This window comes from Streptomyces sp. NPDC056373 (genome assembly GCF_042262425.1).
GTDB lineage: Bacteria > Actinomycetota > Actinomycetes > Streptomycetales > Streptomycetaceae > Streptomyces.
On record NZ_JBHJPX010000013.1, the window covers coordinates 172,596 to 287,938 of the forward strand.

Consider the following 115,343-nt stretch of genomic DNA (forward strand, 5'->3'; position numbering starts at 1 on the left):
CGTCCCGACCCTGATGGGCTGGGGCCTGCTGCCCGACGACCACGAGCTGAACGCCGGCATGGTCGGCCTTCAGACCTCGCACCGCTACGGCAACGCGACCTTCCTGGAGTCCGACTTCGTCCTCGGCATCGGCAACCGCTGGGCCAACCGACACACCGGCAAGCTCGATGTCTACACGGCCGGGCGGACGTTCGTGCACGTCGACATCGAGCCCACCCAGATCGGCAGGATCTTCGCCCCGGACTACGGCATCGCCTCCGACGCCAAGGCCGCCCTGGAGCTGTTCGTCGAGGTCGCCCGCGAACTGAAGGCGGCCGGCGGGCTGCCCGACCGTTCCGAATGGGCCGAGGCAGCCCAGGAGCGCAAGGCGACCCTCCAGCGCCGTACGCACTTCGACGACATCCCGATCAAGCCGCAGCGCGTCTACGAGGAGATGAACAAGGCCTTCGGCCCGGAGACCCGGTACGTCTCCACCATCGGCCTCTCGCAGATCGCCGGCGCGCAGATGCTGCATGTCTACCGGCCCCGGCACTGGATCAACTGCGGCCAGGCCGGTCCGCTCGGCTGGACCATCCCGGCCGCACTGGGCGTGGCCAAGGCCGATCCGGAGGCGTCGGTCGTCGCCCTCTCCGGCGACTACGACTTCCAGTTCATGCTGGAGGAACTGGCCGTCGGCGCGCAGCACCGCATCCCGTACGTCCACGTCCTGGTGAACAACTCCTACCTGGGCCTGATCCGCCAGGCGCAGCGGGCGTTCGAGATCGACTTCCAGGTCAACCTGGAGTTCGAGAACCTCAACTCGCCGGAGCTCGGCGTCTACGGCGTCGACCACGTGAAGGTCGCCGAGGGCCTCGGCTGCAAGGCGATCCGCGTCACCGACCCCGCCGAGCTGGGCGACGCCTTCGAGCAGGCCAGGAAGCTGGCCGCGGAGCACCGGGTGCCGGTCGTCGTCGAGGCGATCCTGGAGCGCGTCACCAACATCTCCATGTCGACCACCAACGACATCGGCAACGTCGTGGAGTTCGAGGAGGTCGCCACGGAGCCGGGCCATGCCCCGACGTCGATCAAACCGCTGAAGGTCTGAGACCCGCGCGGCACAAGGGGCGGCCCGTCCGGGAGGACGGGCCGCCCCTCACGCGTTCCCGGCCCTCCGAAGGGCGCGGATCACCTCAGTCGCCGCCTCCACCGCCCCCGCCGCAGGAGAGGAAGGCGCCGCCACCGCCGTTCGTACTGTGTGGCCGGTCCTTGAGGAGGGCCGCGCCGCCCACCTCGGCCCGGCGCACCAGACCCGCCCGCAGGGCGAAGCGCGGCACCAGCAGCCGCAGGGCCGCCTCGCCGTGCAGGGCGACCAGCAGCAGCCGGTCACGGTCGGTCAGGCCGTGCCTGCTCGCCGGCAGGGGGTGGTCCCGCCGCAGGCCACGGACGTGGTGGCGGGCGGCGCGGGTCGGCCCGAGCATTGGACGGCGCAGCAGCCCCGCCTCCGCGAGCGGGATGCGCATGAGGGCCACCGCGAGCCGGATGCCGGGGTCCTTCACCAGGCTCTTGGGGGCGGCCGGCTCGCGCAGGCAGGTGCGCACCGAGGCCGCGAGGGCAGAAGGCGGCTGAGTCCCCTCCACGGCGTCCGCGACACGCGCCCGAATCGTCCCCGGCAGGCCCGCCTCCACCAGGCCCCGCAGATGCAGATCCACCACGGCGACGGTGACGGCGGCCCGCGGGCCTTCCCCCAGCAGTGCGATCTCGTGCGGCTCCAGCCGGACCGCCGTACCGTCGCTCATGGCTTCACCCCCGTACCGGGCCCGCCGCCCCCGTGCCGACGGGCCCGTGTGACGAGAATGTGCCCGGCCCCGGGGGCGGTTGAAGCCCCCGGGGCCGGGTTCAGAGCTTGATTTGAGGGTTCCGTACGGGCTGTACGACCGGTGGCGTAGACGCGCTCACGCCTCGTGGTGTTCCGACAGCCCCGGCCAGTCGTCCGGCCCGCCGCCCTGCCACTCGACGAGGTCGCTGTCGGCGACGTCCGTGACGTACAGGTCGGCCAGCCGCAGGAACTCGGCGACGTCATCGGTGTGCGTGGCGACGCCCAGCGGCTCCTCGCCGAGGGTGACCCGGCGGGAGCCGTCCAGGGCGGGGGCGTGGACCACGACGTGCGGGTGCTCGGCGGGAGGTGCCATGCCTTCAGGCTGCTGCCGGCGGGGCCGATCCGCACCCTGAGAGGGTCTGGCCGTCCGGCGGTGCGAGGCTGGGTGCGACAGGACGTTCGCGCCGCCGGACGGGGTCTGGGGGAGAGGGGTGGGTGGTGCTGGGACCGCGGCGGGTGCGACGGGCTCCGGGGCCGGTTTCCCTCAGGTCGAGAAGCCGGTCCGGGCCTTTCACCACCGCACTGGCTCGCACGCCGCCGCGGTCCGCGCCCTGGCCGTGTCCGTGCCCGGGGGACCACCCCTCATCCGGGTCTCCCCGGGCGGTCGGACACGGTCAGGGAGTTCAGTTCTCGCGCAGGGCGCGGACCGCCTCCTCCACGCACCGCCCGGACTCGGGGCCGGCGGCGTGGAAATGCGCGAGGTTCTTCTCGATCACGTCGTCGCGGGAGACCTTCGACAGGCCCGCCCGCGATGTTCGCGATCAGGCGGGACTCCTCCTCGGCCGCCGTCAGCCGGTACGAGACCGGGAAGAGGCGGTCGCCCGTCAGCCGGGTCACCCGGTGCGTGGCCTCGGGGGAGTGTGCCCAGAAGTCCCGGACGTCTGTACTGGTCATGGCTGGGTTCCGGGCGGCGCCGCCGCTTTGGGCGCGACAGGACAGGTGTCAGCGGCGGCGCCGCCCGGGGATCGGGAACCCCCGGGGCCACGAGGGCCGGGAGGGGGTCGGAGAGGAGGTCAGACCCGGGCGCCGGAGAGCCGCTCCACGGCCCGCAGCAGCGCGGAGTGGTCGAGGCCGCCGTCGCCCTGGGCACGCAGGGACGCCACCAGCTGGGCGACCACGGCGCCGACGGGCAGGGCCGCGCCGACGTTGCGGGCGGCGTCGGTGACGATGCCCATGTCCTTGTGGTGCAGGTCGATCCGGAAGCCCGGCTTGAAGTCCCGGCCGAGGAAGTTGTCCTTCTTGCGGGTCAGCACGGTCGAGCCGGCGAGTCCCCCGTTGAGGACGTCCAGGGCGGCCTTCAGGTCCACGCCGGACTTCTCCAGGAAGACGACCGCCTCGGCGCACGCCTGGATGTTCACGGCGACGATCAGCTGGTTGGCGGCCTTGACCGTCTGGCCGGAGCCGTGCGGACCGCACAGCACGATGGTCTTGCCGAGTGCTTCGAGGATCGGCTTCGCGGCGTCGAAGTCGGCCTGTTCGCCGCCGACCATGATGGACAGCACGGCCTCGACGGCACCTGCCTCGCCGCCGGACACCGGGGCGTCCAGGACGCGGATGCCCTTGTCCTTCGCCGCCTTCGCCAGGTCGACCGAGGTCTGGGGCGTGATCGAGGACATGTCGATCAGCAGCGCGCCGGGCCGCGCGTTCTCCAGGATGCCGTCCGGGCCGTAAGCGATCGCCTCGACCTGCGGGGAGGCCGGGACCATCGTGACGACCATGTCGGCGTCCTTCACGGCCTCGGCGATCGAACCTGCGGCGGTGCCGCCCGCGGCGGCCAGCCGGTCCAGCTTGTCCTGCTCCAGCGTGTAGCCGGTGACCTGGTGACCCGCCTTGATCAGGTTCTCGGACATGGGGGAGCCCATGATGCCGAGTCCGATCCAGGCGACCTTGGGGAGTGTGCTCATGATGGGGTGCCTTTCGGATACGGGGTCAGCGGGGCAGCCAGTCGAAGGCCTCGGCGCTCGGGCGGTCGCCCGGCTTGTACTCGAGGCCGACCCAGCCGTCGTAGCCCGCCTTCGTGAGCTGGTCGAGGAGGTCTTCGAGGGGCAGCGAGCCCGTGCCCGGCGCGCCACGGCCGGGGTTGTCGGCGATCTGGACGTGGCCGGTCTTCGGGGCGAACCGCTCGATCACCGACGGGAGGTCCTCGCCGTTCATGGACAGGTGGTAGAGGTCCATGAGGAAGCGCGCGTTGCCGAGTCCCGTCGCCTCGTTGACCCTGTCGACGACCTCGACGGCGGCCGGTGCGGACACCAGCGGGTACAGCGGCGACTCGGGCCTGTTCAGCGCCTCGATCAGCAGGACAGCGCCGATCCGGTCGGCGGCCCGGGCCGCGAGGACCAGGTTCTCCAGGGCGAGCGCGTCCTGCTCGGCCGGGTTTACGCCCTCGACGCGGTTGCCGTACAGCGCGTTGAGCGCCGTGCAGCCGAGGGAGGCGGCGAGGCCGGCTGCCACGTCGATGTTGGCGCGGAACCGCTCCGACTCCTCACCGGGGACCGACAGGGCGCCGCGGTCCGGGCCCGGGAGCTGCCCGGCGTAGAAGTTCAGACCGGTGAGCTGCACGCCGGCCTCCTCGATCGCGCGCTTCAGGGCGTCGAGCTCGGACTGCTCGGGGACCGGGGAGTCGACCCAGGGCCACCACAGCTCGACCGCGGTGAAGCCCGCCGCAGCGGCGGCCGCGGGGCGCTCCGGGAGGGGGAGCTCCGTGAAGAGGATCGACAGGTTGACGTTGAAGCGCTGGTCTGCGAATCCCATCGGGGCGGCGCTCCCTTCCTTGTCTTCGGTGATGCGTCTTCGGTGATGCGTCTTCGGTGGTGCTTGCCTTCAGCAGGACCCGTTTCGTAATTCCGCATTGTGGAATCATGTTTCTGCTTAACGGAAGATTGCCTGTGGGGTGCGAGGGCTGTCAAGAGGGGCTGCCGGAAAGTCCGTCCCGCGCGTTAGGTTGAGCGCGTGCGACTGAGAGTGGAGTTCACGACCGAGCCGTTCGACCTGGACGAGGCGCCCGCGCACGCGGTGGTGGCCCGTGAGGTCGTGGAGGCCGCCGAGCTGGACGCCGTCGACGTGGGTCCGTTCGGCAACACCGTGGAGGGCGGCGCCGACGCGGTGCTCACCGCTGTGGACGCCCTGCTCCGCAAGGCCCTGGAGGCCGGTGCCACCCGCGTCTCGCTCCAGGTCAACGTGGTCGAGGAGGGCGGGGCGTGAGTGGCGCGGGGGACGAGCCGTTCATCGCGGCCGTGAAACCCCTGGTCGACGCCATGGGCGGGGAGATGATCCCGCCCGACGAGGCCGGCCCCGACGACGTCGTCCTGGCCTGGGAGGGCAGGGACGCCGTCGCCGTACGGCTGCCCCAGCTCGCCGACTCCCTCGATCACATCCTGGCCGCCATGGAGCGCCGCAAGGGCATGCCGCTGGCCGATCTGGACCGCAGGGCCAAGCAGGAGGTCGTGCGGATACTCGAGGCGCGCGGCGCCTTCTCCGTGCGGCACGGGGTGGAGACCGTGGCGAGCGCCCTCGGTGTCAGCCGCTTCACCGTCTACAACTACCTCAACCGCGAGAAGGGGGCCTGACCGGCCCCAGGTGCACTGCTCCGGTTTCGCGCCCCCGAATTTTCAACAAACTGTTGACGTGCTGTAGCGGGAGGGCGTTAGCTGTCGGCACGCCCGTTCAGCACGACGGCCGAATCCGGCCACGGAGGCTCCCGTGACGTCCACTTCCACGCCGCCGGGTCTGACCCGGTTCAACACCCTCGAGGAGCACGCGGCCCACGCCGCACTCCACGAGGCGTGCGCCGCCACGGCGTGGGCGAAGCGCCTGCTGGCCGCCCGCCCCTACGCCACCTGCGAGGACCTGTACACCGCGAGCGACGCCGCCATGGCGGAGCTGACGGCCGCGGACCTCGACGAGGCGATGGCCGGCCACCCGCCCATCGGCCGCCCCAGGCCCGGTGACCCCACCTCGGCCAGGGAGCAGCGCGGCATGGCGGGCGCCTCCGACGCGCTCAGGGCGGAGATGCTGGAGCTGAACCTTGCCTACCAGGAGAGGTTCGGCCATGTCTTCCTGATCTGCGCCACCGGGCGCACCGGCGAGCAGATGCGCGACGCGGTCAGGGAACGGCTCGGCAACACACCGGAGCGGGAGCGGGAGATCGTCCGCGCCGAACTGGGGAAGATCAACCGCATTCGGCTCGCCCGTCTCGTCGAAGACGACTGAAGAGGACGCCCGACCATGAGCACCAGCACCACCGCATCCGTGTCCACGCACATCCTGGACACCAGCGTCGGCCGCCCCGCCGAGGGCGTCGCCGTCCACCTGTCCGCCCGCTCCGGGCGTGCAGCCGACTGGCAGGGGCTCGGCGGCTCGGCGACCGACGCGGACGGGCGGTGCAAGGACCTCCCGGCGCTGCCGGAGGGCACCACCCACGTACGCCTCGACTTCGCCGTCGAGCCGTACTTCGAGAAGTCCGCGAACCAGAAGGCCGATGCGCAGCAGGACGCCCCCGCGAATCGGGACAGCGGCGCCGGCGTGTTCTTCCCGGAGGTGGCGATCACGTTCGCCGTCGTGCCGGGCGAGCACTACCACGTACCGCTGCTGCTCAACCCGTTCGGCTACTCCGTATACCGAGGGAGCTAGCTAAATGACCGTCAATTCCCGCCCTGCCCGCCCTGTGATGCTGGGACAGAACCAGTACGGCAAGGCCGAGAACCGAGTCGTCAAGATCACGCGGGACGGCGCCACCCACCACATCAAGGACCTGAACGTCTCCGTCGCGCTGAGCGGCGACATGGAGGAGGTCCACTACTCGGGCTCGAACGCCAACGTCCTGCCGACCGACACCACCAAGAACACGGTGTACGCGTTCGCCAAGGAGCACGGCATCGAGTCCGCCGAGCAGTTCGGCATCCACCTCGCCCGGCACTTCGTCACCTCGCAGGAGCCGATCAAGACCGCCCGGATCCGCATCGAGGAGTACGCCTGGGAACGGATCGAGGCCTCCGGCGCCGACTCGCAGTCCATCGGCGCCGACGAGGCCAAGCACTCCTTCGTCCGCAAGGGCCAGGAGACGCGGCTCACCCAGATCACCTACGACGGCTCGGCGTGGGAGGTCGTCTCCGGCCTGAAGGACCTCGTCGTGATGAACTCGACCGACTCCGAGTTCTGGGGCTACGTCAAGGACAAGTACACGACCCTGAAGGAGGCCTACGACCGCATACTGGCCACCGAGGTCTCCGGCCGCTGGCGGTTCAACTGGACCGACGACGAGCAGCGCATGCCCGACTGGGAGAAGTCCTACGAGCAGGTCAGGAAGCACATGCTCAAGGCCTTCGCCGAGACCTACTCGCTCTCGCTCCAGCAGACCCTGTACCAGATGGGTGCGCGGATCATCGACAACCGCGGCGAGATCGACGAGGTCCGCTTCTCCCTCCCGAACAAGCACCACTTCCTGGTCGACCTGGAGCCCTTCGGGCTGAAGAACGACAATGAGGTGTACTACGCCGCCGACCGCCCCTACGGCCTGATCGAGGCGACGGTCCTGCGGGACGGCTGCGAGGCGAAGATCCCCGTGGACCTCACCAACCTCTGAGGTTCCCTCTTTCGGCACCCGTGGCCGGGGAACCCTCCTCCCGGCCACGGCACTCAAAACTTCCGGGGTCCTGCCGTGCCCTCTCCACCACTGCGCAAAGGACGAACCATGGCAGCAGACCGGCGCATCGTCATCGAGAACTGTGCGATCGCGACCGTCGACGGACACGACACCGAGTACGCCTCCGGGCACGTCGTCCTCGCCGGCAACCGCATCGAGTCGCTCGGCGCGGGCGCGGCCCCCGAGGGCCTGGAGAACGTCGTACGCCGTATCGACGCCACCGGCCACCTCGTGACGCCCGGCCTGATCAACACCCACCACCACTTCTACCAGTGGATCACCCGCGGCCTGGCCACGGACCACAACCTCTTCAACTGGCTCGTCGCGCTGTACCCGACCTGGGCGCGCATCGACGAGCCCATGGTCCGCGCGGCCGCCCAGGGCTCCCTTGCGATGATGGCCCGCGGCGGCGTCACCACCGCCATGGACCACCACTACGTCTTCCCGCGGGGCTCGGGCGACCTCTCCGGCGCGATCATCGGCGCCGCCCGCGACATGGGAGTCCGCTTCACCCTCGCCCGCGGCTCCATGGACCGCAGCGAGAAGGACGGCGGCCTGCCCCCGGACTTCGCCGTGGAGACCCTCGACGGTGCGCTCGCGGCCACCGAGGAGACCGTGCGCCGGCACCACGACTCCTCCTTCGACGCCATGACCCAGGTCGCCGTCGCCCCCTGCTCGCCCTTCTCCGTCTCCACCGAACTGCTCCGAGACGGAGCCCAGTTGGCCCGCCGCCTCGGCGTCCGCCTCCACACCCACGGCTCGGAGACCGTGGAGGAGGAGAAGTTCTGCCACGAACTGTTCGGCATGGGCCCGACCGACTACTTCGAGTCCACCGGCTGGCTCGGCGAGGACGTGTGGATGGCGCACTGCGTCCACATGAACGACTCCGACATCGCCGCCTTCGCCCGGTCCCGCACCGGCGTCGCGCACTGCCCGTCCTCCAACGCCCGCCTCGCCGCCGGGATCGCCCGCGTCCCCGACATGCTCGCCGCCGGCGTTCCCGTAGGCCTCGGCGTCGACGGCACCGCCTCCAACGAGTCCGGCGAACTCCACACCGAACTGCGCAACGCCCTCCTCATCAACCGCCTCGGCGGCCACAAGGAGTCGGCGCTGAACGCCCGCCAGGCCCTGCGCCTCGGCACGTACGGCGGCGCCCAGGTCCTCGGCCGGGCCGCCGAGACCGGCTCCCTGGAGCCCGGCAAGCTCGCCGACCTCGTGCTGTGGAAGCTGGACACGCTCGCCCACGCCTCCATCGCCGACCCGGTGACCGCCCTGGTCTTCGGCGCGGCCGCCCCGGTAACCGCCTCCTTCGTGAACGGCCGGCAGATCGTCGAGGACGGACGGCTGCTCACGGCCGACGAGGATGCCATCGCCCGCGCCACGCGGGACGAGGCCCAGCGCCTGGCGAAGATCGCCGCCGAGGCCTGAACACCCGGATGACTCCGGCCGGGAGGGACGGCTCCCGGCCGGTGGCCGTGAACCCGAGCGGGGTCCACGGCGGTCGTCTCCGGGGCGCGCGCGTGGACGCGCGCGCCCCGGAACGGCCACCCCGTCACCCGCATGTCCCGGTCCCTCCCGCAAGCTCCCGGCTTCGCTCGAGCAGGGAGGCACCCCCCATGACCACACCCGCACCACCTCCCTGACACCCACGGCGGCCCCCGGGCACGACCGTGTAACCGACCGGAGGGACGCCGCCGTGGCCGACCACCCCGTTGACGAAAAACTCCCCGCGCTCAAGATGGCGACGACCGGCCTGCAGCACGTGGCCGCCATGTACGCCGGAGTCGTCGCCCCGCCCCTGATCGTCGGCGCGGCCATCGGCCTCACCGCCACCGACCTGACCTTCCTCACCGGAGCCTGCCTGTTCACCGCGGGCCTCGCCACCTTCCTGCAGACCCTCGGCATCTGGAGGATCGGCGCCCGGCTGCCCTTCGTCAACGGCGTCACCTTCGCCGGTGTCGCCCCGATGACCGCCATCGTCGCCTCCACGGCGGACAAGTCCGACGCCCTGCCGATCATCTTCGGCGCGGTCATCGTCGCCGGACTCCTCGGCTTCCTCGCCGCTCCCGTCTTCTGCAAGGCCATCCGCTTCTTCCCGCCCGTCGTGACCGGCACGGTCATCACCCTCATCGGCATATCGCTGCTCCCGGTCGCCTTCGGCTGGGCGCAGGGCCCCGACCCGACGGCGCACGACTACGGTTCGGCGACCAACTTGGGCCTCGCGGCCGTCACCCTGCTGATCGTCCTGCTGCTGCGCCGCTTCACCACGGGCTTCGTCAAGCAGATCGCCGTGCTGCTCGGCCTGGTGATCGGCACGCTCATCGCGATCCCGTTCGGCGCCACGGACTTCGCCCCCGTCGCGGACGCGGCCGTCATCGGCTTTCCCACCCCGTTCCACTTCGGCGCACCGCAGTTCCAGCTCGCCGCCATCATCTCGATGTGCGTGGTGATGGTGGTGTCGATGACCGAGTCGACCGCCGACATGCTGGCCCTGGGCGAGATCGTCGAGCGCCCGGCCGACGAGAGGACCATCGCGGCCGGCCTGCGCGCCGACACCCTCGGCTCGGCGATCAGCCCTCTCTTCAACGGCTTCATGTGCAGCGCCTTCGCGCAGAACATCGGCCTGGTCGCCATGACGAAGATCCGCAGCCGGTACGTCGTCGCCGCGGGCGGCGGCTTCCTGGTGCTGATGGGCCTGTGCCCGATGGCGGCCTCGCTGATCGCCGTCGTACCGCGCCCGGTGCTCGGCGGGGCAGGCGTCGTCCTGTTCGGCTCGGTCGCCGCCAGCGGCATCCAGACCCTGGTCCGGGCCGCCCTGGACAGGGACAACAACGTCCTGATCGTGGCCGTCTCCCTGGCCGTCGGCATCATCCCGATCACGGCCCCGGAGTTCTACCACGCCTTCCCGGAAACAGCCCGCATCGTCCTGGACTCCGGCATCTCCACGGGCTGTGTGGCGGCCGTGCTGCTCAACCTGGTCTTCAACCACCTGGGCCGGGGCGGCCGGGACGCCCATGACGTGACCCACCCGATGGAGGTGCCCGAGGACCTCACGGACGTACCGAGGGCGCCGGCCGCGCCATGAGCCCGCCGGAATCCGCTTAGGCTTCTGCCTTGGTCAACTCCTGGTTGACCGGGGGATCAGGGGATGAGGGGGAGACGGGCCGATGAACCACGCGACCGAGGCGTTCCAGCCGTTGCGGGCGGACGACCCGCCCGTGGTCGCCGGGTACCGCCTGGCGGCCCGGCTCGGTGCGGGCGGCATGGGCCGGGTCTACCTGTCGCACACGCAGGGCGGCCGGCCCGTGGCGATCAAGGTCGTACGGCCGGAACTGGCCGACGACCCGGCCTTCCGGCGCCGGTTTCGCCGGGAGGTCGACGCGGCCCGGCGGGTCCGGGGCGCCTACACCGCCGAGCTGATCGACGCCGACGCCGACGGCACCCCGCCCTGGGCGGCCACGCTGTACGTCCCCGGCCCCTCGCTGACCGACGCCGTCGCCCGGCGCGGACCGCTGCCGGTCCCCGCCGTGCTGTGGCTGACGGCCGGGGTGGCCGAGGCGCTCCAGGCCATCCACGCCGCCGGCATCGTGCACCGGGACCTCAAGCCGTCCAACGTGCTGCTCGCCGCCGACGGGCCGCGCGTGATCGACTTCGGCATCTCGCTGGCCGCCGACTTCACCTCGTACACCGCCACCGGCGCCGCCGTCGGCACGCCCCACTTCATGGCTCCCGAGCAGGCGTCCGCGGGTGACGTCACGGCGGCGACCGATGTCTTCGCCCTGGGCCAGACGGCCGCGTTCGCGGCCCTGGGCCGCCCGCTGTACGGGGAAGGCTCCGCGGTCGGAGTGCTGTACCGGATCGTGCACGACCGGCCCGACCTGTCCCTGCTGCCCGAGCAGCTCCGACTGCTGTTCGCCCGCTGCCTGGCCGCCGACCCGCGGGACAGGGCGGACCTGGCGGAGATCGTCGACTGGTGCCGCCGGCGACTGGGGACGGACGCCGGAGCGAGCGCGGGCCCGGCGGTCTGGCGGGACGTCATGGGACCGGAGCCGACGGCGCCCTCCCCGCTCCCCACCCCCACCCGGGTCCTGCCCCGGCCGCTGGTCGTCACCCAGCCTCGGACGCTGCCGGCCGGGCCGGGGGAGGGGCGGACGCGAAGACGGCGCGGCGTCCTCCTCACGACCGCCGCGGTGGCGGCCGGGGCCCTGGTCCTGACGGGCCTGGCGTGGACGGTCGCGAACGCGGGGGGCAGGTTCGGCGAGTGGGTGGCGGGTGCGCCCTCGACGCCGGGGCCGAGGGAGTCCGGGCGGTCGTCGGGGCAGGCGTCGTCGTCCGCCCCCGAAGGCGGAACCGGAGTGTCCGAGGCCGACGGGCGGACGCCGGTGGGAGCCGAGCCTTCCCCGGACCGGTCCCCGTCACCACGCGTCGAAGCCCAGGCCCTGTTGATGCTGACCCCGGAGAGTTCCCTGAGCTTCCGCAAGCCGTTCATGCGCGACGACCGCAAGGGCGACATCCGCCTCGACTGCAAGAGCGTCGGCTGCGCGGTGGAGAGCGACACCAGCGTCTTCGTTCAGCTCTTCGGCAAGTCCGGGGCGACCCTCGACGAGTGCCGGCTGATCCTCGCCCGTGCCGACCGCCACCGCTGGACCCTGGCCGCGGCGGCCGCCGGCAGCGAGATCTGCGTCCAGCACAAGAACGGGGACATCGCCCTGCTGGTGCTCCAGACGAAGTCGACGGCGTTGCCCGACATCGCCTTCGTGCAGCTGGACATGACGATCTGGCGAGACGCCGCCTGACCTTTCGAGCGCCCGGTGGCGGTTCGACGTGTCCCGTCGCAGACGTTGAACCGCCAACAGGACCCAGGGGCACCGCTGACGCATAGTGAGGAGTGGCCGTGCGGCGTCCGTCCGCGCATCTCTGGCCGCTACCCGGCGTCCGTGAGGAGGCCCCCTCATGCCGTACACCCGCATTCAAGGCGAATTCCGCATCGTGGGGACGAGCCCCGACGGGGACACGGTCCGGTTCTACCCGGACGACCCTGCGGTCTGGGACACGATCCCCGCCCCGGTTCCCCTTCAGATCCACGGCCCTGGCGGAGTCAATCTGCGCTTGGAGGGCATCGACGCCCTGGAGACGCACTTCGATCCCCCCTTCGTGGGCGGGGGCGTGCTGCACCAGCCCAAGGCGCAGGCCGAAGGGGCGGCCGCCGAACTGCTGCGCCTCCTCGGCTTCGACCCCGTACAGCGCACCCCGAGCGGGAAGGTCAAGGCCCCCACCAACCCCGCCGCCGTCCGCGGATACGTCCTGACCCGGGGCGGTGACCCGCTCGGCCGCTGCATCGCCTTCACCGGGCCGGGAGCAGGACCGGACGCCGATGCCCACGGCAACGTCTTCTTCACGCCGGCCATGCTGCACGAGACCGTCAACCACAAGCTGCTCGCCAAGGGCTTCGTCTATCCGACCTTCTACCGGTCGCTCTTCCCCGACCTGCGCAACGACATGACCGCGACCGCGCACCAGGCCCAGGCCGACGGTGAGGGTCTGTGGCCGCTCGACAAGACGCAGAAGCCCACGGCGGTCGTGGGTCCTCCGGAGGTCAGCAAGGACGTCATCCTGCCCAAGTTCTACCGGCGGCTGGGCGAGTACGTGCTGCTGAACGACGGGGACCCCGACCTCGGCGGCTTCGTGGAGTTCCTGCGTCGCAAGGCCGACACGTTCACCCTCCTCTCCACCGGGCACACCAGCACCGGGCTCGACCTCATCATCGAGGTCGACGACACCAAGGTCCGCTGGACCCACGACATCGAGGACATCGTCTTCGACGGCTGACCCGCGGACCGGGTGAACCGGCAGACCGAGCGGGCGGGCTCGCCCGGTGTCCGCGCACCGCGCGAGCCCGTGCACCGCGCGAGAAGGCGTCTAGAGCCCGAACAGCCCCGGGTCCGAGGCCAGCTTCTTGAAGACCTCCGCGGGATCGGCGACCAGCTTGCGCTTCTCCAGGTCCAGGATCCCGCCGACCGCCGTGATCTCCGCGGCCACCGTGCCGTCGGACTTCACGACGGTCTGCTCGATCCGGAACGTCTTGCCGCCGCCCCACTCGAAGGCACAGGTCACCTCGACCTCGTCGCCCGCGAGCAGCTCGCGTTTGTAGCGGATGGTCGTCTCCAGGGCGACCGGGCCCACGCCGCTGCCGATGAGGGCGGACTGGCTGATCCCCGCGGCATGGAGCAACGACCAGCGGGCGTGCTCCGCGTAGTTCAGATAGACCGCCTGGTTGAGGTGCCCCTGCACGTCCGTCTCGTACCCACGGACGGTCACGGGGACGGAATACGCCTTGCTCACGGCTTTCCCTTCTCGCACCGGATCTCTCCCACCGGACTCTCGTGCACTGCGCAACGATCCCCCGATCTTGGCATGCTCATCACGCCCGGCGCGGGGAAGCCAGCAGATAGCGGCTGCCGGTGCGCGGCTCGCGGTGCTCGCTCACCTGCCAGCCTGCTGCCTCCAGGGTGGCCGCGCAGGCCCGCAGCGCGTCGCCGTCCGGCTCATGGACAGCGACGGCCTCCGGCTGCGGGGTCTCCCGTACGCGATAGCCCCCGCCCTCCGGCCCCGCCGGAGGGCGACCGGCCGCCTCCAGTGCCAGCGCCGCGGCCCGCACCAGATGCGTACGCTCCCAGCCGCACGGCCGGTCCACGTCCCCGCCAGGGTTGGTCATCCGGCGCAGCTCCAGCAGCCCCTGCCAGGCACTGTGCACCTCACGGCGCCGGGCGGGACCGGCCTGAGGAGCGTCCTCCTCACCTCCGACGCGTGCGGCGAACACGCCCGTCGGCGCGGGGGTCTCCGGGGCTCCGGCTGCCTCGGGTGCCTGGGTGATGCCCTGCCGCACCCGATGCCCCTCCGGGGTCAGGAAGTGATCGTGCGGCGGCCGGGGGTGGCGGAAGGCGAGACCCCGCTTCACCAGTGCCGTGAGCTGCGCCTGCGTGCCACGGAGCCGCCCGGTGACGGGATCGGCGGTGTCGATGAGACGCCGCTGGGCGACGGTCGGCGGTCGGGTCACGGCGTGCTCCTCTCCGGCCTCGGGCAGGCTCCCGGGCTTCACGCCCCACGTGCTCGAAGGCTACGACCCGCCACTGACATTCCGGGCCGGGACGCCTCCCCGCCCCGCGCCCCGGCCTGCCGCGCTCCAGCCTGCCGCGCTCCGGCCCGCTGAGCCCCGCCCCGCCACGCGCCGGGGCTCGGGCCGCCATGTGGCGACCAGTGCGGCGGCCAGCATCAGCTCGGCCAGGTCACCGCCGTAGTACATGATCTCCGCGCCGCCCCGCACCTGGTCGATCGGCGCGTGGATGTCGACCCGGAAGCCGCCGTACATCAACTGGGAGATCACGGCGTGCGCGGCGATCGCGACGCCCAGGCAGACCAGCCGGGCCCTGACCCCCGGCCGGGCGGGGGCCGGGTCGGGGCCGGCGATGGCGTGGGCGAACAGGCATCCGGAGAGCAGGAAGTGCGCGTGCAGCAGCCAGTGCGCCGCCGGGCCGGCCGTGATCGCGTTGTACAGCGGGGTGAAGTACAGCACCGCGAGGCCGCCCGTGGAGAGCGCCAGCGCGACCGCCGGGTGGGCGATCACGCGTCCGGGCGGACTGTGCAGCACCGCGGTCAGGCGCCGGCCCCGGGACGCGGGCAGGGTGCGCAGCAGGAGCGTGACGGGGGCGGCCAGGACCAGGGCGAGCGGCGCGTACATGCCGATGAGCAGGTGCTGGACCATGTGCCCGCGGAAGTCCTCGTGGGCGAAGGGCGCCACAGGCGGCAGCGCAGCGATACCGAGCAGGAGGATCCCGCCCAGGAACCAGCCGGTCCGCCACCGGCTCCAGCCGAGGGCCGGATTGCGCCGGCACGCCCGGCGGACGAGCAGCAGGTAGGCGCCGGAGGCGGCGAGCAGCAGGAGCGCCGGCGGCAGCCAGTCCGGGACGCCGCCGCCCGCGGCGTGTCCGTGTCCGTTCCCGTTCCCGTGCAGTTGGTGGCCCATCAGCCGTCCAGACCCTCGTGCCGGCCGGCCGCCGCACGGGGGTCGAAGGACCGGCCGCTGCGCCGGAGCAGATGACCGCCGGCGACCAGCAGGGCGCCCAGGACGAGGAAGCCGATGTCCCACCACACCTGGCCCTCCCCGGCGCGGACGTGGTGGATGCCGAGGACGTGGTGGTCCAGCACGCCCTCCACGAGGTTGAACAGGCCCCAGCCGACGAGCATCCAGCCCCACAGCACCCGGGAGGTCCACACCCGCCGCCGGTCGTGGGTGACCCGCGCGTACAGCACGGCCAGCCCGAGCAGGACCGCCAGCCAGCACACGGTGTGGAAGACGCCGTCCCACAGGGTGTTCATCTCCAGACCGGAGACGGTGTGGGGGTTGTAGTACTTCACCCCGATGCGGTCCTGGTTGGTGCTGGAGAGCATGTGGTGCCACTGCAGCAGCTGGTGCAGCAGGATGCCGTCGGCGAACCCGCCCATCCCGACCCCGAGCACGATGCCCGGCAACCGGAGGTCCGCCGTTCGTGGGGTGCCGACCCGGGCTTCACCTTGCGTGGTGGCCATCACTCGTCTCCGCTCCTGCCTGGGGGAAGGACCGAGGACGACGTTCCCTGCTGCGCGCCGCTCACGCGCTGCGCTCGGCGCCCGTCCGGCTCAAAGGCCCTTTCCGGTCCCCCGCAGGTCGGCGGGAAACGCTCGGGGTCTACTGGCGGTACCCGCCGAGGAACCGCCCGATCCGGCCGATCGCCGCCTCCAGGTCCTCCGCGTGGGGCAGCGTCAGGATGCGGAAGTGGTCCGGCGTCGGCCAGTTGAAGCCGGTGCCCTGGACGACCTGGATCTTCTCCCGCAGCAGCAGGTCCAGGACGAACCTCTCGTCGTCGTGGATCCTGTGCACCTTGGGGTCGAGGCGCGGGAAGGCGTAGAGCGAGCCCTTCGGCTTCACGCAGGTCACACCGGGGATCTCGTTCAGCTTCTCCCAGGCCACGGTGCGCTGTTCGTGCAGCCTGCCGCCGGGCGCGGTCAGCTCGCGGATGGACTGCCGGCCGCCGAGCGCGGCCTGGATGGCGTACTGCGCGGGCGCGTTGGCGCACAGCCGCATCGAGGCCAGCATGGTGAGGCCCTCCAGGTAGTCCTTGGCGTGCTGCCGCGGACCCGTGACCACCAGCCAGCCGGAGCGGAAGCCCGCCACCCGGTAGGTCTTGGACAGCCCGCAGAAGGTGAGGACCACCAGGTCGGGGGCGAGGGCCGCGGCCGAGTGGTGCACGGCGTCGTCGTAGAGGATCTGGTCGTAGATCTCGTCGGCGAAGACCATGAGGCCGTGCCGCCGGGCGAGGCCGAGGATGCCCTCGACGATCTCCCTGGGGTAGACCGCGCCGGTGGGGTTGTTCGGGTTGATGATCACGACCGCCTTGGTACGGTCGGTGATCTTCGACGCCATGTCGTCGAGGTCGGGGTACCAGTCGGCCTGCTCGTCGCACAGGTAGTGGACCGCCTTGCCGCCCGCCAGGGTCGTCACCGCCGTCCAGAGGGGGAAGTCCGGGGCGGGCACGAGGACCTCGTCGCCGTCCTCGATGAGCGCCTGCACGGCCATCGACACCAGTTCCGAGACGCCGTTGCCGAGGAAGACGTCGTCGACGTCGACCTCCAGGCCGAGGGTCTGGTAGCGCTGGGCCACGGCCCGGCGGGCGGAGAGGACGCCGCGCGAGTCGGTGTAGCCGTGCGCCTGGGGCAGCATCCGGATCATGTCCTGGAGGATCTCCTCCGGCGCCTCGAACCCGAAGAGCGCGGGATTGCCGGTGTTCAGGCGCAGCACGCTGTGGCCCGCCTCCTCCAGCGCGTTGGCGTGCTCGATCACCGGGCCGCGGATCTCGTAGCAGACCTCGCTGAGCTTGCTCGACTGCCGGAACTCCATGCGCCGCTCTCCTCTGCCGATCGTGTTGCTTGGTTTTACCAAGTACGCGCTTGGAAAGTCCAACAACTTGTCTAGACTGCGTCGCATGCCACCTCGCCGAAGCTACGACCAGTACTGCTCCGCCGCCCGCGCGCTCGACGTCGTCGGTGACCGCTGGACCCTGCTGATCGTCCGGGAGCTGCTCGCCGGTCCCCGCCGCTACACCGACCTGCACGCGGACCTGCCCGGCGTCAGCACCGACGTCCTCGCCTCACGGCTGAAGGACATGGAGCGCGACGGCCTCGCGACCCGGCGCCGGCTGCCACCGCCCGGCGCGGCGTACGTGTACGAAGTCACGCCTCGCGGACGCGAGTTGCTGCCCGTGCTGCAGGCGCTGGGGGAGTGGGGGCAGGCCGAGCTGGGGGAGCGCCGGGCGACGGACGCGGTCCGGGCGCACTGGTTCGCGCTGCCGCTGCTGCGCCTGCTGGACGGCGAGGGGCTCGTCGAAGTCCGCCTGGAGGAAGGCCTGTTTCATCTGTACGCCGGTGCCGAGGAGGGTCCCGTGTACGGCGACGGGCCCGCCCCGGCGGAGCCGGACGCCCGGCTGGTCCTGGACGCCGCGACGTGCGCGGCGCTCAGCAGGGGGGAGCTGGGTCTGGCCCGGGCCGTGGGGGAGGGGCGGGTCGAGGTCGGCGGCGAGGGAACTCTGGCCAAGGCGCTGCGCGAGGAATGAGAGAAGGCCCGCACGTGGCGGGCCTTCTGAGGGGCGATCAGGTGATGGCCGGATCTCCTGAGAGGCGATCAGGTGATGGCCGGATCTCCTGAGGGTCGATCAGGTGATGGCCGATCAGGGCCGGTTCGGGTGAGGCCGGCCCGCCCGGTCAGGTGCCCGGTGGTACCCGGGACGGCCGTCCCGTGCCGCGCGTCAGCGCGTACCCGCCGACGCCCGCCAGCGCGGCCAGGACCCCGCCGATCGCGGTCCACACCCACCGGTCCGACCACCAGCCGGACGTCCAGCCGTCCTCGGGTTCGAGACCGGCCAGCACCGCCGCGTCGTCCCGCTCCTCCTCGGGCTTCGAGGCGATCCCCGGCACCAGGGGCTGCGCGAGCGAGCCGTCCACCGCCGCGGACCCGCCGATGTCCTTGGAGTCCACCTGTATCTCACTGCCCACGGGGAGGCCGAGGTCGGCGGTGGCGACGCCGGTGGCCGTCAGCCGGACGTAGTAGGTCCCCGGCAGTGGGTCGTTCGCCCACGGCTCCGACCAGGCCCGGACCGTGCGCAGGACACAGGCCAGCTTCACGGAGGACGTGTCCGCCTCCGCGGTGCGCGTCTGCGCCCCGTACTGGCAGGCCTGACGGCGACGCAGACCGTCGTAGACGTCGATCTGCCAGGTCTGCAAGGCGTGGGTCTCCGGCAGCTTCACCGTCGCCTCGACCGTGGGGCGCTGTCCGGTGTCGGCGGGAAACGACCAGTACAGGTAGTCGCCGGTGGAGCCGCTCGCCGTGGCCCGCTGCCCCTGCTCGATCTCCGTCGCCGTGCGGAACGACGTACCGGCCCGGGTGGGGGCCGACGCCTCGTCCTGTGACGGGCTCGGCGACGCGTCGGCCGCGGCCGGGCCGGCCGCCACTCCGAGGGTCAGCAACGCCGCGCTCAACGCTCGTACCACTCGCATCAGTTGGTCCTCCAGACCGCGACCCGCCAGCGCGACAGCCAGCCCCAGAGAAGACCGGCGAGGAAGCCGGTGAGGATCAGCACGCCGAGCAGCCACCAGCCGCGGCCGAGGCCGAAGGCGGCCACATCGCCCACCCGGCTCGGGGCGTCCACGACGTCCACCGTCAGCTCCAGCGGCAGGCCGGGCGTGGCCTTCACGCCGGAGGCCGCCGAGAAGGAGTGCGACACGGCGAGGCAGACCGCCTCGGCGGGCGCGTCCTCGTCGTCGCTCTCGGCCTTCGGGTAACGCAGGCCCGTCGAGATCACGTCGGTGCGGCCGTTGCCCGCCGCCTCGCCGCGCACGATCTCGCGGCCCTTCGACGTCACGGCCTTCATCAGCACGCCGTAGCCGGGGTTCACGGCCCGGTCCGCCGCCACACTCACCGAGGCGCGCAGCTCCTGACCCGGCCGCACGTCCACCCGGTAGAAGCGCTGCTGCCCGAACTCCTCGCGGTCGGTGTACAGGCCCGACTTCAGCGTCGGCGCGGCGGAGCACCGATCGGCGCCCTCGGCCGGCACCGGCGTCACCACCGGATCGGCCGCCCGGTCCACCAACTGGTTCACCCGGTCGGTGAGTTCGTCCTGGTGCTCGACCGAGGTGTAGGTGCCGCCCGTGGCCTCGGCGATGCAGCTCAGCTGCCGGCTCAGCTTGGCGGTCGGGACCAGGCCCAGGGTGTCGATGGTCAGGCCGATGCCCTTGGCCGCGATCTCGCGGGCCACCTCGCACGGGTCGAGCGGCGCGCAGGTGTCCTCGCCGTCGCTGATCAGCACGATGCGCTTGGAGCCGTCGCCGCCGTCCAGGTCTCCGGCCGCCTTCAGCAGGGCCGGGCCGATCGGTGTCCAGCCCGTCGGGGTGAGCGTGGCGACGGCCGTCTTGGCCTCGGTGCGGTCGAGCGGGCCGACGGGGTAGAGCTGCGCGGTGTCCTTGCAGCCCGTCTTCCGGTCGTCGCCGGGGTAGTTCGCGCCGAGGGTGCGGATGCCGAGTTCGACCTCCTCGGGCGTCGCGTCGAGCACCTCGTTGAACGCCTGCTTCGCGGCGGCCATCCGCGACTGGCCGTCGATGTCCCGGGCCCGCATCGAGCCGCTCACATCGAGGACGAGGTCGACCTTGGGGGCGTCCTGGCCCGTGGGTTCGCCGGCGGCCGCCCCGGCCGGGAAGGCGAGCCCGGCCGTCAGCGCGGCGAGCAGGGCACAGACCCCTGTCGCCAGCCGTGTTCTTGTGATCATCGCCGGATCCTATTGATCACCCCGCTCCGGTTCCAAAACGTGCTTCACCGCAAGGGGTTGGGCAGTTCCGCCCACTGGTCCCCGGGCGTCCGCGGCGAGAGCCGCATCAGCGTCAGCGCCTTCGTGGGCAGCGGACCGGCGCACAGGGCCGCGAGATCCGGGGTGCGCGGCAGGTCCCGTACCGCGGTCTCCAGCGCCGCGCCGAGCGCCGGGCCCGACCCGGCCGTACCGGCCAGCGCGCCTGCCACGAGCGAGCCGAACAGCTTGCGGCGCAGCACGCGTTCGTCGTCCGTGACCATCCGGGCCGGCAGCTCGGGCACCGTGATGCCGTGCCGGGCCAGACGCGCCGGGCTGACGCGGATGTCGGCCAGATCGCGGTAGACCAGCCGCAGCGGCTCTCCCGTCGCCGAGAGGACCACCAGGAGGTTCTGGCCGTGCGCCTCCAAAGCCACGCCCAGCTCCAGCAGCCGCAGCCCGATCGTGAGCGTGAGCCGTGCGAAGGCGGCCAGCCAGGCGGGGGAGCGCGGCAGGTCGGTGGTGGCCAGCGCCGCCACCGGCAGGACCCGTTCACCGCTGCCCGCGTACGTCTGCGGCGACTCCCGCAGGACGGCCGCGAAGTCGGCGGAACCGGCCGCCGCGGCACCCAGCGTGCGGGTGACGTGCAGCAGACCGTCCGTGCGCGCAGCCGGTGTCCCCGCGAAGTCCGACAGCACCGCCGAGGCGGCGACCGAGGGCAGGGAGATGTCCCGCACCGAGGACGTCAGCCGGGCGCTCAGCGAGGTCTTCACCTGCGGCCCGCCGGGCAGGGCCAGCGTCCGCAGGGACATCAGCGGATGCGCCGGGCGCCGCTCCTCGCACGTCCGCTTCAGCACATGCGCCGCCTGCCACGGATGCACCGGCAGCACCACCCGCCCCCCGTCCCGCAGCTCGTCCGGCCACCCGCCCGTCACCAGGCACTCCTCCGCCCGCACGGGCACCAGCCCCAGCTCCACGACCGGCCGGTGCTCGGGCCCGTAGGCGAGCTGCTCGGCCACCGAGAAGCCGGGCCGGGACCGGCACGTCGGATGGAAGGGGTGCCCGTCGACGATCCGCTGCTCCCACTCCCAGTCGCTGACCGGCCAGTCCTCCCCGGCGCCCTCCTGCCCCGCCCGCGACAGCGCCAGCGAGGCGACGCTGTGCCCGAGCTCGGCGGCGAAGGAAGCGGAGTGCGGTACGGCCAGGTCCGTCATCAGCCGCGCCGGATCCGCGTACGTCGTCTCGTCCAGCCGTACGGCGGTGACGTACGCGCCGGTCGCGTAGGGATCCGGCCGGGGGCCGTGCAGCCGGCGGCCGTCGGACAGGGACAGCGTCAGACCGTCCGGGGTCCCCTCCCTGCGGGCGACCCAAGGCAGCGGATCGTGGGCGAGACCGCGCCACAGCCGGGACAGCACGGCAGCCCGGGCGCCGGGCAGCGCGGCCTCGTACCGCGGCAGGAGCCCGGGCCGTACGACGGACAGTTCGTCGGCGACCTCGGCCTCGGCGGTGGGGGGACGGTGCACGGGCGGGCTCCTCGGGTACGAATAGGGGCGTCACAGCGGAACGGCGACGACCGACATACTGATCATCTCCGCCCGGCACGCTGGAACGACCATAGGGACGAGTGGAACGCGTGGACCTCATGCCCCCGCCCGCCGACGACGACTCGGCCCCCGGTGACGACCCGGCCACCGGAGCCCTCGCCGACGCGTACGCCGCCGTGCCCCTGCTGAACTGCCTGCTGCGGGAGGTCGCCCGGCCGGTGCGCCGGGAGGGCGACCGTCGCGTCCACCGGCTGCCCGGCACGGGCCGGCTGCTGAGGGTGCGCGGAGCGCGGCGGCCCGCCGAGCCGGAGATCGAGGCCGCGGGCGCCTGGCACCGCGTCGGCCACGCCGAGCTGGTCAAGCTCGTCGCCGAGGAACTGCGCCGGCACACCGGGCTGCCCAACCACGAGCTGCCCGCCGAGATGCTGGACAGCCGCGACGCCGTGGCCGCCCTGCTCGCCGCCCGGGCCCGGGCCACCCCGCCCGACGGCCTCTACCTGCGCTCCGAGCAGTCCCTCCTGATCGGCCACACCCACCACCCGGCCCCCAAGGCGCGCGGGGGCGGTCCCACGGCCCGCTGGCTGCCGTACGCGCCCGAGGCGTACGCCCGCTTCCCCATCACCCTGCTGGGGCTGCGCGAGGACACCGTCGTCGAGGAGGGCGACACCTCCGCCCTCGACGGCCTCGGCACGGCCCCGCCCGGCTACCGGCTGCTCCCCGCCCACCCCTGGCAGCTCGAGCTGGCCGCGCAGGAGCTCGCCGGAGCCTTCGCGGACGGCAGGCTGATCCGGCTCGGCACCACCGCCTCCGACGCCTGGCCCACGGCCGCGATCCGCACGCTCTACACGCCCGAGCGGGACCTCTTCCTCAAGTTCAGCCTGGACGTGCGCATCACCAACGACATCCGCCGCCTGTGGCGCCACGATCTGCTCGCCCTGCGCAGGACGGACGCGGCCGTGTGCGCCGCCTTCGAGACGCTCGACGGGCCCTCGGCCTGGCTCGGCGACCGCGGCTACCGCACCGCCGGCTTCGCCTTCGAGGCCCTGGCCGTCCTCGTCCGCGACGGCTTCGCCGGCCGCGTCCTGCCGGGCACGGTCCCGGTGCTCGCCGCCGCTCTCGTCGAGGGCTTCGACGGCAGCCCGCTCGACCGCGCCGCCGACCCGGGCGTCTGGTGGACGGCGTACCTGGCCCAGGTCGTGCCCCCGGCGCTGACGGCGTTCGCCGAGCACGGTGTCGTCCTCGAGGCCCATCTGCAGAACACGCTGGTCGCCGTCGACGCCGACGGACTGCCGGTGCAGGCGCTGTACCGGGACGCCGAGGGCGTGAAGCTGCTGCCGGACGTGACGCGGCAGGCCGGCTGGGAGCGGCTCGTGTACTGCCTGGTCGTCAATCACCTCGTCGAGATCGCCGGCGCCCTCACCGAACGGCACCCCGGTTTCGACCCCTGGCCCGCCGCCCGCCGCGAACTCGCCCGTCACGACCTCCCCGAGATCCCCGCCCTGCTGAACTCGCCGGCCCTCCCCGCCAAGACCAACCTGCTGCTGCGCTGGACCGGCGCGGACGGTGCCGACGCCCGCTACCGTCCGCTGCCCAACCCGCTCGGGGAAGGGACCTGACCCGCCGGGCCCGGAGCCCGCGTGACATGATCATCACCACGCGCAGAGAGGGAGGGAGCGGTATGTCCGTGACGCCGAACGCAGGGCTCCCCTGCCGCATCGTCGTCTGCCGGGACTGCTGCTGCGGCACCCGCAAGATCAGAGGTGTCGATCACGCCGCCCAGATCGAGCGCCTTCGCGAGACCGCGCCGGTGCGCGTCTCCGACTGCCTCGACGTCTGCGACCAGGCCAATGTCATCGTCGTCCAGCCCTCCGCCGAGGGCCGGGCCGCCGGGGGCCGTCCGGTGTGGCTCGGGCTGGTCAACGACCCGGCCGCCACCGAGGACGTCGTCTCCTGGGTGCGGGCGGGCGGCCCCGGCGTCGCGCCGGTGCCCGAGATCCTCGACCTGTACGTCTTCAGCCCGCACACCAAACGCTCCGCCGGGAGCTCATGAAGCAGTGCGCTCAGGGCGCCCCGGGACTCGTCGTGGCCGGGGATCACCGGCGACGTCAGGCCTGCGTGCCGTCGACGAGCGCCGGGTCGACCACGCTCGGGTGTTCCGACCAGAAGGCGGGCGCCACCAGCCGCCACACGACCATGAGGACGACGCCCGCGACGACGATGCCGATGCCGATGACGAGCGGCGGACCGAGCCCGAACCACGAGACACCGCTGTAGGAGTTCCCGGGGTCGGACATGTCCGCCACGGATTCCACCAGCAGCCACGCCAGCAGGCCCGCGCCGATCAGCGGTCCCAGGCCGATCAGGAAGAAGTTGCGGGCGCTGCGGGTCAGTTGGCGGCGGTAGTAGACCGCACAGGCCAGGCCCGTCAGCGCGTAGTAGAACGCGATCAGCAGGGACAGGGCGGTGAGGGAGTCGAAGAGGGCGTTCTCGCTGATGTGGAAGAGGACGAGGTACCAGACGATGGCGATGCCCGCGACCCACCAGGTGCTCACGTCGGGGGTGCGGAAGCGGGGGTGGATGCGGGCGAAGTGCGCGGGCAGCGCGTACCGGCGTGCCATGGACAGCCCCGTGCGCGAGGCCGGGATGATCGTGGTCTGTGTGGAGGCGAGCGCGGACGTCGACACCGCCAGCAGCACGACCCAGTCCCAGTCGCCCATCGCCTCCTCGGCGAGCAGCGCGAAGATGAACTCCTCCTCCGCCGCGTTCTCGGCGAGGTAGTCCGTACCGGCGTAGGCCACCACCGCGAAGGCGACCGCGACATAGGTCACCAGCAGCAGCACCGTCGACCACACGGCCGCCTTGCCGGGGGCGGTGGCCGAGTCCTCGACCTCCTCGGTGAGGTTGACCGCCGACTCCCACCCCCAGTAGATGAAGACGCCCAGCAGCAGGGACGCGGTCAGTGACGCCCCGCCGGCTCCGAACGGGTCGAGCCAGCTGAACTCCGGGTCGACGGAGTCGAGGGTGCCGGTGTCGGCGTAGACGCGGTAGAGCGCCACCACGGCGAAGGCGAGCAGGCAGGCGACCTGCGCCAGGATGAGGACGTTCTGCACCTTGGCCGAGATCTCGGTGCCGATCACGCAGACCGCTGTCATCACCAGGATGAGCAGCACCGTCAGTACCTGGCGCACCACGTCGTTGTCGGCCCAGCTGTCCAGGCCGACGGCGAGCAGGAAGAACGTCACCGCGACGTCCGCGAGCGACCCGACGACCAGGACACCCGTCATCGTGATGGCCCAGCCGCCGAGCCAGCCCGCCCACGGCCCCATGGCCCGGGTGACCCACGAGAACGTCGTGCCGCAGTCCTGGTCGACCTTGTTGAGGTAGTAGAACGCCGAGGCGATCAGCAGCATGGGCACGAACGACGCGAGCATCACCCCGGGGGCGTAGATGCCGACCAGCGCCACCACCGGGCCGATCACCGCCGCCACGGAGTACGCGGGGGAGGTCGCGTTGAGGCCGATGACCAGCGCGTCGACGAACCCGATGGCGTCGGGCTTCAGGCTCGCCTCCGGGGGCGGGCCCGAGCCCGTGATGTCCTTGGCCATGCTCCCTCGCTCCCGTCGGGTGTGCGTCCATACAACAGGCACATCCGAGGGGGTTCGGCCATTTATGTACCTTCAGGGCGTCATGTCGCGTTCCGGCCCGCCCGGGCCCACGAGACGCTCCCGCGGAACGGGCAGGTCACGAGCGCCGATGGTGTGCCTGCCCTGCTCGGGCTGCGCCTCCTCGTGCGGCCCGTCCCGGTACGGCAGGCGCACGAGCCGGCTGTCAGTTCCTGTCGCCGTACCCGTGGCCGGCCCACGGCCGAGCTCCGTGCCACCGGCCGGCAGCCGCCTGCGGCCAGGGCCGCCGTGCGCCCGTGACGCCTGGTTACTATGGCTCCTTCGGATTCTGCCCCCGTGGAGCCCTGGACCATGCTGAGAGAGGTCACCGCGACCCGCTACGTCGAACCCCTGCGGTCCGGCGGCTCCGTACCCGGCGTCGTCGAGGCGGACGACCTCGGCACGTACGTCGTCAAGTTCACCGGCTCCGCGCAGGGCCGCAAGGCGCTCGTCGCCGAGGTCATCGTGGGGGAACTGGCCCGCGCCCTCGGCCTGCGCTTCCCCGAGCTGGTCCTGGTGCACTTCGACCCGTCGATCGCCGACCACGAGCCCCACCAGGAGGTGCGGGGTCTGCACGCGGCCAGCGCGGGCGTCAACCTCGGCATGGACTACCTGCCGGGCGCCCGGGACTTCACCCCCGAGATCGCCCGGGTCTTCCCCGTCGATCCGCTGGAGGCGGGCAGGATCGTCTGGCTCGACGCCCTGACCGTGAACGTCGACCGCACGGTCCACAGTTCCAACCTGATGGTCTGGCCCACCCTCGGCGTCGCACGCCCGCGCCTGTGGCTGATCGACCACGGCGCCGCCCTCGTCTTCCACCACCGCTGGGACGGCTCCGACCCGGCGAAGGCCTACGACTTCCGGCACCACGCCCTCGGCCACCACGGCCCCGACGTCCGGGCCGCCGACGCCGAACTCGCGCCCCGGGTCACCGGGGAACTGCTGTGGCGGATCCTCGCCGAGGTCCCGGACGCCTGGCTCGCGGACGAGCCGGGCTTCGCCACGGCGGACGAGGTGCGCGAGGCCTACGTGAGGTACCTCCACGCACGCGCGAAGGCCTCCGCGGCCTGGCTGCCCACCGACTTCCCCAGCCGGGAGGAGCTCGCCGCCGAGGAGGCCCGGCGGGCGGCGAGGAACCAGCAAGGACGACCCGCGTGGCTCAGGCAGGTGCCCGACCTGCACGGCAAGCCCGCGGCCCGGCAGGATTGGTCGGTGCACCTCGGATGACGGACGCTCAGCGCGTCGGGACCGGACCGGCGGAGGACGCCCCGGGCGCCTCGCGGCGGGTCGAGATCGAGTACTGCACCCAGTGCCGCTGGCTGCCCCGCGCGACCTGGCTGGCGCAGGAGCTGCTCACGACCTTCGAGGCCGAACTGACGGAACTGGCCCTGAAACCCGGCACCGGCGGGGTGTTCGTCGTCCGCGTCGGCGACGAGGTCGTCTGGGACCGGCGTGAGCAGGGATTCCCGGAGCCGACGGCCGTGAAGCGGGCCGTACGCGACCGAGTGGCCCCGGGAAAGACCCTGGGCCACTCGGAGCGGTAGCGGCTGTTCAGCCCTTGAGCTGCTCGTACGCCGGGAGTGTCAGGAAGTCGGCGTAGTCCTCGTCGAGGGAGACCGTCAGCAGCAGGTCGTGCGCCTGCTGCCAGTTGCCGGCCGCGAAGGCCTCGTCGCCGATCTCGGCCCGGATGTTCGCGAGTTCCTCGGCGGCGACCTTGCGGGCCAGGTCGGCGGTGACCTGCTCGCCGTTGTCGAGGACGACCTCCGCGTTGATCCACTGCCAGATCTGGGACCGGGAGATCTCGGCGGTGGCCGCGTCCTCCATCAGGTTGAAGATGGCGACCGCGCCGAGGCCGCGCAGCCAGGCCTCGATGTAACGGATGCCCACCTGCACGGCGTTGAGCAGGCCCGCGTACGTCGGCTTGGCGTCGAGGGAGTCGACGGCGATCAGGTCGGCCGCCTCGACGACCACGTCCTCGCGGAGGCGGTCCTTCTGGTTGGGCTTGTCGCCGAGGACCTTGTCGAAGGACTCCATGGCGATCGGCACCAGGTCGGGGTGGGCGACCCAGGAGCCGTCGAAGCCGTCGCCGGCCTCACGGTCCTTGTCGGCGCGGACCTTTTCGAAGGCGACCTTGTTGACCTCGGCGTCCCGGCGGGACGGGATGAACGCCGCCATGCCGCCGATGGCGTGGGCGCCGCGCTTGTGGCAGGTGCGGACGAGGAGTTCGGTGTACGCGCGCATGAACGGGGCCGTCATCGTCACGGCGTTGCGGTCCGGCAGGACGAACTCGGCTCCGCCGTCACGGAAGTTCTTGACGATGGAGAACAGGTAGTCCCAGCGGCCCGCGTTCAGCCCGGAGGCGTGGTCGCGCAGCTCGTAGAGGATCTCCTCCATCTCGTACGCGGCGGTGATCGTCTCGATGAGGACGGTCGCGCGGACGGTGCCCTGCGGGATGCCGCAGTACTCCTGGGCGAGGACGAAGACCTCGTTCCACAGGCGGGCCTCCAGGTGGGACTCCGTCTTCGGAAGGTAGAAGTACGGGCCCTTGCCGAGGTCCAGCAGGCGCTGGGCGTTGTGGAAGAAGTACAGGCCGAAGTCGACGAGCGCGCCGGGCACGGGAGTGCCGTCGGCGTCGACGAGGTGACGCTCGTTCAGGTGCCAGCCGCGCGGGCGCATCACGACCGTGGCGAGCTCCGTGTCCGCCTTCAGCGCGTACGACTTGCCGGACCTCGCGTCGGTGAAGTCGATGTTCCGGGTGTAGGCGTCGCTCAGGTTCAGCTGGCCGCCGACCACGTTCTCCCAGGTGGGCGCGGAAGCGTCCTCGAAGTCCGCGAGCCACACCTTGGCGCCCGAGTTGAGGGCGTTGATGGTCATCTTGCGGTCGGTGGGACCGGTGATCTCGACCCGGCGGTCGTTCAGCGCGTCCGGGGCCGGGGCGACCTTCCAGGAGTCGTCGGCGCGGATCGCGGCGGTCTCCGGAAGGAAGTCGAGGGTGGAGGTGCGGGCGATCTCGGCGCGGCGCTCGGCGCGGCGGGCGAGGAGCTCGTCACGCCGGGGCGTGAACCGCCGGTGCAGCTCGGCCACGAAGGCGAGTGCCGCTTCGGTGAGGACCTCCTCCTGCCGGGGCAGGGGCTCGGCGTCGACGATGGCCAGCGGGGACGGCGCTGGAGCGGACATGAACGGTCACTTCCTTCAGCGAGCTGTGAAGACGAGCCGGCGTGCTCGGCACCGGGTGCCAGTCTTCCCGAATACGGCGTTCCGCGCCCTGAGAGAGGTCGGGCGCTTCTGAACAGTGGATACTAGTTTCCTCATGGTGGAAGTTCAATCGTCTGTCGATGTCGAGACTCTCCGGGTCGAGGCAACGTGGCGCTCCGTGCCACCCCGTTCACTCCAGGTGCGCCAGATCGGTTTCCGTGTCGATGTCGAACGGCCGGGCCACGTCCCCGCACTCGACGAGGGTGATCGCCTGCCGGTGCTCCTTCAGGTAGGCGCGTGCCCCCCGGTCCCCGGTGGCAGTCGCGGCGATGCCCGCCCAGTGCGCGGCACCGAACAGCACCGGGTGGCCGCGCACACCGTCGTACGCGGCGCAGACGAGCGTCTCCTCGCCCTCGTGGGCCGCGAGGACGCGGGCCACCGCCTCGGGGCCGATGCCGGGCTGGTCCACGAGTGACACCAGGGCGGCCCGGGCGCCCGTGCCGGCGAGCGAGTCGAGTCCGGCGCGCAGGGAACTCCCCATCCCCTGCGCCCAGTCGGGGTTGTCGACCAGCGTGCAGCCCGGCAGTGAGGCCCGTGCGCGCACGTCGTCGGCCTGTGCGCCCAGGACGACGTGGACGGACGCGCAGCCGCCCTCCCGCAGCACCCGCGCCGCGTGCTCCACCAGGGGCCGCCCCCGGTGCGGGAGCAGTGCCTTGGGCCGTCCGCCGAGCCGCCGTCCGCCACCGGCCGCGAGCAGCAGTCCCGCGACCGCCTGTGCCCCGCCCGTCGTCTCCCGTGTCGTCATGGCTCCTGCATACCGCACGCCCCGTACGGGAGTGCGACGGCGTGCGGCGCGCGTCGGACAGGCGTGCGCCCCGGGCCAGAAAGTCACTCAGCGAAACAAGTCGATGACGCAATGGACTGGCGCCCGGCCGTCCACGTCGTTTACTGTCGCCCGCACCGACCGGCCGGGCGCCCGACGGCTGTCCGGTGTGGGGGACTTCGTCTTCGGACGGACACGCGCACGACGAGGTGGCGAGGGGGAGGACTGTGTTGCGGAGCGTCGAGCAGAAGCGGCAGGGGCCTGTGACCGGCGGTGGCGAGGACCCGCGCGTGACGGAGCTGCGCTCCGCCGTGTCCCGGTTGCGCCGCCGGCTGGCTGCCCATCCCGGCGAGTTCGCCGACCGGACCATCGCCGAGGAGGAGCTGGCCGCGGTGGCCGCCATGGCCGCCGACGGCATCCCCGAGATCCCCCGCCTGCGCCGCTCCCTCCTGCTCATCGCGGGCGCGATCGGCTCGGTGAGCGCGCTGTCCGCCGAGCTGACGGAGGTCCGGCGGGCGGTGGACCTCTTCGGAGGACCGGTGCGGGGCCAGGGCTAGGTCGTTCCGGGTTCGGCTTCCCGCGCACGCACCGCAGCCCGATGGCCGAGATGCGGGGCGAGGGCATCTTCTCCGCTCGGGCGGAGCGGTGGGTACGGGGTTGCACCTTCCGTAGCGGCATGTGGTCCGGTGGACTTGTGTCCCGATGCCTTGAGGAAAGGTCCCTGCTCGTGCGTTCGTCTTTCGTGCCACCCCGTCAGGTCAAGATCGGTGACGCGGCGGCCTTCACCGGCAGCACACCACGGGCGATTCGCCACTACCACGAGATCGGGCTGCTCCCCGAGCCCGAGCGGGGCGGCGACGACCGCCGCCGCTACGGGTACGAGGACATGATCCGCCTGCTGTGGATTCGCAAAATGGCCGATGCCGGGATCGCCCTGGACGACATCCGTGACGCCTTCACCACGGGCACGGCTTCCGCCGGTACGGACGACGGAGAAGGTGTCGCGGCCGTCCTGGAGCGGCTGGAGGAAACCCTCGCCGAGCAGGAGGCGCGATTGCGGCGGCAGCGGACCGCCGTGCAGCGGATGCGCACCGAAGGCAGCCGGACGGGCCTGCTCTCCGACTTCGTCACCGAACGCCTCAAGAGCCTGCCCGAGGGCTCCCTGCGTCAGGCGGAGCTGGACAGCCTGCTGGTCACCGAGCGGATCTTCGGCCCGCTCGGCGCGGCCGTCCAGGCCACCCGCTTCGTCGTCCTGGCCACGCATCCCGCTCTGCGGGAGGATTCCGACCGCGTCGATGCCGCCGAGGAGGCACTCGATGACAGTGTCGCCGTCGACGATCCACGGGTGGCTCAAGTAGCCGTCGAGCGGCACGCCTTCGAAAGCGCCCTGCAGGCCGTCATCGAGGAGTCCGGCCTGGGTGAGGGCGACGACGCCCTCTTCGACGCCTGGGACGCCCTGCACCCTGCCACCGCCGAGGACGGCGAGGTCGGCCTCGGTACCGGCAGGCGGGAGGCTGACTCCATGAGCGTGCTCGAAGCCATGGGCAAGATGCCCCAGGACTTCTCCCCGGCCCGTCTGCGCTGTATCGAACTGGCCGAAGAACTGGCCGCCCAGGACTCACCCGCCACCTGAACCACGGCCCAGGTGTGTTGACGCGCAGGGCCCCGCTGTCGCGGAGTCACCCCGTCACGCGGGGCTCTGGCTGGCGAGTGCCTCGGACAGTTCGCCGGCGACCTGCTGGAGCACCGGCACGATCTTGTCCGTCGCCGCCTCCGTGACCCGCCCCGCCGGGCCGGAGATGGAGATGGCCGCGGCGGTGGGGGAGTCGGGTACGGGAACCGCAAGGCACCGCACCCCGATCTCCTGCTCGTTGTCGTCGATGGCGAAGCCCTGCCGGCGCACGTCCTCCAGGGCCGCGAGGAACCCGTCGGGCGTCGTGATCGTCTTCTCCGTCGCGGCGGGCATGCCCGTACGGGAGAGCAGCGCCCGCACCTCCTCCGGCGGGAAACCGGCGAGCAGGGCCTTGCCCACGCCCGTGGAGTGCGGCAGCACCCTCCGGCCGACCTCCGTGAACATGCGCATCGAGTGCTTCGAGGGCACCTGCGCCACGTAGACGATCTCGTCCCCGTCGAGCAGGGCCATGTTCGCCGTCTCGCCCGTCTCCTCGACCAGGCGCGCGAGGTACGGCCGTGCCCAGGTGCCCAGCAGCCGGGACGCCGACTCGCCGAGACGGATCAGGCGCGGGCCGAGCGCGTACCGCCGGTTGGGCTGCTGACGTACGTACCCGCAGACCACCAGCGTGCGCATCAGGCGGTGGATGGTCGGCAGGGGCAGGCCGCTGCTCGCGGACAACTCGCTCAGGCCGACCTCGCCGCCCGCGTCCGCCATCCGTTCGAGCAGGTCGAAGGCGCGCTCCAGGGACTGGACGCCGCCGTTGGCGGAGGACCGGGCGGAGTCGGTGGTGCTGGCGCTGGACGTCGGCACGGCGCGTTCCTTTCGGGGCGGGCGGGAAGGCAGAAGCCTACCCGCCGGTCGGTTGACTCCCCGCTTGTACGTAGCTACGTTCTGCGTGCTGGAAGTTTAATTCCGCTTTGTGGAAACGTCCAGGAGTGTTCGCGAAAGGGCACCGTGGTCAAGTCTGCCCTTGACTGCGCGAAAGAGGGAGTGAAGACTCCTTCAACAGAAAGTTGAATTCCGTTTCGCGGAAGCGGCTGGAAGTAAGGGGTTCGGGTGTCCGACGCTGAACTGGTGCTGCGCTCGACACGAGTCATCACCCCCGAGGGAACGCGGGCCGCATCCGTCGTGGTGGCCGGCGGCACGATCACGGCCGTCCTCCCGTACGACGCGCCCGTACCGGAGGGCGCCCGCCCGGAGGACCTGGGCGACCACGTCCTGCTGCCCGGGCTGGTCGACACCCACGTGCACGTCAACGACCCCGGCCGCACCGAGTGGGAGGGCTTCTGGACCGCCACCCGCGCCGCGGCGGCCGGTGGCATCACGACCCTCGTCGACATGCCCCTCAACTCCCTCCCGCCGACCACGACCGTTCCGCACCTGCGCACCAAGCAGCAGGTCGCCGCCGACAAGGCGCACATCGACGTCGGCTTCTGGGGCGGCGCCCTGCCCGACAACGTCAAGGAACTCCGGCCGCTGCACGAGGCCGGCGTGTTCGGCTTCAAGGCGTTCCTCTCGCCGTCCGGCGTGGACGAGTTCCCGCACCTGGAGCGGGACCCGCTCGCCCGCACCATGGCCGAGATCGCCGCCTTCGACGGCCTGCTCATCGTGCACGCCGAGGACCCCCACCTGCTCGCCTCCGCCCCGCAGCGGCCGGGCCCGAAGTACGCCGACTTCCTCGCCTCCCGCCCCCGGGACGCCGAGGACACCGCGATCGCCCAGCTGATCCGAGAGGCGAAGGCCCTCGACGCGCGCGTGCACGTCCTGCACCTCTCCTCCAGCGACGCCCTGCCGATGATCGCCGAGGCGCGGGCGGAGGGCGTCCGCATCACCGTGGAGACCTGCCCCCACTACCTGACCCTCACCGCCGAGGAAGTCCCCGACGGCGCCAGCGAGTTCAAGTGCTGCCCGCCCATCCGGGAGGCCGCCAACCAGGACCTGCTCTGGCAGGCGCTCGCCGACGGCACCGTCGACTGCATCGTCACCGACCACTCCCCGTCCACGGCCGACCTGAAGACCGACGACTTCGCGACGGCCTGGGGCGGCATCTCCGGCCTCCAGCTCAGCCTGGCCGCGGTGTGGACGGAGGCCCGCAAGCGCGGGCACGGCCTGGAGGACGTGGTCCGCTGGATGTCCGCGCGCACCGCCGCACTGGTCGGTCTCGACGACCGCAAGGGCGCCATCGCGGTGGGCCGCGACGCCGACTTCGCCGTCCTCGCCCCCGACGAGACCTTCACCGTCGACCCGGTCGCCCTCCAGCACCGCAACCGCGTCACGGCGTACGCGGGCAGGACCCTGCAGGGCGTCGTGAAGTCGACCTGGCTGCGTGGACAGCGCATCGTCGCGGACGGCGAGTTCACCGAACCGAAGGGGCGCCTCCTCACCCGGAACCACTGAAATCCCACCCGGACACCCGAAAGGAAGACCTGATCATCGTGACGGCGATCCCCAGCTTCACCGGCGACGCGAACCCCTACGGAGGCGGCGACCCGTACGCGGACTACCGCACCGCCGACTTCCCCTTCACCTCGTACGCCGATCTCGCCGACCGGCGTCTCGGGGCCGGTGTCATCGCCGCCAACGACGAGTTCTTCGCCCAGCGCGAGAACCTGCTGGTGCCCGAGCCCGCCGAGTTCGACCCCGAGCACTTCGGGCACAAGGGCAAGATCATGGACGGCTGGGAGACGCGCCGTCGCCGGGGCGCCTCCGCCGGCCACCCCTGGCCGACCGAGGAGGACCACGACTGGGCGCTGGTCCGTCTCGGCGCCCCGGGCGTGATCCGCGGGATCGTCGTCGACACCGCCCACTTCCGCGGCAACTACCCGCAGGCCGTGTCCGTCGAGGGCACCCGCGTCATCGGATCCCCGTCACCGGAGGAGCTCCTCGGGGACGACGTGAAGTGGACGACCCTCGTCCCGCGCACCCCGGTCGGCGGCCACGCGGCGAACGGTTTCGCCGTAGACGTCGAGCAGTGCTTCACGCACCTCAAGGTCAAGCAGCACCCCGACGGCGGCATCGCCCGCCTGCGCGTGCACGGCGAGGTCGTCCCCGACCCCGCCTGGCTGGAGGCGCTGGGCACCTTCGACGTCGTCGCCCTGGAGAACGGCGGATGGGCCGAGGACGCCTCCAACCGCTTCTACTCGCCCGCCTCCAACACCATCCAGCCGGGCCGCTCCCTCAAGATGGACGACGGCTGGGAGACCCGCCGCCGCCGCGACCGGGGCCACGACTGGATCAGCTACCGTCTCGCCGCCCAGGCCGAGGTCCGTGCCCTGGAGATCGACACCGCCTACCTCAAGGGCAACAGCGCGGGCTGGGCGTCGGTGTCGGTGAGGGACGGCGAGGACGGCGACTGGCAGGAGATCCTGCCCCGCACCCGCCTCCAGCCCGACACCAACCACCGCTTCGTGCTCCCGGCCCCGGCCGTCGGCACACACGCGCGCGTGGACATCTTCCCGGACGGCGGCATCTCCAGGCTCCGCCTGTTCGGCGCCCTGACCCCGGAGGGCACGAGCCGACTGGCGGCCCGCCACCAGGAACTGGGCGGCTGACGCCGTCCCGTCCCGACCTGTGGGGCGCACCGGCCGGACAGCACCGGTGCGCCCGACGGTCTCACCGCACGGGCCGGACGCCCCGGGTGCGCACCACGGGCTTCACGGCGGTGCGCGGCCCTCGGGCTTCACGGCACCGGGCGGCCCCTGGACTTCACGGAACCGCGGGCCTCACGCCGCGTGGCCGCCGTCCACGGAGAACTCCGCCCCGGTCACGTACGTCGCCCCCGCCAGGTAGGCGACCATCGACGCCACCTCCTCCGCCGTCCCGAACCGCCCCAGGGCCGTCATCGCCGCCTGACCGGCCGCGAACGGCCCGTCCGCCGGGTTCATGTCCGTGTCGATCGGACCGGGCAGGACGAGGTTCGCCGTGATCCCGCGTCCGCCCAGTTCCCGGGCCAGTGCCTTGGTCAGACCGGCCAGGGCCGCCTTGCTCGTCGCGTAGAGGGTCCCGCCGGGCCCTGGTACCCGCTGGGCCATGCAACTGCCGATCGTGATGATCCGCCCGCCCTCGGGCAGCCACGCGGCGGCCGCCTGAGAGGCCAGGAAGACACCCCGTACGTTGACGTCGAGGACCCGGTCCACGTCCGTGAGCGACAGGGCGTCCAGCGGCCCGAGCACCCCCACGCCGGCGTTGTTGACCAGGATGTCGAGCCTGCCCAGTGCCTCCGCCGCCGCGTCCACCGTCTCGGCCGCCTCCGTGGCGTCGCCCGTGTCCGCGCGCAGCGCCACCGCCCGGCGCCCCAGCGCCTCCACGGCCCGTACGACGTCCTCGGCCGCCTCCTTGCCGTTCACATGGCCGACGGCCACGTCAGCGCCCTCCCGAGCCAGCCGCACCGCCGTCGCGGCGCCGATGCCACGGCTCCCGCCCGTCACGAGAGCCACCTTGCCGTTCAGAATCCCCTGAGTAGTCATGGGTCCATCCCACCGGCCGCACGGCAGCGGCGCTGGCGGCGAACGGACGTCGAGGTTTCCACGGCGCGCTGCGGGTTCACCGGCGTGCCGCACAGTCCCCGTCCGGAGCACATCCGGAACCTTTCCTTCCGGCTCCTCCGTTCTCCCGTCGTGACACTTCAGCAAGAGATCGTCGGCAACGCCATGCAGATGGCGGTCGTCAGCCTGCAGCCCGGTCAGACGGTGTACTGCGAGGCCGGAAAGTTCCTGTTCAAGACCACGAACGTGACCATGGAGACCCGCCTGGGCGGCCCGTCGGGCGGCGGCGCGCAGCAGTCGCAGTCCGGCGGCAGCGGCTCCGGCGGCATGGGCGGGCTGCTGCGCCAGGCCATGGGCACGGCCATGCAGGCCGGCCAGCGCGTCATGGCCGGTGAGTCGCTGGCCTTCCAGTACTTCACCACCCGGGGCGGTGAGGGCACCGTCGGCTTCGCGGGCGTGCTTCCCGGGGAGATGCGCGCGCTGGAACTGGACGGCACCCGCGCGTGGTTCGCGGAGAAGGACGCCTTCGTGGCCGCCGAGTCCACCGTCGACTTCGGCATCGCCTTCCAGGGCGGCCGCACCGGCAGGAGCGGCGGCGAGGGCTTCGTGCTGGAGAAGTTCACCGGGCGCGGCACGGTGATCATCGCCGGCGCGGGGAACTTCATCGATCTGAACCCGGCCGACTTCGGCGGCCGTATCGAGGTCGACACCGGTTGCGTCGTCGCCTTCGAGGAGGGCATCCAGTACGGAGTCCAGCGCGTCGGCGGCCTCAACCGCCAGGGCCTGATGAACGCCGTCTTCGGTGGCGAGGGCCTGTCCCTGGCCACCCTGGAGGGCAACGGCCGCGTCATCCTGCAGTTTCTCACCATCGAGAGCCTCGCCAACGCCCTGAGGAAGGCCCAGGGCGGCGACAAGCAGGGCCCCACGGGCGGGCTGTTCTCCACGAACGCCCAGTGAACGCGCGTACGGACCGGTGATGAGCCGCCGGCGCCGTGAGGGTGCCGGTCGGCGGGTGAACTCCTCGCGAACGCACGGGGCTTCACAGGAAATTCTCCAGGCTTGTCATTGACATGCCAGCATCTACGCGCGTCATCATGAGGGTCATGAATTTCCCCCCACGCGCCTCGCGGCTCGGCGCAGCAGCCGCCCTCCTGTCCGCCCTCCTCGTCGGCGGAACCGTCTCAGCGACCACGGCCGACGCGGCCCCCACCGCCGTCGGCGACATCTGCTACAGCGACCTCCCGTCCCAGGCCCACGACACGCTCGACCTGATCGAGCAGGGCGGCCCCTACCCGTACGACCAGGACGGCACGGTCTTCCAGAACCGGGAAGGCGTCCTGCCGAGCAAGTCGTCCGGCTACTACCACGAGTACACGGTCATCACCCCGGGCTCCTCCACCCGCGGCGCGCGACGCATCGTCACCGGTGAGCGCAGCCAGGAGGACTACTACACGGCCGACCACTACGAGTCGTTCGACCTGGTCGACCACGGCTGCTGAGCCCCGACGCACACCGCGGGCCGGACGTCCGCCGGCACGTCAGACGGACTTCCGGCTCCCGGCCGCCGCGAACAGGGCGACGCCCAGCACGAGCAGCGTGACGCTCGCGTGGACCTCGTAGCCGCCGAGGAACCCGAGGCGCTGCACCAGGCCCCAGTTCCAGTCGGTGAACTCGTGCACCAGGCCCGCCACGCCCTGGACCAGGGCCAGGAGGCCGAGAATCTCCAGTACCTGCTTCATGCCACCAGCCTGGCCCCGCGGACCCCCCACGCACATCGGCCGCGGGACGAACCCCCCGGGCCGGAAGTACCCGCTCCATCGCCACGACGGCATCGAAAGTCTGCGCTGCGGCGACTTTGGTCGACGATCCCGCGCGAGGGCGGGTGCGCCGGGTCTGCGCTGCGTAGATTTGGCGTTCGTGAGTGACGACGCGGGGCACGCCTCCCCGGTACCGGCCGGGGAGACGCCCGCGCCGTTCACCCGGCGCCGATGGTTCTTCCCGTCGGCCCTCCTGCACGACCTCGACCCCGACGCCGCCCGGGCCGGGCGACGCCCCCGGCGTACCGCCCGCGACTGGGTCGTCGACTTCTCCTGCTTCCTGCTGGCCGTACTGGTGGGCGCGACCGCCATGGAGGCGCTCGCCGACAACCCCCATGTGCCGGACTCGCTCGTCGTCGTCGACCTGGTGATCGGTGCGCCGGCCTGCGCGGCCGTGTGGCTCCGGCGCCGGTGGCCGCTGGGCCTGGCCGTGGCGCTGACCCCCGTCAGCCTCCTGTCGGACATCTCGGGCGGCGCCGGCCTCATCGCCCTGTTCACCCTGGCCGTGCACCGGCCCTTCCGGTACGTGGCCTGGGTGGGCGGCGTCAACGTGGCGCTGGTACCGCTCTACTACTGGCTGCGCCCGGACGCGGACCTCCCCTACCTCATGAGCGTTCCCTTCGCCGTGGTGCTCACCATGGCGATCGTCGGCTGGGGCATGTTCGTCCGGGCCAAGCGGCAGCTCATGGTGAGCCTGCGGGACCGCGCCCGGCGCGCCGAGACCGAGGCGCGGCTGCGGGCCGAGCAGGCGCAGCGGCTCGCCCGCGAGGCCATCGCACGGGAGATGCACGACGTGCTCGCCCACCGGCTGACGCTGCTGAGCGTGCACGCGGGCGCCCTGGAGTTCCGGCCCGACGCGCCTCCCTCGCAGACGGCGCGGGCCGCGGGCGTGATCCGGGAGAGCGCGCACGAGGCGCTCCAGGACCTGCGGGAGATCATCGGTGTGCTGCGGGCGGGCGATCCGGACGACGCGGGCCGGCCGCAGCCGACACTCGCGGCGCTGGACACCCTGGTCGCCGAGTCACGCGAGGCCGGTATGAAGGTCTTCCTGGACCACCGTGTCGAGGACCCTGCCGGTGTCCCGTCCTCCGTCGGCCGCACCGCCTACCGGATCGCCCAGGAGGGCCTGACCAACGCGCGCAAGCACGCCCCCGGCACGGAGGTCCGGGTGACCGTCACCGGCGCACCGGGCACGGGCCTCACGGTCCGCGTGCACAACCCGCCGCCCGAGGGTGAGGTGCCGCCCGTCCCCGGCTCCGGGCAGGGCTTGATCGGCCTCACGGAACGGGCGACCCTGGCCGGGGGCCGGCTGGCCCACGGGCCCACCCCGCAGGGCGGTTTCGAGGTGCGGGCGTGGCTGCCGTGGCGGTGAGCATCCCCCCGCAAGCCGCAAGCCGCAAGCCGCAAGCCGCAAGCCGCAAGTCGTAAACCGCAAGCCGCATCCCGCGGTCGCCACTCGGCGGGCCGTGCGCCGGCTGGCCGGCTGTCCGGCTGTCCGGCCGTCAACCTCGCGCGGGACGCGGGGCGTTGGCGCCCCTCGTCCTGGCCCGCCGCCCGGCCCGGCCGTGATTACGTAGGCCCCATGACTGCCATCAGACTGCTCCTCGTCGACGACGATCCGCTGGTGCGGGCCGGGTTGTCCTTCATGATGGGCGGCGCCGACGACATCGAGATCGTGGGCGAGGCCGCCGACGGCGCCGAGGTCGAGGCCCTCGTCGACCGCACCCGCCCGGACGTCGTGCTCATGGACATCCGGATGCCGACGATGGACGGTCTCACGGCGACGGAGCGGCTGCGCGCCCGCGAGGACGCCCCGCAGGTGGTGGTGCTGACCACCTTCCACGCCGACGAGCAGGTGCTGCACGCGTTGCGCGCCGGAGCCGCCGGGTTCGTCCTCAAGGACACCCCGCCGGCCGAGATCGTCGCGGCCGTGCGCCGGGTCGCCGCCGGTGACCCGGTTCTCTCGCCCGCGGTCACCCGTCAGCTGATGCGGCACGCCGTCGGCAGCGCCGCCGACACGCGCCGCTCCCGCGCGCGAGGCCGCCTGACCGTCCTCAACGACCGCGAGCGCGAGGTCGCCGTCGCGGTCGGCCGGGGCCTGGCCAACGCCGAGATCGCCGCCGGCCTGTTCATGAGTGTCGCCACCGTGAAGACGCATGTCTCGCGCATCCTCGCCAAGCTCGACCTCAACAACCGGGTGCAGATCGCGCTGCTCGCCTACGACGCGGGACTCCTGGAGGGGGAACAGGAAGAGCACTGACCTCCGCGAGGACCCCGGCCCGTCCGCGTCAGGCGAGCCCCGGGGTGCCGCCGCCCGGGATCTCCGCCAGGTGCACCGGCCTGCGCTCGCGCCGCGACAGTTCGCACGCCTCCGCGACCCGCAGGGCCTGCAGCGCCTCGCGGCCGTCGCAGGGATTGGCCCGCTCGCCCCGGACGACCTCGACGAACGCGTTCAGCTCCGCCTCGTAGGCGGGTCCGAACCGCTCCAGGAAGCCCGTCCACGGCTTGTCCGCGGCCGGCGGCCCGGTCGGCTCGGTGGACGCGATCGGCGTACGGTCGTCCAGTCCGACCACGATCTGGTCGCGCTCCCCGGCGAGCTCCATGCGCACGTCGTAGCCGGCCCCGTTCATCCGGGTCCCGGTGAGCGTGGCGAGCGTGCCGTCGTCCAGAGTGAGGAGCGCGGCCGCGGTGTCGACGTCGCCCGCCTCGCGGAACATCCGGGGGCCGGCGTCGGACCCGGCGGCGCCTGGTCGCTGGTCAGGGCCCGCACGGTGTGCAGTCGCCCCAGCCTGCCGGACCGCACGGCCTCGCGCGCCCCCGCGTAGCCCGCGTCGAAGCGGCGCTGGAAGCCCATCTGGAGGACCGTCCCGGCCGTCTCGACCTCGGCGATCGCGCTCAGGCTCCCCGGCAGATCCAGCGCGATGGGTTTCTCGCAGAAGACCGGCAGACCCGAGCGTGCTGCCCGACCGATCAGTTCGGCGTGGGCGGACGTCGCCGTCGTGATCACCACGGCGTCGACCCCCCAGCGGAAGATCTCCTCCACGCCGGGCGCCGCCGTCTCGCCCAGTCGGTGCGCCAGCTCCTGGGCCCTCGCGGGGTCCGCGTCCGTGAGAATCAGGGAGCCGACCTCGCGATGCCGACTGAGCGTGTTCGCGTGGATGGTGCCGATGCGGCCCGTACCGATGACGCCGATGCGCATGAAAACAAAGTGCGTGCCCAGCTCGCCGCTGTCAATCGGCATGTCCGGACAATCTGACTACACGACTTCCCGTCAACAGCGCACGGAGCTACGCTCGGCCCGTGCCGAAACCAGAAGTGGACCCGACCGTGCAGCTCGAGCTGAGCGTGGACCGCAGCTCCCCCGTGCCGTTGTACTTCCAGCTGTCCCAGCAGCTGGAGGCCGCGATCGAGCACGGCACGCTGACCCCCGGCAGCCTGCTGGGCAACGAGATCGAACTCGCCGCCCGGCTCGGCCTGTCCCGGCCGACCGTCCGCCAGGCGATCCAGTCGCTCGTCGACAAGGGCCTGCTCGTACGACGCCGCGGCGTGGGCACCCAGGTCGTGCACAGCCAGGTCAAACGCCCGCTGGAGCTCAGCAGCCTCTACGACGACCTGGAGGCGGCGGGGCAGCGCCCGGCCACCCGGGTGCTCGTCAACGAGCTGGTCCCCGCCTCCGCCGAGGTCGCCGCGGCGCTCGGCGTCGCCGAGGACAGCGACGTCCACCGCGTCGAGCGGCTCCGTCTCGCCCATGGCGAGCCCATGGCCCACCTCTGCAACTTCCTGCCCCCCGGCCTCATCGACCTCGACACCGGTCAACTGGAGACCACCGGCCTCTACCGGCTGATGCGATCCGCCGGCATCACCCTGCACAGCGCCCGCCAGTCGATCGGTGCCCGGGCGGCGACGACGGAGGAGGCGGAGCGGCTGGCGGAGGAGACGGGCGCGCCACTGCTGACGATGCAACGCGTCACGTTCGACGACACGGGCCGCGCTGTCGAGTACGGCACACACACGTACCGCCCGACGCGCTATTCCTTCGAATTCCAGTTGCTCGTACGTACTTGAGGGGCGCGGGGAACTGCGGGACAAGCCCCCACCGGCCCGCACCCGGCGGTGATCCGCACCACCCCTGTGCTCCGCACCCCGCCTCCCCGTGAGGCAGAATCGGCGGCGATGAGCACCTACCGCGACTTCACCGCCCCCATCGGCTCCCGCCGTGCCACGGCCCTGCGCACCGTCGGCACCCGGGAGCGCCGCTCGCACCTGACGGCCCCCCGCGTGCCCACGGTCGGCATCGACATCGGCGGTACGAAGGTGATGGCGGGCGTCGTCGACGCCGACGGCAACATCCTGGAGATGCTCCGCACGGAGACCCCGGACAAGTCCAAGAGCCCCAAGGTCGTCGAGGACACCATCGCCGAGCTGGTCCTGGACCTCTCCGACCGGCACGACGTGCACGCCGTCGGCATCGGTGCGGCCGGCTGGGTGGACGCCGACCGCAACCGCGTGCTGTTCGCCCCCCACCTGTCCTGGCGCAACGAACCGCTCCGCGACCGCCTCTCGGGCCGGCTCTCCGTCCCCGTCCTGGTGGACAACGACGCCAACACGGCCGCCTGGGCCGAGTGGCGCTTCGGCGCCGGCCGCGGCGAGGACCACCTCGTCATGATCACCCTCGGCACCGGCATCGGCGGCGCGATCCTGGAGGACGGCCAGGTCAAGCGCGGCAAGTACGGCGTCGCGGGCGAGTTCGGCCATATGCAGGTCGTACCCGGCGGCCACCGCTGCCCGTGCGGCAACCGCGGCTGCTGGGAGCAGTACAGCTCCGGGAACGCCCTGGTCCGTGAGGCCCGAGAGCTGGCGGCGGCCGACTCGCCGGTGGCGTACGGGATCATCGAGCACGTCAAGGGCAACATCGGTGACATCACCGGCCCGATGATCACCGAGCTGGCCCGCGAGGGCGACGCCATGTGCATCGAGCTGCTCCAGGACATCGGCCAGTGGCTCGGCGTCGGCATCGCCAACCTGGCCGCCGCCCTCGACCCCTCCTGCTTCGTGATCGGCGGCGGTGTCTCGGCCGCCGACGACCTGCTGATCGGCCCGGCCCGGGACGCCTTCAAGCGGCACCTCACCGGCCGCGGCTACCGTCCCGAGGCCCGCATCGTCCGGGCCCAGCTCGGCCCCGAGGCCGGCATGGTCGGCGCCGCCGACCTCGCCCGGCTGGTCGCCCGCCGCTTCCGCCGCGCCAAGCGCCGCCGCGTGGAGCGCCACGAGCGCTACGAGCGGTACACGCAGTCGCTCCGCAGTACCCAGGAGACGCCGTGACCGCCTCCCTGCCCCACCAGGGCCCCTGGCCCGACGAGCCGGACCGCCCGGCCGAGGACCGCCGCCACATGATCCGCCGCAGGTCCCTCACCCTGCTGATCATCGTGCTGCTCATCGGCATCCCGGCCGGCTACCTCGTGATCTCCGCGAACCAGAGCCGCGACAGCGGCAAGGACAAGGAGGCGAAGTACTCGGCGACCGGCCTGACCGAGGGCTGGCCCTCCAAGCTCCAGCGCCGGGTCTACCAGGTGCCCGTCCCGCACCCGGCCTGGCACGTGGCGTACTACGAGACCAACAACTGGAAGACCAGCCGCCTCTACACCCAGTTCGAGACCAACGCCGCCGGCCTGGACGCCTATCTGACCGGCCTGGGCGTGACCCGTAAGGACCTGAAGCAGGGCCACATCACCATCGGCGCCCGCGACCGGAAGATCACCGGTTGGAAGTTCGCGACGAACGAGTCCTGGTACGGCTTCGTCCACCGGCAGAAGAACCCGGCCCCCACCCACGACGTGGTCGTGGACCTGTCCAACCCGGCGTACCCCTGGGTGTACGTCGTGGGCCGGACCGTGCCCTAGGGGCCTGACGCCGCGGAAATCCGCCAGAGGTCTTTGGGGTCCGTCGCGAAGTGGTACCTGCCGTGCGACGCCACTTTCGCGACGTACCCCGCCCCCACCGCCGGAGCCGATTGTCAGACCCCGCCCGTAGAGTCGGAGACAACTGATCCGGCACGCGGGGCGGGAGGTGGCAGGACGTATGGGAGAGACGGTGTCGACGACCGAGCGGGCGGGGGAGGCGACGGTCCCGGTCCGGCTCCCGGCCGTCTTCCTGCCCGCGCCCCTCCCGCGCGAGGGGCACATCGCCTTCTGGGACCCCGAGGGCGAGCCCCTGCCCACCCCGGGAGCCGGGGGCACCGAGGCCGTCGGGGAGGCCGCGGACACCGAGCTGACCGTCGTACGACGGCACGGCGCCACCGGCGTCCGGCGGCGTACCACCCCCGCGCTGACCCTCCCGCTCGACGCCGCCCTGCCGCTCCTGGTGCGCGCCCGGCACGACCCCGCGGCCCACCCCGCCACGGCCTGCTGGGGCGCCGCCGCCCTGCACGCCCTGCGGCTGACCGCCCGCGGCCGGCTGCTGCCCGGCCTGACCGCCACGGGCCACGACGCCTGGCGCGCCGGCCCGCTCGACCCGGACGACATCGCCCACCTGCGCGCGGTGGCCGCCGCCCTTCCCTACGAGGGCCATGCCGTGCCGCTGCCCGGCCCCGGCCCGATCCGCCTCCCCGAACCGGAAGCGCTGGTGCGGGCCTTCCTCGACGCCGTCGCCGACACCCTGCCCCGCACCCCGGCCGCGCCCCACACTTCCGGGCGGCCCTTCGCGGCCCGAGAGGCCCAGCATCTGCCCACCGCCCACGACTGGGCCGCCGAAGTCGCCGCCGGCATGGACGCCGGCGTGCGGATCTCGCTCCGCCTGGACCTGTCGGCCTACGACCTGTTCGACGACGCCTCCGACGGCGGTGCCCGCAGCGCCGGCGCGGCGATCGTCCAGGTGCACAGCCTCGCCGACCCCACCCTCGTGGCCGACGCGGCGGCCCTGTGGGCGGGTGCGGCCGACGACGCCTTCGGTCCCCGGGCGCGGGTGGACGCGGCCCTCGCCGTCCGCCGCGCGGCCCGGGTCTGGCCCCCGCTCGACCGGCTCGCCGACCAGGACGTGCCCGACGTGCTGGCCCTGGCCGAGGACGAGCTGACCGATCTGCTCGGGGTCGCGGCGACCCGGCTCGCCGCGGCCGGGGTCGCCGTGCACTGGCCGCGCGACCTCGCGCAGGACCTGTCCGCCGCGGCGGTGGTCCGCCCGGCCCCCGGCTCGGCGACGGACGGCACCGGCTTCTTCGAGAGCGAGAACCTCCTCCAGTTCCGCTGGCAGCTGGCCCTCGGCGGCGACCCGCTCACCGACACCGAGATGGACGCCCTCGCCGAGGCGCACCGCCCGGTCGTCCGGCTGCGCGACCAGTGGGTGCTGGTCGACCCGGCGCTGGTGCGCAAGGCCCGCAAACGGGACCTCGGCCTGCTCGACCCGGTCGACGCGCTGTCCGTCGCCCTCACCGGCACGGCCGACGTCGACGGCGAGACGGTCCAGGCCGTCCCCGTCGGCGCGCTGGCCGCCCTGCGCGACCGCCTGACCGCGGGAATCCGCCCGGCCCAGCCGCCCCCGGAGCTGCGGGCCACCCTCCGGGACTACCAGCTGCGGGGCCTGGCCTGGCTCGACCTGATGACCTCCCTCGGCCTCGGCGGCTGCCTCGCCGACGACATGGGCCTCGGCAAGACCATCACCCTCATCGCCCTGCACCTGAAGCGGGCCCGCGGCGAACCCACCCTGGTCGTGTGCCCGGCCTCCCTGCTGGGCAACTGGCAGCGGGAGATCGGCCGCTTCGCCCCCGGCGTGCCCGTCCGCCGCTTCCACGGCCCGGACCGCAGCCTCGACGGCCTGGACGGCGGCTTCGTCCTCACCACCTACGGCACCATGCGCTCGGCGGCCCCCGCCCTCGCCGACCGCGCCTGGGGCATGGTCGTGGCCGACGAGGCGCAGCACGTCAAGAACCCCTACTCGGCCACCGCCAAGGCGCTGCGCACCATCCCGGCCCCCGCGCGCGTGGCGCTCACCGGCACGCCCGTCGAGAACAACCTCTCGGAGCTGTGGGCCCTGCTCGACTGGACCACCCCGGGGCTGCTCGGCCCGCTGAAGTCCTTCCGCGCCCGGCATGCGCGCGCCGTGGAGAACGGCGAGGACGAGGAGGCGGTGGAGCGCCTGGCCCGGCTGGTCCGGCCCTTCCTGCTGCGCCGCAGGAAGTCCGACCCGGGCATCGTGCCCGAGCTGCCGCCCAAGACCGAGACCGATCACCCCGTGCCGCTCACCCGCGAACAGGCCGCGCTGTACGAGGCGGTCGTGCGGGAGTCGATGCTCGCCATCGAGACGGCCGAGGGCATGCCCCGCCGCGGCCTGGTGCTGAAGCTCCTCACCTCGCTGAAGCAGATCTGCAACCACCCCGCGCTGTTCCTCAAGGAGGAGCACGGCCCGGTTGCCGGCGACCGGCTCGCCGCCCGCTCCGGGAAGCTCGCCCTGCTGGACGAGCTGCTGGACACCCTGCTGGCCGAGGACGGGTCCGCCCTCGTCTTCACCCAGTACGTCGGGATGGCCCGCCTGATCACCTCCCACCTGGCCACCCGCGCGGTCCCGGTCGACCTCCTCCACGGCGGTACGCCGGTCCCCGAGCGGGAGCGCATGGTGGACCGCTTCCAGGCCGGTTCGACGCCGGTCCTGGTGCTGTCGCTCAAGGCGGCCGGAACCGGCCTCAACCTCACCCGGGCGGGTCATGTCGTGCACTTCGACCGCTGGTGGAACCCGGCCGTCGAGGAGCAGGCGACCGACCGTGCCTATCGCATCGGGCAGACCCAGCCGGTGCAGGTCCACCGCCTCATCACCGAGGGCACCGTCGAGGACCGCATCGCCGAGATGCTCCGGTCCAAGCGGGCCCTGGCCGACGCGATCCTGGGCTCCGGCGAGTCCTCCCTGACGGAACTGACGGACCGGGAGCTGTCCGACCTGGTGTCCCTGCGGAGGTCGTCATGACGCCCCACCAGGTCTGCGAACGGCCGGCCCCGCCGTCCCCTCGGAGTGCGTCATGAGTGCCCGCCCGTCCGACGAGGCCCGCCGTGCCCTGCGCGAGGCCCGGGAGCGAGCGGCCCAGGACCCCGCTCCGGCCCCGGCCGCCCCCGCCCACCCGCAGCCGCCGTCCCCGCCGGGGGAGGCGGCGGCCCGGGGGGCGCCCAGGCCGGCAGATGTGGCACGCGAGGCGCTGCGAAGGGCGGTGTCCGACCAGCGGGGGAGTGCGCGGGAGGACGCCGATGCCGCCCGTCCCACCGACTCCTCCGAGGACACCGCCGAGCCCGGAGACGCCGGTGGTCGCGGGGCGGCCGCCGGTGCGAGGGCGGATCGTGGTGTGCTCGGGGACGCGGGTGGTTTCGTGACGCCCGCCGGTGTAAGGGCGGATCGCGGTGTGTTCGGGGACGAGGGTGGTTCCGGGATGGCCGCCGGTCGGCGGGCCGGCGGCGGCGTGCCCGAGGGCGGCCGGGGCACCGAACACTCCGGCGGGCGGCAGGGGAGGACTGGCCCCGAGACGGACGGCGGTGATCCGGAGGCCGGAGGCGCGCCCCGTGCCGCCGGTGCGCCGGAGGGTCCCCCGGCGGCCGTGACGCCGGAGCCGCACGCATCCGGCGACCCGCGGACGAGCCCTCCGGAGGCCACTTCCACGGGTGTCACCGCCGAGCGATCCCCGAGTCGGGCGGAGGCGACCGGGCGAGGGGCCGCGGACGTTGCGCGCGAGGCACTGCGCGCGGCACGGGACGACGCACGGCGGGCCCGGGAGGAGACGGAGCGGGAAGGTGCCCGCCGCAGGCGCCGGGCCCGGCAGCGCGCCGTGGACGACAGAGCAGCGGCTGCCCGACGAGCTGCCGCGGACACCCCTGGCCGGGATGCCCGGGATGCCCGGGATGTCGGCCGGCTGCTGTCCGGCGCATTTCTGATGCCGGACCTGCGGACCACGACCTCCGGCGACCATGAGCCGGCCCCCGGACGGACCGGCCGGCCGGCCCACAACCCCTCTCCTCCGGGCTCCTCACCTCCTCCGAACTCCTCACCCGTCGCCCCGGAGCCTCCCCCGGCCCCGCCCGCAACCTCGGCGGACCGCACCCCTCCGCCCTCCCGAACCCCCCGTTCCATGGCCGCCCCGACGCGCGACCACGAACTCCGCCGCACCTTCCCGCCCCTCCCGCCCCGGGACGGCGACCGCTTCGCCGGGAGCTGGTGGGGAAACGCCTGGATCGGGGCGCTGGAGCAGGGCGCGCTGGACGTGAAACGGCTGGAGCGGGGGCGGGGGTACGCGGGGCAGGGCCATGTCGACGCCATCACCGTGACGCCCGGACTGGTGCTCGCCTACGTCCAGGGCAGCCGCCCCCGCCCGTACCGCGTCCAGGTGCACCTGCGCACGCTCGACGACACCGACTGGGACCGGTTCCTGGACGCCGCCGCCGATCGCCCCGGGCACATCGCGGCGCTGCTCGACAAGGAGATGCCACAGTCGCTCGCGGAGTGCGGTGTGCCGCTGCTGCCCGGCCCCGGCGACCTGGAGCCCCGGTGCAGCTGCCCCGACCGCGGCCACCCCTGCAAGCACGCGGCCGCCCTCTGCTACCAGACCGCCCGGCTGCTCGACGCCGACCCCTTCGTTCTCCTCCTGTTGCGAGGGCGGGGCGAACGGGAACTGCTCGACGCGCTGTCCCGGTTGAGCGCCACCCGTGCCGCGCGCGCCGCGCAGGACAGGGGCCCGGCGCCCCTGCCCGGCGTAAGGGCCGCCGAGGTCCTCGCCTCGCACGCCCTTGCGCCCCTCCCTGCTCCGCTGCCTCCGCTCGCGCATCCCGAGCAGCCCCCGGCCTATCCGGCGGCTCCCGGTGGCCCGGACCCCTTCGCGCTGGACCAGCTGGCCACGGACGCCGCCGCCCGCGCCCACGCCCTGCTCGGCACCGGCCGTGACCCGGTCGGGCAGCTGACCTTCTGGCAGGACGCGGTCCGTCTGGCCGCCGCCCGCCCCGGGTCCGGACTCACCGCCGGTACCCGGGCGTTGTACGCCTCCCTCGCCTCAGCGGCGGGCCGCACCACGTCGGAGCTGGCCCGCGCGGTGGCGGCCTGGCGTCAGGGCGGACTGGAGGGCCTCGCCGTACTGGAGGAGCCGTGGGATCCGCCCGCCGGCCGGTTCGACCGTGCCCGGCCCCTGCTCCTCGCCGCCGACCTGCCCGCCTTCCGGCCCTGGCGCAACCACCTCACCCACCCCCTGGGCCACGTCCAGCTCCGGCTCGGCCGCGATGGCCTCTGGTACGCCTACGAGTCCGAGCCGGGCCACGACGACTGGTGGCCGAGAGGCACCCCGGACCTGGACCCGGTCGGTGCCCTCACCGGCCTCGGCCTGCCCGGAGACCTGTGACGGGGTCCGTGAAGACCTCACGGCTGACGGTGAAGGGGGCCGCCGACGCCCACTTCCGCGCCGGGTACGAAATTCCGACCCGCCACAGAAAGGCACTCTCCGGTGCGACATACTCTCCCGATGAGTTCACGCGCTACCCGCACTTGCGGGCCGATCACGATCCGGAGGGCCGTCGCGCGGGATGCCAAACGGCTCACGCGGCTCGTGCGTGGCTCAAGCGCCTACGAGGGCAAGTACGCATCCGCGGTCGCGGGCTACCGGGTCGGTCCCGACTACATCGAGGCCCATCGCGTCTTCGTAGCCGTCGCAGCCGACGAGGACGGCGGCCGGATCCTCGGGTTCTACTCGCTCGTCCTCGCTCCACCGGAGCTCGACCTGCTGTTCGTCGCTGACGAAGCCCAGGGGCGGGGGATCGGGCGACTGCTCGTCGCGCACATGGAGTCCGAGGCCCGTGCCGCCGGGCTCGACCGTCTCAAGGTCGTGTCGCATCTCCCCGCCGAGGGCTTCTACCGTCGCGTCGGTGCAGTGCGGACCGGGACCGCGCTCGCCAACCCGCCCGCCGTGCCGTGGGACCGCCCCGAATTCGAGTTTCGCATCGCGTCGCAATGATCTGGTTGCCGTGACGCGGACGAATGCCGGACCGTGCTGCTGTGACCAGTGACAATGCCGACCGCAGGGCGCTGTGGGACGGCGCCGCGGTCCGAGCCCGTGTCGCCGCCATGGCCCGGGAAGACCCTCGGCGTCAGCGCTTCGGGTCCTCACACCATGGATATCGACTCCGGCCTATCCCGCCGCCACACTGACGCGGCGCTACCGATGCAGCCCCGGGCCGACGTGGCCACCTCATCCATGCCCGTGCAATGCGCTCCCCGGAAGCGTCCACACCCGCCCCCGACCGCCACGCGGCATCCACTCGCCCTGGAGGGGAACGGCTGAAGGGCGCCGCAGCCCAGGCCCCCTCAGCTCGGAGCGTGCCTTCAGGAGGGTGTGTCGGCCGGGCGGTCGCCGGCTTGCGGGGTGGGAAGAGGCGCCTGCACCGTCTCGCGTCGGAACGCGTGGGCGATGGCGCGCGCCTCGATGCCTGCCTGGCGGAGGACACCCGTGAGGGGGTTGGTGTAGCCGGTGAAGTACAGACGCGCTGCCGCGGGGTGAGTCTGTGCCCCGATGGCGAGGGGGTGCCCGGCTTCGTCGAGTACGCCCAGCGGTCCGACCAGGTCGTGAAGATTGGGCCGGTACCCGGTTGCGGCGATGACCGTGTCGGGTCGCAGTCGGGTGCCGTCGGCCAGTAACACGTCGGGGCCGTCGAACGCCTGGACGGCCCCGACAGGCTCGACCCGTCCGGACCGGACGGCGTCCACGAAGCCGTGGTCGAGCACCGGGTTGACCCCGTCGAGAAGGTTGCGGGTGTACAGGCCCGTCCGTGGCCGCGGCAGTCCCCGCGAGGTCAGGTCCGGCACCGCGAAATGTTGGGTGAGCAGGGAGGTGCGGTCGCGCCAGGCGAGCGGAAGGGCCTCCGCCAGTCGGCCGACGGCATGCCATCGGGCGCTGGAGCGGGGCAGGATGTTGGGTGGGGTACGGACGGCGATCCGTACCCGCCCGGCTCCGGCTCCGGCCAGGACGCCGGCGATCTCGGTACCGCTGTTGCCGGCGCCGATCACCAGGACGTGCTGCCCGCGATAGGGGGCCGGAGAGCGGTAGTGCGCCGAGTGCAGCAGCGTGCCGGTGAAGGTCGAACGCCCAGGCCATGGGGGGATGTGCGGGGTATGGCAGCGGCCGGTGGCCACCACGACCGCGCCCGTGGGCACCGGGCCGTCGGGGGTGTGGACCAGCCACTGTGCTCCCGAACCGGCCTCGGCCCGTTCGATGCGCTGCGCTGGGGTGGCCAGCCGGACGTCGAGTCGGTGATGGGCGGCGTAGCGCTCCAGGTAGCGCACATAGTCGTCCCGGCTCACCCACGGGCCCGCCTGCCGCGGTACGGGCAGGCCGGGGAGTTTCGAGACGCCACGGGTGGTGTGCAGACGTAGATGGTCGTAGCGCTGTGCCCAGCTCGCTCCCACTCGGTCCGATCGCTCCAGAATGAGGGTCGGCTCACCGGTGCGGCGCAGCAGTGCGGCGGTCGCCAGACCGTGTGGACCGGCTCCGATCACGATCGTGGGAGCGCTGAAGTATCGCTGTGGTGTCGGGGACATCGCCTCCTACAACGGCGGAGTGCGGCTCACGTCACGCCCGGCAGGGAGGCGCCAAGCCGCGGATGCGCGATGCCGGCGGGTTCGTTCATTGCAACGGTGCCGCCGCCGTTACAGGTGCGGTGCCGACTCGTTGACACCGGGCACCGGAACGCCACTTCGCGCAGGCGCCAGTCCCTGGGGGGCGGACCGTACGCGCCGAGCACGGCTGCCGGTCAGAAGGCCGGGCGTCCTGCTCGGCTCCGGCCTTCGTGGCGGGCTTCGCCCGGCGCCGACTCGCGGTGCCGGGCCGATCATTCGAGGGGGTCATGTGCAGGCAGCGACGACGTGCCACCGGCCGCGACTGCGGATCAGGGGAGTGTGCAAGGCTTACGGCGGCAGGCAGGTCCTGCGTGATGTGGACCTCGATGTTCCTGCCGGGACGCTGGTGGGAGTCGTCGGCGAGAACGGGGCGGGCAAAAGCACGCTGCTGCAGATCGCCGTGGGACACCTCGCACCCGACCGCGGAACGGTGACACGGACCGGGGTCGTGGGGCACTGCCCGCAACGAGCCGTCCTCAACGACGCGTTCACCGTCGGACAGCACCTGCGGCTGTTCCAGACGGCGTACCGGTTGCCGACCCTCCAGCGTGCCGGGGAGCTGATGGAGCTGCTGGCGCTGACCGGCTGTCGGCGACAGCCGGTCAGCGAGCTCAGCGGCGGAACGCGACAGAAACTGAACCTGCTGATTGCTCTCATGCACGATCCGCAGTTGCTGGTCCTGGACGAGCCCTACCAGGGCTTCGACTGGGACACCCATCAGCGGTTCTGGACCCTGGCCGCCGAACTGCGGGACCAGGGCCGGTCGGTCGTCGTGGTCTCGCACCTGCTGCACGAACAGCATCACTTCGACGCGATCGCTCATCTGCGCCAAGGGCGTCTGCACTTCCAGGAGACCGACCGGTGAGGCTCTCCTGGACGGCGTTCACCGAACTGCTGCGCTGTACTCTGCTGGGTCATCTGCGCAACCGGCTGGCGTTGGTTCTGGCGGTCGCGTTCATCCCGGTCTGGATCGCTGTGGCACGCCTGTGCACTTCCGACGCGGTGGTGCGCATCCGGCTGGACGCCCTCGGTGCTCCCGTCTTCGCCCGGGCCGGCCAGGTGGGGCAGGTGGCCAGCGCGCTGGGCGCCGTCACGCTGGTCGCCGGGTTCATCACCTTCACGGAGACCTTTCAGTCACGGCAGATGGACCGCCGTCTGCTGCTGGCCGGGTATCCCCGCCTGCCGATGCTGCTGGCAAAGCTCGCCGCCGTCGCCCTCACCACCGCCGTGCTCGCCTCCTACACCACGATCCTGTTGTGGATCTCCCTGCCCGTACACCACCCGGGCGCCCTGGGGCCGGCCCTCGCAGGCGCCGGCCTCGTCTACGGCGGCATCGGTGTTTTGCTCGGCTCCCTGGTCCGCGGCGAGTTGGAGGGCTTCTTCCTCATCATCATGCTCAGCCTGGTGGACACCGGCCTGCAGAACCCCGTTTTCAACACACTCATGGATGTGGCAGGCGTGTCCGCGCTTCCTCTGTACGGCGTGACCCAACTGGCGCTGAGCTCAGCCCTCACGCCCCACACTCCCTGGGCCTACGGCCTGCTCTCCCTCACTTGGTCCGCCGCGACCGGCCTCCTGGCGCTGCTCGTCCTCCACTCCCACCGCCGCCCTTCCCGCTCCCGGTGGTCCGGCATGATGCGAGCCCGGACAGGGTGATCAGCCGGTGCTGGTGAGGTCCGGCTGCGGGTGACCGCCATCGCGTCGCCCGTGTGGACGGCGTCGGGCGGTCACCCGCCGATCGACCGGCACGCTTCGGATGCCAGTCCCCGCGCCGGGGTGGTGCGCGTGCGCTCCCGGAGTCAGCCCTGGTCCTCCGACGAGGCTGTCCGTGCCTCCCCGAAGCGTCCGCGAAAGAAGAGGTCTATGCCCCCTGCCGATCGTCCCGTCGACAATCCCGACGATGACGACTACCCCGCATAGACCATGGGCCGGGCCGCCGAGATGCTCGGCACCACCACCCCCGCCTTCCTCCCAGCCCTCGGTGAACATCTCCCCGATCACGCCTCTGCGCTCGGAAGGCGGCCACGCATCGCAGCCCGCCCAGCGAACTCCTCGACGGGGGCACGCCCATCGAGGTCGCCTGCCGCATCGTCGTTCTCGAAGACCAGCTCGAAGAAATACTGCGCGTCAACGAGCAAATGCGCACACAGGTCGGGACGTGGCCCAAGTCCTCAGCTTGACTCGAGCACGCCGGGCGCCGGCCGAATCCTGACCGTCAGCGAACGAGGCCGCCGCCTGATCGCGGCAGTGCTTGCCGAAGCAAGCACTGCCTGTGATGGGCCGCGGTTGACGCTCACCGCGGCGGCTTCCACGCTGTAGGAGGGGGCGGAAGGACCGTGGTCATGAGTGGTGGGCGCAGTGGGTATCCCGAGCTGCTGACGGCTGCGGAGATGGCGTCGCCGGTGGCGGCCGTCGACGTGTTCGCAGAGGAGCTGCGGCGCCGTTTCGGCGCCACGAAGGTGTCGTTCCTCATCGTCGATCTGACAGGGAAGGCAGTGGCGCGGCTGTCCACAGCCGGGGCGGTGGAGGAGGGGCGGGAAGCGGAGCGGATTCCTCTCTTCGGCAGCGTCTACGAGGCCGTGATCCGGACCCAGCGGCCGTATCAGGAGGCGACCGACACGGGGCAGCGGGTGATCGTGCCGGTCACCAACCGCGGAGACGCCATCGGACTGCTGGAACTGCTCCTGCCGGGCACCCCCGGCCCCGACGTCCTGCAAGCGGTCGGGGAAGCCGCCCACGTGCTGGCGTACGTCGTGATCGCCAACGGGCGCTTCACCGATCTGTACACCTGGGGCAAACGCTCCCGGCCACCCACCCTGGCAGCGGAGATCCAGTACCAGCTGCTGCCCGCGTCGCTCTCGTGCGAGGCCGCCCAGTTCACTCTGTGCGGGAGTCTGGAGCCCTCCGCAGCCCTCAGCGGCGACACCTTCGACTACGCCCTGGACCGCGACACCCTGCACATATCGGTGACCGATCCCATGGGCCACGACATCGAGGCCGCTCTGGCCGCCACGGTCCTGGTGGGCGCCCTGCGCGGCGCCCGCCGCGCAGGAGCCGGCCTCGCCGAGCAGGCCCACCTCGCCGACCAGGCCCTGGCCGGCCACAACCGCGGCCACGCCACCGGGCAACTACTGCACATCAATCTCCACACCGGGCGGGCCCAGCTCGTCAACGCCGGCCACCCCTGGCCCCTGCGCATGCGCGAAGGGATCACCGAGATGATCACCTGCGAGGTGGACCATCCCTTCGGGCTGTCCGTGCGCATACCCCACCGCTACCGCGTCCAGGACCTCGATCTGCGCCCCGGTGACCGTCTGCTCATGCTGACCGACGGCATGCTCGAACATCACGGAGACGAGGTCGACCTTGCCGAGATGCTGGAGGGGACCCGAGATCTGCACCCGCGCGAGACCGCGCTGATGTTGACCTCGGCAGTTCTCGACGCGGCAGGCGGTCGGCTTGAAGACGATGCCACCGTGATGGTCCTGGACTGGCATGGCCCCCAGCACACGCAGCGCCACGTCAGCTCCGGCGCGGACACCTGGCAAGCCTCAGCCGCCCGTACGAAGCAGCCGTGACCGCGGGCACTTTCGGGGAAGCCGCATGGTGGCCGCGGACCCGGATGACGTGAGGGCCGGTCCAGCCCGCCCCATTCCTGCCGGAGGACCCGTCCCGCGATGACGGGCTCAGCCTGGCCGAAGCATTGATGATCAGGGCATGAGCCGGAGGCCGTCGTGTATGACGACGGCCTCCCTCGCCGGTGCCACGAGCATCGGCCGGGGGCAGGGCAGAGGCCCAGTCGGCCCTTCCCCCTCGGCCGCCCCAGACTTCTCAGACCGGTCTCCCGCACCCCCGCGTCACAGGGGCGTCCGTGAGACGTGAGAGGGTCTGGGGCGTGAGTGAGACGCCGTCGAACACCCTGCGATACCGCTTTGACGGGCCAGAAGAGGCTCCCGTCCTGATCCTCGGTCCCTCACTGGGTACCACCTGGCACAGGTTCTGCGCCTGGACGGTGCGACGGCAAGCGCCGTCGCCGTGGATGTGACTGATGCAGCGGCGACCGACCGGATGGCCGAGCACGCTCTCCATGCGCACGGCCGTATCGACGTTCTCTCCTGCAAACGCCGGACTGGCTTCCTACCCGCGCGCGGCGCTGGAGACCTCGGAGGCCGACTTCGACCGCGTCTTCGCCGTCAATGTCAAGGGCGTCTGGCTGTGTGCCCGCTCCGTGATTCCCGCCATGCGCGCGGCGGGTGGCGGCTCCATCATCGTCACCGGCTCCGTCATGGGCGAGCGTACTCGCCCGGGATTCAGCGCGTACGCCCCCAGCAAGGCCGCCGCGAACCACCTGTCCCGCACCCTCGCGGTCGAGTTGGCCCCGGAAGGGATCCGGGTGAACGCGGTTGCGCCGGTGGCCACCGACACGGGCATGCTGCCGATGTTCCTCGGTCCGGATCACCCGGAGGAGGCCCGTGAGGCGTTCATCGCCGGTATCCCGATGGGCCGCCTCGCCCAGCCGGCGGACGTCGCCGACGCCACCGTGTTCCGGCGAGGAAGTAGCCACGGGGGCCATTTTCACCGTGGTCGACCCGTCCACCGGCGCCCCCTGCGCTGAGGCCGTCCGCTGCGGATCCGCTCAGGTCGACGAGGCGGTCGAAGCCGCCCGCACCGCCTTCGGCGTCGTACGGGGGCAGGGCACCGAATGGTGAGCCGGTATCCTGCGGCAACTGGCCGCGCTGATCAGGTGGGACGCCGACCGGCTCGCGGACCTGGAGTGCCAGGACGTCGGCAAACCGCTCCGGCAGGACGACGAGACGGTCCGCGGCATGTCGAGCCACTTCGTGTGGCTCAACCGGTCGAAGGAGAGCATCACCCTCGACCTGAAGCACCCCGAAGCCGCGGAGGCCATGCAGCGCCTGATCGACCGGGCCGACGTCTTCATCCAGAACTTCGCCCCCGGCGCAGCGGAGCGCCTCGGTCTCGGCGCCGAGCAGCTCCGCGCCCGCCACCCCCCGGCTGATCACCTGTTCCATCTCGGGATACGGCAGCAGTGGCCCGTACCGCGATGCGAGGCATACGACCTGCTCATCCAAGCCGAGGCGGGTCGTACCGTCGAGCTGTGCGATCGGGTCCACCCCCAGCAGGTCCTCGTGGAGGTCACGGAACAGGCCACGCGTCCGCTCGCGTACGACCGAGGCAGCCAGTTCGGGGCGCCGACGGGCCCCGGTCCCCGCGTAGTCGATTTCCGCCTCGCATCGGTAGCCACCCTGGAAGCCGACGCTGACCTTCAGCTCCGCCGGAGCCGGACAGCCTCGGGTCCCGCTGACACGGACCCGGTCACCGCCGAGGTCGCGCACGGTGACGGCGGTGAAGTCGGCACGCACGTCAGGGGTGGGATAGCAGGCCGGGTCGCCGACCTCGTAACCGAGTTGCTCCGCGACGGTCGCGGCGTCGACCCTGCCGCCGGTTCCGGGCAGCTTCGTGATCACGGCGTCGGTATCGGTGACCTCGGCGAGCGGGAAGCCCAGATGGGCGAGGCCGGGGACCTCACTCAACGGCGGATCGGCGAAGTAGCCCCCGGTGACCTGTCCGGCGCATTCGAGCAGGTGGCCGACCAGAGTGCCGTGTGCGACCTGGTGGACGTCGCCGAGATCCCAGCCGCGGTGATGAGCCAGGCAGCCGACGAACAGGGAAGGGTCCGCGACCCTCCCGGTGACGACCACGTCGGCGCCGGCGTCCAGAGCATCGCGTACGGCATCCGCTCCCAGGTAGGCGTGCGCCGAAATGAGCCGGCCGTGCTCGGACAGGGGCCGTCCGTCTTCCTGAGCGGGCAGGTCTGGGTCGAGGGCATCCGTCACCTCGTCGCCGGTCACCACGGCGACGGTCAGGTCGAGCCCGAGCCGGCGGGCGAGCCGTGCGGCGGCCTCGCCCGCGGCGACCGGGTCGGCCGCACCGAGGTTCGTCACCAGCTTCGCGCCGCGCGCGGCCACGGCGGGCAGAAGCGGGGCCAGGCGTCGCTCCAGGAACGGGTCGTAACCGCCCGTCGGATCGCTGAGACGGCGGAGCGTCCCCGCCGCTATCGTCCGCTCGGCCAGACATTCGAGCACCAGGTAGTGCAAGTCGCCGCGGTCCAGCAGGTCGGCCGCCGGCTCGAACCGGTCACCGGCGAATCCTGCTCCGCATCCGATCCGCGTGGCACTGATCACTCGGCTTGCCATGTCACCCGCCCCGTGCTCTTCTCTGCTCTTCCTTGCTCTGCTCACGCTAGGCCGAACACTTACAGCAAGGAAGACATTGGTTCGGCATAGGTTTATGCTCCGAAAGCATGAACAGCATGGATGTGTCGTTGTCCCAGATGGCTGTCGTCGAGGCGGTGGCCCGGCACCGGTCCTTCAGCCGGGCGGCGCGCGAGCTGCACATCGGCCAGCCGGTGGTGTCGCGGACGGTGGCCCTGGTGGAACGCATGCTGAACGCCACGCTGTTCACCCGCACCACCCGCGCGGTCGAGCTCACAGACGCCGGTGACGCCTATCTCGCGGTCGCCCGTGGTGTCCTCGCAGCGGCGGAGCGCGGGCACAGGCAGTGGAACGGCTATCTGAGCGGTGACAGCGGCGAGGTCATCATCGCCGCGCTTCCCTCCGTGGCGGCGACCGTACTGCCCACCGCCGTACGGGCGTTCACCCGCGACCACCCCCGCCGGACGGTCACGGTCCTCGATGTCCCGGCCGCCGAGGGGGTGACCATGCTGGAAACCGGCAATGCCGACCTGGCAGTCTGTGACGCCGAACAGGCCTCACGGCTTACCATCCCCCATGACGTCGCGGCACTCGTCACCGACTCACTTGTCGCCGTCATGCCGCCGGACAGCCCCCTGGCAGCCCAGGACGAGATCACCTGGACCGAGCTGAGCCGCGAGCCCTTCGTGGCGCTGCAGTCCGGGACCAGCGTCCGTGTCCTGACGGACTTCGGATTCGCCTCGGCCGGCACGACTCCCTGCGCGCTCGTGACCGCACGAGGTGTGGCAACCGTGGCCGGACTGGTGGCAGCGGGCATCGGCGTCACCGCGGTGCCACAAACAGTTCTGCCACTCCTGGGCTTCCAACCCCTCACTGTCCGATCACTGGTCAACCCGACAGTCACCAGGCAGATCTGCCTCCTCGCACGCACCCCACTATCACCGCCGGCCAAGGCTTTCCGTCAAGCTCTCACCGAAGCCTTCGCCCAAGAACCCGTACAGGCCCCCTCCTTGGCCGTTCAGCAGGACCGCTCGCAGCCCGGTGGCGAAGAACCACCGCCGCCCCTGCATTGCGGGAACGACTATCCAGCCTCGGCAACGCCGAGCTGTTCCGCACCTGTGCACGCTTCGGGCCAGGCGACTGGCTCGCCGGCGGCAGGGCCGATTCCCGATGTACCAACGACTTCGCCTGCAGGCGCCTGCGCAGGAACGACACAGTGCGGTCACGAATGCTCGATCTCGATAAACAGTGATCAGACCGGGGGACCACCCGCAGTGCTACCTGCGCACCCGCAGCGCCCGTAGGCCGCCGCCATGGCTTCACTGAGTTCGAGGGACACGACCGAGTCGGCAGTGCCGTGCACGAGCAGAGCGGGCGGCCGAGTCCGGGTGGACGCAGGGAGGACCAGCAGGGCCCGGATCAGGGTGGTCGCCCAGCGCGGGGCCGGTGCGTACTCACCGAAATCAAGACCGGCGACGGATTGGCGTGCGCAGGCCGAGCTCACGGGCCACGCTCAATATTTGTGGCCTGCACCACACGAGGATTAGGGTGAAACAGCTCGGAGGATTTCCCCGCCAGGCAGCCGAGCGGCGGTGCGCTGCGGGGGCGTCCCCGGGTGAGGGAAGTGATCCCGTTGTCCATCGCCTGGGACGACATCGGCGGGCTCGTCGATGTCCGTGAGCGTTTTTTCGCCGGGGCGCCGGTCGACTCGGATGTCCGGGACTCGGTGCTCGACTCCTGGAAGCGATGTCGTTCCGCGGGACTCGAGCCGCACCACTTGGTCGTCCCCTACTCGCCGGACGTGGTGATGGAGGAAGCGTTGCTCCGTGCGGCCGACCCGGTACTGGAGCGGCTGACCACCTCACTCGCGCACGTGAGCATGGCCGTCGCCATCTGCGACGGGCAGGCCCGCGTGGTGCAGCGGCGCGGCGGTAAAGGCCGACTGTCCGCACTCCTGGACGACATGAACTTCGCTCCGGGTTTCTGTGCCGCCGAGGACTTTGCCGGCAGCAACGGGGCTGGTACCGCGCTGGCCGGGCGTGGGCCCACCTATCTCGTCGGAGGAGAACACTTCGCCGACTGCATGTCGGTGCTGGCGTGCGCCGGCGCACCGGTGCGGAACCCGCTCAGCGGGCGGATCGAGGCTGTCCTCGACATCTCCTGTCTCCTCGGCGACGGCGACCCTGCCATGATGCGGCTGGTGCAAGAGGCCGCCCACGATATCGAGGCGCGGCTGCTGGAGCAGTCGACTGAACGCGAGCGGGCGCTGCTCGCCGCGTACCGGATGGCCTCGCGAGGAAGCAGCGCCGCCGGTGACGGGCCGCGGCAGCCCGATCATCGGCCCTGGAAGCCGGGAGGTGGCCAGGACGGAGAGGGGCTCGGCAGGATCGACCTGGCCGTGCTGCGCGAGAAGGCCGAGGAACTCATCGCCTCACCGCACCGCACCCTCGACGAGGTGACCCTGTCCGGCGGCAGGGTGGCGACCCTGTTGCGGCGCCCGGTCACGGGCGCCGCGGGTGAGACGGGCGTGGTCGTCGAGGCGCGCGTCCTGGGCGGCCCGCGCCTGCGTCACACCAAGCTCACCTCCCCGGCGGGGCCGACCGTACCGGTCAGGGGGACCGAAGGGCCGGAAGGGGCGCCGACCAGGGGCGGCACGATCGCGCCACCCGGAAGGGCGCGGGCCGCAGACCCGCTGCCCGGGACCGTGCCGACGGCGAGGGCGGCTCCCGCGCCCCCGGCCGTTCCCGCGACGCTTGCGTCCTCAGCCGTCCAGCCGGACGGTACCCATGACGAGTCCGGTGCCGAGGGATGGGTGCTGCTCGTGGGCGAGCCCGGGGTGGGCCGGCTCGCCGTGCTGGCCCGCAGGCGCCTGGAGCTGCTGCACGACGCCAGCGTCCGCATCGGCACCACCCTGGACGTGACCCGTACCGCCGAGGAACTGACGGAGGTGACCGTACCCCGCTTCGCCGACTTCGCCGCCGTCGACCTGCCCGACTCCGTGCTGCACGGCGACGAGCCCGGGCCGCTGGGGTCCGGATCCATGCTCCGCAGGGTCGCGCTGGAGTCCATCCACCAGGAGTCCCACCTGTACGAGGTCGGCGACCTGTTCCGGTACGTCGCCTCCACGCCGCAGGCCCGCAGCTGGGAAGCCGGACAGTCGGTGCTCGAACCCGTGCTCTCCGAGGCCCAGGGCTGGCTCGCCCAGGACCCGGAACGGCTCCGAAAGGTGCTGGAGGCCGGCATCCACTCCCTGATCACGGTGCCGCTGCGGGCGCGCGGCACGACCCTCGGCATCGCGGTCTTCTACCGCTCCGAGAAGCCCGCGCCCTTCGAGGACGACGACCTGTCCCTGGCCCAGGAAGTGGTCGGCCGGGCCGCGACCAGCATCGACAACGCCCGCCGCTACACCCGTGAGCACAACACCGCGCTCGCTCTGCAACGCAGCCTGCTGCCCCGTGGCCGGCCCGAACCGAGCGCCGTCGAGGTCGCCTACCGGTACCTGCCCGCCCAGGCCGGGGTGAGCGGTGACTGGTTCGACGTCATCCCGCTGTCCGGCGCACGGGTGGCGCTGGTGGTGGGAGACGTCGTCGGCCACGGCCTGCACGCCGCCGCAACGATGGGCCGGCTGCGCACCGCCGTGCACAACTTCTGCTCCCTGGATCTGCCGCCCGACGAACTCCTCACCCACCTCGACGACCTGGTGGGACGCCTCGACCGGGGAGAGGGCTGGGAGGTGGACAACACCCAAGCCGACTCCGGCATCGTCGGCGCCACCTGCCTGTACACGGTGTACGACCCGGTGTCACGGCACTGCACCCTCACGCGCGCCGGGCACCCGCTCCCCGCGATCGTCGGCCCCGACGGAACCGTGGACTTCGTCGACCTGCCGGCCGGCCCGCCCCTGGGCCTCGGCGGTATGCCCTTCGAGACCGTGGAGATGGAACTCGCCGAGAACAGTCAGCTCGTCCTCTACACGGACGGCCTGATCGAGGACCGGCATCGGGACATCGACAACGGCCTGGACCGACTGCGCACCGTCCTGGCCTGCCCCGGCCGAGAGCCCGAGGAAACCTGCGAAGCGGTCCTCGACGCCCTGGTTCAGGGCCGCCCCAACGACGACGTCGCCCTCCTCGTCGCCCGCACCCACGCCCTGGGCGCGGACCGCGTAGCCCAGTGGGACATCTCCGGCGACCCGGCGCTGGTCTCCCGCGCACGGGTGGCGGTCACCGAGCAGCTGTCCGCCTGGGGTCTCGACGAACTGGCCTTCACCACCGAACTCGTCGTCAGTGAACTCGTCACCAACGCCATCCGCCACGCCTCCGGCCCCGTCCAGCTCCGCATCCTGCGCGACCGCACCCTCATCTGCGAGGTTTCCGACGGCAGCAGCACCTCCCCGCGCCTGCAACGCGCCCGGACCGAGGACGAGGGCGGCCGCGGTCTCTTCCTCGTCGCCCGGCTCACCGACCGCTGGGGCACCCGCTACACCCCCCACGGCAAGATCATCTGGACGGAACAGCAACTGCCGTGACCCGAGCGGAAGGAAGGTGCCCCGTTCTGGCTCCGGTTTGCCCGCACCTGCGGTCAGGCCACCTGGTGCCATCTGTCTCTCCCTCATACACGAAGACGCACCCGGCCTGCTCGGGCTGGGTGCGTCAATGGCCAGGCCCGGCTTTGCCAGGTGCGCGTCCTCCACCTGTCTCATACCTGGCACTACGCGGGAAGAACCTTCGGCTCCGCCATTCCCAAGATCACGGCCGTCACCAGATACGCACCCCTTGCCGGAGCCCTTGCCACCGGGGCGTCCAACTGGCAAAGCACCCACGACCTGGGGGAGACAGACGTCGAAACCGCGGCCGACTATGGCGTCAGCACGCTCTCGGTCTCGATGGGCGCCGAAGGGGGCGCGCTGCCGAAGCCTTCACCTAGGCGATCGCCTCCATGAAGGTGGCACCCAGCGGCCAGAGCCAGTGCGGCCCCACGGCGATGACCGGACCGCCGGCTGAGACATACGCGCGGAACCGGCTCGACCACATCCCCAGAGGGCAGTGGTCGTCTCCGTAGTGAACTCAGCGCGGACGCTTCCTCGGCGGTGTCGATGCAGGTGTCAAGGGGTCCATGTTTCAGTGACGAACCGGGGCACGGGTCGAGGAGCTCTCGATCGTCAGCTCGCCGAACTCGGTCCAGACCGCTACCGCCACGTCGTCGGGTTCGAACCTGGCGCCCGTCAGTTGCCGCGTCCAGTCCGTAATGGCGATCTTGCGACCTGCTGTCCACCCGGCAGCACCAAGCGCGTCCAGCACCGGTGGACCGCAGGCCGTCAACGACTCACCCATGCGTCCTATGCGCTCTCCCACTCGGCCTTGGCTGTTGTCCCAGCACGCCGCACATCCCCACCGAGGCAGTGGCAATGGCCACGAAGGACCCGGAGATCGTTTACGTCGCCGATTGGATGGCCCGCAGGGTGCGGGGTGAGGCTGGGCACGCGGCTGCGTCATCCCGGTCGGCGTACCGACTGCCGTATCACCAGCTGTGTGCTGAGTACCACGTGGTCATCGGCCGTCAGACGCTCCCCGCGGCCCAGAGCCAGCCTGACGGCCGTACGGCCCAGGTCCTCGTACGGCACCCGGACGGTAGTGAGGGCGGGACTGAGGTCGGCGGCGAAAGGGACGTCGTCGAAGCCCACGAGGGACACGTCGCCGGGGACGTCGAGTCCGGCCTCGCGCAGGGCGGCCAGCGCGCCGGTCGCCACCACGTCGGTGCCCGCGAAGACCGCGGTGAAGTCCAGCCCGGCGGCGAGCGCCTCCCGGATTCTCTGGTGACCGGAAACCCTGGTGTAGGGGCCGGGCATGTCGAGCTCTTCGGCGTGGGGCACGCCGTGGGCGCGCAGTGCGTGCAGCCACCCTTCGCGGCGCCGTTCGGCGGTGCTCAGCAGCGGGTCGCCGCCGAGGAAGAGAATGCGCCGGTGTCCGGTGGTGAGGAGGTGGTCCACGGCCTGGAAGGCGCCGCCGCGGTTGTCGTACTCGACCACCGTGACGGGAAGGCCGTCCGGCAGCGGCGGACGGCCGACCAGCACCAGGCGGGAGCCTGCGGCGTCCAGGGCCTTGGCGTACCCCGCCATGCGGGAGCGGTACGCGTCGTCCTGCACCGCCCCGCCCACCAGTACCACCGCGCCCGCGTGCTGTTCGCGCATCAGCTGTACGAGGTCGTCCTCGCGGGCCACGTCTCCGTGCGTGGCGCAGACGAGGCTCAGCCTGCCGCGGTCTGCCGCCTCCTGTTCCACTCCGGCCGCCACATGGGCCAGCGACGGGCCGGTGATGTCCTGGATGACAAGCGCGATGGGGCCGGCCACGCGCCCTGAGAGCGCCTTGGCGTGCACGTTCACCACATAGTGCAGTGAGTCCACGGCGGCCATGACGCGTGCACGTGTGGCGGCGGACACCGGGTAGTTGCCGGCGAGGGTGCGGGAAACGGTTGCTACCGAGACGCCGGCACGGGTGGCGACATCGCGAATCGTGCTGGGCCGGTCGCCGCCCTGTGTGCCGCTCGGTCCACGCCTGGACCGCCTGGGTTGTCCGTTGTCCGAGGAACTGTTTCCAACGCTCGTCACAACCCGACGTTACTGCATCCGAACCCCCTTGCGAGGAGCGCGTGCAGAAAACTACTGTCCCGGAACAGTAAACGTTTACCCCCCCCCTTGCCTCCCAGGAGACCACCACCCATGTCCGCCACCTACCTGCGTTGGGGCACCGACGACCTGTCCCTCCTCTTGTCCTACGACACCACCGGCCCGGTACGGCTGCTGGCGGCGGGTCCGGTCGCCGGGCTGCCCGATCCCACGCGCGAACCCGAGTCGTGCGCCCGGCTCGTCCACCGTGCCCTGCCCCTGGTCGAGGTGCAGGTCGCGGGCAGCGGGCGCATCGGCACGTCGGGCAAGCGCCATGTGGACGGTGCCGCCTCGCGGGAGCTGCGTTACGCCGGACATGAAGAAGGGCGGGAGCAGGCGGGCGGCACGCTCCTGCGGACCTTGCGCGTGCACATGGCGGACGCGGTGAGCGGTCTGCGCGTGACCGCCCTGTACACGGTCCGTGAGGAGCTGCCGGTCCTCGGCGTCCAGGCGTTCGTGGAGAACACCGGCGGCGGCTCCCTCACCCTCCAGTACGTCTCCTCCTTCGCCCTCGCCAACCTCGCCCGCCATCTCGGCGACGGCCGGCGCTGGGAGGACGGCCTCGCCCTGTGGTCGGCGGCCAACCCGTGGAGCGGCGAGTTCCGCTGGTCTCGGGCCACCTTGGCTCAGCGGGGCCTGTACGACGTCGGCATGGTGCCGTTCGGCCAGACCGGTTCCAAGAATCGCGTCACCCTGACCAGCACCGGCTCCTGGTCTTCCTCCGAGCACCTGCCGATGGGCTGTCTCGAGGAGACCGGCACGGGCCGGGCCCTGCTGTGGCAGATCGAGCACAACGGCTCCTGGCACGCCGAACTCGCCGACCGTTTCGGCGACGTGTACGTCACCCTGTCGGGCCCCACCGACCGTGAGCACCAGTGGCGACACCGGCTCGCCCCCGGCGGGTCCTTCCGCACCGTTCCCGCCGCCGTGGCGTTCGTGGAGAAAGGCGGGTTCGAGGCCGCTCTCCGCGCCATGACCCGTCACCGCCGCGTCATCCGCCGGCCGCACCCGGACCACCAGGGCCTGCCGGTCGTCTTCAACGACTTCATGAACAGCCTGATGGGCGAGCCGAGCACCGAGACCCTGCTGCCCCTGGTCGATGCGGCCGCAGCAGCCGGTGCCGAGTACTTCTGCATCGACGCCGGCTGGTTCGACGACGAGCCGCCCGGCGTCGTGGGCCCCGGCGGCGTGCCGGGATGGTGGGACGCCCCGGGGGAGTGGAGAGAGTCGGCCCGGCGCTTCCCCGGAGGGCTGAAGGAGGTGCTCGACCACATCCGAGCGGCGCGCATGGTTCCCGGTCTCTGGCTCGAACCCGAGGTCGTGGGTGTGCGCAGCCGCCTCGCCGCCACCCTGCCCGACGAGGCGTTCTTCCGCCGGGACGGCGTGCGGCTCGCGGAGTGGGGACGCCACCAGCTCGACCTGCGCCACCCGGCGGCCCGCGCCCACCTCGACGACACGGTGGACCGGCTGGTGAGTGAGTACGGCGTGGGCTATCTCAAGCTCGACTACAACATCGACATCGGCCCCGGCACCGACGGCCCCGATCCCGGCGACGGACCCGGCCACGGCCTGCTCGGCCACAACCGCGCCTACCTCGACTGGCTCGACGGGATCCTCGACCGGCACCCGGCCCTGGTCGTGGAGAGCTGCGCGGCAGGCGGCAGCCGTACCGATCACGCGATCCTGTCCCGGCTGCCGATCCACTCCGTCACCGACCAGCAGGATTTCCGCCTGATTCCCGCCATCGCGGCCGCCTCGCCCACCGCCGTCACCCCGGAACAGGCCGCGATCTGGGCCTACCCGCTGCCAGAGCACGACGAGGCGGAACTCGGCATGGTGATGGTGTCGGCGATGCTCGGGCGCATCCACCTCAGCGGACGCCCCGATCTGCTGACCCCGGACCAGGCGGCCGTCGTACGCAGGGCGGTGGACGTCTACAAGACCTACCGTCATCTGCTTCCGCATGCCGAACCGCACTGGCCGCTGGGGCTGCCCGGCTGGCGCGACGGCTGGCTCGCACTGGCACTGAGGACCGACGGCGGCACGACTCTGCTGGCCCTGTGGCGCCGGGACGGAGCGCCGGAGAGCGTCACGCTTCCGCTCCCGGGAGGCGGTCGGCCGCGGGTGCTGTTCGAGGCGGGCAAGCGCACCGGACTCGACCGGGACGAGACTGCCCGCACGCTGCGGGTGACCCTGCCGGCCGAGCGGTCGGCGGTGCTGATCGCCCTCGGTCCCGGGCGTTCCTGAGCCGCGTCGGACAGGTGACGGCCCTGTCGCCCCCGGACGGTTCCGGGGGCGACAGGGAGCTTCGGTCCTGAGGGCCTGTTCAGCGCCTGCGCAGCACCACCGTGGTGCCGGGCTTCACGCTCAGCTCGGCGCCGTCTCCCACTCTGGCGCCGTTGACGAGATTCACGGAGTCGCCGAAGCCCTCGGTGGCGAGTGTGAAACTCCGGTTGCTGGTGGTGTTCATGCCGATCAGGTACGCGCCGTACGCGCACCGGTAGAAGGAGGCACGACCGACGTACGGTGTCTCGACGCCCACCGGGGAGTCCGGTACGCCGTCGGGTGCCTTGGCCAGGGGCAGGACCTGTCCGGCGAACGCCTGGTGCAAGGTGCCGCCGGGCGGGGGGAAGCCGCCGCCGGGGATGTTCAGGTCGGCCACGCCGAACTCGAAGTTGACCCAGTCGGGTTCGGTCGCGGCGCGGCCGTCGGGTACGTACTTCACGTCCTGCCACACGGTCGCCGAGTGCTCGACGCCGTCGGCGCCGATGAGGTGGACGCGGGCGAGCCGGTTGATGCCCCAGCGGGCCCGCCAGTACAGCGAGGCGTAGAGGATCTCGTCGCCGTGCTTGACGGCGACCAGACCGTTCTCCTCGTCCGAGAAGACGAAGCCGGGCTGTCCGGGAGACATGGGCAGCCGGGCGCCGGTGTCCGTGGCGCCGGCGACGTACGCGTAGTCGTCGGCGGTGGACAGCAGGTTGAGGTTGGTCCGGGACGAGGAGCCCAGGTCATAGGTCTCCTGGAGGACGTGGAAGACCTGGTTGTCGGTGAGGGACTGCCGTGCGTACCCGGTGATGTCGGGGTCCTCGAGCAGGGTGGCGAGACGCATCGGGTGGCCGTCCCACTTGGTGCCCTCGTCGTAGGCGATCACGCCGGGGTACTCGGGGTCGCGCCAGCCGATGAGGGCTTCGATGCGCATCGTCCGGTAGCCGTCGGCGTCCAGCGCCGGGTGGTGGAAGACCGCGCGGGCCTTGACCATCTTGACCAGGTGCGCGCGGAGCTTGCCGTCGTCGACGCCACCGATGCCGATGACCGCGTCGTACACGAGCGCGAGCCAGTCCTGCAGCTCGCCGTAGTTCCCGGCGTAGCCGAGCTCCTTGGAGATGCCTGCCTTGGTGACCTGGTAGTAGGAGCCGCCCAGCGGTTTTGTCGGGGTGCCGTCGGCCTTCTCCGCACCGAGCCAGGGGGTCAGGCCCACGGACTGGTGGATGTAGTCGCGGGCCTTGGTCTCGCCCCATGCGTCGGGCGAACCGAGGAGGGTCAGGCCGCGGTCGGCCAGGTAGAGGCCGATGGCGCAGATGATGGCCTGGTTGGTGTACTGCGGCCAGTTCTGCCGCCAGTACTCGCGGCTGTCCAGCAGCATCTTCGCCCACGCGTCGCGGCGGATCACGGGCTTGGCGGTCGCCGTAGCGGGCGGGGTGAGGGTGAGGTCGTCGAACCAGGCGCTGCCCGCGGTCGCCAGGCGTACCTGGATCTCGGCCTGGGTGGCGGTGGCGGGGGTGGCCAGGGTGGCGGTCACGTGCTCCCAGTCGTGGGTGCCCGCGGAGGCGTAGAACTTGTTGTCGCCCCCGACCAGGCCGCCGGAGGCGTTGAAGAAGAGCACGTCCAGATAGGCGCCGTTGGCCCCGACACCGTCGGTCTTGATCCATGCGCCGTAGGTGTAGGTGCCCTGCTCCAGCGGGACGCGGGCGCCGGGGGCGAGGCCCACCGTGCCCGAGGAGGGGATGGTCACCTTCGCCGAGGCCGAGCCGCCGCGGGAGACGGTGGTGTCGCGGCTGGCGGTGCCGCTGCCCGCCCAGGTCACCGAGCGCCAGCCCGTGGGGGTGGTGGTGCCGAACTCGAAGCCGGCGTTGGAGATGGTGCCGGGGGAGCCGATGACCGGCTCGTCCAACTGCGACGTGTAGGTGTCGCCGAGCAGCAGCAGGACCAGGCCGAGGCGGCCCAGACCCATCCACTGCTGGGCGGAGTCCGTCATCACGGTCTTGTCGCCGAGGTACTTCCAGTACAGGCCGTCCAGGCTGCTGGTGATCTGCAGTGGCACGGCGCTGTTGCGGTACGCCGCGGTGGACGGCATCGCGTAGGCCCGCGCGAGGAACTCCAGGTACCAGGGGTCCAGCTGGGGCGAGGTCCGGGACGCCTCGGCCGCGGCCTGGGCCACCACCCGGGCGTTGATGGTGTCCACGACCTCCTTCCCGGGGGAGGGGCGCAGCCGGGGGGCGGGCAGGGTGCCGGTGACGTCGCGGGCGTCCAGCCGGAAGTACGGCTCCCGGTGGGTGTAGAGCCGGTAGACCCCGCGGCTGGGGCGGGTCATGGGCTTGTAGTAGTCGGAGGCGCTCTGCGAGTACCCGGCGATGCGGCCCATGGCGCGGATCTCCAGGGAGACGGAGCGCTTGCCCTCGGTCAGTTCGGTGGGCAGCGGCAGCGTGTGGAAGTAGAACCGCTCCGGGGTGCGCGGGTCGTCGGCTGCGATGTCGAGGGGGTCGACGGCTCCGAGGTGGTAGTGGCCGACCTGCTTGCCCTCGGCGAACAGCTGTAGCCGGCCGAGGTCCTCGCCGGCGTCCGATCCCCACAGTTTGATCGTCACGTAGGTGGGGCCCTTGGGACGGCAGGCCATGGTCACCGCCAGGGTGCCGCCCCAGAAGTCCGTGGTCTGCTTGGGGTTGAGCACCCGGGCCGACTGTCCCAGGCCGCCGGTGACGACGTCGGACAGCGTCGTGCTCAGCCCGTGTGCCGACTCGGAAGCGGCGTCACCGAGAACGAGCGTGTCGAGGGCGCGCGGCGCTTCCTGCCCGTCCGGCAGGAGCGGGGGGAGAGACAGTGCGTCGGCGGGGGCGGCCTGCCACAGCTGGCCGGCGGTGAGGACGCCGGCGGTGCCGGCTGCAGCTTTGAGCAGGGATCTGCGCCGAAGGACTTCGGACATGGACGGGTTCCTTTCGGGTGCGGCTACAGCCACCTGGAGCGGTGGCCGCCCGGGAGGGGGCGCGCTGCGTCGACGGGGCCTCAGGTGCGGCGGAGCGCCGTGCGACGGGCTGCGGCTGGTGAGGGAGGAGCCGAGGAGCGTCTGTGAGCAGCAGGGAGACGGGTTCAGGCGCTGATGGCGAGTTCGGCGCGGCGGACCGCGTGTGCCGGTCCGAGACCCTCTGTGAGGCGTTCCAGCTCCTCCACGGCCGTACGGCCGAGGCGGGCCAGTTCGTTGCCGAGGGAACCGGCGATGTGCGGGGTGAGGAAGACGTTGGGCAGCCGGTAGAGCGGGGAGTCGGCGGGCAGCGGCTCGGGCTCCGTGACGTCGAGCACGGCACTGAGGCGGCCTGTGACCAGTTCGTCGGTGAGCGCCGCGTGATCGATGAGGCTGCCGCGTGAGGTGTTGATCAGGACACCCCCGTCGGGCACCAGGGCGAGGCGCTCGCGGTTGAGCATCCGGTACGTCTCCGGGATGTCGGGCGCGTGCACGCTGACGATGTCGCTGGTGCGCAGCAGCTCGTCGAGCGGTAGGGTTTCGGCGCCGAGCGCGCGGGCCTCGGCCTCGGCCACGTAGGGGTCGTACAGGCCGACCCGCAGATCGAAGGGGCGCAGCAGCTCCAGGACGCGGCGGCCCACCCGGGAGGCGCCGACGATCCCGACCCGCCGGCCGAGGTTGCCGACGGAGGTGTACTCACCGGGAGCGGGGTACACGCGCTCGGCGCGGAAGCGTTCGCGGAGCCCGAAGGTGTCCTTCCCGGCGAGGAGGATCGTGGCCAGCGTGTACTCCGCGACGGGCAGCGCGTTGGCCACGACCGCGCTGGAGATGGTGAGCCCGCGCTCCCAGAAGGCGTCTCCGACCATGCTGCGCACGCTTCCGCCGGTGTGCAGTACGGTCCGCAGCCGGGGAGCGCAGTCCAGCACCTCGGTGCCGATGTGCGGGCAGCCCCAGCCGGTGATCAGCAGGTCGGCGGTGGCCAGCGCCCGTGCTGCCGTCGGCTCCCTGAAGTCCTGCACGACGAGGCCCGGGTCGATCGTCGCGAGCTGCCGCAGCCGGGCCATGAGGGGCGGGGGAAAGAGCTCGGTCAGATGCACGGGGTTCATCGCGAACACGGCGACGGGCGGCGGTGAGGTGGGCATGACGCTCCTGCGGGGCGATGAAGGGGAGCGAACCGGACAGCCCGGCTCAGTAAACGTATTCCACGCTACGGATGCGTTGAGGCGCTGGTCAATATTCGAACACCGGTAACCTGATCGGCATGGTCCATCACCCAGAGTGCGAATCGGTGGCAATCTTCCAGGTCAGATATGGATCGACGTAACGGCTCGGCAAGATTGGCGAAACAATCTCAATCCGCCCTCTTGTGTCAGCGTTGCCTAAGGCCTACGGTCCACGACAGCAAACGGTTACCTTTCCCGGGCAGTGGATGCTGATCCCTGTCCGTCTCATCCGACCGCGCCGGCACCCCCACCGCGAGCGCCGTCCAGTTCCCTGCGTGGAGGACCGATGTCCCTGTTCCGTACCAGAGCCCTCGCCGCGGCCGCCGCCGCGGCCTCCCTGTCCCTGTTGCTCGCCGCGTGCGGGGGCGGCGACGGCTCGGACTCCGCCGCGAAGACCACGAAGGGCAAGGTCACGCTGGAGTTCTGGAGCTGGACCGACGGCATGGAGGCCCAGACCAAGGTGTGGAACAAGGAGCACCCCGACACCCAGGTCAAGTTCGTCAACGCGGCCGGCGACACCGTCTACCAGAAGCTGCGGGCCGCGGTGAACGCGGGCACCGCGCCCTGCTTGTCCAAGATGGACGGGATGAACCTCGCGAGCTTCGCCGCCGACGGCCTGCTGACCGACATCACCAAGCCGGCGGCCAAGTACAAGGACGCGTACACCGTCGCCGCGTGGAACGCGGTCAGTCCCGGAGGCAGCACGTTCGGCATCCCGATGGGTTCCTCGCCGCTGTTCACCGCCTACCGCGCCGACCTCTTCCAGAAGTACGGCCTCCAGGCTCCCAAGACCTGGGACGACCTGATCGCCGCCGGCAAGAAGGCGCAGAGCGAGAGCAAGAACGTCAAGATCTTCAACATGGCGGGTGAGGACCCGAGCACCCTGGTCGACCTGTCCTGGCAGGCCGGCGCCCAGTGGTACAAGGTCGACGGCGACCACTGGGTCATCGACTTCACCTCGCCCGAGGCGCTTAAGGCCGGTGATGTCGTCCAGCAGCTGGTGGACAACGACCTCGCCTCCAGTGCCTCCTACGCCGACCCGGGCGTCTTCAAGACGTGGGACCTCGGCAAGACGATCGCGATGACCACCTCCACCTGGCAGCTCCCGATCTACGACACCAACTTCCCCAAGTCGAAGGGCAAGTGGCAGCTCGCCGATGCTCCCCTCTTCGACACCGCCCAGCCGCGCACGTCCAGCAATTTCGACACCACCGCCGTCCTGAAGGGCTGCAAGTACCCCGACCGCGCCGCCGAGTTCGCCGCCTGGCTGTCCAGCAGCAAGGAGTCGCTGACCACCCTCACCGACCCGGCCTCCAAGTCGGGCCTCTTCCCGGCGGTCAAGGACGTCTCGCCGTACGTCGACAAGATCATCCCCACCGAGATGTTCAACGGGAAGTCCGACAGCGCGAAGGTGATCACCACGGCCGCCGCCCGGGTCGGCGACCAGTGGCAGTACGGGCCCGACTACGCGGCCATGTACTCCGAGATGCAGAAGCAGTGGGGCAAGGTCATGAAGAAGCAGTTGAAGGTGAAGGACATGCTGGCCTCGCTGCAGAAGTGGACCCTGGACGACCTGAAGTCCAAGGGCATCAAGGCCGTCGCCGGCAGCTGACCCCACCCCGTAGGCATCACTTCTGGAGACACCCGTGTCCACCCTGACGCGACCCGCCGAGGTCGCCACCGCCTCCCCGGGCCGGCGGCCCTCCCCCCGCCGGCCCGGGAGAAGGGGAGCCCGCAAGGGGCTGTTCTTCGCGCTGCCCTTCCTGCTGGGCTTCCTGGCCACCTATGTCGTACCGATCGGCTACGCCTTCAGCCAGAGCCTGTACGAGAAGAAGAGCAGCGGGCTCGGGTTCGGCCCGACCCGGGTCGTCTTCACCGGCTTCGCCAACTTCTCCTCGGTCCTGGCCGACGGTGCCTTCTGGTCGAGCATGCTGCGCACCCTGGCCTTCGGCACCGTGCAGCTCACCGTGATGCTCGGGCTGTCACTGCTGCTGGCCCTGCTGCTGGACGGGGTGGCCGCTCGCGCGGTGCGCTTCTTCCGCGCGGCGCTGCTCATCCCGTACGTGGTGCCCGCGGTGGTGTCGACCGTGATGTGGCTGTTCCTCTACAGCCCGACCGGCTCCCCGCTGCTCGACATGGCCCACAGCGCGGGTGCGGACATCGACTTCTTCGGCGGCCTGAACACCTACCTCTCGCTGGGCAATCTGCTCACGTGGCAGGGCGTCGGCTTCAACATGATCCTGATCTCCGCCGCGTTGCAGGCACTGCCGCGCGAGCTGTACGAGGCGGCCCGCCTCGACGGTGCGAGGGAATGGCGCATCGCGTGGTCGATCAAGATCCCCAACATCACCGGGATCCTCGTCCTGACCGGCATGTTCTCCCTGATCGGCCGGCTCCAGCTGTTCGCCGAGCCGCTGCTGCTGAGGCAGATCGCACCGGAGTCGATCAACACCGACTTCACTCCGATGATGGAGATCTACGACAAGGCGTTCAAGACCGGCAACTACCAGTACGCGGCAGCGGAGTCGCTGATCCTGGCCGTGGTCACCGGGATCATCGCGTTCGTCTTCTACCGCGTCACGAACAGGAAGATGTCATGAGCAGCGTCGTCGACGGGGGCGCGGTGCGCCCCACCCGCCGGGCGGTGGCCCTGACCACCGGCCTGCTGATCCTCTTCCTGCTCTACTCGCTCGCCCCCACCTGGTTCCTGGTCGTCTCCGCGACCAAGAACCAGACCGACCTCTACTCCACCTTCGGCCTGTGGTTCTCCCACAACCACCTGTCCGGCAACCTTCAAGACATCTGGACCTATCACGACGGGGTGTTCACCCGCTGGATGGGCAACTCGATCCTGTACTCCACGCTGGGTGCGGCGGGCTGCACGCTCGTCTCGCTCGCCGCCGGTTACGCGATGTCGAAGTTCGAGTTCCGGGGCCGGGGAGCGCTGTTCGCGGTCATCGTGGGCGCCTCGCTGCTGCCGAGCACCCTGCTGGCGTTCCCGCTCTACCTCGTCTTCGCGGAGATCGGCCTGACCAACACGATCTGGTCGATCCTCATCCCGTACTTCATCAACCCGTTCGCGGTCTACCTGGGAAAGGTGTACGCGGACAGCTCCGTGCCGAACGAGCTCATGGAGGCAGCCCGCATCGACGGCGCCGGGGAACTGAGGATCTTCTGGACGGTGGCGCTGCGGCTGATGCGGACCGGCGGCATCACCATCTTCATGCTCGTCTTCATCGACATCTGGAACAACTTCTTCCTGCCCCTGTTCATGCTCACCGGCGAGCGGACCTTCCCGGTCAGCCTGGGCCTGTACTCCTGGCTCCAGCAGGCGCAGAACGCCCGTGACATGAACACCCTCGTCCTGACCGGGTCTCTGCTGTCCATCGTGCCGCTCGCGGTCTTCATGTTCTCGCTGCAGAAGTACTGGCGCAGCGGCATCCTCATGGGCAGCCTCAAGTAGGGACCAAGGGCAGCCCTTTCCGGCCGGGATCCGCACATCCACCACACTCGACGCCGAGTGAAGGAGCCGCACCGTGTCCGAGTCGCAGTTCCCCATGCCCTCCTCCGGCGACACCCCCAGCCGCCGCCGTTTCCTGCGGATCACCGCCGTCGGCACGGCGGCGGCCACCGGCCTCGCCCTCACCGGCCAGGCGCACGCCGTCACCTCGTTCATCCACCCCGGTGTGCTGCACAAGGTCTCCGACATCCAGCGGATGAAGACCCGGATCGCTGCGGGCACCGAGCCCTGGCTGAGCGGCTGGAACGTCTTCAGGGCGGACCAGTACTCGCAGTCGACGTACACCATGCACGGCCCGTACGCCTCGGTCGACCGGGGCAGCACCGAGCTGTACAACTGGGAGTTCTGGAACGACTGCAACGCGGCCTACCAGAACGCCCTGATGTGGAACCTCACCGGAGACACCGCCCATGCGGCAAAGGCACTCCAGATCGTCAAGGGCTGGTCGGGCACGCTCACCTCCATCACCGGCAAGGACGCCCAACTCGCCGCTTCCATCTACGGGTTCAAGCTCGCGGCGGCGGCCGAGCTGATGCGCTACACCGCCCCCGCCGGCAGCTGGTCCGCGGCGGAGATCACCCAGACCGAGAACCTGTTCAGGAACGTCTTCCTTCCGCTGATCAACACTTTCGGCGACGCCGGCTGGGGCACCAACTGCATCAAGGCGATGCTGGCCATGGGCGTGTTCTGCAACGACACCGCGGTGTACAACGCCGGGGTCGACGCCTTCTACAACCACAGCTGCTGCAAGGTCACCCGAGTGCTGAGCGACACCGGCCAGTGCGTGGACAGCGGCCGGGACCAGGCGCATACGCAGCTCATCATCGCCAGCCTCGCCGAAGCCTGCGAGATCGCCTGGATCCAGGGCCAGGACCTCTACGGCGCCGCCTCCAACCGGCTCCTCGCCGGCTTCGAGTACACGGCGAAGTACAACACCGGCAACGACGTGCCCTACGCCGTCTGGGGTTCCTGCCAGGCCACCTACAACTCCCTCTCCACCGTGGAGCGGGGCAACCTGCGGCCCATCTACGAGATGGCGTTCAACCACTACGTCAAGCGGCGCAGCCTTCCGGCGCCGTGGACCTACACCGCGGTCGAGGCCGTCCGCCCCGAAGGGGAGGGCTTCCAGTGCGACGACGTCGGCTTCGGCACCCTGCTGTTCACCCTCTGATCCCTCACCCGGCGGAGCACCCGTGATCCACAACCCCGTCCTGCGCGGCTTCGAACCCGACCCGGTGATCCTGCGGGTCGGAGACGACTTCTACGTCGCCACGTCGACCTTCGAGTGGTACCCGGGCGTACGCCTCCACCACTCCCGGGACCTGGTCAACTGGTGTCCCCTGGGCGGAATCCTGGACAGCCGGCGCCTGCTCGACCTCACCGGGGTGCCGGACTCCGGAGGCATCTGGGCCCCCGGACTCTCGTATACGGACGGCCTGTTCCACCTCGTCTTCACCGTGGTGGACACCTACGCCGAGGGCTGGAAGGACCTGCCCAACTACGTCACCACGGCCCCCGCCGTCGAGGGCCCCTGGTCCGATCCCGTACCGCTGCACGGACGCGGCTTCGACGTCTCCCTCTTCCACGACCACGAGGGCGACGGCCGCAGCTGGCTGCTGAACATGCGCTACGACTGGAGGCCCGGGCACGAGTCCTTCGCGGGCATCGAACTCCAGGAGTACGACCGCACGACACGGTCCCTGCTCGGCGAGGTCCGGACGATCTCCGTGGGCACCGCCGCCGGGGTCGCCGAGGGGCCGCACCTCTACCACCGGGACGGCTGGTACTACCTCGTGCACGCCGAGGGCGGAACCGGCTACGAACACGGGGCGGCGGTAGCCCGCTCCCGCGACCTCTTCGGCCCCTACGAACCCGACCCGGCCGGCCCCCTGCTCACCTCCCGGCACGACCCGAAGCTGGAACTCCAGAAGGCCGGCCACTGCTCCCTCGTCCAGACGCGGAAGGGCCAGTGGTACGCGGCCCACATCACCGCCCGCCCCTACAGTGAGCGCGGACGGTGCGTCCTGGGCCGGGAGACCGCGCTGCAGCCGGTGACCTGGACCGAGGACGGCTGGCCGCGCATCGCGGGCGCGGTCCCGGCCGTGACCGTACCCGCGCCCGATCTGCCGTCCGCCCCCGCGCCGGAGCCGTCCGCCACGGACCGGTTCGAGGCGCTGGGCCCCGACTGGTCCACCCTGCGCCGTCCGGCCACCCCCGACTGGATCGAACCCGCCCCCGGACGGCTCCGCATCCGGGGCGGCCAGTCACCCGCGGGCCGTCGCACCCCCAGCCTCGTCGCCCGGCGTGTCACCGCACAACGGTGCGCCTTCGAGACCGAGTTGACCTTCGCGCCCCGCACCCCCGACCACCTCGCCGGACTGACCGCCTACTACAACACCCGCAACTGGCACTACCTGTACGTCACCGCCGAGGACGACGGCTCTCCTGCGCTCCGGGCTCTGAGCTGCGAGGCCGGGGAACTCACCGCGCACCCGTCCCACGTCCCCCTCGAAGCGGGCCGTCCCGTCCTCTTGCGGGCCGAGTTCGACGGCCCCGACCTGCACTTCTCCTACGAAACCGGCTCCGGCGGTCTCCAGCCACTGGGACCGGGGCTCGATGCCACCGTCCTGTCGGACGAGCACGCCGACGAGTTCCACGGCGGACAGCTGAGGGCCCTCGGCTTCACCGGCGCGATGCTGGGACTGTGGGTGCAGGACCTCGACGGAGCCGGTGTCCACGCGGACTTCGCCCACGCCACCTACCGGCCCGCCCCGGACGGCCGCCGATGACCCTCCTCGACCTCGGCCGCATACGCCTGTTCTGCACCACCCTCGGCCCGGCCGGCGCGCCGCCCCCGCTGCTCCTGGTCCACGGCTGGGGCGGCGACGGCCGGGAGTGGTCGCCGCACGCCGAGGCGCTCGCCGACGCGTTCCACGTCCTCGTCCCCGACCTGCGCGGCCACGGCCGCTCCGAAGTCCCGGACCTGGGCAACACGCCGCAGGAGATGGCCGACGACCTGGCGGCGCTGATCGACACCTCGGACACCGGGCCGGTGACCGCCGTCGGTCACTCCATGGGCGGCCAGGTCGTCAACCTGCTCGCCGTCCGCCACCCGCGCCACGTCCGGTCCGTCGTCATCCTGGACCCGGCGCACGGGGCGCACGGCGAGGAGGTCGAGCAGATCCCCGACCGACGCCGGGCGTACGACGAGCAGGGCGCCCGGGCGGCGGCCGCCTTCGTGTCGGGAGCCTTCGGGCCGGACGCCCCGCCCGGACTGCGCACCGCCCACGTCCGCACCATGCTCGGCACCCCCGACCACGTCATCGCCCAGGCATACGCGGGCATGTACACCGACCCGGGCGCCATCGGCGTCCGCCCGCACAGCGAGGCCCACCTGCGCCGCCGCTCCCAGCCCGCCCTGACCGTGTGGACGTCCTCCGAGGCCGCCGCATGGGAACGCGGCACCCTGCACGTGCCCGGCTCCCGCGTGGAGCACTGGCCGCACACCGGCCACTACCTGCACGAAGAACGAACCGAACGCACGATCCGCCTGATCCGCGACTGGGTGACGGGGGAGAACCTCGGCTGAAGGCGGCCCGCCCCCCCGTACGCCTCTCACCCTCCGTACGCCTCTCACCCGCTGTTCCACCCACACCCGATGGAGAGCCGCATGTGGCATGCCCCGGTGACGGGGCCCAGACGCGCACAGCGCTGGGCGACCCCCCTCATACTCACCCTGTGCGCCCTGCTGGCAGCCCTGCTGCCCGCCTTCCCCGCCCGCGCGGCGACACCGGCCGCAGCCGGTGAGCCGAGCGCCTATCCCACCGTCACCCTGCGCGAGAGAACCAGCGCGGCCGGGTTCGTCCACCCCGGCATCGCGGTCAGCGCCGCGAACCTGAAGCTCGCCCGCAGTCAGGTTCTGGGCGGTGTCGAGCCGTGGGCGTCGTACTACGCGGCGATGCTGAAGACCAAGTACGCCTCCGCCTCCCTCCTCCCCGTCAACCGGGGGCCCGTACCGGACACCCCGAAGACGGATGCCTTCAACTCCCAAGGTGTGGAAGGGCAGTTCATCGAGGACGCCTTCGGCGCGTACACCCAGGCGATCCAGTACTTCATCACCGGCGACCCGGTCTACCGCGCCAACGGCATGCACATCATCCGCACCTGGTCCCACATGGACCCGGCCAAGGTGGCGTCCTACCCGGACGACCACATCCACGCCGGTATTCCGCTGATGCGGATGCTCGCCGCGGCCGAGATCTTCCGCTACTCCAGCGTCAATCCCGGCGTCGACGGCTACGACACCACCTGGACCGACAGCGACACGACCAACCTGACGAAGAACCTGATCACCCCGGTCATCAAGGTCCTGCTGTCCGGCAACACGTTCTTCATGAGCCAGCAGCCCTACCCGCTCGTCGGTGAGATCGCCGGCTACGCGTTCACGGACGACAGGGCCGGGTACGACCGGGCCGTCGAGGTGTTCTCCGTCAACTCCGGCAACCCGGACAAGAACACCAACGGAGCCCTCGCCTCCCTGATCCGCGAGATCAGCGCCAAGGACCCCCTCAACCCGTACGGTCACTCCTTCGTGCAGGAGCAGGAGATGGGCCGCGACCAGGCACACGCCTGGGACGGCATCAACGCCCTCAGCGAGATCGCGCGCCTGCTGACCGTCCAGGGCACCCGGCTGGACCCGGTCACCGGGACGGTGTCGACCAAGCATGACGCCGTCTCCCCCTACCGCTTCGGCAACGACCGGCTGCTCGCCGGACTGGACGCGTTCTACGCGTACATGATGGGCAAAACGATCCCCTGGATCGACACCACCGGCGGCCCCGGGAAGCCGTCCGAGGCCTATCGCGGCCGCCAGTTCGACCCGATCGACGAGCTGTACGACGTCTACCGCTACGACCTCGGGGTCGACGTCGAGAAGAAGGCCCCCAACGTCGCGAAGATGCGCGAGCAGGCCGACGGCCCGACCTTCTACTGGGGCACCGGCGCCTACAACTTCTGGAACAGCAATCCCGACTACAACCCGGACTACTGGCTCTCCCTGCCCAAGCAGACGGCCGGACAGACCCGGCCCACGCAGTCCAGCCCACTGGTCCCCGTGGCCCGCCGGAGCATCGCCCTCGACCGGCGGAGCCGGATCGCGCAGGCCGACGGGCACGACATCGTGCGGCTGCGGGCCTCGAAGAAGGGCGCCGGCATCGCGGTCCGCACCCTGATGTACGACAGCCGCGACGGCTACAGCCCGGTGGGTGTCCTGATCCGCACGAACGGCCCGGCCACCCTCGAGATCCGCAAGAACCCGTCACTCGCGCCGTACCACACGGTCAACCTGCCGGACACGCACGAAAAGTGGCGGTACGTCACCTACGACATGGACTACGCCGTCGTGCCCGGCAGCACCGGGGGCGAGAACCTGGCTTACTACACGGTCGTCGGCGCGTCCGGCGTCACGGTCGACGTCGACAGCGTCAACCTCCAGGCCAAGGCGCAGCTCAGCCCGCCCCTCTTCGCCAAGGGACAGGGGACCACGCTGATCGGAGTGGCCGGCAAGCCCCTCGGCCGGTCCCTCGCGGCCACCGACTCCGGCGGCGGGAGCCTGACGTACGAGGCGCCCGGCCTGCCGAAGGGCGCGAGGGTCGACCGCGGGACCGGGGCCTTCGACTGGACGCCGGGACGGTCGCAGACGGGCACCTTCCGTACGAGCGTCGTCGCCTCCGACGGCACTGCGGACACCGTCCTGGCCGTGACACTGAAGATCGCCCGCGACCGGCAGGGCGCCCTCGCCCTGGCCGGGGCCGGGTTCGACGCGAAGGCCACCTATGTGACCGCGACCCGCGACGCGTACGACACCGCGATCTCCTCGGCGCGGACGGCCCTCGAAACGGCCGGCGACCACGATTTCCTCGACGCGCTGGCCGACGTGCAGAAGGCGGTGCGGGGCCTGGAACTGCTCAACCCCGAACTCGCCGACGGCACGCTCGCCTATCCGGCCCTGGTGACCTCGTCCCTGCCCGCGACCGGCGTGTGGAACATGGCCGACGACGACGTCAACACCTTCTCCGGCGACCTCACCGCACCCTTCACCCTGGACTTCGGCGCCGGCTTCCGGGTGCAGGCCGACGCCTTCGGACTGCGGGCCCGGTACAACTTCGCCAACCGTTCACAGGGTGCCAACGTCTACGGGTCGAACGACGGCTACACCTGGACACTCCTGACGAAGCGGGAGACCACCGACACCACGCCGACGTTCCCCATGGAGACCATCCCGGTCCGCTCCGAGGTCCAGGGCAAGGCGTACCGGTACTTCAAGATCCAGGTGGACGACCCGGGCATTCCCACCGACCCCAACTACCCGGGCCTGTCCTCCTACAGCGAACTGCGCGTCCACGGCGAGCGGGTCGAGGCCGCGCGGGCCGTGTCGTCGGTGTCGGTCTCCACCAGCAACTCCGACCCCGGCCGCGCCGTCAACGGCGACACGATCACCCTCGATGTCGTGGCCACGGCTCCCCTGGCCGACGTGGACGTGACAGTCGAAGGCGGCACCGCGAAGGTCACCCACAGCGACGACCGGCACTGGCGGGCGACGTCCGTCCTTCCGCAGGACGTCGACTACGGACGCGCCCTGCGCTTCGCGGTCGACTACAGGACGGCCGACGGCCGGACGGGCTCGACGGTCACCGACACGACCGACGGCTCGTCACTGCAACTGTGGAACACACATGTGACAGAGGTTCAGGTCGCCAAGGACTGGGTCGACGCGTCGTCGCCGCAGTTCCCGGGGACCGGCACGACGGCGGCCAACGGCTTGCGGATGTTCGACGGCGACCTCACCACCGCCACCGACACCACGTCCGGCAACGGCTGGGTCAGCGTGAGACCGGCCGACGGCTCCTCGCTGACACTCGACGCGGTCATGGTCCGCCCGAGAACCACCTTCGTGAACCGGGGCAACGGCACGGTCGTCCAGAGCTCCTCGGACGGCGGCCAGACCTGGCAGCCCCTCGTGACCATCACCGGGATGACCAGCGACCAGCAGTGGTACACCTTCAAGCTGCCCAGGAGGACGGTCACCCCGATGCTGCGGATCTACGACGGACACGGCGGCTTCACCAACCTCGCGGAGGTCCGGCTGCTGAAGTTCGACTCGGCCCTGTCGTAGGCGTCTCGACCCGTCCGGTGGCGGTAGGTGTCTTTGGATCTTCTTGTGCTTTCGCGCCGCCCGTGCTGGACGGGTGCTGGATGCGTGCGCCTTTCCGGAGGCCAGAGCTTTGTCGAAGAGTTCCGCTTCAACGTTCAGTTTTCGCCGCCCCTTGCTGTCCGCTTCAGGGACCTGGTCTCCTGCGCGTGACGTGCTGCTGTGATCAGAACCGTCTCGCGGTTACGAGCGGAGCCGGGGCGCTAGAGGTCGGCCCGAGCCTGCCACCAAGTGCTCGGAAGCCGACTGCTGCATTCGTCATTTGGGCTTCCCCATTGGTGTCTGTGCCGGCTGGCCCCACCACGGGATCGGCGGCTGGCCAAACCGGCGATTCTCCTGAGCATTGTCTGCGTTTCGTTGACGGACACCTGCGACCTCCTTGTCTGCGGTGCGGCCTCTTCAACGCGTCGCTGGTGGGGTCGCGTTCTTGCCAGGCGACGTGGGGTGTCCCTGGGGTCGCGGTAGCGGACTTCCGTGGGAAGGGTCCACCTTCCACATGGCGTCTTTCATCTTCTCCAGTCCCAGCTCGTGCTGGGCTGGTCACTCCTCGCGGCGGGCGATCACCCGGAAGGCGTTGGAGAAGCGGCTGCGGCGGATCAGCGGGGCGAGGAGCCGGTCCAGGGCGTACATCGGGAAGCAGAACGGTATGCCCGCCCAGAAGACCGTCTTGGTGACCGCGGTGCCGAGACGGCCCGGGGGCCGGGGCAGCCAGGGCTCGTCGCGGAACGGCAGCAGCCGCAGCACGTACAGCCCTACGAGCGCGGTGAAGTCCACGGGGATATGGGACTCCTCGCGGTCCGTCGCCACCACCGTGAAGCCCAGCTCGGTGAGGGCCCGGCGCAGGTTCCTCATGGTCACGAAGTGCTGGTGCTGAGGCTGGAACCACGGCAGCCAGTACCGGCCGAAGAGGCGGCCGAAGGGCGACTCCGGGTTGGGTACCTCGATGATCAGGTGGCCGCCGGGGCGGAGCACGGTGTGAACCGCGGCCAGTTGGGCCTTCGGGTCCGTGGTGTGCTCCAGGCAGTGGAACATGCTCACCGCGTCGTACTGGCCGGCGAGTTCGTCCGCGAGGTCGGGCAGAAAGCCCTGGTAGGCCCGCTCGATGCGCCCCGACTGCTGCGCCCCGAGCACATGGGCGCCGATGTCGAGCCCGTCGAAGGTGGTGCCGGGCAGTGCTTCCCTGGCCGCCAGGCAGAAGTCACCGCCCGCCGTGCCGACGTCGAGCCAGCGCTTCGGCCGGGCGTGCCGCCGCATGGCCGCGGCCCGCTCGTGGTTGCGTTCCCTCGCGGCGTCGCTGTCCAGGGCGCCGCCGATCTTCTCGGCGTACAGGCCGTCGTAGAAGTCCCGGTAGTAGAAGACCAGTCCGGCCGCGCTGAGCTGCGGGTTCTGGAAGGTGTGTCCGCAGTCGCGGCACTGGTCCAGGGTGAAGGTGCCGGGCTTTCGCTGCAGCTGGTCCTTGGTGCGCAGGCGGCGACGCAGTTGCCGCGCGCCGCACCAGGGGCAGTCGGTGCGGCGCGGCTCGAAGAACCGGGCGATGCCGTCGGCCAGCTCTGCCTGGTACGCGGGGCGCAGGCGGGCGACGCGTTCGGCATCGGAAGCAGGGGGCGGTGGGGCGGGTGTGTCGGGGGTGTCGGGGGGCTGGTTCGTGGTGGCCATGTCCGTGGTCTCCTCTCGTTTCACTCTTCGGCACGGCGGTCGCCCTGCCGGTCGGTCGCTCACCGCTCCCGTGACTCCTGCGGCTCCCGTGGCTTCTGTGCCGCGAACTTCTCCAGGTACGCCGCCGCGGCAGCCGCCCCGCCCGCCGCACGGAAGGAGTCCCCGACGCGCCGGGCCGCCGCGCGGTAGGCGGGCCCGTCGAGTACGGCGTCGAGGGCGGCACCGATCCGTCGGCGGTCGGCGCGCCCGAAGCGCACCCGCACCCCGGCGCCGGCGCCGGTGACCTGGCCGGCGATCAGTGGCTGGTCGTCCCGGATGGGCGCGACCACCAGCGGTACGCCGTGCCACAGGCACTCGGCGACGGTGTTCTGCCCGGCGTGGCTGACCATCGCTGACGCCCGTCGCAGGAGCGGCAGTTGGGGGATCCGGGGCAGCACCAGGAGGTCGGCGTCGGACTCTTGGCCGAGTACCCCCCCGGGGTCGGCGAGTACCGCCTGCAGCCGCCGCCCGCGCACCCGCACGGCGGCCGCGCACTCGGCGAGGAAACGCGCCCCCAGGTCGGTGTTGGCAGTGCCGAGTGAGACCAGGACGGTGGCCCGGTGCTCGTCGAGCCACTCCCAGGGGAAGTCGGCGGCCGGGCGCCCGGTGAACGCCGGACCGACGTACCGCAGCTGCGGCAACTGGGGGCCCGGGCCCGCGAGTTCGGGGGTGGTGAAGGAGAGCACCAGGTCGGGGGAGAAGCGCGGATCGTGGGTGCGCCCCGGGTCGCCGAGGCGGGCGCGCAGCTCCGCGACGAGCCCGGCGGTCCACCGAGCCACCTTCGGCATGCCGTCCAGGGCGTCGCTGATCTCCGCCGGGGTGGTCGACGCGGTGGCGTACGGCACCCCGAGGCGCTCGGCGACGAGGGCACCGGCGAGGGCCTGCTGGTCGGCGACGACGACATCGGGCCGGAACCCCTCGACCGCGCGGCGCACACCGGGCGCCATCGCCCCGGCGAGCGGCACGAGGAACTCCTCCCACAGGAAGCGCAAGGCTGCGGCACCGCGCAGGGCAGCCGGACGTTCCAAGAGCGTGGGCACGTCGCACGGGTACACCTCGGCTTCGGGCCCGGCCAGTTCCCCGACGAACCCGGGCAGTCCGGCCCAGGCGACCCGGTGCCCGCATCCGGTCAGCTCGTCGGCCACGCTGACCGCCGGGTTGACGTGCCCGACCAGGGGCGGCACGACGAACAGAAAGCGGCTCACGGCGCGACCAGCTCCCGGTGGCCGTCCCGTAGCCAGTCGAGCAGCAGCGGGACGACCGTCTCGGGGGTGCCGACGAGCACGGAGTGCCCGTGCCCGGGCACCGTCAGGGTGCGGCAGCGGGGCAGCAGCGATTCCAGCCAGGGCGCCGTGTCGGCCAGGTCGGAGGTGGCGCCGTACACCGCGCAGACCGGCACGTGCAGGCTCTGCCAGGACTCCTCGGCGGGGACGGGGCAGGATGCGATGTCCTCGGCGATGGAGGTGCCGTGCAGCAGCCGGGTGGCCCAGCGCACCAGGCGGGCCTCGTGGCGGCCGTAGGTCTCCTCGATCCACGGCAGGGTGCGCTCGTCGTGGAGCTGGTGGGCGGAGCCGGCCAGGATGCCGCTCATCTTCTTGGCCCAGGCGGCGGTCGGCGGCTCGGACTCGAGCATCAGGATGCCGGCGACCCGCTCCGGGCGGCGCAGCGCGTAGGCGAGGGCGACGGTGCCGCCGAACGAGTTGCCGACCAGGTGGACGGGCCCTTCCAGGGCGAGGGCGTCCAGGAGCGCGTCCAGGTCGCCGCTGAAGTCCTCGACGCCGTAGCCGCGCGGCGGGCGGGAGCTGCGGCCGTGGCCGCGCTGGTCGTACATCACGACGTCGTGTCCGGCTGCCGCGAGCGCGGGCGCGATGGTGAAGTAGTAGCTGGTCAGATTGTCGGTGGCGATGCCGTGCACGAGAACGACCGTCTGGGGCGGGCCCGGTTCCGGGGTGGGTGCGCCGCTCAGCCGCTCCACGTTCAGCCGGATCCCGCCCGCCTCGATCGTGGTCACCGCAGGCACCCCGCGATGTACTGGACGAGTTGTCCGACGGTCAGTCCGATGATGTCGGAGAGTTCGAGCGAGGCGAACCAGGCGGGGAAGTCGACCCGGTCGCCGTAGCGCCCGCCCAGCTCGGCGGTGAGCGTGACCAGGTCGATGGACTCCAGGTCGAGGTCTTCCACGAAGCGGGTGTCGGAGGTGATCGGGGTGTCGTCCAGTTCGAGGTCGTCGAGGACCGTGTGCAGCGCGTCGGTGACCTCGGTGAGGACGGCGGCGTACGCGGGGCCGGTGGTGGCGGGGCTGGTCATGACGGGCTCTCCTCGGTCCAGGCGACGGCGTAGGTACGGGTGGGCAGCCCCGGCGGGTTGGTCACATCGGCGAGCCGGATGCGCCGCAGCCGGCCGGAGGGCGCCCGGACCGTGAGGGCACGGGCGCCCTCTTCGACCTCGACCGCCGTGAAGTCCCGCGGCCGGCCGCCCAGTCCGGTGCCCTCGGCCTTGGCCGCGGCCTCCTTGGCGGCCCAGAACCGGGTCAGCGGGCCGGGGCCGCCGCCGAGCCCGGTGAAGAGCGCCCGCTCGTCCGGGGCGAGGATGGCGTCGTACGTCGTTTCGGGGCGCTCGACGATCTCCTCGATGTCGATACCGGTGCCGGTGCCGGTGCCGGTGCTGTCGGCGGCGGGGCGGACGAGTGCGACGGCGGCCTCCCGGCAGTGCGCCAGCGACAGTTCCAGAGGCGGGAGCTCTCTGCCGTGTACGCCCTCGGGGCGCGGTCTGCCGCCAGGGTCGTTGGCGACCCGTATCTCGGCGGGGAAGACGGGGCCCGCGCCGTGCGCCCACAGGTGGCGGCGCACGGCGTCCTTGGCGGCGATCCGGCCGAGCAGCCACGGGCGCCGGCCGCGCGGGGGGTGCCCGGCGTACTGCTCGCGCTCAGGGCCCGCGAGCTGGCTGCGCATGTAGATCTCGCGGGATGCGGGGTCGGGCCAGCGTTCGAAGACCAGCTGCCAGCCGCCCTCCTGGGTTTCCGACAGAGTGTTGTGCTCGGGCCATCGCTTGACCGGATCGACCTCGGGCGGCGAGTCGAAGCGCCGGTCCCGCCAGCCGCGGATCTCGGCCCAGACCTCGCCGTCGCGGGCGAGCTGGGCGTCAGCCACCAGGGCGGTGTCCGTCACGGTGGTGACCCTGATGTGGCAGTCGAGTGCGGTGCCCTGTTGCGGAGGCGGGCCGTGGAAACGGATCTCCTCGACGCCCGTCGGGAAGACGATGGTGCGGTCGGGGTGCGTGGCCATCAGCCAGTAGCCGAGCAGCTGACCGACGTTGTCGAGGAGCGCGCCGGGCGCGGACGGGGTGGTCAGGACACCGCGGACGTGCCGCTCGCCGAGCGCGCCGATCTCGGTGACGCCGCGGAACCGCGGCCCGTGGAACATCCAGCGGTCGTCGTACATCTGCCGCGCGGACACAGCCGGACGGCTCTCCGGGGCGTCCGTCCGCCACGGCCGTGGGCGGGGCGCGGTGTCGTGCCCGTGGGCGGTCTCGACCGTGGCGCGGGCCTGGCGCCCGAACTCCACGGCGTACCGCCCCTGTCCCTCGGGCCGGACCGTGACCGTGGCCTCGGTGGGCGGGGCGGCGACGGTCCACTGCAGGAACCGGGCGTCGTGCACGGCCACGGCCCTCCCTGGGCCGGGCACGGCGTCGATCATGTGCTGCACCAGGGAGGTGGCGGGCACCACGGGCCAGCGGTCGGCGATCTCGGGCCAGTGCGCGGGCTGCCGGAAGAAACAGTGGTCGGCGAGGTACGGCATGGTGTCGAGTGCGATGCGCAGGGTGATGACACGGGGAGTGGCGGCAGGCGGCGGCACCGACCCGGTCGCCGAGGGCTCGGGGGGCGGCGCCGAGGGCGCGGTGCGGCGCGGGGCCGCTGCCGCGGCGAACAGCTCCGCCAGTTCCGCTGCCGTGTCCGCCGTCTCGCCGAGCAGCGAGCGCAGTTCGGCCGCCACGGGGCTCCGCGCGGCCACGGCCGCGAGCCGGTCCAGCCCGGGTGCGGGTGCCGCGCGCAGGGTGCTGCGGAGCCGGTCCCGGGTGGCGGCGTCGAGCGAGACGAGCCCGGAGCCGAGGGTGAGGGGGACGGTGACGGGGGCGGGGGCGGGGACGGCTCGCGGGCTCTCCGCGGCCGTACGGACGGTCTCCGCCGTAGGGTCGGTCTCCGCCGTACGGGCAGGCGCCGCCGTCGACCGAGGCGTGGCCCCCGCCCGCAGCGCCGCGAAGTCCGGCTCGGCACCGTGCGACCAGAGTCCGGCCGCCACCCGGTACAGCTGCGAAAGCCCGCTGTGCCGGGGTGTGTTGGCGCTGAGCGTCAGGCACGCGTGGCTGGTGAGGGTGTCGTCCACGAGAGCCGGCAGCTGGCCCTGGCCCAGCTGGACGAAGGCCCGGAACCCGGCGTCGTACAGGGCCGTGGTGAGATGCCGGAAGCGGACCGGTTCGAGCAGGTGGCGCAGGAAGAGCGCGCGCGCCGCGGCCTCGTCGGCCGGGAAGGGCGCGGCGGTCGTGGCGGACCAGACGGGCACCCGGGGCGGGTGCAGCGTGAAGCCGCGCGCGGCCTTCTCGATGGAGGTGAGGTACGGGGCGAGCATCGGCGTGTGGAAGCCGGACTCGAAGGGCAGCAGCCGACCGAGCACTCCCGCGCCGCGCAGCCGCCCGGTGAGCGCCTCGACCTGGTCGTGAGGCCCGCAGACGACGGTCTGGTGGGGCGCGTTGTCGTGCGAGACGACGACGTCCGGGTACGCCGCGAGCTCGGCGTCCACCTGGTCCGCACCGGTGCCGAACGCGGCGAAGGCGAGCCCTGGGACGCGCAGCGTGGCCGGGTCGAAGTCCCGCAGGAAGGCGTCGACCTCGGCGTCCGCGTACATCCCGCCGACCGCCATCGCCGTCCATTCCCCCACGCTGTGCCCGGCCAGCGCGTCCGGCCGGACGCCGATCCGGGCGAGCGCTCCGGCGAGCAGCCGGCCGAGGCCGACGACGGCCGCACCGTGCCGGGCGACGTCGCCCACGCGGGCGTCCGGCCAGTGCGGCTCCGGCAGGCCGAAGTGGCGGGCGACGTCCTCGGCCCGCGGCTCGAACTCGGCCTCCAGCCCTGGGCAGAGGAAGGCGATCTTCCCGCGGCCCGTGCCGAGCACCGGCCGCGGCGCGCACCAGACGTCGCTCCGGCCGCCCCATGTCCGGGCGCGGGCGACTGCCTTGCGGGCCAGGGCGAGGCGGCGGTCGGTGGGGTCCAGGACGGCGACGCGGGCGCCCCCGGCTCCCCTCGCTCCGCCCCCGTCGGCGGCCGCGCGCAGCGCGGTGTCGTCGGCGTCGAGCAGTTCGGCGAGGTTCTGCGGGGTCGCGGCGGCGAGCCGCAACAGCCGGGGCGGCTCGGCCACTTCGGCACGGCCCGAGGAGGCAGCAGGCCCAGCGCCCGGACCGCCGGGTGCCGGGGCCGCAGGCGCGACGGCCGGGGCCGACGCCGATGCCGGTGCGGGAGCCGACGCCGGGGCAGGCGCCCATGCGGGGGCAGGCACGGGCTCCGGTACCGACTCCAGGACGACGTGGGCGTTGATCCCGCCGAAGCCGAAGGCGCTGACCGCGGCACGTCGGACGTCCCCGTCCCAGGTCCGGGCCTGCCCAGCCGGAGCGAAGCGGGTGACGCGGAGCGCCGGGTGCGGGTCGTCGCAGTGCAGGGTCGGCAGGAGCATGCCGTGGTGCACCGCCAGGGCCGCCTTGACGAGGCCCGCCACACCCGCCGCCGGCATCGTGTGGCCGATCATCGACTTCACGGAGCCGATCACGGCGTCGGGCCCGGCGTCCGGGTCCGGCGGCCCGAACACCTCGGCCAGCGCGGCCAGTTCGGCCCGGTCGCCGCCGGGGGTTCCGGTGCCGTGCGCCTCCAGGAGGCCGAGCGACCCCGGTGCCGCCGGGTCGAGCCCCGCCGCCGCCCAGGCGAGCCGGACGGCGCGGGCCTGGCCGCCGGGGTCCGGGTTGACCAGGGAGCCGGCCCGGCCGTCGCCGGCCACGCCGACGCCGCGGACGACGGCGTAGATCCGGTCGCCGTCGCGCCGTGCGTCCGCGAGCCGTTTGAGTACGACCACGCCGGTGCCCTCGCCCATCAGCACACCGTCCGCGTCCCGGTGGAACGGGCGGATCCGCTGGGACGGCGACAGCGCCCGCAGCCGGCTGAAGACGGACCAGAGTGTGATGTCGTGGCAGTGGTGTACGCCGCCCGCGAGCATCACGTCGCAGCTGCCCGAGGCGAGCGTGCCGACGGCCTGGTCGAGTGCGACGAGCGAGGAGGCGCAGGCCGCGTCCACGGTGTAGGCGGGGCCACGCAGATCGAGCCGGTTGGCGACCCGGGACGCCGCGAAGTTGGGCACGAGGCCGATCACCGACTCGGGGCTCTGCTCCCCGCCGAGCGCGGCCGTGAACGCCATCCGTACCGCGTCCAGCCGCTCGCCGTCCAGCTCGGGCAGTAACTCGTGCAGGGTGCGCACCAGTTGGGCGGACGTACGCACCTGCTGGTCGAGTCGGGCGAGCCCGTCGCTCAGATAACCGCCGCGGCCGAGCACGACACCGACCCGGGAGCGGTCTTCGGGCAGTGCGGCCTCGCCCGCGTCGGCGAGCGCGGCCGCGGCGGTGCGCAGTGCGATCAGCTGGTCGGGTTCGGTGCCGGGCACGGAGTCCGGCATGAGTCCGAAGGCGGTCGGGTCGAAGGCGGCGAGCGCGTCGAGCCCGTCGACGAAGCCGCCGCGGCGGCAGTAGACGCCATCGAGGCCGCGCCGTCCGTCCGGGTCGTAGTAGGTGTCCGCGTCCCAGCGGGCCCTGGGCACGTCGGAGATGGCGTCAGCGCCGGTGACGAGGTTGTGCCAGTACGCGGCCAGGTCGCAGGCGCCGGGCAGGGTCACCGCCATGCCGACGATGGCGACGGGCTGCCGGTGCCGCGGGGCGGTCGGTCGCATCGTGGGGTTCACCGGCCCGACGCCGTCAGGACGACCTCGTCGGTCTCCGGCTCGCCCCAGGCCAGCTCCCGCAGCAGCGCGAGCACGCCCTCCTCCGGGTCGATCAGCTTGATGCCGCGGCGCGCGTACTCCCGGCCCAGCTCAGGGCCGACCATGCCGCCGTGTGCCCCGGCCGGTGCCCACGGGCCCCAGTGCACGGTGACGGTACGGCTGCCGGTGTCGGCGCGCCAGAGGCGGCCGAGGCGGGCGAGTGCGTCGTTGGCGGCGGCGTAGTCGGCCTGGCCGCGGTTGCCGTACACCGCCGCGACGGAGCCGAACATGACGGTGAAGGCGGGCAGTTGGGGAAGTCGCCGGAGAGCCGAGAGCAGTGCGCGGGCGCCGTCCACCTTGGTGCCGTAGACCCGTTCGAAGGAGACGGGGTCCTTCTCGGCGAGCAGCCGGTCCTCGATCACTCCGGCGGCGTGCACGACCCCGTCGATCCGGCCGTACGTCGCGTATGTCTCCTTGACCGCCTGCTGCACGGCCTCCGCGTCCCGCAGGTCGAGTGCCCGGTATCTGGCCCGGCCGCCCGCGCCGTGTACCTCGGCCAGGGTCGCGGCGATCTCGCGGCGGGCCAGGACGCGGCCGGCTTCGCGGTCGATCTCGGCGGTGCTCAGACCGCCCCGGGCGGCGAGCGCCGCACGCAGCGCGGGCAGGTCGGTGGCGTGGGCCAGCTCGTGGTGCCCGCCCGTGCCGTCGTCGAGCGGCGTACGCCCGAGCAGTTCGACCCGGCAGCGTGCGGCGGCGGCAAGGGCGAGGGTGAACCGGGCTGTGATGCCGCGTGCGCCGCCCGCGAGGACGACGACCGACTCCGGGCCGAGCCCGAGTGCCGCGGCAGCGGCGGCCCCGGAGGAGGCGGGCCCGGCGCCGGAGGAGACGGGCGGGCCCAGAGGGCTCTCGTACGGTACCGGGGCGCGGCGGACGCCGCAGGTGCGCAGCACGACGGGCTCCCGGTCGGGCGCCAGCAGTTCCCCGACGAGCGCCTCGGCCTGCTCGGTGGCGGGCTCGTCGGGGTCGAGCTCCACGGCGCGGACCACGGTGCCGGGGTATTCGCGGGCCGCGGTGCGCACGAAGCCGTCGAGGCCGCTGGTGTCGTCGGGGAGGCGGGGGCAGAGCAGCCGGCGCGGGCCGCGCAGCAGCAGTTCCTGGAGCACGGTGAGCTTGGCGGGCAGCAGTTGTTGTTCCGTACCCGCGAGAGCGCCCAGGTGCAGCACTCCGTCGAACGGGCCGGTGTGCCCGGCGAGCTGTGCGGTGTCCGGGCCGCCACGGGCGGCGTGCGCGCCGAGTGCGGTGAGCCGGGTGACAAGTGCCCGTGCGAGTGGCGTGTCGTCCGCGACGATCAGGAACCGCTTCCCGCGCAGCTGTGCCGCGCCTTCGGCGCCGGGCACGGGCGCCGGGTCGAGCGGGGCGGGCCGCAGCAGATAGCGGTGGGGAGCCTGGCCGGTGAGCGGGTCGGGGGACTCCCCGGCTACGGGGGCCGAGGTGGCGAGGGCGGGTGCCGGGTCCGGGTCGACGAGCGCCTTCGCGCGGGCCCGCAGCCAGTCGGCGATCCCGGCGGCGGTGCGCTCCCGGGTCAGTTCCTCCAGGTCCGCGTCCGGCAACGACCGTAGATCCGCACCCGAGCCCAGCAGCCGCCGTCCCAGCTCCCCGGCGATCTCCGTCCGCTTGATCGAATCCACACTCAGATCCGCCTCCAGATCCGACTCCGCCCCCACCATCTCCACCGGATATCCCGTACGTTCCGCGATCACCGCCAGCACCTCGGCCAGCACATCCACTCCCACGGGAGCGGGAGCGGGAGCGGGGGCCGGAGCCGCAGCGAGAGCGGCCGGAGCCGGGGCCGGAAGGGGCTCGGGGGTCGGCGGAGCCGCCTGCGGCGCGGGCGGAGCCCCGAAGTAGCCGAGGAGCACGTCCCGTTGTGCGGCCAGCATCTCCCGGCTGTTGCGCAGGAACTCCCGGAGCAGTTCTTCCCGTTCGCCCATCGTCGTCGCCTCACTGGTCCGCTCTCCGGCCCGCGGGATGCCCGAGATGCGCCGGGCCGGGCGCAGGGCTCCCGGCACCGGCCGGCCGTCCGCCGTGCGTACGAGGTGGCCGTCGACCGTCCAGCCGGGCCGCTCCGGCACGGCGGCCGGGTCGGCGAGTGCCGTGTCGCGTCCGCTGAAGAGCCGTGCGGGCGCCACCGGGACACCGGCCGCGGCGAGCCGGGCCAGGGCCTCGAGGTGGCCGCGCAGGCCCGCGTCGGGGCGGGGTTCGAACGGGACGGCGACGTGCGGCCGGTCGCCGAGGATCTGGCCGACCAGACCGGTGAGCACCGTGCCGGGCCCGCACTCGACGAAGATCCGCGCCCCGGCGTCGTACATCGCCTCGATCTGGTCGGCGAAACGGACGGGGGCGGCGATCTGCTCGGCGAGGCCGGCCCGTACCCGGGCGGGGTCCCCGGCATAGCGGGTGCCGGTGAGATTGGCCCAGACCGGGAACTCGGGGCCGCGCACGGAGTACGCCGTCAGGATCTCGGCGAAGCGGGACACGGCCCCGGCGACCAGCGGGCTGTGGAAGGCGCAGGCGACGGGCAGCGGGCGGACGGAGAACCCGGCGGCGGTGAGCGCGTCGACAGCTTCGGCGACGGCGTCCCTCGGGCCCGACAGCACGCTCTGCGCGGGCGCGTTGTGGTTGGCGACGACGACCCGCTCGGCCAGACCTGCCCCGGCGAGCACCCGGGTCACCTGCTCGGCGGAGGCCACTGCGGCGGCCATGGTGCCGGGATCGGACCCCTGTGGACCGATCGCGGCGAGGATCGCCTCGGCCCGCTCCCGGCTGAGGTCACCGAGCTTGTCGGAGTCGAGGGCGCCCGCGGCGCAGAGCGCGACGAGTTCGCCGTAGGAGTGCCCTGCGGCCATGTCCGGGCGGACACCGACCGCGGTGAGGGTGTCGTACGCGGCGAGGCCGACCGCCCCGAGCGCGGGCTGGGCGTGGCGGGTGTCGGTGAGCCGGGCGACCTGTGCGGCGCGTTCGGCGGCGTCGAAGGCTGCGGGCGGGAAGAGGGCGGCGGCCGGGGCGTGGTACAGGTGGCGGCCGAGTTCGGGGAAGGCGGTGAACAGCTCGGCGAACATGCCGGGGCGCTGGCTGCCCTGGCCGGGGAAGAGGAACGCCACCTTGCCACCGTCGCCGTCCCCGTCGCCGTCGGCCGCCGCGGCGGGGGCGCCTGTGGCCGGGAACACTCCGCTTCTCCCGGGCGTGCCGTCGAGTAGGTCCCGTATCAGGTGCGGGAGTTCGGTGACGGACTCGGCGACCACGGCACCGAGGAGCGGGCCCGGGCCGGTCTCCGCGCGCTGTGCGGCGGTATGCGCCAGGTCCCGCAGCCGCCAGTGACCGCTCGCCGCGAGGCCGGCGAGTTCCTCGGCCGCTGCACGGGTGCGGAAGACGAACAGCTCGGCGGGCCAGACGTCGTGGCTCTGGCGCGGCGGCGCTCCGGCGCCGGCGTGGGCCCGCAGCACCACGTGGAAGTTGGTGCCGCCGAATCCGAAGGCGCTCACCCCGGCGACGCGGCGGGCGGCGGGTTCGGCCCAGGGCCGGGCCTCGCTGTGGAAGACGAAGGGGCTGTCGGGGCCGGTCCAGACGGGGTTGGGCACGTCGATGTGCAGGGTGGGCGGGCGCACCCCGGTATGCAGGGCGAGCGCGGTCTTGATCAGTCCGGCGAGACCGGCGGCGCACTTGGTGTGCCCGATCTGGGACTTGACGGAGCCCACGACGCAGTTGCCGGGCGCGGCCCCGGACTCCTCGAACAGCCGGGTGAGCGTGCTGAGTTCGGTGCGGTCGCCGACGACGGTGCCGGTGCCGTGGGCCTCGACCAGGCCGACCTCGGCGGGTGAGACGCGGGCCTGCGCGTAGGCGCGTTCCAGGGCGGCGCGCTGGCCCTCGGGGCGGGGCGCGGTCAGGCCGAGGGAGCGGCCGTCGCTGGCGCTGCCGACGCCCTCGATGACGGCGTAGATCCGGTCGCCGTCCCGCTCGGCGTCGGTGCGGCGCTTGAGTACGAGACAGGCGACGCCCTCGCCGAGTGCGATGCCGTCGGCGGCCGCGTCGAACGTGCGGCAGCGGCCGGTGGGCGACAGCGCGTGCACGGAGGAGAAGAGCAGGTAGTCGTTGATGCCGTTGTGCAGGTCGGCGCCGCCGCACAGGGCCACGTCGGCGGCGCCGAAGGCCAGTTCCTTGCAGGCGGCGTCGACGGCGGCCAGGGAGGAGGCGCAGGCGGCGTCGACGGTGTAGTTGGCGCCGCCGAGGTCGAGCCGGTTGGCGATCCGGCCGGCGATGACGTTGGCGAGCATGCCGGGGAAGGAGTCCTCGGTGAGCTTCGGGAGCTGCTCCTCCAGGTCCTCGGGAAGACGGCCGACGTACGAGGGCAGGACGCTGCGCAGCGTCGCGGCGCCGGAGATGTCGCTGCCCGCCTCGGCACCGAAGACGACGCAGGTGCGCTCGCGCGGGAAGGCCCGGCGGTCGAGCCCGGCGTCGGCGAGTGCCCGCCTGGCCGCCTCCAGGGCGAGGAGCTGGACGGGTTCGATGGCGGCCAGGGAGGCGGGCGGGATTCCGTAGGCCAGCGGGTCGAAGGGGATCGGAGGCAGGAAACCGCCCCACTTGGACGCGGACACGTCGTCCGCCTCGGCGTCCGCGCCGAAGTGCAGCGCGGGATCCCAGCGGGTGTCCGGGACCTCGGTGATCGCATCGGCGCCGGCGAGCACCTGGGCCCAGTAGGCGGGCAGGTCGGCGGCGCCGGGGAACATGCCGGCCATGCCGACGACGGCGATGTCGAGCGGTTCGGGAGCGGGGGCCGGGTTCCGTGCGGATACCGTACCGCCCGCGTCGCGTACGTCTGCGGCGAGTTCGGCGGTGCGGCGCCCGTAGAAGTCGGCGGCCCCGTCGGTGACCGCGTGGTGCAGGGCGTCGACGGTGGTGACGGCGGAGCGGAGCACGGCGACCTCGCCGGCCATGAACATGCCCGCTTCGCGCTGGCGCTCCTCGTCGACGTCGAGCAGCTCGTCGCCGACCCGCTCGACGCCCTTGCTGGCGATGCGCAGGCGGCCGACGTTGAGCCGCTCCAGCTCCTGCCAGACCTGCCGCTCGGGTATCCCCTGAGTCCGCAGCTCGTCCTTGACCTCCTGGTACGTGTCGCTGAACGCGCTGGGCAGGCAGCGGGTGGTGTGTCCGGGCGCGGTGTGCAGGAGCGTGGTCGACGTGGCGTCCAAGGCCGCGCGCTGGAACGGCGGCCGGACGGCGCCGCACTCGACGGCCTCCTCGGTGAAGAGGTAGCCGGTGCCCATCAGAACGCCGACGACGGCACCGCGCGTGGTGAGCGGGGCGGCGAGCGCGGCGACCATGGCGGCGGAGCGCTCGTCGTGGATGCCGCCCGCGAAGAGCACCTGTACGTCCTGTGGGCCGGCGGCGTCACCGCCACCGGTGTGACCGTCGTCGGCCGCCGCGTCGAGGAAGTCCTCCAGGACGGCCAGTTGCGCCTCCCAGAGAGGGAAGCTGTTGCGCGGCCCGATGTGCCCGCCGCACTCGGCGCCCTCGAAGACGAAGCGCCGGACACCGGCCGCCAGGAACTGGCCGAGCAGCCCGGGTGACGGGACGTGCAGAAAGGTACGGATGCCCTCGGCCTCCAGAGCGGCCGCCTGGGAGGGACGGCCGCCCGCGATGACGGCGTGGCTGGGGCGCAGCTCGCGGATGGCCTCCAGTTGGGCGGTGCGTATCTCTTCCGGAACGAAGCCGAGGATGCCGACGCCCCAGGAGCGGTCGCCGAGCGCGGACCTGGTCTGCTCGAGCAGGGTGCGGGTCTGCTCGGGCCCGGCCAGGGCGAGCGCGACGAACGGCAGTCCGCCGCCGTCCGCGACGGCCGCCGCGAACCGCGCCTGGTCGCTGACCCGGGTCATCGGGCCCTGGACGACCGGCAGGGCGGTGCCGAGCGCCCGGCACATCGGCGAGCCGCCTCGCAGCACGGCGCCGTCGTCGGCCACGGCGGCGTCGATGCCCTCCGTGACGGCGGCGAGGGCGCGGTCCACGGTGCCGTACCGCTCGGCGAACCGGGCGGCGAGAAAGGCGTCCTGGCCCAGCGGCAGGGGCCGGTCGCGCAGGGCGGCCGGGAGGCCGGGGCGGCTCCGGTCGAGCACCCGGCAGCCGTCGACGACGACGGTCTCGGTGCCGTCGGCGGCGCGCAGCAGACCGGCGGCCGCGGGGGCCGTACCGGCCTCGTCGAGCAGTGCGAGCTGGATGTCCAGTACGACTCCGCGGGCGCCCGCGAGCACGGCGGCGGCCGCGGTGTGCGGCCCGATGCCGCCGCAGGCCCACACCGGCAGATCGGCCGGTACGGCGCCGAGTACGCGCTGGAGCAGCACGAAGGTGGAGTGTTCGCCGCAGGGGCCGCCGGACTCCTCGCCGCGCAAGACGAGCCCGGTGACACCGTCGGCCACGGCCCGGACGGCCTCGTCGGGACCGCGGACCTCGGCGAGCACGGCGGGGTCCGCGGCGGCGGCGCGGGCGGCGGCCCGGACCTCGGCGACGGTCCAGGGCGCGTCGGGGGCGAGGAGCACGGTGCACGGTCCGGCGGCGGCCGGGTCCGCGGTGCGCCGCGTTCCGGCGGGCGCCGGGACCCACAGCTCTTCGGGGCGCAGTGCACAGTCGGCGGGGACCCGCACGCCGTGGCGGCCGGGCGCCCACTGCCGCAGGAGGGTCAGGGCCTCGCGGGCGGCGCGCGCGCCCGGGCCGAGGTCGAGGACACCGGACCCACCGGCCCGGCAGACGGCGGCGACGAGGCGGGGGTCCGGTGCACCCAACGGGCTGACGCCGATAAGGGTGTGCGTCATGGGGGGAGGCTCCTCTGTGCGATCGAGGGGGTGTGCGATCGGGACGAGCGGATTCGGCGCACGCCGCTCGCTCTGGAGCTGATGACCTGTCAGATACTAATGGGTAGTCAGTTATCTGGCTGCACCCCCGACACCGATCGGTGAACAGGAACCGCAAGGAGCCGGACCCGGTCGCCGCACCAGGCACCCTCCGGGACGACCAGCAGCGCCGCGACTTCCGCCACCCGCCGGCAGCACCGTTTCGGAGATCACCGCCGGGGCGGGGGCGTTGGGGTCCTTGCGGCGGTCAGTCATATCGGCGGCCGATCTGCGGGCCGTGCACGGCTGTGTCCGCTCCACCCTGCGCAACTACCAGGGCTCGGTACGGCAGTTCTGCGACTTCCTGACCAACCCCGCCTATGGCTGGGGCGACGAGTGCCTGCGGCTCTTCGGGACCCACCCAGTCCAGGTGGTCTACGACTGGAATGCCGCTGCGTACGCCGATGAAGCCGAGGGTGAGCCAGAACGCCGGGCCCGACGCGTCCTGGACGCCACAATCGAGGCTGCTCTGCGGCCGGGAAGGACCTCCTCCCACTCCAGCGCGGCAGAGCCTCCGCGATCCGCCAACTCGTCCTCCAAGCGCCGGCCCCAGTCATCGCGAAAGCCCTCGGCTGCCACGACAAGACCGCCACGCGCCTCGTCACCGAGGCCGGCGGAACATGGAGCCGGTACGCCTCTGGAGACCACAAACGGTGACCGCCGGAGGCCGGAAACTCAGGCGACCGAGGCCCTGAAGGGATCGGTGGGGATGATTTCTGCCTCGTCGAAGAGCTGCTCCAGCGCCTCGTGGCCGTGACGCCTGCGGAACTCGATCTCGGCTGTCGTCACGGGCGGCGTCCACACGATGCGGGCGTGACCCCCGGGAACGGCACAGTGTTCAAGGTCGGGTCCGTGGAGACAGGGCAGGCTGATCAGTAGGTGATCGCAGGTTGAACCCGGCACCCACGGGTCACCGATCGGCATGCTGTGCTCCAGGTCGAGCTGATGTCCTCCGCAGTGGTAGTAGGCGATCATCGCCATGAGTTCGATGAACCGCTGGTCGCGGACATGGGTAGTCATGACGAACTCGAGTCCATGACCGTCCTTCTCCATCGCGGCCCAGCACCCGGCGGTCACATAGGCCCAGGTGTCGCTGCGGGGACCGGGCCGCACAACGAGGATGCGCAGATCGGGGGCCACCTGTCGCCGTTCCGGCCCGAGGTCGTAGTCGACGACCTCCACGGAGTGCCCCTCGAAGAACACCCGGACATGTGACTCAACAGCCTCCGCGGCCAGCAGCCTCGCATCACTCACCGCGCGATCATCCCAGACCGCGATCGACCGCCCGTGACAGCCCACTCAGCGTCATGGGGCTGCCGACGTCAGCTCCGCATACGCGACACCTCGACATGCGAGCCCACCAGTCTCGCGACCGATGCCGGCCGCCCACAGGACTGCGAGTTGATGATCACCTCCGTCGGCGGGCGCTTGAAAGCCTACACTTCTGAGTAAATAGCAGTTTGGGCCTAATTGGCCTTGTGATTCTGGCGGGAGTGCAGCCAGACGCGTCGGATCCGGCGTCCGTTCTGCCCGAAGGTCCGCAGCGAGTAGCGTCCGGCAGCCTTGGGGGGCGCGGGCGGATCACGTAGGCGTCAGGAGGACGATTTCTTCATGACCCGGCCCGAGGACCCGCGCACCGCGGCGGCCCGGATGTTCGCCGAGGCCGGTGCGTTCGGTGAGCTTCTGGCCGGGATCGAGTGGGTGGCGACGCCGCTCGGGCCCCCCGAGTCCTGGCCGGGGCCCCTGGTGGACACCCTGCGCCTCATGCTCACGTCTGAGCACGGCATGGCTCTGTACTGGGGCCCCGAGTTCGCCACGCTGTACAACCTGGGCGCCGCACTCATTCCCGGCGCCAAGCACCCTTGGGCCCTCGGCAAGCCGTACAAGGAGGTGTTCCCCGAGGTCTGGGCCCCCGTGAGCTCCCACTTCCACTATGTGATCGACACCCGCAAGTCCATGCTGATCTCCGATGAACCGCTCATCATGGAGCGCCACGGCTTTCCGGAGCAGTGCTACTTCGACTCCTCTTTCCAGCCCGTGCTGCTGGACGACGGCACCGCCGGCGGCGTGCTGCAGATCCTCACCGAGACCACCGGCCGGGTACTGGGCGAGCGTCGGCTGCGCCTGCTGAGCGAGGCCGGTGCCCGCACCGCCGGGCTGCCCACGCCGGGTGAGGTCGCCCGCGTCGTCGCGGAGGTGCTGGGCTCCTATCCCGAGGAGATCCCATTCCTCGGCCTGTACCTGGCCTCCGAGCCGGGGGTGCTGCGGCCGGCTGCCTCCGCCGGGCTCCAGCAGGCGCCCGAGGCCGTCTCGCAGAGTGCCGCCGACGGGTCGGAGGTCGCAGCCCGGCTGGCGCAGGTGGTCGCCGACGGTGCCCCTGCCACGCTGCCTGCTGCCGCGTTCACCGGAGGCAACACGGCCGGGCGGCACGCCGCGGCCTCCCGACTCCCGGTCGAGCAGGTGCTGGCTCTGCCGCTGGACTGTGCGGGCCAGGTGGGAGGCGTCCTGGCGGTGGGTGTCAACCCCTGCTTCCCTCCGGCCGGGACATACCGGGACTTCTTGGAAGTGCTCGCCGCCTCGGTGGCCGGGGCGCTGACGGCCGCGCTCGCCCACGACGAACAGCGCCGGCGGGCGGAGGCGCTGGCCGAGCTGGACCGGGCCAAGACCACCTTCTTCGCCAACGTCAGCCACGAGTTGCGCACCCCGCTCACCCTGCTCCTGGGCCCGCTCCAGCAGACCCTGGCCGACGAGGACCGGCCCGAGCGGCGCGAGCAGCTGGAGCTGGCCGAGCGCGGCGCTCTGCGCCTGCTGAAGCAGGTCAACACCCTCCTGGACGTCGCCAGGGCCGAGGCCGGGCAGATACGCCCGGCCCTTGAGCCGGTCGACCTCGCCCGTGCCACGGCCGAGCTGGCCGGGGCGTTCCGCTCCGCCTTCGAGGCGGCCGGGCTGACGCTGGAGGTGGACTGCCCACCGCTGCCCGAGCCGGTGTCCCTGGACCGGGAGATGTGGGAAAAGATCATCCTCAACCTGCTCAGCAACGCCCTGAAGTTCACCTTCACCGGCGGCGCCCGAGTGCAGGTGGCCGCGGCCGGCGACCGGGCCCGGCTGACCGTGACCGACACCGGCACCGGCATCCCCGCGGACGAGCTGCCGCGCCTGTTCGAGCGCTTCCACCGAGTCCGCGGAGCCCGCTCCCGCTCCCACGAGGGCAGCGGCCTCGGCCTGGTGCTGGTGAAGGACCTGGTGGAAGCGCACGGCGGCACCGTCGGCGTGGACAGCCGGCCCGGCCAGGGCACCACCGTCACCGTGGATCTCCCCTTCGCCGCCGCCCACCGGCCCCGCCCGAACCCGGCCGCGGACAGCGTCGGATTCCCCGGGGAGACCCTCAGGGAAGGCGGAGGCGGCCGGTCCGGCCGCGCTGCGGCCTATGTGGACGAGGCGCTGGGCTGGCTGGCGGCTGAGCCCGTTCCCGCCGCGCCGAGCCCCTCGGCACACACTCCGTCCGCCGCAGCGACCCACGATGCCCCGCCCGCCCCCGCGACCGACGGCCCTGGCCCGCACGATACCGACCGCCCCCGCCGGGCCCGCCTGCTGGTCGTCGACGACAACGCCGACATGCGCGCCTACCTCACCCAGCTCCTGGACCCCGACTACGACGTGCTGCTCGCCGCCGACGGCCGGGCGGCCCTGGAGACGGCCCTGGCGCAGCCGGTGGAGCTGGTGCTCAGCGACGTAATGATGCCCCACATGGACGGCTTCGAGCTGGTCCGGGCGCTGCGCGCCGACCCACGCACCGCCCGTTTGCCGATCGTCTTGCTCACCGCCCGCGCCGGCGAGGAGGAATCCGTGCAGGGCCGGCAGGCCGGCGCCGACGACTACCTGGCCAAACCCTTCTCCGCGCGCCAGCTGCTGGCGCGCGTCCGCACCGGGTTGGAGCTGTACCGGCTGCGTGAACAGGTCCTGACCGAGACCCGCGACCAGCTGGCCGTGCTGGCCACCCTGGCCGACGCGGGCCTGCGGCTGTCCGCCACCCTCGACCCGGACCACATACTGCAGACCGCCGGACAGATCCTGCTGCCCGACTTCGCCGACCAGATCAGCATCCACCTCACCGCAGCGGCACCCGCCCCGGCCCAGTCGCCCCCGGCATACACCGCCGGCGCACCCCTTCTTGCCCGCGAGGCCCTGGCCGGCGCCGCCACCCACGCGATCAACGGCACCGCCCCAGCCCCAGCCGGCCCGCACCCGCCGCCCGCCGCCGTGCTGGCCCTGCCGCTGCACGCCCACGACCAGACACTGGGGGCCCTGGTACTGGTCCGGCACACCGACTACTCCGCGGTCGAACACAAGTATCTGGAGAACCTCGCCCACCGCCTGGCCCTGGCCTACGACAACGCCACCCGGTACCACAACGAGCGCCGCCTCGCCCTGACCCTGCAGCGCGCCCTGCTGCCCCACCGCCTGCCCGAGGTGCCCGGTGTGCGCCTGGCCACCCACTACCGGGCCAGCAACCGCGGCGCTGAGGTCGGCGGCGACTGGTACGACGTGCTCGCACTGCCCGGCGGTGCCGTGGGGCTGGCCATCGGCGACGTCATGGGCCACGACGTGGAAGCCGCCATCGTGATGGGCCAACTGCGCTCCGCCCTGCACAGCCTCGCGATGGAGGGCGCCGGCCCGGCCCAGGTGCTGGCCAGGCTGGACGCCTACCTGCAGTCGCTCGCCGCCGAACGCTTCGCCACCTGCCTGTACGCGGTCTACGACCCGCACTCCCACAGCCTGCGCTACGCCGCCGGCGGGCACCTGCCGCCCCTGCTGGTAGCCGCCGAGACCGCCTACCTGGAGCTGCCCCCGGCGCTGCCGCTGGGACTGGGCAGCACCCCAGTCGACCGCGAGGTGGCGTTCCCGCCCGGCACCAGCCTGCTGCTGTACACCGACGGCCTGGTGGAAAACCGGGCACTGTCCCTGGACGACTGCCTGGCGTCCCTGTGCCAGACCTGCGGCGCGCTCCCCGTCGCCGCCCGCACCGACCCCCAGCGGATCATCGAACGGGCCCTGGAGCTGCTGAACGTCCCCGACCGGGTCGACGACGACACCGCCCTGCTCGCTGCCACCGCCGAACCCATCGTGTCGAACCGGCGACCCGCAAGCTGACGGAAGTGCCGCACAGTCGACCGTTACTGTTCGTAGTCATTGCTGACGATGCTGCGGATTTACCGGGGGAGGTGGTGCTGGGAGTGGATACGCATCGTGATGCGCATGTGGCTTCGGTGCTCTCCTTGACGGGGGCGGTGTGTTGGCCACCGGTGAGTTCCCGGCCAGCGCTGCTGGATACCGTGATCTGCTGAAGTGGGCCAGGAAGTCGGGAGCCGTGAGGCGGGCCGGGGTGGAGGGGACCGGCTCCTATGGAGCGTCCCTGTCCCGCTATCTGCTGGCCCAGGGTGTGGACGTGTTCGACGTGAACTGGATGGACCGGGCGGATCGCCGGCGGCGTGGCAAGTCGGATCCGCTCGATGCCCAGAATGCGGCGCGAGCCGTGTTGAGCGGGCGGGCCTCCGCTCGGGCCAAAACGGGCGACGGGCCGGTACAGATCGCGCGAATGTACAAACTCACGAAGGTGTCGGCCGTCAAAGCCCGCACCCAGGCCATCAACCAGCTCAAGGCCGTCCTCGTCACTGCGGACCCCGTTTTGCGGGAGGAACTGGCCGGACTGGGCAATGCCGAACTCTTCCGTACCTGCGCACAGTTCACCGATGCGCGTGGTCGCGAGGAGGCCGGCGCGGAGTCAGTGGTGGAGGCCACCCGGATCACGCTGGGCCTGCTGGCCCACCGGATAGGCCAGCTCTCCGAGGAGGTCCGCGACGTGGAGGCTCGTCTGACCCGGCTTGTGGAACGGCATGCCCCGCAGCTGCTCGACGTGGTGGGGATCGGTCCGGACACGGCGGTCACGTTGCTGATCACGGTGGGGGACAACCCGGAACGGCTGGACAGTGAGGCGTCGTTTGCCGCGTTGTGCGGTGTCAGCCCTGTCGAGCGTTCCTCGGGGCGCAGGCAATTCCGTCGCCTCAACCGCGGCGGCGACCGGCAGGCCAACGCCGCGCTTCACCGCATTGTGTTCACCCGTCTGCGGGTCGACCCGCGCACTCAGGACTACTACGAGCGGCGGATCAAGGAGGGCAAGACGCGGCGCGAAATCGTCCGCTGCCTCAAACGCTACGCGGCCGGGGAGGTCTTCCACCTGGTAAAACAGCTACAGCCAGCCCCCGCTCATAGGGGCTGTCGTGACAGATGAGAGGCTCAGACGGGTGAGCGAGACACCACCGAACACCCTGCAATACCGCTTTGACGGGCCAGAAGACGCTCCCGTCCTGATCCTGGGTCCCTCACTGGGTACCACATGGCACAGGTTGTAGGGACCGTCCGGGGGCTTCCAGACCAGTCCAAGCAGGTAATGCCAGGTTAGGGCATTCTGCCCCGGGGGAGTCGACGCAGTTGGTGATAGGCGTGTGACAGCAGCGTGCGACGAGAGGCCCCGCATGTGCGGCCCGGCAGGGCTTCTGCGTAGGTAAGTTCCGTGTCTGCGGTGAGCGCAGTTGCACTCAGGTTCTCCTCTCTGGAGCACCCGAAGCGAGGACTCGGGGAACACACGCGTCTCACGGCCGACGCACAGCATCCGACCGGGTACCCTCGGCCGCCAACCATGCCAGAGTCTTCACCTTTGCAAAGTCAACCGTCTGTGGAGACTGCTGCGGCTCTGCGCCCTCCCATGTTCAGCGGTTCCTCGCGTGGAGCAACCGGGGCAATGCTGGAGACGAAGGTCGCGTCACCGCAGGGGACTGCTGTGCCCGCTTCATTCGCGGCCGCATCGCTCCGATGGCCTGGTGGCACAGCGACTGTCGTTCGACGCCTGAAGCGATATGCCGCCCGTGAGGTTCACAATCTGGTCAAGGTATCCAGAAACCTCCTCGATAAGGGCGTCTTCGTCCACCTCCACCTCCGACCGGCGCCGGGCCGAACTGGGCCGCGTGATCCACCGGGAGGGCGGACTCCGCTGTCGTCCGGTGGTGGCTGTCGGGTACAGACGGAAATAGGTGCTGGGCCCGATGGTGATGGCGCAAGGCTGTGTGTGAGAGTGGCATGGACTCGGTGTGTCGGTTCCCCGGGAGGAGGAGCCATGACGCAGCTCGGCACAGATCCGTGGACGGACTTGCGGCGCAGACGCGGCGAAGCGATCCTCAGTCCGCCCGCAGTCCGAAGACCAGGACGCCAACGGCGGCCGCATCCGGCGACGGCGTGGCCGGGCTTGGCGCTGGTGGCACTCACTGCGGCGATGCCTCCCATGGTCATCGTCACACCCCCTCCCTGGACGGCGTCGCCCACTGCAGGCGCGCACCGCGACTGACGTGCTGGGATCGAGCAGTGTGCTGACATGCCCAGCTCCCGGTGGTCCGGCACCGCTCGCGCGGATTTCAGCTGCCCGGATGTACCTCAGCTGGTCAGGGCCAATCCTTCAACGATCAATGTCCGGGGCCGCGCAGAGCGACGGGGATCGGTGTGCGGCAACGTCCATCGAGGAGATGCCCTGCGCCCATCCGGTCGGCTACTTCGTTCAGGTCGGCCAGATCGCGTCAGCGGAGAGCGGAGCCGGGTGGTTCGCCGCGCGATTCTCCGCGGTGCAGGGGGAAGTTGTGCGGACGCAGCCGCTCGCCGCCCTCGGGGACGTCCCCAGGCCGGCGGTGAGCCGCGGCAGTGCCCAAGACTGCGCAGGAGGTGACGGCGAGCGACACCGTATCCGGAAACCCGCGAACCCGCCGACGACAGGCGCCCGGTCGCTCATGCGTCGCAACCGTTGCTCCGGCCGTCGGCCGATCCCACGATTAGATAGGCGAAGGTGAACCGGAACGCGAACCGCACGGCGACCAGCACCACGCTGACGAAACCGACCGCGGCGAGCGCGTCCCTGAGCCCGAAGCGGCTCATGTGGCGCAGCGCATAAGGGAGTTCCGCACCGACCAGGACGAATACGCGCCGTCGATGATGAACGTCACGAGCGGCCAGAACGCCAGCGCCTCCGGACGGTGCTCGTCGCGGACGAGACGGGGGGCCGCCTGCGCCATGACAAGTCCGCTCACGACAATGGCGGACCCCGAGGCGTGGATCAGCTCGGCGAGCAGCTGCCCCAACAGGACCTGCTCGTCCGGGAAAACCCCGCGAGGCGTCCGGAACAACTGCAGTACTGTCCGGACGAGGAACTCAAGGCTGGAGGCTTGGTCGGTGAGCAGGAAGGCCACGTCCGACGGGGTCAGCCTCCTCCTATTCCGGAGCAGTGCGAACGGTGAACGGGCACTGCGTGACCGGGCGCTGCGCGACCTAATCGCCTGAGGTCCGGGGCAGTCGGAGCACAAAAAACCGTCATTCCACGCTCCACCTCACCAGTGGGACCCACTGCAGCACAGCGAAGCCTCCGGTGACAGTTGTCGCGGAGGCTTCGCTGCCGGTGGTTACAGGAAGGCGGCCATCTGGTCGCCCTTGGTGTCCTCGTTGGACACCAGCAGGGAGAGCAGGGCGGCGCCGACCGCGACGGCCGCGCTGATCAGGAACACGGTGTGCAGGCCGTTCAGGAAGGTGTCATGGGCGGCCTGGGTCATGGTCGCCGAGAACTCCCGGACCTGGTCCGCCGTCATTCCGGCGTTGGTCAGCTCCTTCTCCAAGGCCTCCTGTGCACTCGGCGGGAAGCCCAGCTCGATCAGCTTGTGCACCTGCTTGTCGTCGGCCAGCTGCTCGACGGTCTTGCCACCCTGGCCGCCGAACGCTTCCCGCAGGTCCTGTGCGAAGCGACTGTTGACGAACGCGGCCAGGAAGGCACCGAAGACTGCCGTGCCAAGTAGGCTGCCGAGCTGAGACATGGACTGCTGCATGCCCGAGGCCGTGCCCGCCTTGTGCACCGGTGCGCTGCCCACGATGGCCTGGGTGGCGGCCACCATCATGAAGCCGATCCCGATACCGCCCAGGACCAAGGGCGGACCCACGGTGGTCACACCGGAGTCGCCTTCCAGGCGCAGCAGGAGCAGCGAGGTTCCGGTGATGCACAGGGCGCCGAAGGCCAAGGACTGCTTGACGCCGAACTTGTCCACGGCCCAGCCTCCCAGCGGTGCCGAGATGATGAACGTCAGGGTTAGCGGCAGCAGGGCCACCGACGCGGACATCGGGCTCTTGCCCTGCAGGCCCTGCAGGAAGAAGTTGAGGTAGTAGATGATCGCGTAGAAGGCGAACATCGTGACCACCATCAGCAGGCATCCCACGGACAGGGATCGGATGCGGAACAGCTCCAGGGGGATCATCGGGAAGCGGCGCATCCGCTGGATGACCACGAAGGCGATCAACAGCGCCAGGCTCAGACCGATGTAGCCGAGGGTACCCACGGAGGCCCAGCCGTCCTCCTGGCCGTGCGTCAGAGCCCATACCAGGCTGACGATCGAGAGCGTCAGTGTGACACCACCGGGCAGGTCCAGCGGCTCGGGCTGCTCCTGCCGCGACTCGCGGACGAAGAGGACGGCCATGACGACGCTGAGCACGCCGAAGGGCAGGTTGATCAGGAACACCCACTGCCAGGTGAGGTGTTCCACCATTACGCCGCCGAGCAGCGGGCCGCCTGCGAGGGACACAGCCGTGACGCCGCTGAACAGGCCGATGGCGGTGGCTAGTTTCTCCGGGGGGAACGCGGCCTTGATCACCGCGAGGGCTGCCGGAATCATCATCGCGCCGAAGACGCCCTGGAGAACGCGAGCGCCGATGAGCAGGCCGATGGTGTTCGACATCGCGCACAGTACGGAAGCGATCGTGAAACCGACGAGGCCGATCATCAGCCCCTTCTTGCGGCCGATCCGGTCGACCAGAGTGCCGGCCGGGATCAGCAGGCCCGCCAGCACCAGGAGGTAGCCGGTCATCACCCACTGGAGGCTGTTGAGGCCGGCGTCGAGGTCCTTGGCGATCGCCGGGTTCGCGACCACCACGACCGTGCCGTCGAGCTGCACCATCATGATGCCGACGCCAACCGTGGCGAGACTCAACCAAGCTTCTTTGGGTGTCTTGCCCGAACTCGCGGCCGGAACGGCGCCGTCTAATGAACCGCCGTGCTCCGTGGTTGACTTGCTTGCTTCTGTCATGATGAATTCCTTGTGCGTTAGGGCACCGTGCCGGAACACGGACCGGGATGCAAGTGGGCACGTTCCGGCACGGTGCAACAGCAGGGAACGCCGGACGGGAGTCGATCCCGACTCCTTACGTACGAGGCGGCCACCTCGTACGCCGATGTTCCCTGGGTGCGCAGGCCCCGGAGAGCGGGGGATGTCCTCTCCGGGGCCCGTGAAACCGGCATCGATTCGCCGACGAGGGCGCACCGGTGCCGTGCTGTGGCCGGGCGGCGTCTCAGGCGCTGCGCCGGACGATGACGTCACCCATGGTGGTGTTGGCGACGACCTTCACCGTCTGTGCGGACGGATCGGGGCCGTCGACCGGTGTCATGAAGTTGTGGATGCTGCCCGAGACGGACCGCACGTCGAGCAGGGCGGTGGTGTTCGGTGCGATGCCGATCTCCACCTGTCCGATCGAGGTGCCCAGGACGACGGAGCCGCGCGCGACGCTGCCCACGCGGACATCGCCGTTGGCCGCCTTGGCTTCGAGATTGTCACGGGCTCTGTCGACGACGATCATGCCGTTGGAGCTCTTCAGCACCGCGGAATCGGCCGACTCGCGGATCCGCAGGGTGCCGGATCCGGTGGTCGCTTCCAGTGGGCCGCCGGCCCGGTCCACGGTGATGTCACCGACGCCCGTGTTGAGAACCAGCCGTCCCGCTTCCTCCAGATGGATGTCGCCGGTGGAGGTTCTGATGCGGACGCTGTCGATCCGGCCGCTCGCGTAGAACGACGCCTCGCGGGCGCTGGCCCACAGCTCGGAGCCGTCCGGCAGTTCGATCGTCAGGTCGATCGAGCCGGAGCGGGAGAACAGGCCGCGCTGCCGGGGCCCTCTTACAGTGAGTTTCTGGTCGGCGTATTCGATCACGGTCTGGTCGGCTGCCTTGACGTCCGCTTCGTTACCGGGGTCGGTCGGTGTGATCTCCACGACCGTGTCAACACGCTGCTCGGCGTGCAGCCGCACGTGCCCGACGCCGAGGTCCATACTCACGGCGACTGGTAGAGGTGTCTGGAAAACAGGCATGACTGCACTCCGTGGTGGGATGGCAGAGTGTCCCTGAGGATGGACGGACGGATGGTGCTTGGCCTCGGAGCGGAGGACCTATCTGACCCAGCCCGTGTAGCGTTGGACCTGACGTAGGGCCCCGCTGCGCGGGGCCCGTCTTTCGGGGCGTCCGCGTTCGTCGCTTTCCAGCATCGAGGAGACCGCTCGAATCAACCAGGCGTTCACTGACAGCCTCTCCCGGCTGGCGGCCTCCTCGATTTTGGTCTTCAGGTACTCCGGGGGGCGGAAGTTGATACGGGCGGTGCCACTGCCCTCGCCGCCCAGCGGTACTGATTCCGGGTGCATGGACGCTGTCCCGGAGGGAGGGGCGTGCTTGAACTCCTGGGCGTCCGCCTCGGCTTCGTACGCCCGGTCCTCCGGCGGCAGGGTGACCACGAACCCGGGGTCGAGTCCGCGCAGCCGAAGCTCCACCGAACCGGGTACCAGCTCCCGGGTGATCTCGCCCGCGGCATCCGACAGCGCTTCCAGCAAGGTCAGCTGGAGCGCCGACGAGAGTTGGGCCACAAGCCGGTCGGCGAGAAGGCGACCTTCTTCGCCCTCCGCCTCGGCAGCGACCGAGACCTCTCGTCGCAAGTTGTCGATGTACCGGGTCAGGTCCATGGCACCAATATGGCACCGCTTTGGCTCCGGTGCAAGTCTCGGCGTTTTTCCGCTGCGAACCTGGGCTTGTCAACAACCTCGCGATCCGGTCCCTGAGGGGCGCGGACACTCGTGGCGCCATTGGTGGGTGCATGACGCCATGCCGACAGGGCGCCCCCCCCGACGATCGGGGGGCGCCCTGCCCGGTGGGGCCCGGCGGGGGAGGCGTCAGCCGCCGGCCCGTTCGACGGCGACCGGGAGGCCCCGGGTCAGCTCCCGTTCGGTCCGGCGCTGCACGATGGACTCGACGATCTCGCCGCTGCGCACGGCCAGGTTCGACAGCAGGGAGGAGGTCAGGCCGTGCGTGTGCTCGGTGCCGCCCTGGAGGTACACGTCGGCGGGCAGCGGGGAAGCGGCGGACAGCCGGTAGTTGCGCTCCACCCGGTAGCGCCCGGCGTCGTCGCGCAGGAAGTGCCCGTCCAGCGAGGTCAGAAGGGCACCCGGCTCCATTGAGGCGTATCCGGTGGCGAAGACCAGGACGTCGGTCTCCAGTTCCCGGGGCTCGCCGTCGACCAGCGACTTCACCGTGACCCGGGTCTCGGTGCCGGCCCGCTTGACGGCCGCCACTCGCGTGAGGTTCATGAAGCGAAGGCGCTTGGTCTTGCTCACGTCCTCCTCGTAAGCGCGCCGGTGCAGGTCCCGGATCAGGTCGTCGTCGACCACTGAGTAGTTGGTGTTGCGGTGGTAGCGCCAGAACGCCTCACGGGTGTGGCTCGTGCCGAAGTAGTAGTCGTCCACGGCGCTCGGGTCGAAGACCTGGTTGGCGAAGGGGGTGTCGTCGGCGACGGAGTAGCCGTAGGACGGGATGATGGCGGTCACCTGGGCGTGCGGGAGAGCGTCGTGGAAGAACCGGGTGATCTCGGCGGCGCTCTGGCCGGCGCCCACCACCGCCACGTTCTTCAGGTCGTTCGGGTTCATGCCGCGGAACCGCTCCAGGAACGCTGAGCTGTGCCACACTCGCTCGTCCTGCCGCACTCCGTCCGGCATGCGCGGTACGAGCCCCGTGGAGATGACCAGGTTGCGTGCGTTGACCAGACGGGGCCGCCTTCCGTCGGTGCCGCGGATCTCCACCTGGACGTGGTCCGCCTCGACACCGGCGTTCTCGGGAAGCCGTACGGCGGTGACCTCGGAGTCGTAGGAAACCTGGTGGGTGAAACTCGCCTCGACCCACTCCAGGTACTGGTGGAATTCATGGCGAGACGGGAAGAAATCCTGGTTGTTGATGAACTGCGTCAGTCGCCCTGCGGCATGCAGATACGACACGAAGCTGTACCGGGACACCGGATTTCGGAAAGTGGCCAGGTCCTTCAGGAAGGAAATCTGCATCGTCGTCTGGGGCAGCAGCATGTTTCGATGCCAGCCGAACGAGGGCTGCCGTTCGAAGAAGACGGCGCTCAGTGGCTTCTCGGCGGTACTGGCCCGGTGTTCTTCCAGTGCGACGGCGAGTGACAGGTTGGACGGTCCGAACCCGACGCCAACCACGTCGTAGATCTCGTTGTCGGAAGTACCCATGGAAAATTCTCCCGTTGGCGTGGCTGTGACAGGGCTGCTGCAAGAATCTTCTACGGGCCATGACGGTAGCCGAAGAGGATGTGGGGCCGGGAATTCCGGGAGGGGCGCGATGAGATTTCCCGGACTCGGCAAGGAGTCAACGTAGTGGCGCTCGATTGGCCTTTCAAGGCCCTCTCGTTTTCTCGGGCGTCCGCGACTTGCCATTCGTCGGTGGCGGACCTGCTGTCCTGCCGACAGGACAGCAGGTCCGCCACCGCTTTACGTAACTGCGCGGCGGTCGGTGAATAGGGCGGGGGCCGCAGACCTGTGCCTGGTCATGCCGCGCCGCAGCCGGAGCGCTCCACCGTGATGTCGCCGATGACGGTCCGGGCGTGAACATGCACGACCTCGTCGACCGACTCGTCGGCGTTCAGCAGGGAGAGGGACGTGTAGACGGTGCCCGCGGTGGAGTCGAGGACCAGGCGGGCGCTGCTTGTCTCTGCCACACCGATATGGATATTGCCGAAGGTGGTGTCGGCGACCACGGAACCGCGCACCACCTTGCCGATGTCGACGTCGCCCTGGGATGTCCGGGCCTCCACCCCCGCGTGTGCCCACCGGATCTTGATGTCGCCCCTCTCGGCGTGCAGGCGTGCGACTCCGTGCACCTCGCCCAGGACGGCGTCGCCCTCGCTGCTGGAGCTGACAGTGGCCCTGCCCTCCACATGTTCCAGGCGCACGTCGCCGCGCTCGGCGGTGGCCTCGACGGAGCCGGCGGCGCTCTCCACCGTGATGTCCCCCAGAGCGGCGGTCAGTTGCAGACTGCCTGTGCGGTCGAGGCTGATGTGGCCCAGGCCTGTGGAGAGCCTGCACTCACCCAGCTGCCCCATCCCGAGAAAGTCCGCGGCCATGGCCCGTCCGTGCACACTCGATCCGGTCGGCACGGCGATCACCACGACGACCGCCCCGCCGTTGCTGTCGGTCTCCGGCACGTTCACCAGCAGTCGACCGTCGGCGTAGTTGATGCGGAGCTGCTCGGCCGTCCATACGTCCACCTGGTCCTCGGCGTCCCGGGGGTAGGCCTCGACCGTCGTGTCGGCGCGTTCGCTCGCGACGATCCGGACCTCTCCGAACACCAGGCTGAGCACCACCCGGACAGGCGCGGGTGTGTCGAACGTCGGCATCGCGGGCCGCCTCCGGGAGGTCTGTGGCCGCCGGGTCTGAGCCGTTGGCCGGAACGACACAGGTCCCTGCTGCGTGGCGTGTGCGCGGCTGCACCCCCGGAGCGCGCGCAACCGGGGCGCCCATGTGCACCGCCGGACGGCCCAGCCGATTCTGACCCAGCCTCACCACGTTGGACACCTCGCGTTAGCCGTGTGGAGCGCGCCGGACACGCGCGTGCCTGATTGCTGGTGACGCCTCGCTGGGAGCGGGTGACGCCACGTGGTGCCAGATTAGCGCCATCGGGAGAGTGCATACCGTACGGGGTTGGAAACTGCGGGTGACGGCGCTTCAATCCGGTCACGCCGGACCATGCGGAACAACGGCACAGCCGACCCCCTTCCTGGTGATCGGGCAGGTTCACCCCGAGCGACGGGGGCCGAGGAGCGAGATACGGCCAAATAGGATCTTCCCGGAGCGTGAAGCCCTCGAAGGGCTTTTGAAAGACGCCGTCGTTCGGCCTGACGAGCGTCGGGCCCGGCATCGAAGCGCAGCCGGGAAGTGGCAGATCACGCGCGAGGTGGCCGACAGCGGACTTCGCGGTCGGCCACCTCGTCGCCCGCCCCTGGGGGCGGCGGGCGTGGAACCGGGATCTAACGGGTCATGCGGCGGAGGCCGGGGCGGGAGCGAGTGGTCCCGGTGTCGGCCTGCCGGGCCAACTGCGCGATGGTCGGATGCTCGAAGACCGTCCGGATGGAGACCGTCAGGCCGAGCGTCCTGCGCATCCGGCTGACCAGGCGGCCGGCCATCAGCGAATTGACACCGATGTCGAAGAAGCGGTCGTGGACGCCCACCCGCTCGATGCCCAGAACCTCGGCGAACAGCTCGCACATTGCTGCTTCCCGAGGGCTCACCTCGGCTTCCCGGCCGTCGGCGGCCGCTTCGACGTCCCTGTCCGGCGGCGGTGGCGCCGGCTGCGGCCCATCGTCCCTGACGTACTCGAGCACGTCGGGGGCGCTCAGCACGACGTCCACCGCCCCCACCGGGCGGTCCGGCTCGGCCACCACCTGGTCGAGGACGGCGCGGAAACGATCGGCGATCAGCTCGGCGGACCGCCGCTCGAACCGGTCGCGGTGGTACTGCACCACCAGCCGGTCCGGCTCCACGAACAGTGCCAGCGGGTAGCTGACGCCGCCCACGGAGTCGACACCCGTGACCTCGAACCCGGCAGCGGCGAGGTCCTCGGCGCCCGGCCGGTCCGCCGGGTACGACTGGAAGACCACCAGCGTGTCGAAGAGCGCCCCGAGCCCCGCGTCCCGGTGAATGTCGGTGAGCCCGCGGTGGTGGTGGTCGAGCAGCGAGGTCTGCCGCTCGTGCAGCTCGGCCAGCAGCCGTGCCACCGGCTGCCCGGGCTCGCATCGCACGCGCACCGGCACGGTGTTGATGAACAGGCCGACCATCGACTCCACCCCGGCCAGCGAGCCGGGCCGGCCGGACACCGTGGCGCCGAACACCACGTCCGTCCGCCCGGTCAGCGCGGACAGCAGCACCGCCCACGCGCCCTGCACCAGCGTGTTCGCCGTCACGCCCAGACGGGCGACGGCCTGCGCCACACCCCCCGGCCGGCCCGTCTCCAGCGGCAGGACGACCTCGCCGGTGCCTTCGGCCGGGGCGTCCGGCCGAACGGCCGGTGCCAGCAGCGTCGGCGCCTCGACGCCCGCGAGTTCGTCCCGCCACGCGCGGGCGGCGGCCTCCTGGTCCCGCCCGGACAGCCAGTCCAGGAAATCCTCGAAGCCGCGCGGCGCCGGGAGAGCGGTGCCGTCGCCGCCCGCGGCGCACAGCCGGACCAGGTCACCGGCGAGCACCTGCTCCGACCAGCCGTCGAACAGCGCGTGGTGCGCGCTGAGGACCAGCACCGCCGCTCCCGTTCCGAAGCGGAGCAGCGCCATGCGCACCAGTGGTGGCGCGGTCAGGTCGAAGCGCTCGGCCCGGTCCTCGGCGAGGAACCGCCGTAGCGCCTCCTCGCGGCCGGTCCCGTCCAGCTCGCCGCAGTCCACGACGCGCCACGGCAGTTCCAGCCCGTCGACCACGATCGACACCTGGTGGTCGGCCGAGTCCCGCACGAACGCGGCGCGCAGGCTCGCGTGCCGGTCGAGCAGGGCCTGGGCGCCGGCCCGCAGTGCCTCGGCGTCGATCCGTCCCGCCAAGCGGTACAGCGTCTGGAGGTGGTAGGGGTCCTCGCCCGTCTCCCGGAGCATCGAGTCGAACAGCATTCCCGACTGCATCGACGTCAGCGGCCAGACCCCGGCGAGCCCCGGATGGGCGCGCCGCCACTCCTCGACGTCCCGGGCATCGGTGGCGAACAGTGGTTCCCGTGGCGCGGTACCGTCGTCGGCCGCGGACCCGGCGACGGCCGTCGCGACCTCGGCGAGCGCGGCCACCGTACGGCGCTCCAGGACCTGACGGGCAGTCAGTCCCAGCCCCCTGGTGCCGGCCCGGGTCACCACCCGGATGGCACCGATGCTGTCGCCGCCGAGCGCGAGGAAGTCGTCTTCCAGCCCCACCCGGTCAAGGCCCAGCACGTCCGCGAAGATCGCCGCCACCGCTTCCTCCGCGGCGGTTCCTGGCGCCCGGTAGGCGGCACCGGCGCGCTGCGGCGCGGGCAGGGCCTTGCGGTCGAGCTTGCCGTTCGGGGTCAGCGGCAGCGCCTCCAGCGTCATGATCGCGTGCGGCACCATGTACTCCGGCAGCCGGGCCGCCACCAGGGCGCGCAGCTCCTCCTTCCGGTCCTCGCCGGCCGTACCGGAGTCCTCCGGGACGACGTAGCCCACGAGCCGCCCGTCGCGCGCGGCCACCGCGGTCTGCCGGACCCCGGGCGCCGAGCGCAGCAGCGCCTCGATCTCTCCCAGTTCCACCCGCAGTCCGTTGATCTTGACCTGGAAGTCCGTGCGGCCGAGCAGCTCGATCATCCCGTCGGCGCCGTACCGGGCCAGATCGCCCGTACGGTACAGGCGTTCCCGCACGACCTCGTCCCAGGACCAGTCGAGGAACCGCTCGGCGGTGCGCTTGGGCTGGTCCAGGTAGCCACGGGCGAGCCCGATGCCCGCAAGGAACAGCTCGCCCGGCACTCCCGGAGGCACCGGCTGGAGCCGCTCGTCGAGGATGTACGTGCGCTGGTTGGCCATCGGGCGGCCGTACGGGATGCTGTTCCACGCCGGATCGACCCGCTCCACCTCGTAGAGGGTGGAGTGGATGGACGCCTCGGTGGCGCCGCCCATCACCACGAAGCGCAGACCGGGTGCCTGGGCCCGGACCCGGTCGGGCAGCGGGACCGGCACCCAGTCGCCGCCGAGCAGGGCCAGCCGCAGCGACGTCAGGGGGCCGGTACCGGTCTGCTCAAGGTGGTCGGCGAGCAGCCCGAGCAGGGCCGGGGCCGAGTTCCACACCGTGACGTCCTCCGACACGATGAGCTCCGCCCAGTGCGCGGGATCCTGCACGCGGTCCCGGTCGGGGACGACGACCGTGCCGCCGGCGGTGGTGAGACCGAGGAACTCGTACACGGACATGTCGAAGCTCGGGGAGGACAGCGCGAGCACCGAGTCCTCCGGGCCCACGTGGAACCGGGAGTTGAGGTCCGCGATGTTGTTCATCACTCCCCGGTGGTGCAGCGCGATGGGCTTCGGCGTTCCGGTCGAGCCCGAGGTGTGAATGATGTAGCAGAGGTTCTCCGGCCCCGCCGTGGCGGCAAGGGGCGCGGGACTGAGTGCGGCCAGTTCCTCGGCGTCCCGGTCGAGCAGCACCAGGGGAGTGCCGGCGCCCGTTCCGGGCAGATTGCCGGCGAGGTCGCCGCGGCTGATCATCACCGCGCAGGACGTCCCCCCG

The 115,343-nt window shown here is 71.7% G+C and carries 84 protein-coding genes and 6 pseudogenes (2 of these 90 cut by a window edge); 48 read left to right on the forward strand and 42 right to left on the reverse strand.

What is annotated here, in order from left to right:
• A protein-coding gene (gcl, locus tag ACFCXS_RS27455) for a glyoxylate carboligase (protein WP_376646004.1) crosses the window boundary here: on the forward strand, nt 1-1,084 show its 3' portion. 701 nt of this gene lie to the left of the window's left edge; the window shows 1,084 of its 1,785 coding nt (coding positions 702-1,785); the start codon falls outside the window, past its left edge; the stop codon is at nt 1,082-1,084.
• 85 nt (nt 1,085-1,169) lie between these two features.
• Here the strand turns inward: gcl and ACFCXS_RS27460 are convergent, their stop codons facing one another.
• The 5 genes and pseudogenes from ACFCXS_RS27460 to ACFCXS_RS27480 form a co-directional block, all read right to left on the reverse strand.
• Complete coding sequence (locus tag ACFCXS_RS27460) at nt 1,170-1,775, reverse strand: TIGR04222 domain-containing membrane protein (RefSeq protein ID WP_376646005.1); 606 nt, start codon at nt 1,773-1,775, stop codon at nt 1,170-1,172.
• Nucleotides 1,776-1,931: 156 nt separating this feature from the next.
• The gene (locus tag ACFCXS_RS27465) at nt 1,932-2,168 is read right to left on the reverse strand and encodes a hypothetical protein (RefSeq protein ID WP_376646006.1); all 237 of its coding nucleotides are present in this window, start codon (nt 2,166-2,168) and stop codon (nt 1,932-1,934) included.
• 310 nt (nt 2,169-2,478) lie between these two features.
• Nucleotides 2,479-2,653 (reverse strand): annotated as a pseudogene (locus tag ACFCXS_RS27470) (catalase-related domain-containing protein); the annotation flags it as partial.
• A 215-nt stretch (nt 2,654-2,868) separates the two neighbouring features.
• Nucleotides 2,869-3,759 (reverse strand): 2-hydroxy-3-oxopropionate reductase, encoded by an 891-nt coding sequence (locus tag ACFCXS_RS27475; protein WP_376646007.1) that lies wholly within the window; start codon nt 3,757-3,759, stop codon nt 2,869-2,871.
• Between the two features lie 25 nt (nt 3,760-3,784).
• Nucleotides 3,785-4,606, reverse strand: coding sequence for a TIM barrel protein (locus tag ACFCXS_RS27480; RefSeq protein ID WP_376646008.1), 822 nt, complete (start codon nt 4,604-4,606; stop codon nt 3,785-3,787).
• A 198-nt stretch (nt 4,607-4,804) separates the two neighbouring features.
• On the opposite strand from ACFCXS_RS27480, the gene ACFCXS_RS27485 reads away from it, so the two are divergent.
• The 9 genes from ACFCXS_RS27485 (at nt 4,805) to ACFCXS_RS27525 (ending at nt 13,325) form a co-directional block, all read left to right on the forward strand.
• Nucleotides 4,805-5,056, forward strand: a complete 252-nt coding sequence (locus tag ACFCXS_RS27485; protein ID WP_376646009.1) for a thiamine-binding protein — start codon at nt 4,805-4,807, stop codon at nt 5,054-5,056.
• Complete coding sequence (locus ACFCXS_RS27490) at nt 5,053-5,421, forward strand: helix-turn-helix domain-containing protein (protein WP_189593286.1); 369 nt, start codon at nt 5,053-5,055, stop codon at nt 5,419-5,421. Before ACFCXS_RS27485 ends, ACFCXS_RS27490 begins: the two co-directional genes overlap by 4 nt.
• Before the next feature lie 133 nt (nt 5,422-5,554).
• A complete protein-coding gene (gene uraD, locus ACFCXS_RS27495; RefSeq protein ID WP_376646010.1) occupies nt 5,555-6,064 on the forward strand; it encodes a 2-oxo-4-hydroxy-4-carboxy-5-ureidoimidazoline decarboxylase in 510 nt (169 codons plus the stop codon).
• Nucleotides 6,065-6,079: 15 nt separating this feature from the next.
• Nucleotides 6,080-6,484 (forward strand): hydroxyisourate hydrolase, encoded by a 405-nt coding sequence (uraH, locus tag ACFCXS_RS27500; RefSeq protein ID WP_376646011.1) that lies wholly within the window; start codon nt 6,080-6,082, stop codon nt 6,482-6,484.
• A gap of 4 nt (nt 6,485-6,488) precedes the next feature.
• Nucleotides 6,489-7,436 (forward strand): factor-independent urate hydroxylase, encoded by a 948-nt coding sequence (gene pucL / locus ACFCXS_RS27505; protein WP_376646012.1) that lies wholly within the window; start codon nt 6,489-6,491, stop codon nt 7,434-7,436.
• 108 nt (nt 7,437-7,544) lie between these two features.
• The gene (locus tag ACFCXS_RS27510) at nt 7,545-8,924 is read left to right on the forward strand and encodes an 8-oxoguanine deaminase (protein ID WP_376646013.1); all 1,380 of its coding nucleotides are present in this window, start codon (nt 7,545-7,547) and stop codon (nt 8,922-8,924) included.
• Between the two features lie 268 nt (nt 8,925-9,192).
• Nucleotides 9,193-10,581: a nucleobase:cation symporter-2 family protein gene (locus ACFCXS_RS27515; RefSeq protein ID WP_376646014.1), complete on the forward strand. Its 1,389-nt coding sequence runs from the start codon at nt 9,193-9,195 to the stop codon at nt 10,579-10,581.
• Nucleotides 10,582-10,663: 82 nt separating this feature from the next.
• Nucleotides 10,664-12,292 (forward strand): protein kinase, encoded by a 1,629-nt coding sequence (locus ACFCXS_RS27520; protein WP_376646015.1) that lies wholly within the window; start codon nt 10,664-10,666, stop codon nt 12,290-12,292.
• A 157-nt stretch (nt 12,293-12,449) separates the two neighbouring features.
• On the forward strand, nt 12,450-13,325 hold the full coding sequence (locus tag ACFCXS_RS27525) for a nuclease (protein ID WP_376646016.1): 876 nt from the start codon (nt 12,450-12,452) through the stop codon (nt 13,323-13,325).
• A gap of 90 nt (nt 13,326-13,415) precedes the next feature.
• On the opposite strand, the gene ACFCXS_RS27530 is transcribed toward ACFCXS_RS27525, so the two are convergent.
• From ACFCXS_RS27530 to ACFCXS_RS27550, 5 genes are all read right to left on the reverse strand, one after another.
• A complete protein-coding gene (locus ACFCXS_RS27530; RefSeq protein ID WP_376646017.1) occupies nt 13,416-13,838 on the reverse strand; it encodes an acyl-CoA thioesterase in 423 nt (140 codons plus the stop codon).
• Nucleotides 13,839-13,917: 79 nt separating this feature from the next.
• Entirely contained in the window at nt 13,918-14,553 is a 636-nt protein-coding gene (locus tag ACFCXS_RS27535; protein ID WP_376646018.1) for a hypothetical protein, read from the reverse strand.
• Between the two features lie 60 nt (nt 14,554-14,613).
• Complete coding sequence (locus tag ACFCXS_RS27540) at nt 14,614-15,519, reverse strand: cytochrome c oxidase assembly protein (protein ID WP_376646019.1); 906 nt, start codon at nt 15,517-15,519, stop codon at nt 14,614-14,616.
• On the reverse strand, nt 15,519-16,082 hold the full coding sequence (locus ACFCXS_RS27545; protein ID WP_376646020.1) for a DUF2243 domain-containing protein: 564 nt from the start codon (nt 16,080-16,082) through the stop codon (nt 15,519-15,521). The genes ACFCXS_RS27540 and ACFCXS_RS27545 overlap by 1 nt, the downstream gene beginning before the upstream one ends.
• 139 nt (nt 16,083-16,221) lie before the next feature.
• Entirely contained in the window at nt 16,222-17,430 is a 1,209-nt protein-coding gene (locus ACFCXS_RS27550; protein ID WP_376646021.1) for a pyridoxal phosphate-dependent aminotransferase, read from the reverse strand.
• 85 nt (nt 17,431-17,515) lie between these two features.
• Between ACFCXS_RS27550 and ACFCXS_RS27555 the strand changes: the two genes are divergently transcribed.
• Nucleotides 17,516-18,142, forward strand: coding sequence for a winged helix-turn-helix transcriptional regulator (locus ACFCXS_RS27555; protein WP_376646022.1), 627 nt, complete (start codon nt 17,516-17,518; stop codon nt 18,140-18,142).
• A 148-nt stretch (nt 18,143-18,290) separates the two neighbouring features.
• Here ACFCXS_RS27555 and ACFCXS_RS27560 read toward each other — a convergent pair whose 3' ends face one another.
• Genes ACFCXS_RS27560 through ACFCXS_RS27570 form a run of 3 tightly spaced genes read right to left on the reverse strand, consistent with a single transcriptional unit; the run spans nt 18,291 to nt 21,885 of the window.
• On the reverse strand, nt 18,291-19,082 hold the full coding sequence (locus ACFCXS_RS27560; protein ID WP_376646023.1) for a hypothetical protein: 792 nt from the start codon (nt 19,080-19,082) through the stop codon (nt 18,291-18,293).
• On the reverse strand, nt 19,082-20,347 hold the full coding sequence (locus tag ACFCXS_RS27565) for a VWA domain-containing protein (RefSeq protein WP_376646024.1): 1,266 nt from the start codon (nt 20,345-20,347) through the stop codon (nt 19,082-19,084). Before ACFCXS_RS27565 ends, ACFCXS_RS27560 begins: the two co-directional genes overlap by 1 nt.
• A 44-nt stretch (nt 20,348-20,391) precedes the next feature.
• Nucleotides 20,392-21,885 (reverse strand): IucA/IucC family protein, encoded by a 1,494-nt coding sequence (locus ACFCXS_RS27570; RefSeq protein WP_376646025.1) that lies wholly within the window; start codon nt 21,883-21,885, stop codon nt 20,392-20,394.
• 101 nt (nt 21,886-21,986) lie between these two features.
• On the opposite strand from ACFCXS_RS27570, the gene ACFCXS_RS27575 reads away from it, so the two are divergent.
• The gene (locus ACFCXS_RS27575) at nt 21,987-23,522 is read left to right on the forward strand and encodes an IucA/IucC family protein (protein WP_376646026.1); all 1,536 of its coding nucleotides are present in this window, start codon (nt 21,987-21,989) and stop codon (nt 23,520-23,522) included.
• Nucleotides 23,523-23,584: 62 nt separating this feature from the next.
• Complete coding sequence (locus tag ACFCXS_RS27580) at nt 23,585-23,956, forward strand: (2Fe-2S) ferredoxin domain-containing protein (RefSeq protein WP_376646027.1); 372 nt, start codon at nt 23,585-23,587, stop codon at nt 23,954-23,956.
• 55 nt (nt 23,957-24,011) lie between these two features.
• On the opposite strand, the gene ACFCXS_RS27585 is transcribed toward ACFCXS_RS27580, so the two are convergent.
• Together ACFCXS_RS27585 and ACFCXS_RS27590 are read right to left on the reverse strand one after the other, a co-directional pair.
• Nucleotides 24,012-25,511 carry an APC family permease gene (locus tag ACFCXS_RS27585; protein WP_376646028.1) on the reverse strand — a complete coding sequence of 500 codons (1,500 nt, stop codon included), beginning with the start codon at nt 25,509-25,511 and terminating at the stop codon, nt 24,012-24,014.
• 72 nt (nt 25,512-25,583) lie between these two features.
• Nucleotides 25,584-25,724, reverse strand: coding sequence for a hypothetical protein (locus ACFCXS_RS27590; protein ID WP_376646029.1), 141 nt, complete (start codon nt 25,722-25,724; stop codon nt 25,584-25,586).
• 156 nt (nt 25,725-25,880) lie between these two features.
• On the opposite strand from ACFCXS_RS27590, the gene ACFCXS_RS27595 reads away from it, so the two are divergent.
• Together ACFCXS_RS27595 and ACFCXS_RS27600 are read left to right on the forward strand one after the other, a co-directional pair.
• Nucleotides 25,881-26,795, forward strand: coding sequence for a HipA family kinase (locus ACFCXS_RS27595; RefSeq protein WP_376646089.1), 915 nt, complete (start codon nt 25,881-25,883; stop codon nt 26,793-26,795).
• The gene (locus ACFCXS_RS27600) at nt 26,792-27,112 is read left to right on the forward strand and encodes a SelT/SelW/SelH family protein (RefSeq protein ID WP_376646030.1); all 321 of its coding nucleotides are present in this window, start codon (nt 26,792-26,794) and stop codon (nt 27,110-27,112) included. The genes ACFCXS_RS27595 and ACFCXS_RS27600 overlap by 4 nt, the downstream gene beginning before the upstream one ends.
• 7 nt (nt 27,113-27,119) lie before the next feature.
• On the opposite strand, the gene aceB is transcribed toward ACFCXS_RS27600, so the two are convergent.
• A complete protein-coding gene (gene aceB / locus ACFCXS_RS27605) occupies nt 27,120-28,745 on the reverse strand; it encodes a malate synthase A (protein ID WP_376646031.1) in 1,626 nt (541 codons plus the stop codon).
• Between the two features lie 208 nt (nt 28,746-28,953).
• On the reverse strand, nt 28,954-29,568 hold the full coding sequence (locus ACFCXS_RS27610; RefSeq protein ID WP_376646032.1) for an NTP transferase domain-containing protein: 615 nt from the start codon (nt 29,566-29,568) through the stop codon (nt 28,954-28,956).
• Nucleotides 29,569-29,813: 245 nt separating this feature from the next.
• Between ACFCXS_RS27610 and ACFCXS_RS27615 the strand changes: the two genes are divergently transcribed.
• Both ACFCXS_RS27615 and ACFCXS_RS27620 read left to right on the forward strand, forming a co-directional pair.
• On the forward strand, nt 29,814-30,143 hold the full coding sequence (locus tag ACFCXS_RS27615) for a DUF5955 family protein (RefSeq protein WP_344463715.1): 330 nt from the start codon (nt 29,814-29,816) through the stop codon (nt 30,141-30,143).
• 170 nt (nt 30,144-30,313) lie between these two features.
• Nucleotides 30,314-31,219: a MerR family transcriptional regulator gene (locus tag ACFCXS_RS27620; protein WP_376646033.1), complete on the forward strand. Its 906-nt coding sequence runs from the start codon at nt 30,314-30,316 to the stop codon at nt 31,217-31,219.
• Between the two features lie 54 nt (nt 31,220-31,273).
• On the opposite strand, the gene ACFCXS_RS27625 is transcribed toward ACFCXS_RS27620, so the two are convergent.
• Nucleotides 31,274-32,071, reverse strand: a complete 798-nt coding sequence (locus ACFCXS_RS27625; RefSeq protein ID WP_362245065.1) for an IclR family transcriptional regulator — start codon at nt 32,069-32,071, stop codon at nt 31,274-31,276.
• 246 nt (nt 32,072-32,317) lie between these two features.
• On the opposite strand from ACFCXS_RS27625, the gene allB reads away from it, so the two are divergent.
• Both allB and alc read left to right on the forward strand, forming a co-directional pair.
• Entirely contained in the window at nt 32,318-33,658 is a 1,341-nt protein-coding gene (gene allB, locus ACFCXS_RS27630) for an allantoinase AllB (protein WP_376646034.1), read from the forward strand.
• Between the two features lie 38 nt (nt 33,659-33,696).
• Nucleotides 33,697-34,812: an allantoicase gene (gene alc / locus ACFCXS_RS27635; protein ID WP_376646035.1), complete on the forward strand. Its 1,116-nt coding sequence runs from the start codon at nt 33,697-33,699 to the stop codon at nt 34,810-34,812.
• A 171-nt stretch (nt 34,813-34,983) separates the two neighbouring features.
• On the opposite strand, the gene ACFCXS_RS27640 is transcribed toward alc, so the two are convergent.
• The gene (locus tag ACFCXS_RS27640; protein ID WP_376646036.1) at nt 34,984-35,727 is read right to left on the reverse strand and encodes an SDR family oxidoreductase; all 744 of its coding nucleotides are present in this window, start codon (nt 35,725-35,727) and stop codon (nt 34,984-34,986) included.
• Between the two features lie 150 nt (nt 35,728-35,877).
• On the opposite strand from ACFCXS_RS27640, the gene ACFCXS_RS27645 reads away from it, so the two are divergent.
• On the forward strand, nt 35,878-36,702 hold the full coding sequence (locus ACFCXS_RS27645; protein ID WP_376646037.1) for an AIM24 family protein: 825 nt from the start codon (nt 35,878-35,880) through the stop codon (nt 36,700-36,702).
• A 146-nt stretch (nt 36,703-36,848) separates the two neighbouring features.
• Nucleotides 36,849-37,244 carry a ribonuclease domain-containing protein gene (locus ACFCXS_RS27650; RefSeq protein ID WP_376646038.1) on the forward strand — a complete coding sequence of 132 codons (396 nt, stop codon included), beginning with the start codon at nt 36,849-36,851 and terminating at the stop codon, nt 37,242-37,244.
• A gap of 39 nt (nt 37,245-37,283) precedes the next feature.
• On the opposite strand, the gene ACFCXS_RS27655 is transcribed toward ACFCXS_RS27650, so the two are convergent.
• A complete protein-coding gene (locus ACFCXS_RS27655; protein ID WP_376646039.1) occupies nt 37,284-37,484 on the reverse strand; it encodes a hypothetical protein in 201 nt (66 codons plus the stop codon).
• 178 nt (nt 37,485-37,662) lie between these two features.
• Here ACFCXS_RS27655 and ACFCXS_RS27660 point away from each other — a divergent pair, with 178 nt between their 5' ends.
• Both ACFCXS_RS27660 and ACFCXS_RS27665 read left to right on the forward strand, forming a co-directional pair.
• Nucleotides 37,663-38,934: a histidine kinase gene (locus ACFCXS_RS27660; protein ID WP_376646040.1), complete on the forward strand. Its 1,272-nt coding sequence runs from the start codon at nt 37,663-37,665 to the stop codon at nt 38,932-38,934.
• A 210-nt stretch (nt 38,935-39,144) separates the two neighbouring features.
• The gene (locus tag ACFCXS_RS27665; RefSeq protein ID WP_376646041.1) at nt 39,145-39,822 is read left to right on the forward strand and encodes a response regulator; all 678 of its coding nucleotides are present in this window, start codon (nt 39,145-39,147) and stop codon (nt 39,820-39,822) included.
• A gap of 28 nt (nt 39,823-39,850) precedes the next feature.
• Here the strand turns inward: ACFCXS_RS27665 and ACFCXS_RS27670 are convergent.
• Nucleotides 39,851-40,761: pseudogene (locus tag ACFCXS_RS27670) on the reverse strand (Gfo/Idh/MocA family oxidoreductase).
• A gap of 128 nt (nt 40,762-40,889) precedes the next feature.
• On the opposite strand from ACFCXS_RS27670, the gene ACFCXS_RS27675 reads away from it, so the two are divergent.
• From ACFCXS_RS27675 to ACFCXS_RS27700, 6 genes are all read left to right on the forward strand, one after another.
• Nucleotides 40,890-41,627, forward strand: a complete 738-nt coding sequence (locus tag ACFCXS_RS27675) for a GntR family transcriptional regulator (protein WP_376646090.1) — start codon at nt 40,890-40,892, stop codon at nt 41,625-41,627.
• A 108-nt stretch (nt 41,628-41,735) separates the two neighbouring features.
• Entirely contained in the window at nt 41,736-42,884 is a 1,149-nt protein-coding gene (locus ACFCXS_RS27680; protein WP_362245083.1) for an ROK family glucokinase, read from the forward strand.
• Nucleotides 42,881-43,462, forward strand: a complete 582-nt coding sequence (locus ACFCXS_RS27685; RefSeq protein WP_376646042.1) for a sugar kinase — start codon at nt 42,881-42,883, stop codon at nt 43,460-43,462. Before ACFCXS_RS27680 ends, ACFCXS_RS27685 begins: the two co-directional genes overlap by 4 nt.
• A 178-nt stretch (nt 43,463-43,640) precedes the next feature.
• Entirely contained in the window at nt 43,641-46,511 is a 2,871-nt protein-coding gene (locus tag ACFCXS_RS27690; RefSeq protein WP_376646043.1) for a DEAD/DEAH box helicase, read from the forward strand.
• A 454-nt stretch (nt 46,512-46,965) separates the two neighbouring features.
• On the forward strand, nt 46,966-48,915 hold the full coding sequence (locus ACFCXS_RS27695) for an SWIM zinc finger family protein (protein ID WP_376646091.1): 1,950 nt from the start codon (nt 46,966-46,968) through the stop codon (nt 48,913-48,915).
• A gap of 120 nt (nt 48,916-49,035) precedes the next feature.
• Entirely contained in the window at nt 49,036-49,524 is a 489-nt protein-coding gene (locus tag ACFCXS_RS27700) for a GNAT family N-acetyltransferase (RefSeq protein WP_376646044.1), read from the forward strand.
• Nucleotides 49,525-49,892: 368 nt separating this feature from the next.
• Here the strand turns inward: ACFCXS_RS27700 and ACFCXS_RS27705 are convergent, their stop codons facing one another.
• Nucleotides 49,893-51,104, reverse strand: a complete 1,212-nt coding sequence (locus ACFCXS_RS27705; RefSeq protein ID WP_376646045.1) for a flavin-containing monooxygenase — start codon at nt 51,102-51,104, stop codon at nt 49,893-49,895.
• 355 nt (nt 51,105-51,459) lie between these two features.
• Here ACFCXS_RS27705 and ACFCXS_RS27710 point away from each other — a divergent pair, with 355 nt between their 5' ends.
• From ACFCXS_RS27710 to ACFCXS_RS27740, 7 genes and pseudogenes are all read left to right on the forward strand, one after another.
• Nucleotides 51,460-52,047: an ABC transporter ATP-binding protein gene (locus tag ACFCXS_RS27710; RefSeq protein WP_376646046.1), complete on the forward strand. Its 588-nt coding sequence runs from the start codon at nt 51,460-51,462 to the stop codon at nt 52,045-52,047.
• On the forward strand, nt 52,044-52,838 hold the full coding sequence (locus ACFCXS_RS27715; protein ID WP_376646047.1) for a hypothetical protein: 795 nt from the start codon (nt 52,044-52,046) through the stop codon (nt 52,836-52,838). The genes ACFCXS_RS27710 and ACFCXS_RS27715 overlap by 4 nt, the downstream gene beginning before the upstream one ends.
• A gap of 267 nt (nt 52,839-53,105) precedes the next feature.
• Nucleotides 53,106-53,362 (forward strand): annotated as a pseudogene (locus ACFCXS_RS27720) (MerR family DNA-binding transcriptional regulator).
• Between the two features lie 162 nt (nt 53,363-53,524).
• Nucleotides 53,525-54,760 (forward strand): PP2C family protein-serine/threonine phosphatase, encoded by a 1,236-nt coding sequence (locus ACFCXS_RS27725; RefSeq protein ID WP_376646048.1) that lies wholly within the window; start codon nt 53,525-53,527, stop codon nt 54,758-54,760.
• Between the two features lie 317 nt (nt 54,761-55,077).
• A pseudogene (locus ACFCXS_RS27730) lies at nt 55,078-55,176 on the forward strand (3-oxoadipate enol-lactone hydrolase); the annotation flags it as partial.
• 54 nt (nt 55,177-55,230) lie between these two features.
• Complete coding sequence (locus tag ACFCXS_RS27735; protein WP_376646049.1) at nt 55,231-55,797, forward strand: SDR family oxidoreductase; 567 nt, start codon at nt 55,231-55,233, stop codon at nt 55,795-55,797.
• 211 nt (nt 55,798-56,008) lie between these two features.
• Nucleotides 56,009-56,230 (forward strand): annotated as a pseudogene (locus ACFCXS_RS27740) (CoA transferase); the annotation flags it as partial.
• Between the two features lie 132 nt (nt 56,231-56,362).
• On the opposite strand, the pseudogene ACFCXS_RS27745 reads toward ACFCXS_RS27740, so the two are convergent.
• Nucleotides 56,363-57,400 (reverse strand): annotated as a pseudogene (locus tag ACFCXS_RS27745) (acyclic terpene utilization AtuA family protein); the annotation flags it as partial.
• A gap of 107 nt (nt 57,401-57,507) precedes the next feature.
• On the opposite strand from ACFCXS_RS27745, the gene ACFCXS_RS27750 reads away from it, so the two are divergent.
• Both ACFCXS_RS27750 and ACFCXS_RS27755 read left to right on the forward strand, forming a co-directional pair.
• Entirely contained in the window at nt 57,508-58,722 is a 1,215-nt protein-coding gene (locus tag ACFCXS_RS27750; protein WP_376646050.1) for a LysR family transcriptional regulator, read from the forward strand.
• A gap of 320 nt (nt 58,723-59,042) precedes the next feature.
• Nucleotides 59,043-61,946 (forward strand): SpoIIE family protein phosphatase, encoded by a 2,904-nt coding sequence (locus tag ACFCXS_RS27755; protein WP_376646051.1) that lies wholly within the window; start codon nt 59,043-59,045, stop codon nt 61,944-61,946.
• Between the two features lie 592 nt (nt 61,947-62,538).
• Here ACFCXS_RS27755 and ACFCXS_RS27760 read toward each other — a convergent pair.
• A complete protein-coding gene (locus tag ACFCXS_RS27760) occupies nt 62,539-62,751 on the reverse strand; it encodes an SUKH-3 domain-containing protein (protein ID WP_376646052.1) in 213 nt (70 codons plus the stop codon).
• A gap of 158 nt (nt 62,752-62,909) precedes the next feature.
• Nucleotides 62,910-64,025 carry a LacI family DNA-binding transcriptional regulator gene (locus tag ACFCXS_RS27765; RefSeq protein WP_376646053.1) on the reverse strand — a complete coding sequence of 372 codons (1,116 nt, stop codon included), beginning with the start codon at nt 64,023-64,025 and terminating at the stop codon, nt 62,910-62,912.
• A gap of 111 nt (nt 64,026-64,136) precedes the next feature.
• Between ACFCXS_RS27765 and ACFCXS_RS27770 the strand changes: the two genes are divergently transcribed.
• Complete coding sequence (locus ACFCXS_RS27770; RefSeq protein ID WP_376646054.1) at nt 64,137-66,329, forward strand: alpha-galactosidase; 2,193 nt, start codon at nt 64,137-64,139, stop codon at nt 66,327-66,329.
• A gap of 79 nt (nt 66,330-66,408) precedes the next feature.
• Here ACFCXS_RS27770 and ACFCXS_RS27775 read toward each other — a convergent pair whose 3' ends face one another.
• Both ACFCXS_RS27775 and ACFCXS_RS27780 read right to left on the reverse strand, forming a co-directional pair.
• Nucleotides 66,409-69,282 carry a Tat pathway signal protein gene (locus ACFCXS_RS27775; RefSeq protein WP_376646055.1) on the reverse strand — a complete coding sequence of 958 codons (2,874 nt, stop codon included), beginning with the start codon at nt 69,280-69,282 and terminating at the stop codon, nt 66,409-66,411.
• 164 nt (nt 69,283-69,446) lie between these two features.
• Nucleotides 69,447-70,460, reverse strand: a complete 1,014-nt coding sequence (locus ACFCXS_RS27780; protein WP_376646056.1) for a hydroxyacid dehydrogenase — start codon at nt 70,458-70,460, stop codon at nt 69,447-69,449.
• A 367-nt stretch (nt 70,461-70,827) separates the two neighbouring features.
• Between ACFCXS_RS27780 and ACFCXS_RS27785 the strand changes: the two genes are divergently transcribed.
• The 7 genes from ACFCXS_RS27785 to ACFCXS_RS27815 all read left to right on the forward strand — a co-directional run bounded on the left by ACFCXS_RS27785 (nt 70,828) and on the right by ACFCXS_RS27815 (nt 81,235).
• The gene (locus tag ACFCXS_RS27785; RefSeq protein ID WP_376646057.1) at nt 70,828-72,153 is read left to right on the forward strand and encodes an ABC transporter substrate-binding protein; all 1,326 of its coding nucleotides are present in this window, start codon (nt 70,828-70,830) and stop codon (nt 72,151-72,153) included.
• A 34-nt stretch (nt 72,154-72,187) separates the two neighbouring features.
• Nucleotides 72,188-73,141, forward strand: a complete 954-nt coding sequence (locus tag ACFCXS_RS27790) for a carbohydrate ABC transporter permease (protein WP_376646058.1) — start codon at nt 72,188-72,190, stop codon at nt 73,139-73,141.
• Nucleotides 73,138-74,004, forward strand: coding sequence for a carbohydrate ABC transporter permease (locus ACFCXS_RS27795; protein WP_376646059.1), 867 nt, complete (start codon nt 73,138-73,140; stop codon nt 74,002-74,004). Before ACFCXS_RS27790 ends, ACFCXS_RS27795 begins: the two co-directional genes overlap by 4 nt.
• 73 nt (nt 74,005-74,077) lie before the next feature.
• A complete protein-coding gene (locus ACFCXS_RS27800; RefSeq protein ID WP_376646060.1) occupies nt 74,078-75,232 on the forward strand; it encodes an alginate lyase family protein in 1,155 nt (384 codons plus the stop codon).
• Between the two features lie 22 nt (nt 75,233-75,254).
• On the forward strand, nt 75,255-76,850 hold the full coding sequence (locus ACFCXS_RS27805; protein ID WP_376646061.1) for a glycoside hydrolase family 43 protein: 1,596 nt from the start codon (nt 75,255-75,257) through the stop codon (nt 76,848-76,850).
• Nucleotides 76,847-77,650 (forward strand): alpha/beta fold hydrolase, encoded by an 804-nt coding sequence (locus ACFCXS_RS27810; RefSeq protein ID WP_376646062.1) that lies wholly within the window; start codon nt 76,847-76,849, stop codon nt 77,648-77,650. The genes ACFCXS_RS27805 and ACFCXS_RS27810 overlap by 4 nt, the downstream gene beginning before the upstream one ends.
• A gap of 96 nt (nt 77,651-77,746) precedes the next feature.
• A complete protein-coding gene (locus ACFCXS_RS27815) occupies nt 77,747-81,235 on the forward strand; it encodes a putative Ig domain-containing protein (protein ID WP_376646063.1) in 3,489 nt (1,162 codons plus the stop codon).
• A 576-nt stretch (nt 81,236-81,811) separates the two neighbouring features.
• Here the strand turns inward: ACFCXS_RS27815 and ACFCXS_RS27820 are convergent.
• The 7 genes from ACFCXS_RS27820 to ACFCXS_RS27850 all read right to left on the reverse strand — a co-directional run bounded on the left by ACFCXS_RS27820 (nt 81,812) and on the right by ACFCXS_RS27850 (nt 98,096).
• A complete protein-coding gene (locus ACFCXS_RS27820) occupies nt 81,812-82,927 on the reverse strand; it encodes a class I SAM-dependent methyltransferase (RefSeq protein ID WP_376646064.1) in 1,116 nt (371 codons plus the stop codon).
• Nucleotides 82,928-82,986: 59 nt separating this feature from the next.
• A complete protein-coding gene (locus tag ACFCXS_RS27825; protein ID WP_376646065.1) occupies nt 82,987-84,171 on the reverse strand; it encodes a glycosyltransferase in 1,185 nt (394 codons plus the stop codon).
• Nucleotides 84,168-84,977 (reverse strand): alpha/beta fold hydrolase, encoded by an 810-nt coding sequence (locus ACFCXS_RS27830; RefSeq protein ID WP_376646066.1) that lies wholly within the window; start codon nt 84,975-84,977, stop codon nt 84,168-84,170. Before ACFCXS_RS27830 ends, ACFCXS_RS27825 begins: the two co-directional genes overlap by 4 nt.
• Entirely contained in the window at nt 84,974-85,273 is a 300-nt protein-coding gene (locus ACFCXS_RS27835; protein ID WP_376646067.1) for an acyl carrier protein, read from the reverse strand. The genes ACFCXS_RS27830 and ACFCXS_RS27835 overlap by 4 nt, the downstream gene beginning before the upstream one ends.
• Nucleotides 85,270-89,946 carry a beta-ketoacyl synthase N-terminal-like domain-containing protein gene (locus ACFCXS_RS27840; protein ID WP_376646068.1) on the reverse strand — a complete coding sequence of 1,559 codons (4,677 nt, stop codon included), beginning with the start codon at nt 89,944-89,946 and terminating at the stop codon, nt 85,270-85,272. The genes ACFCXS_RS27835 and ACFCXS_RS27840 overlap by 4 nt, the downstream gene beginning before the upstream one ends.
• 8 nt (nt 89,947-89,954) lie before the next feature.
• Nucleotides 89,955-96,836 (reverse strand): SDR family NAD(P)-dependent oxidoreductase, encoded by a 6,882-nt coding sequence (locus tag ACFCXS_RS27845; RefSeq protein ID WP_376646069.1) that lies wholly within the window; start codon nt 96,834-96,836, stop codon nt 89,955-89,957.
• A gap of 753 nt (nt 96,837-97,589) precedes the next feature.
• Nucleotides 97,590-98,096, reverse strand: coding sequence for a suppressor of fused domain protein (locus ACFCXS_RS27850; RefSeq protein ID WP_376646070.1), 507 nt, complete (start codon nt 98,094-98,096; stop codon nt 97,590-97,592).
• Nucleotides 98,097-98,525: 429 nt separating this feature from the next.
• Here ACFCXS_RS27850 and ACFCXS_RS27855 point away from each other — a divergent pair, with 429 nt between their 5' ends.
• Both ACFCXS_RS27855 and ACFCXS_RS27860 read left to right on the forward strand, forming a co-directional pair.
• Entirely contained in the window at nt 98,526-102,065 is a 3,540-nt protein-coding gene (locus ACFCXS_RS27855) for a SpoIIE family protein phosphatase (RefSeq protein ID WP_376646071.1), read from the forward strand.
• 139 nt (nt 102,066-102,204) lie between these two features.
• Entirely contained in the window at nt 102,205-103,203 is a 999-nt protein-coding gene (locus ACFCXS_RS27860) for an IS110 family transposase (RefSeq protein WP_376646072.1), read from the forward strand.
• 1,541 nt (nt 103,204-104,744) lie between these two features.
• On the opposite strand, the gene ACFCXS_RS27865 is transcribed toward ACFCXS_RS27860, so the two are convergent.
• From ACFCXS_RS27865 to ACFCXS_RS27900, 8 genes are all read right to left on the reverse strand, one after another.
• Nucleotides 104,745-104,891 (reverse strand): hypothetical protein, encoded by a 147-nt coding sequence (locus ACFCXS_RS27865; protein WP_376646073.1) that lies wholly within the window; start codon nt 104,889-104,891, stop codon nt 104,745-104,747.
• Nucleotides 104,888-105,202, reverse strand: coding sequence for a hypothetical protein (locus ACFCXS_RS27870; protein WP_376646074.1), 315 nt, complete (start codon nt 105,200-105,202; stop codon nt 104,888-104,890). The genes ACFCXS_RS27865 and ACFCXS_RS27870 overlap by 4 nt, the downstream gene beginning before the upstream one ends.
• A gap of 210 nt (nt 105,203-105,412) precedes the next feature.
• Nucleotides 105,413-107,077 carry an MFS transporter gene (locus ACFCXS_RS27875; protein ID WP_376646075.1) on the reverse strand — a complete coding sequence of 555 codons (1,665 nt, stop codon included), beginning with the start codon at nt 107,075-107,077 and terminating at the stop codon, nt 105,413-105,415.
• 262 nt (nt 107,078-107,339) lie between these two features.
• Nucleotides 107,340-108,128: a DUF4097 domain-containing protein gene (locus ACFCXS_RS27880; protein WP_376646076.1), complete on the reverse strand. Its 789-nt coding sequence runs from the start codon at nt 108,126-108,128 to the stop codon at nt 107,340-107,342.
• 78 nt (nt 108,129-108,206) lie between these two features.
• The gene (locus ACFCXS_RS27885) at nt 108,207-108,770 is read right to left on the reverse strand and encodes a hypothetical protein (protein WP_376646077.1); all 564 of its coding nucleotides are present in this window, start codon (nt 108,768-108,770) and stop codon (nt 108,207-108,209) included.
• A 207-nt stretch (nt 108,771-108,977) separates the two neighbouring features.
• A complete protein-coding gene (locus tag ACFCXS_RS27890; protein WP_376646078.1) occupies nt 108,978-110,321 on the reverse strand; it encodes a lysine N(6)-hydroxylase/L-ornithine N(5)-oxygenase family protein in 1,344 nt (447 codons plus the stop codon).
• A gap of 314 nt (nt 110,322-110,635) precedes the next feature.
• Nucleotides 110,636-111,484: a DUF4097 domain-containing protein gene (locus ACFCXS_RS27895; protein ID WP_376646079.1), complete on the reverse strand. Its 849-nt coding sequence runs from the start codon at nt 111,482-111,484 to the stop codon at nt 110,636-110,638.
• A gap of 630 nt (nt 111,485-112,114) precedes the next feature.
• Nucleotides 112,115-115,343 carry the 3' portion of an amino acid adenylation domain-containing protein gene (locus tag ACFCXS_RS27900; RefSeq protein WP_376646080.1) on the reverse strand. It continues 905 nt past the right edge of the window, so only the last 3,229 of its 4,134 coding nucleotides appear in the window; the start codon falls outside the window, past its right edge; its stop codon occupies nt 112,115-112,117.

What these genes read in the sequence shown, in the direction of transcription:
- ACFCXS_RS27460 (WP_376646005.1), bottom strand. Translation starts at nt 1,775, where the DNA reads ATGAGCGACGGTACGGCGGTCCGGCTGGAGCCGCACGAGATCGCACTG.
- ACFCXS_RS27465 (WP_376646006.1), bottom strand. Translation starts at nt 2,168, where the DNA reads ATGGCACCTCCCGCCGAGCACCCGCACGTCGTGGTCCACGCCCCCGCC.
- ACFCXS_RS27475 (WP_376646007.1), bottom strand. Translation starts at nt 3,759, where the DNA reads ATGAGCACACTCCCCAAGGTCGCCTGGATCGGACTCGGCATCATGGGC.
- ACFCXS_RS27480 (WP_376646008.1), bottom strand. Translation starts at nt 4,606, where the DNA reads ATGGGATTCGCAGACCAGCGCTTCAACGTCAACCTGTCGATCCTCTTC.
- uraH (WP_376646011.1), top strand. Translation starts at nt 6,080, where the DNA reads ATGAGCACCAGCACCACCGCATCCGTGTCCACGCACATCCTGGACACC.
- pucL (WP_376646012.1), top strand. Translation starts at nt 6,489, where the DNA reads ATGACCGTCAATTCCCGCCCTGCCCGCCCTGTGATGCTGGGACAGAAC.
- ACFCXS_RS27510 (WP_376646013.1), top strand. Translation starts at nt 7,545, where the DNA reads ATGGCAGCAGACCGGCGCATCGTCATCGAGAACTGTGCGATCGCGACC.
- ACFCXS_RS27520 (WP_376646015.1), top strand. Translation starts at nt 10,664, where the DNA reads ATGAACCACGCGACCGAGGCGTTCCAGCCGTTGCGGGCGGACGACCCG.
- ACFCXS_RS27525 (WP_376646016.1), top strand. Translation starts at nt 12,450, where the DNA reads ATGCCGTACACCCGCATTCAAGGCGAATTCCGCATCGTGGGGACGAGC.
- ACFCXS_RS27540 (WP_376646019.1), bottom strand. Translation starts at nt 15,519, where the DNA reads ATGGGCCACCAACTGCACGGGAACGGGAACGGACACGGACACGCCGCG.
- ACFCXS_RS27545 (WP_376646020.1), bottom strand. Translation starts at nt 16,082, where the DNA reads ATGGCCACCACGCAAGGTGAAGCCCGGGTCGGCACCCCACGAACGGCG.
- ACFCXS_RS27550 (WP_376646021.1), bottom strand. Translation starts at nt 17,430, where the DNA reads ATGGAGTTCCGGCAGTCGAGCAAGCTCAGCGAGGTCTGCTACGAGATC.
- ACFCXS_RS27555 (WP_376646022.1), top strand. Translation starts at nt 17,516, where the DNA reads ATGCCACCTCGCCGAAGCTACGACCAGTACTGCTCCGCCGCCCGCGCG.
- ACFCXS_RS27560 (WP_376646023.1), bottom strand. Translation starts at nt 19,082, where the DNA reads ATGCGAGTGGTACGAGCGTTGAGCGCGGCGTTGCTGACCCTCGGAGTG.
- ACFCXS_RS27565 (WP_376646024.1), bottom strand. Translation starts at nt 20,347, where the DNA reads ATGATCACAAGAACACGGCTGGCGACAGGGGTCTGTGCCCTGCTCGCC.
- ACFCXS_RS27580 (WP_376646027.1), top strand. Translation starts at nt 23,585, where the DNA reads ATGTCCGTGACGCCGAACGCAGGGCTCCCCTGCCGCATCGTCGTCTGC.
- ACFCXS_RS27585 (WP_376646028.1), bottom strand. Translation starts at nt 25,511, where the DNA reads ATGGCCAAGGACATCACGGGCTCGGGCCCGCCCCCGGAGGCGAGCCTG.
- ACFCXS_RS27595 (WP_376646089.1), top strand. Translation starts at nt 25,881, where the DNA reads ATGCTGAGAGAGGTCACCGCGACCCGCTACGTCGAACCCCTGCGGTCC.
- ACFCXS_RS27600 (WP_376646030.1), top strand. Translation starts at nt 26,792, where the DNA reads ATGACGGACGCTCAGCGCGTCGGGACCGGACCGGCGGAGGACGCCCCG.
- aceB (WP_376646031.1), bottom strand. Translation starts at nt 28,745, where the DNA reads ATGTCCGCTCCAGCGCCGTCCCCGCTGGCCATCGTCGACGCCGAGCCC.
- ACFCXS_RS27610 (WP_376646032.1), bottom strand. Translation starts at nt 29,568, where the DNA reads ATGACGACACGGGAGACGACGGGCGGGGCACAGGCGGTCGCGGGACTG.
- ACFCXS_RS27640 (WP_376646036.1), bottom strand. Translation starts at nt 35,727, where the DNA reads ATGACTACTCAGGGGATTCTGAACGGCAAGGTGGCTCTCGTGACGGGC.
- ACFCXS_RS27650 (WP_376646038.1), top strand. Translation starts at nt 36,849, where the DNA reads ATGAATTTCCCCCCACGCGCCTCGCGGCTCGGCGCAGCAGCCGCCCTC.
- ACFCXS_RS27655 (WP_376646039.1), bottom strand. Translation starts at nt 37,484, where the DNA reads ATGAAGCAGGTACTGGAGATTCTCGGCCTCCTGGCCCTGGTCCAGGGC.
- ACFCXS_RS27665 (WP_376646041.1), top strand. Translation starts at nt 39,145, where the DNA reads ATGACTGCCATCAGACTGCTCCTCGTCGACGACGATCCGCTGGTGCGG.
- ACFCXS_RS27680 (WP_362245083.1), top strand. Translation starts at nt 41,736, where the DNA reads ATGAGCACCTACCGCGACTTCACCGCCCCCATCGGCTCCCGCCGTGCC.
- ACFCXS_RS27690 (WP_376646043.1), top strand. Translation starts at nt 43,641, where the DNA reads ATGGGAGAGACGGTGTCGACGACCGAGCGGGCGGGGGAGGCGACGGTC.
- ACFCXS_RS27695 (WP_376646091.1), top strand. Translation starts at nt 46,966, where the DNA reads ATGGCCGCCGGTCGGCGGGCCGGCGGCGGCGTGCCCGAGGGCGGCCGG.
- ACFCXS_RS27700 (WP_376646044.1), top strand. Translation starts at nt 49,036, where the DNA reads ATGAGTTCACGCGCTACCCGCACTTGCGGGCCGATCACGATCCGGAGG.
- ACFCXS_RS27705 (WP_376646045.1), bottom strand. Translation starts at nt 51,104, where the DNA reads ATGTCCCCGACACCACAGCGATACTTCAGCGCTCCCACGATCGTGATC.
- ACFCXS_RS27725 (WP_376646048.1), top strand. Translation starts at nt 53,525, where the DNA reads ATGAGTGGTGGGCGCAGTGGGTATCCCGAGCTGCTGACGGCTGCGGAG.
- ACFCXS_RS27735 (WP_376646049.1), top strand. Translation starts at nt 55,231, where the DNA reads ATGCAGCGGCGACCGACCGGATGGCCGAGCACGCTCTCCATGCGCACG.
- ACFCXS_RS27750 (WP_376646050.1), top strand. Translation starts at nt 57,508, where the DNA reads ATGAACAGCATGGATGTGTCGTTGTCCCAGATGGCTGTCGTCGAGGCG.
- ACFCXS_RS27760 (WP_376646052.1), bottom strand. Translation starts at nt 62,751, where the DNA reads ATGGGTGAGTCGTTGACGGCCTGCGGTCCACCGGTGCTGGACGCGCTT.
- ACFCXS_RS27770 (WP_376646054.1), top strand. Translation starts at nt 64,137, where the DNA reads ATGTCCGCCACCTACCTGCGTTGGGGCACCGACGACCTGTCCCTCCTC.
- ACFCXS_RS27775 (WP_376646055.1), bottom strand. Translation starts at nt 69,282, where the DNA reads ATGTCCGAAGTCCTTCGGCGCAGATCCCTGCTCAAAGCTGCAGCCGGC.
- ACFCXS_RS27780 (WP_376646056.1), bottom strand. Translation starts at nt 70,460, where the DNA reads ATGCCCACCTCACCGCCGCCCGTCGCCGTGTTCGCGATGAACCCCGTG.
- ACFCXS_RS27785 (WP_376646057.1), top strand. Translation starts at nt 70,828, where the DNA reads ATGTCCCTGTTCCGTACCAGAGCCCTCGCCGCGGCCGCCGCCGCGGCC.
- ACFCXS_RS27795 (WP_376646059.1), top strand. Translation starts at nt 73,138, where the DNA reads ATGAGCAGCGTCGTCGACGGGGGCGCGGTGCGCCCCACCCGCCGGGCG.
- ACFCXS_RS27810 (WP_376646062.1), top strand. Translation starts at nt 76,847, where the DNA reads ATGACCCTCCTCGACCTCGGCCGCATACGCCTGTTCTGCACCACCCTC.
- ACFCXS_RS27820 (WP_376646064.1), bottom strand. Translation starts at nt 82,927, where the DNA reads ATGGCCACCACGAACCAGCCCCCCGACACCCCCGACACACCCGCCCCA.
- ACFCXS_RS27835 (WP_376646067.1), bottom strand. Translation starts at nt 85,273, where the DNA reads ATGACCAGCCCCGCCACCACCGGCCCCGCGTACGCCGCCGTCCTCACC.
- ACFCXS_RS27840 (WP_376646068.1), bottom strand. Translation starts at nt 89,946, where the DNA reads ATGCGACCGACCGCCCCGCGGCACCGGCAGCCCGTCGCCATCGTCGGC.
- ACFCXS_RS27845 (WP_376646069.1), bottom strand. Translation starts at nt 96,836, where the DNA reads ATGACGCACACCCTTATCGGCGTCAGCCCGTTGGGTGCACCGGACCCC.
- ACFCXS_RS27855 (WP_376646071.1), top strand. Translation starts at nt 98,526, where the DNA reads ATGACCCGGCCCGAGGACCCGCGCACCGCGGCGGCCCGGATGTTCGCC.
- ACFCXS_RS27865 (WP_376646073.1), bottom strand. Translation starts at nt 104,891, where the DNA reads ATGAGCCGCTTCGGGCTCAGGGACGCGCTCGCCGCGGTCGGTTTCGTC.
- ACFCXS_RS27875 (WP_376646075.1), bottom strand. Translation starts at nt 107,077, where the DNA reads ATGACAGAAGCAAGCAAGTCAACCACGGAGCACGGCGGTTCATTAGAC.
- ACFCXS_RS27880 (WP_376646076.1), bottom strand. Translation starts at nt 108,128, where the DNA reads ATGCCTGTTTTCCAGACACCTCTACCAGTCGCCGTGAGTATGGACCTC.
- ACFCXS_RS27885 (WP_376646077.1), bottom strand. Translation starts at nt 108,770, where the DNA reads ATGGACCTGACCCGGTACATCGACAACTTGCGACGAGAGGTCTCGGTC.
- ACFCXS_RS27890 (WP_376646078.1), bottom strand. Translation starts at nt 110,321, where the DNA reads ATGGGTACTTCCGACAACGAGATCTACGACGTGGTTGGCGTCGGGTTC.
- ACFCXS_RS27895 (WP_376646079.1), bottom strand. Translation starts at nt 111,484, where the DNA reads ATGCCGACGTTCGACACACCCGCGCCTGTCCGGGTGGTGCTCAGCCTG.